This is a genomic window from Cohnella thailandensis, from assembly GCF_014212135.1.
Taxonomy (GTDB): domain Bacteria; phylum Bacillota; class Bacilli; order Paenibacillales; family Paenibacillaceae; genus Cohnella; species Cohnella thailandensis.
Window position 1 is genome coordinate 1 of record NZ_JACJVQ010000006.1, and the last position, 113,882, is coordinate 113,882.

General features: G+C 56.8%; 107 protein-coding genes, 1 tRNA gene and 1 pseudogene. 78 read left to right on the top strand and 31 right to left on the bottom strand.

The genetic code is table 11. The features are described 5' to 3' along the window. Positions 1-274: 274 nt before the first annotated feature. Both H7B67_RS07895 and gyrA read right to left on the bottom strand, forming a co-directional pair. A complete protein-coding gene (locus tag H7B67_RS07895; protein WP_185119270.1) occupies positions 275-1,345 on the bottom strand; it encodes an HD-GYP domain-containing protein in 1,071 nt (356 codons plus the stop codon). A gap of 33 nt (positions 1,346-1,378) precedes the next feature. Continuing rightward, positions 1,379-3,910 carry a DNA gyrase subunit A gene (gene gyrA / locus H7B67_RS07900; RefSeq protein ID WP_185119271.1) on the bottom strand — a complete coding sequence of 844 codons (2,532 nt, stop codon included), beginning with the start codon at positions 3,908-3,910 and terminating at the stop codon, positions 1,379-1,381. Positions 3,911-4,070: 160 nt separating this feature from the next. Between gyrA and H7B67_RS07905 the strand changes: the two genes are divergently transcribed. After that, positions 4,071-4,850 (top strand): YheC/YheD family protein, encoded by a 780-nt coding sequence (locus tag H7B67_RS07905; protein ID WP_185119272.1) that lies wholly within the window; start codon positions 4,071-4,073, stop codon positions 4,848-4,850. 146 nt (positions 4,851-4,996) lie between these two features. On the opposite strand, the gene gyrB is transcribed toward H7B67_RS07905, so the two are convergent. From gyrB to dnaA, 6 genes are all read right to left on the bottom strand, one after another. Then, positions 4,997-6,907 (bottom strand): DNA topoisomerase (ATP-hydrolyzing) subunit B, encoded by a 1,911-nt coding sequence (gene gyrB / locus H7B67_RS07910; protein WP_185119273.1) that lies wholly within the window; start codon positions 6,905-6,907, stop codon positions 4,997-4,999. A gap of 42 nt (positions 6,908-6,949) precedes the next feature. Then, positions 6,950-7,198, bottom strand: coding sequence for an extracellular matrix regulator RemB (gene remB / locus H7B67_RS07915; RefSeq protein ID WP_185119274.1), 249 nt, complete (start codon positions 7,196-7,198; stop codon positions 6,950-6,952). 25 nt (positions 7,199-7,223) lie between these two features. Further along, positions 7,224-8,342: a DNA replication/repair protein RecF gene (gene recF, locus H7B67_RS07920; RefSeq protein WP_185119275.1), complete on the bottom strand. Its 1,119-nt coding sequence runs from the start codon at positions 8,340-8,342 to the stop codon at positions 7,224-7,226. 21 nt (positions 8,343-8,363) lie between these two features. Beyond that, positions 8,364-8,579: a S4 domain-containing protein YaaA gene (gene yaaA / locus H7B67_RS07925; RefSeq protein WP_185119276.1), complete on the bottom strand. Its 216-nt coding sequence runs from the start codon at positions 8,577-8,579 to the stop codon at positions 8,364-8,366. 10 nt (positions 8,580-8,589) lie between these two features. Further along, entirely contained in the window at positions 8,590-9,729 is a 1,140-nt protein-coding gene (gene dnaN / locus H7B67_RS07930) for a DNA polymerase III subunit beta (protein WP_185119277.1), read from the bottom strand. Between the two features lie 187 nt (positions 9,730-9,916). Beyond that, positions 9,917-11,269 carry a chromosomal replication initiator protein DnaA gene (gene dnaA / locus H7B67_RS07935; RefSeq protein ID WP_185119278.1) on the bottom strand — a complete coding sequence of 451 codons (1,353 nt, stop codon included), beginning with the start codon at positions 11,267-11,269 and terminating at the stop codon, positions 9,917-9,919. A gap of 559 nt (positions 11,270-11,828) precedes the next feature. Here dnaA and rpmH point away from each other — a divergent pair. The 12 genes and pseudogenes from rpmH to H7B67_RS07995 all read left to right on the top strand — a co-directional run bounded on the left by rpmH (position 11,829) and on the right by H7B67_RS07995 (position 22,805). Beyond that, positions 11,829-11,963: a 50S ribosomal protein L34 gene (rpmH, locus tag H7B67_RS07940; RefSeq protein ID WP_126956000.1), complete on the top strand. Its 135-nt coding sequence runs from the start codon at positions 11,829-11,831 to the stop codon at positions 11,961-11,963. A 91-nt stretch (positions 11,964-12,054) separates the two neighbouring features. Next, positions 12,055-12,396, top strand: a pseudogene (gene rnpA / locus H7B67_RS07945) (ribonuclease P protein component); the annotation flags it as partial. Between the two features lie 223 nt (positions 12,397-12,619). Beyond that, positions 12,620-13,471 carry a YidC/Oxa1 family membrane protein insertase gene (locus H7B67_RS07950; protein WP_185119647.1) on the top strand — a complete coding sequence of 284 codons (852 nt, stop codon included), beginning with the start codon at positions 12,620-12,622 and terminating at the stop codon, positions 13,469-13,471. Then, on the top strand, positions 13,398-14,015 hold the full coding sequence (jag, locus tag H7B67_RS07955; protein ID WP_185119280.1) for an RNA-binding cell elongation regulator Jag/EloR: 618 nt from the start codon (positions 13,398-13,400) through the stop codon (positions 14,013-14,015). Before H7B67_RS07950 ends, jag begins: the two co-directional genes overlap by 74 nt. A gap of 136 nt (positions 14,016-14,151) precedes the next feature. Then, positions 14,152-15,528, top strand: a complete 1,377-nt coding sequence (gene mnmE / locus H7B67_RS07960; protein WP_185119281.1) for a tRNA uridine-5-carboxymethylaminomethyl(34) synthesis GTPase MnmE — start codon at positions 14,152-14,154, stop codon at positions 15,526-15,528. A gap of 29 nt (positions 15,529-15,557) precedes the next feature. Next, positions 15,558-17,456: a tRNA uridine-5-carboxymethylaminomethyl(34) synthesis enzyme MnmG gene (gene mnmG / locus H7B67_RS07965; protein ID WP_185119282.1), complete on the top strand. Its 1,899-nt coding sequence runs from the start codon at positions 15,558-15,560 to the stop codon at positions 17,454-17,456. Further along, on the top strand, positions 17,456-18,205 hold the full coding sequence (rsmG, locus tag H7B67_RS07970) for a 16S rRNA (guanine(527)-N(7))-methyltransferase RsmG (protein WP_185119283.1): 750 nt from the start codon (positions 17,456-17,458) through the stop codon (positions 18,203-18,205). Before mnmG ends, rsmG begins: the two co-directional genes overlap by 1 nt. A 300-nt stretch (positions 18,206-18,505) precedes the next feature. Then, the gene (gene noc, locus H7B67_RS07975; RefSeq protein ID WP_185119284.1) at positions 18,506-19,324 is read left to right on the top strand and encodes a nucleoid occlusion protein; all 819 of its coding nucleotides are present in this window, start codon (positions 18,506-18,508) and stop codon (positions 19,322-19,324) included. Between the two features lie 65 nt (positions 19,325-19,389). Beyond that, entirely contained in the window at positions 19,390-20,163 is a 774-nt protein-coding gene (locus H7B67_RS07980) for a ParA family protein (RefSeq protein WP_185119285.1), read from the top strand. After that, on the top strand, positions 20,144-20,992 hold the full coding sequence (locus H7B67_RS07985) for a ParB/RepB/Spo0J family partition protein (RefSeq protein WP_185119286.1): 849 nt from the start codon (positions 20,144-20,146) through the stop codon (positions 20,990-20,992). The genes H7B67_RS07980 and H7B67_RS07985 overlap by 20 nt, the downstream gene beginning before the upstream one ends. Before the next feature lie 102 nt (positions 20,993-21,094). After that, positions 21,095-22,270: an aminotransferase class V-fold PLP-dependent enzyme gene (locus H7B67_RS07990; protein WP_185119287.1), complete on the top strand. Its 1,176-nt coding sequence runs from the start codon at positions 21,095-21,097 to the stop codon at positions 22,268-22,270. A gap of 43 nt (positions 22,271-22,313) precedes the next feature. After that, positions 22,314-22,805, top strand: a complete 492-nt coding sequence (locus tag H7B67_RS07995) for a DUF4446 family protein (protein ID WP_185119288.1) — start codon at positions 22,314-22,316, stop codon at positions 22,803-22,805. On the opposite strand, the gene yyaC is transcribed toward H7B67_RS07995, so the two are convergent. Then, entirely contained in the window at positions 22,780-23,409 is a 630-nt protein-coding gene (yyaC, locus tag H7B67_RS08000; protein ID WP_185119289.1) for a spore protease YyaC, read from the bottom strand. The genes H7B67_RS07995 and yyaC overlap by 26 nt on opposite strands. Before the next feature lie 115 nt (positions 23,410-23,524). Between yyaC and H7B67_RS08005 the strand changes: the two genes are divergently transcribed. From H7B67_RS08005 to H7B67_RS08020, 4 genes are all read left to right on the top strand, one after another. Then, a complete protein-coding gene (locus tag H7B67_RS08005) occupies positions 23,525-23,764 on the top strand; it encodes a putative Se/S carrier protein (protein ID WP_185119648.1) in 240 nt (79 codons plus the stop codon). A gap of 17 nt (positions 23,765-23,781) precedes the next feature. Further along, entirely contained in the window at positions 23,782-24,714 is a 933-nt protein-coding gene (locus tag H7B67_RS08010; protein ID WP_245363202.1) for a mechanosensitive ion channel family protein, read from the top strand. A gap of 1 nt (position 24,715) precedes the next feature. Next, the gene (locus H7B67_RS08015; protein WP_185119290.1) at positions 24,716-24,946 is read left to right on the top strand and encodes a DUF951 family protein; all 231 of its coding nucleotides are present in this window, start codon (positions 24,716-24,718) and stop codon (positions 24,944-24,946) included. Between the two features lie 68 nt (positions 24,947-25,014). Then, a tRNA-Ser gene (locus H7B67_RS08020) sits at positions 25,015-25,105 on the top strand. 442 nt (positions 25,106-25,547) lie between these two features. Here the strand turns inward: H7B67_RS08020 and H7B67_RS08025 are convergent. Beyond that, entirely contained in the window at positions 25,548-25,730 is a 183-nt protein-coding gene (locus tag H7B67_RS08025) for a YjzC family protein (RefSeq protein WP_185119291.1), read from the bottom strand. Positions 25,731-26,027: 297 nt separating this feature from the next. Between H7B67_RS08025 and rpsF the strand changes: the two genes are divergently transcribed. The 3 genes from rpsF to rpsR all read left to right on the top strand — a co-directional run bounded on the left by rpsF (position 26,028) and on the right by rpsR (position 27,278). Then, complete coding sequence (gene rpsF, locus H7B67_RS08030) at positions 26,028-26,315, top strand: 30S ribosomal protein S6 (protein WP_185119292.1); 288 nt, start codon at positions 26,028-26,030, stop codon at positions 26,313-26,315. A gap of 66 nt (positions 26,316-26,381) precedes the next feature. Next, positions 26,382-26,903, top strand: a complete 522-nt coding sequence (gene ssb / locus H7B67_RS08035; protein ID WP_185119293.1) for a single-stranded DNA-binding protein — start codon at positions 26,382-26,384, stop codon at positions 26,901-26,903. A gap of 54 nt (positions 26,904-26,957) precedes the next feature. Then, positions 26,958-27,278: a 30S ribosomal protein S18 gene (gene rpsR, locus H7B67_RS08040; protein WP_185119294.1), complete on the top strand. Its 321-nt coding sequence runs from the start codon at positions 26,958-26,960 to the stop codon at positions 27,276-27,278. Positions 27,279-27,431: 153 nt separating this feature from the next. On the opposite strand, the gene H7B67_RS08045 is transcribed toward rpsR, so the two are convergent. After that, positions 27,432-28,226, bottom strand: a complete 795-nt coding sequence (locus H7B67_RS08045; RefSeq protein WP_185119295.1) for an SDR family NAD(P)-dependent oxidoreductase — start codon at positions 28,224-28,226, stop codon at positions 27,432-27,434. A gap of 148 nt (positions 28,227-28,374) precedes the next feature. On the opposite strand from H7B67_RS08045, the gene H7B67_RS08050 reads away from it, so the two are divergent. The 6 genes from H7B67_RS08050 (at position 28,375) to H7B67_RS08075 (ending at position 34,097) form a co-directional block, all read left to right on the top strand. Further along, on the top strand, positions 28,375-29,217 hold the full coding sequence (locus tag H7B67_RS08050) for a helix-turn-helix transcriptional regulator (RefSeq protein ID WP_185119296.1): 843 nt from the start codon (positions 28,375-28,377) through the stop codon (positions 29,215-29,217). Between the two features lie 333 nt (positions 29,218-29,550). Next, positions 29,551-30,225 carry a response regulator transcription factor gene (locus H7B67_RS08055; protein WP_185119297.1) on the top strand — a complete coding sequence of 225 codons (675 nt, stop codon included), beginning with the start codon at positions 29,551-29,553 and terminating at the stop codon, positions 30,223-30,225. Beyond that, complete coding sequence (locus H7B67_RS08060) at positions 30,222-31,622, top strand: sensor histidine kinase (RefSeq protein WP_342592384.1); 1,401 nt, start codon at positions 30,222-30,224, stop codon at positions 31,620-31,622. Before H7B67_RS08055 ends, H7B67_RS08060 begins: the two co-directional genes overlap by 4 nt. Positions 31,623-31,722: 100 nt before the next feature. Beyond that, positions 31,723-32,643: an ABC transporter ATP-binding protein gene (locus H7B67_RS08065; protein ID WP_185119298.1), complete on the top strand. Its 921-nt coding sequence runs from the start codon at positions 31,723-31,725 to the stop codon at positions 32,641-32,643. Then, positions 32,640-33,356, top strand: a complete 717-nt coding sequence (locus H7B67_RS08070; RefSeq protein WP_185119299.1) for an ABC transporter permease — start codon at positions 32,640-32,642, stop codon at positions 33,354-33,356. The genes H7B67_RS08065 and H7B67_RS08070 overlap by 4 nt, the downstream gene beginning before the upstream one ends. Further along, complete coding sequence (locus H7B67_RS08075) at positions 33,357-34,097, top strand: ABC transporter permease (protein ID WP_185119300.1); 741 nt, start codon at positions 33,357-33,359, stop codon at positions 34,095-34,097. It abuts the gene before it with no gap. A gap of 43 nt (positions 34,098-34,140) precedes the next feature. Here H7B67_RS08075 and pyk read toward each other — a convergent pair whose 3' ends face one another. After that, positions 34,141-35,559, bottom strand: a complete 1,419-nt coding sequence (gene pyk / locus H7B67_RS08080; protein WP_185119651.1) for a pyruvate kinase — start codon at positions 35,557-35,559, stop codon at positions 34,141-34,143. 135 nt (positions 35,560-35,694) lie between these two features. Between pyk and H7B67_RS08085 the strand changes: the two genes are divergently transcribed. The 10 genes from H7B67_RS08085 (at position 35,695) to H7B67_RS08130 (ending at position 47,162) form a co-directional block, all read left to right on the top strand. Further along, positions 35,695-36,465, top strand: coding sequence for a helix-turn-helix domain-containing protein (locus H7B67_RS08085; protein WP_185119301.1), 771 nt, complete (start codon positions 35,695-35,697; stop codon positions 36,463-36,465). 108 nt (positions 36,466-36,573) lie between these two features. Then, complete coding sequence (locus H7B67_RS08090) at positions 36,574-37,620, top strand: LCP family protein (RefSeq protein ID WP_185119302.1); 1,047 nt, start codon at positions 36,574-36,576, stop codon at positions 37,618-37,620. A gap of 124 nt (positions 37,621-37,744) precedes the next feature. After that, entirely contained in the window at positions 37,745-38,185 is a 441-nt protein-coding gene (locus H7B67_RS08095; protein WP_185119303.1) for a CBS domain-containing protein, read from the top strand. Positions 38,186-38,245: 60 nt separating this feature from the next. After that, positions 38,246-40,243: an amidohydrolase family protein gene (locus H7B67_RS08100; RefSeq protein WP_245363201.1), complete on the top strand. Its 1,998-nt coding sequence runs from the start codon at positions 38,246-38,248 to the stop codon at positions 40,241-40,243. A gap of 231 nt (positions 40,244-40,474) precedes the next feature. Next, complete coding sequence (locus H7B67_RS08105) at positions 40,475-40,777, top strand: MazG-like family protein (protein WP_185119305.1); 303 nt, start codon at positions 40,475-40,477, stop codon at positions 40,775-40,777. Between the two features lie 6 nt (positions 40,778-40,783). After that, positions 40,784-41,695, top strand: coding sequence for a DUF2232 domain-containing protein (locus H7B67_RS08110; RefSeq protein ID WP_185119306.1), 912 nt, complete (start codon positions 40,784-40,786; stop codon positions 41,693-41,695). Positions 41,696-41,843: 148 nt separating this feature from the next. Next, complete coding sequence (locus H7B67_RS08115; RefSeq protein WP_185119307.1) at positions 41,844-43,814, top strand: DHH family phosphoesterase; 1,971 nt, start codon at positions 41,844-41,846, stop codon at positions 43,812-43,814. Next, complete coding sequence (gene rplI, locus H7B67_RS08120) at positions 43,811-44,254, top strand: 50S ribosomal protein L9 (protein ID WP_185119308.1); 444 nt, start codon at positions 43,811-43,813, stop codon at positions 44,252-44,254. The genes H7B67_RS08115 and rplI overlap by 4 nt, the downstream gene beginning before the upstream one ends. A 4-nt stretch (positions 44,255-44,258) precedes the next feature. Then, entirely contained in the window at positions 44,259-45,620 is a 1,362-nt protein-coding gene (gene dnaB, locus H7B67_RS08125; protein WP_425353876.1) for a replicative DNA helicase, read from the top strand. Positions 45,621-45,878: 258 nt separating this feature from the next. Then, positions 45,879-47,162: an adenylosuccinate synthase gene (locus tag H7B67_RS08130; RefSeq protein ID WP_185119309.1), complete on the top strand. Its 1,284-nt coding sequence runs from the start codon at positions 45,879-45,881 to the stop codon at positions 47,160-47,162. Positions 47,163-47,209: 47 nt separating this feature from the next. Here H7B67_RS08130 and H7B67_RS08135 read toward each other — a convergent pair whose 3' ends face one another. Next, on the bottom strand, positions 47,210-47,560 hold the full coding sequence (locus H7B67_RS08135) for an ArsR/SmtB family transcription factor (RefSeq protein WP_185119310.1): 351 nt from the start codon (positions 47,558-47,560) through the stop codon (positions 47,210-47,212). Between the two features lie 165 nt (positions 47,561-47,725). Here H7B67_RS08135 and H7B67_RS08140 point away from each other — a divergent pair, with 165 nt between their 5' ends. The 8 genes from H7B67_RS08140 (at position 47,726) to H7B67_RS08175 (ending at position 57,410) form a co-directional block, all read left to right on the top strand. Then, positions 47,726-49,090 carry an MFS transporter gene (locus H7B67_RS08140; protein WP_185119311.1) on the top strand — a complete coding sequence of 455 codons (1,365 nt, stop codon included), beginning with the start codon at positions 47,726-47,728 and terminating at the stop codon, positions 49,088-49,090. Between the two features lie 144 nt (positions 49,091-49,234). After that, on the top strand, positions 49,235-49,996 hold the full coding sequence (locus H7B67_RS08145; RefSeq protein WP_185119312.1) for a hypothetical protein: 762 nt from the start codon (positions 49,235-49,237) through the stop codon (positions 49,994-49,996). Positions 49,997-50,185: 189 nt separating this feature from the next. After that, positions 50,186-51,727, top strand: a complete 1,542-nt coding sequence (locus H7B67_RS08150; protein ID WP_185119313.1) for a M23 family metallopeptidase — start codon at positions 50,186-50,188, stop codon at positions 51,725-51,727. A 184-nt stretch (positions 51,728-51,911) separates the two neighbouring features. Continuing rightward, on the top strand, positions 51,912-52,652 hold the full coding sequence (yycF, locus tag H7B67_RS08155) for a response regulator YycF (RefSeq protein WP_185119314.1): 741 nt from the start codon (positions 51,912-51,914) through the stop codon (positions 52,650-52,652). Further along, positions 52,649-54,484, top strand: a complete 1,836-nt coding sequence (gene walK / locus H7B67_RS08160; RefSeq protein ID WP_185119315.1) for a cell wall metabolism sensor histidine kinase WalK — start codon at positions 52,649-52,651, stop codon at positions 54,482-54,484. Before yycF ends, walK begins: the two co-directional genes overlap by 4 nt. Next, entirely contained in the window at positions 54,481-55,764 is a 1,284-nt protein-coding gene (locus H7B67_RS08165; RefSeq protein WP_185119316.1) for a YycH family regulatory protein, read from the top strand. The genes walK and H7B67_RS08165 overlap by 4 nt, the downstream gene beginning before the upstream one ends. 28 nt (positions 55,765-55,792) lie before the next feature. Continuing rightward, positions 55,793-56,557, top strand: a complete 765-nt coding sequence (gene yycI, locus H7B67_RS08170; RefSeq protein WP_185119317.1) for a two-component system regulatory protein YycI — start codon at positions 55,793-55,795, stop codon at positions 56,555-56,557. Positions 56,558-56,603: 46 nt separating this feature from the next. Further along, entirely contained in the window at positions 56,604-57,410 is an 807-nt protein-coding gene (locus H7B67_RS08175; protein ID WP_185119318.1) for an MBL fold metallo-hydrolase, read from the top strand. Here H7B67_RS08175 and H7B67_RS08180 read toward each other — a convergent pair. Continuing rightward, on the bottom strand, positions 57,400-57,621 hold the full coding sequence (locus tag H7B67_RS08180; RefSeq protein ID WP_185119319.1) for a hypothetical protein: 222 nt from the start codon (positions 57,619-57,621) through the stop codon (positions 57,400-57,402). The two genes, H7B67_RS08175 and H7B67_RS08180, sit on opposite strands and share 11 nt — an antisense overlap. Positions 57,622-57,799: 178 nt before the next feature. On the opposite strand from H7B67_RS08180, the gene H7B67_RS08185 reads away from it, so the two are divergent. From H7B67_RS08185 to H7B67_RS08205, 5 genes are all read left to right on the top strand, one after another. Then, on the top strand, positions 57,800-59,086 hold the full coding sequence (locus tag H7B67_RS08185) for a S1C family serine protease (protein ID WP_185119320.1): 1,287 nt from the start codon (positions 57,800-57,802) through the stop codon (positions 59,084-59,086). Positions 59,087-59,102: 16 nt separating this feature from the next. Further along, positions 59,103-59,270, top strand: a complete 168-nt coding sequence (locus H7B67_RS08190; protein WP_185119321.1) for a CxxH/CxxC protein — start codon at positions 59,103-59,105, stop codon at positions 59,268-59,270. A gap of 177 nt (positions 59,271-59,447) precedes the next feature. Further along, complete coding sequence (locus H7B67_RS08195; RefSeq protein ID WP_209649157.1) at positions 59,448-60,743, top strand: PQQ-dependent sugar dehydrogenase; 1,296 nt, start codon at positions 59,448-59,450, stop codon at positions 60,741-60,743. Positions 60,744-61,256: 513 nt separating this feature from the next. Beyond that, positions 61,257-63,005: an ABC transporter transmembrane domain-containing protein gene (locus H7B67_RS08200; RefSeq protein WP_185119322.1), complete on the top strand. Its 1,749-nt coding sequence runs from the start codon at positions 61,257-61,259 to the stop codon at positions 63,003-63,005. A gap of 69 nt (positions 63,006-63,074) precedes the next feature. Further along, the gene (locus H7B67_RS08205) at positions 63,075-65,102 is read left to right on the top strand and encodes an ABC transporter ATP-binding protein (protein WP_185119323.1); all 2,028 of its coding nucleotides are present in this window, start codon (positions 63,075-63,077) and stop codon (positions 65,100-65,102) included. A 40-nt stretch (positions 65,103-65,142) separates the two neighbouring features. Here H7B67_RS08205 and H7B67_RS08210 read toward each other — a convergent pair whose 3' ends face one another. Both H7B67_RS08210 and H7B67_RS08215 read right to left on the bottom strand, forming a co-directional pair. Further along, complete coding sequence (locus H7B67_RS08210) at positions 65,143-66,669, bottom strand: DHA2 family efflux MFS transporter permease subunit (protein ID WP_185119324.1); 1,527 nt, start codon at positions 66,667-66,669, stop codon at positions 65,143-65,145. A 13-nt stretch (positions 66,670-66,682) separates the two neighbouring features. Continuing rightward, positions 66,683-67,321 carry a biotin/lipoyl-containing protein gene (locus H7B67_RS08215; RefSeq protein WP_185119325.1) on the bottom strand — a complete coding sequence of 213 codons (639 nt, stop codon included), beginning with the start codon at positions 67,319-67,321 and terminating at the stop codon, positions 66,683-66,685. A gap of 158 nt (positions 67,322-67,479) precedes the next feature. Here H7B67_RS08215 and H7B67_RS08220 point away from each other — a divergent pair, with 158 nt between their 5' ends. The 6 genes from H7B67_RS08220 (at position 67,480) to H7B67_RS08245 (ending at position 72,016) form a co-directional block, all read left to right on the top strand. After that, entirely contained in the window at positions 67,480-68,031 is a 552-nt protein-coding gene (locus tag H7B67_RS08220; RefSeq protein ID WP_185119326.1) for an NAD(P)H-dependent oxidoreductase, read from the top strand. 5 nt (positions 68,032-68,036) lie between these two features. Next, positions 68,037-68,525, top strand: coding sequence for a hypothetical protein (locus H7B67_RS08225; protein WP_185119327.1), 489 nt, complete (start codon positions 68,037-68,039; stop codon positions 68,523-68,525). Between the two features lie 185 nt (positions 68,526-68,710). After that, on the top strand, positions 68,711-70,501 hold the full coding sequence (locus tag H7B67_RS08230) for a DEAD/DEAH box helicase (RefSeq protein WP_185119328.1): 1,791 nt from the start codon (positions 68,711-68,713) through the stop codon (positions 70,499-70,501). A 220-nt stretch (positions 70,502-70,721) separates the two neighbouring features. Then, positions 70,722-71,423 carry a pirin family protein gene (locus H7B67_RS08235; protein ID WP_185119329.1) on the top strand — a complete coding sequence of 234 codons (702 nt, stop codon included), beginning with the start codon at positions 70,722-70,724 and terminating at the stop codon, positions 71,421-71,423. Between the two features lie 13 nt (positions 71,424-71,436). Then, a complete protein-coding gene (locus tag H7B67_RS08240) occupies positions 71,437-71,766 on the top strand; it encodes a hypothetical protein (RefSeq protein ID WP_185119330.1) in 330 nt (109 codons plus the stop codon). A gap of 40 nt (positions 71,767-71,806) precedes the next feature. After that, complete coding sequence (locus H7B67_RS08245) at positions 71,807-72,016, top strand: YwbE family protein (RefSeq protein ID WP_185119331.1); 210 nt, start codon at positions 71,807-71,809, stop codon at positions 72,014-72,016. Between the two features lie 206 nt (positions 72,017-72,222). Here H7B67_RS08245 and H7B67_RS08250 read toward each other — a convergent pair whose 3' ends face one another. Continuing rightward, positions 72,223-74,703 carry a helix-turn-helix domain-containing protein gene (locus H7B67_RS08250; protein ID WP_185119332.1) on the bottom strand — a complete coding sequence of 827 codons (2,481 nt, stop codon included), beginning with the start codon at positions 74,701-74,703 and terminating at the stop codon, positions 72,223-72,225. 235 nt (positions 74,704-74,938) lie between these two features. Here H7B67_RS08250 and H7B67_RS08255 point away from each other — a divergent pair, with 235 nt between their 5' ends. The 4 genes from H7B67_RS08255 to H7B67_RS08270 all read left to right on the top strand — a co-directional run bounded on the left by H7B67_RS08255 (position 74,939) and on the right by H7B67_RS08270 (position 80,547). Next, entirely contained in the window at positions 74,939-76,264 is a 1,326-nt protein-coding gene (locus H7B67_RS08255) for an ABC transporter substrate-binding protein (RefSeq protein ID WP_185119333.1), read from the top strand. A gap of 52 nt (positions 76,265-76,316) precedes the next feature. Continuing rightward, entirely contained in the window at positions 76,317-77,267 is a 951-nt protein-coding gene (locus H7B67_RS08260) for a carbohydrate ABC transporter permease (RefSeq protein ID WP_185119334.1), read from the top strand. Next, entirely contained in the window at positions 77,264-78,100 is an 837-nt protein-coding gene (locus H7B67_RS08265; protein ID WP_209649156.1) for a carbohydrate ABC transporter permease, read from the top strand. Before H7B67_RS08260 ends, H7B67_RS08265 begins: the two co-directional genes overlap by 4 nt. Before the next feature lie 158 nt (positions 78,101-78,258). Further along, the gene (locus tag H7B67_RS08270) at positions 78,259-80,547 is read left to right on the top strand and encodes a DNA topoisomerase 3 (protein WP_185119335.1); all 2,289 of its coding nucleotides are present in this window, start codon (positions 78,259-78,261) and stop codon (positions 80,545-80,547) included. A gap of 366 nt (positions 80,548-80,913) precedes the next feature. Here H7B67_RS08270 and H7B67_RS08275 read toward each other — a convergent pair whose 3' ends face one another. The 3 genes from H7B67_RS08275 to H7B67_RS08285 all read right to left on the bottom strand — a co-directional run bounded on the left by H7B67_RS08275 (position 80,914) and on the right by H7B67_RS08285 (position 84,785). Further along, on the bottom strand, positions 80,914-81,618 hold the full coding sequence (locus H7B67_RS08275; protein ID WP_185119336.1) for a hypothetical protein: 705 nt from the start codon (positions 81,616-81,618) through the stop codon (positions 80,914-80,916). Further along, positions 81,615-81,926, bottom strand: a complete 312-nt coding sequence (locus H7B67_RS08280) for a hypothetical protein (RefSeq protein ID WP_185119337.1) — start codon at positions 81,924-81,926, stop codon at positions 81,615-81,617. Before H7B67_RS08280 ends, H7B67_RS08275 begins: the two co-directional genes overlap by 4 nt. 159 nt (positions 81,927-82,085) lie before the next feature. Then, positions 82,086-84,785: a winged helix-turn-helix domain-containing protein gene (locus H7B67_RS08285; protein WP_185119338.1), complete on the bottom strand. Its 2,700-nt coding sequence runs from the start codon at positions 84,783-84,785 to the stop codon at positions 82,086-82,088. A 240-nt stretch (positions 84,786-85,025) separates the two neighbouring features. Between H7B67_RS08285 and H7B67_RS08290 the strand changes: the two genes are divergently transcribed. The 4 genes from H7B67_RS08290 to H7B67_RS08305 are packed head-to-tail and all read left to right on the top strand — an operon-like array spanning position 85,026 to position 88,321. After that, entirely contained in the window at positions 85,026-86,357 is a 1,332-nt protein-coding gene (locus H7B67_RS08290) for an MFS transporter (protein ID WP_185119339.1), read from the top strand. Then, a complete protein-coding gene (locus tag H7B67_RS08295; protein ID WP_185119340.1) occupies positions 86,350-87,270 on the top strand; it encodes a polysaccharide deacetylase family protein in 921 nt (306 codons plus the stop codon). Before H7B67_RS08290 ends, H7B67_RS08295 begins: the two co-directional genes overlap by 8 nt. 59 nt (positions 87,271-87,329) lie before the next feature. Further along, entirely contained in the window at positions 87,330-87,803 is a 474-nt protein-coding gene (locus H7B67_RS08300; protein WP_185119341.1) for a CBO0543 family protein, read from the top strand. After that, entirely contained in the window at positions 87,800-88,321 is a 522-nt protein-coding gene (locus H7B67_RS08305) for a hypothetical protein (protein ID WP_185119342.1), read from the top strand. Before H7B67_RS08300 ends, H7B67_RS08305 begins: the two co-directional genes overlap by 4 nt. 23 nt (positions 88,322-88,344) lie before the next feature. Here the strand turns inward: H7B67_RS08305 and H7B67_RS31075 are convergent, their stop codons facing one another. Next, on the bottom strand, positions 88,345-88,479 hold the full coding sequence (locus tag H7B67_RS31075) for a hypothetical protein (protein WP_281067795.1): 135 nt from the start codon (positions 88,477-88,479) through the stop codon (positions 88,345-88,347). 518 nt (positions 88,480-88,997) lie between these two features. On the opposite strand from H7B67_RS31075, the gene H7B67_RS08310 reads away from it, so the two are divergent. Together H7B67_RS08310 and H7B67_RS08315 are read left to right on the top strand one after the other, a co-directional pair. Continuing rightward, a complete protein-coding gene (locus H7B67_RS08310) occupies positions 88,998-91,823 on the top strand; it encodes a bifunctional diguanylate cyclase/phosphodiesterase (protein ID WP_425353880.1) in 2,826 nt (941 codons plus the stop codon). A gap of 1 nt (position 91,824) precedes the next feature. Further along, a complete protein-coding gene (locus H7B67_RS08315) occupies positions 91,825-93,474 on the top strand; it encodes a thiamine pyrophosphate-binding protein (protein ID WP_185119344.1) in 1,650 nt (549 codons plus the stop codon). Between the two features lie 3 nt (positions 93,475-93,477). Here H7B67_RS08315 and H7B67_RS08320 read toward each other — a convergent pair whose 3' ends face one another. Next, positions 93,478-94,092, bottom strand: coding sequence for a hypothetical protein (locus tag H7B67_RS08320; RefSeq protein ID WP_185119345.1), 615 nt, complete (start codon positions 94,090-94,092; stop codon positions 93,478-93,480). Between the two features lie 146 nt (positions 94,093-94,238). Here H7B67_RS08320 and H7B67_RS08325 point away from each other — a divergent pair, with 146 nt between their 5' ends. Then, positions 94,239-94,772, top strand: coding sequence for a hypothetical protein (locus H7B67_RS08325; protein ID WP_185119346.1), 534 nt, complete (start codon positions 94,239-94,241; stop codon positions 94,770-94,772). A gap of 159 nt (positions 94,773-94,931) precedes the next feature. Here the strand turns inward: H7B67_RS08325 and thrC are convergent, their stop codons facing one another. Further along, positions 94,932-96,320: a threonine synthase gene (thrC, locus tag H7B67_RS08330; protein ID WP_185119347.1), complete on the bottom strand. Its 1,389-nt coding sequence runs from the start codon at positions 96,318-96,320 to the stop codon at positions 94,932-94,934. 148 nt (positions 96,321-96,468) lie between these two features. After that, entirely contained in the window at positions 96,469-97,326 is an 858-nt protein-coding gene (locus tag H7B67_RS08335; protein WP_185119348.1) for a class II fructose-bisphosphate aldolase, read from the bottom strand. Between the two features lie 414 nt (positions 97,327-97,740). On the opposite strand from H7B67_RS08335, the gene H7B67_RS08340 reads away from it, so the two are divergent. Then, complete coding sequence (locus H7B67_RS08340) at positions 97,741-98,685, top strand: SGNH/GDSL hydrolase family protein (RefSeq protein WP_185119349.1); 945 nt, start codon at positions 97,741-97,743, stop codon at positions 98,683-98,685. Positions 98,686-98,698: 13 nt separating this feature from the next. Then, positions 98,699-99,067, top strand: coding sequence for a DUF4180 domain-containing protein (locus H7B67_RS08345; RefSeq protein ID WP_185119350.1), 369 nt, complete (start codon positions 98,699-98,701; stop codon positions 99,065-99,067). A 189-nt stretch (positions 99,068-99,256) separates the two neighbouring features. On the opposite strand, the gene H7B67_RS08350 is transcribed toward H7B67_RS08345, so the two are convergent. From H7B67_RS08350 to H7B67_RS08360, 3 genes are all read right to left on the bottom strand, one after another. Continuing rightward, on the bottom strand, positions 99,257-99,736 hold the full coding sequence (locus tag H7B67_RS08350) for a HisS family protein (RefSeq protein ID WP_185119351.1): 480 nt from the start codon (positions 99,734-99,736) through the stop codon (positions 99,257-99,259). Between the two features lie 262 nt (positions 99,737-99,998). After that, positions 99,999-100,778 (bottom strand): sporulation protein, encoded by a 780-nt coding sequence (locus H7B67_RS08355; RefSeq protein WP_185119352.1) that lies wholly within the window; start codon positions 100,776-100,778, stop codon positions 99,999-100,001. 103 nt (positions 100,779-100,881) lie between these two features. Further along, complete coding sequence (locus tag H7B67_RS08360; protein ID WP_185119353.1) at positions 100,882-101,754, bottom strand: helix-turn-helix transcriptional regulator; 873 nt, start codon at positions 101,752-101,754, stop codon at positions 100,882-100,884. 126 nt (positions 101,755-101,880) lie between these two features. Between H7B67_RS08360 and H7B67_RS08365 the strand changes: the two genes are divergently transcribed. Then, entirely contained in the window at positions 101,881-103,212 is a 1,332-nt protein-coding gene (locus H7B67_RS08365; protein WP_185119354.1) for an alpha-L-fucosidase, read from the top strand. Positions 103,213-103,274: 62 nt separating this feature from the next. On the opposite strand, the gene H7B67_RS08370 is transcribed toward H7B67_RS08365, so the two are convergent. Beyond that, positions 103,275-103,907 (bottom strand): NAD(P)H-dependent oxidoreductase, encoded by a 633-nt coding sequence (locus H7B67_RS08370; protein ID WP_185119355.1) that lies wholly within the window; start codon positions 103,905-103,907, stop codon positions 103,275-103,277. Positions 103,908-104,039: 132 nt separating this feature from the next. Here H7B67_RS08370 and H7B67_RS08375 point away from each other — a divergent pair, with 132 nt between their 5' ends. After that, positions 104,040-104,399 (top strand): winged helix-turn-helix transcriptional regulator, encoded by a 360-nt coding sequence (locus H7B67_RS08375; RefSeq protein WP_185119356.1) that lies wholly within the window; start codon positions 104,040-104,042, stop codon positions 104,397-104,399. Between the two features lie 37 nt (positions 104,400-104,436). On the opposite strand, the gene H7B67_RS08380 is transcribed toward H7B67_RS08375, so the two are convergent. Then, positions 104,437-105,198 (bottom strand): SDR family oxidoreductase, encoded by a 762-nt coding sequence (locus H7B67_RS08380; RefSeq protein ID WP_185119357.1) that lies wholly within the window; start codon positions 105,196-105,198, stop codon positions 104,437-104,439. Continuing rightward, positions 105,195-105,578, bottom strand: a complete 384-nt coding sequence (locus H7B67_RS08385; protein WP_185119358.1) for a MerR family transcriptional regulator — start codon at positions 105,576-105,578, stop codon at positions 105,195-105,197. Before H7B67_RS08385 ends, H7B67_RS08380 begins: the two co-directional genes overlap by 4 nt. Before the next feature lie 328 nt (positions 105,579-105,906). Between H7B67_RS08385 and H7B67_RS08390 the strand changes: the two genes are divergently transcribed. The 5 genes from H7B67_RS08390 to H7B67_RS08410 all read left to right on the top strand — a co-directional run bounded on the left by H7B67_RS08390 (position 105,907) and on the right by H7B67_RS08410 (position 109,930). Further along, complete coding sequence (locus H7B67_RS08390; RefSeq protein WP_185119359.1) at positions 105,907-106,623, top strand: 3-ketoacyl-ACP reductase; 717 nt, start codon at positions 105,907-105,909, stop codon at positions 106,621-106,623. A gap of 131 nt (positions 106,624-106,754) precedes the next feature. After that, on the top strand, positions 106,755-107,234 hold the full coding sequence (gene rlmH / locus H7B67_RS08395; RefSeq protein ID WP_185119360.1) for a 23S rRNA (pseudouridine(1915)-N(3))-methyltransferase RlmH: 480 nt from the start codon (positions 106,755-106,757) through the stop codon (positions 107,232-107,234). A 61-nt stretch (positions 107,235-107,295) separates the two neighbouring features. Further along, positions 107,296-108,240 (top strand): LytTR family transcriptional regulator DNA-binding domain-containing protein, encoded by a 945-nt coding sequence (locus H7B67_RS08400; RefSeq protein ID WP_185119361.1) that lies wholly within the window; start codon positions 107,296-107,298, stop codon positions 108,238-108,240. 137 nt (positions 108,241-108,377) lie between these two features. Beyond that, the gene (locus H7B67_RS08405; RefSeq protein ID WP_185119362.1) at positions 108,378-109,223 is read left to right on the top strand and encodes an ABC transporter ATP-binding protein; all 846 of its coding nucleotides are present in this window, start codon (positions 108,378-108,380) and stop codon (positions 109,221-109,223) included. Beyond that, on the top strand, positions 109,220-109,930 hold the full coding sequence (locus tag H7B67_RS08410) for an ABC transporter permease (RefSeq protein WP_185119363.1): 711 nt from the start codon (positions 109,220-109,222) through the stop codon (positions 109,928-109,930). Before H7B67_RS08405 ends, H7B67_RS08410 begins: the two co-directional genes overlap by 4 nt. A gap of 156 nt (positions 109,931-110,086) precedes the next feature. On the opposite strand, the gene H7B67_RS08415 is transcribed toward H7B67_RS08410, so the two are convergent. Next, complete coding sequence (locus H7B67_RS08415) at positions 110,087-110,656, bottom strand: TetR/AcrR family transcriptional regulator (RefSeq protein ID WP_185119364.1); 570 nt, start codon at positions 110,654-110,656, stop codon at positions 110,087-110,089. A 163-nt stretch (positions 110,657-110,819) separates the two neighbouring features. Here H7B67_RS08415 and H7B67_RS08420 point away from each other — a divergent pair, with 163 nt between their 5' ends. The 3 genes from H7B67_RS08420 (at position 110,820) to H7B67_RS08430 (ending at position 113,880) form a co-directional block, all read left to right on the top strand. Then, positions 110,820-111,740: an alpha/beta hydrolase gene (locus H7B67_RS08420; RefSeq protein ID WP_185119365.1), complete on the top strand. Its 921-nt coding sequence runs from the start codon at positions 110,820-110,822 to the stop codon at positions 111,738-111,740. Between the two features lie 328 nt (positions 111,741-112,068). Further along, positions 112,069-113,001 carry a helix-turn-helix transcriptional regulator gene (locus H7B67_RS08425; protein ID WP_185119366.1) on the top strand — a complete coding sequence of 311 codons (933 nt, stop codon included), beginning with the start codon at positions 112,069-112,071 and terminating at the stop codon, positions 112,999-113,001. Positions 113,002-113,079: 78 nt separating this feature from the next. Next, a complete protein-coding gene (locus H7B67_RS08430) occupies positions 113,080-113,880 on the top strand; it encodes an SDR family oxidoreductase (RefSeq protein WP_185119367.1) in 801 nt (266 codons plus the stop codon). Positions 113,881-113,882: the final 2 nt, after the last annotated feature.

The following is a 113,882-nucleotide window of genomic DNA, read 5'->3' on the forward strand; positions in this document are numbered from 1 at the left end:
GTCTCGCAAGAACCGAAGCTCCTGCTCGACTTTATTTCATTACGCTCGATGTTCAGTTTTCAAGGAACAAGTTTGTTTCGTTTCTTTCTCGGCCACCGCTCAGCGGCGACTCAAATAATATATCATAGACTTATGCATAGATGCAACCCTTTTTTAAATTCTTTTTACTTTTTTTCATGAGCAATGATTATTCTCCATGCTACCCTTTCCTATATGCGACAACCGAATAAAAAAGACCGTCTCATGAAATGATTCATAAAGACGGTCGAACCTTTTACACGGAATAAATAGCGCAAATATACAGCTCTTTATTCTTCGCCAAGTTTATGATCTCGCCGTTCACCGACACCATCGGACGAGTCGGCTGGTTGCGGTCGGTGAAGACGATCTCTCCGACTTTGTTGTCGTTCAGCTGAACGAGCATTCCGTTATGGAACTGCGTCGTTCGGTCGATAAAGGTCTGGACGTAAATAGGGTCCAGCTTGCCGAAGGACTCCGACTGCAGCTGTTCGAGCACCAGGTATGGGGAATGCGCCTTGCGATAATTGCGCGCATCCGTCATCGCGTGGTACATGTCCGCTATGGCCACGATCCTGGCATAAGGATGAATCTTATCTCCGCTTACCTTAAGCGGGTAGCCGCTTCCGTCCAGTCTCTCGTGATGCTGCAAGGCCGCGAGAGCTACCCCTTTGTTCAAGGAGGGCACTCCATCGAGGAGCTTAAATCCGTAAACCGTATGCTGCCGCATTTCATTCGTCTCTTCGGCGGTTAGCTGCGACGGCTTCCGGAAGATGGCCGGGTCGACGCGGATATTGCCGATGTCATGCAGCAAGCCGGCAAGAGCAATCGGGGTCCAATCCTTGTCGGGAAGCTTATTCCACCTCGCCAACTGATACGAGGTCAGGGCCGTCAACACGCTCTTGCGGATCCATCGCTCTGTCTGGACCGTATCTGATGGAGGGTTGAACATCAGCACGTTATATTCGTTGATATTGTCCAACAGCTCTTTAAGCGCGTTGCGGATCTCCAGGATGGGCAGCTTCTGGCCGGGCCCCATCATCTTGAACGCGCGGCTCAGTTCCTTCTCCAGGAAAAGAAATTGCTGATGCAGCGGGGTAATCTTGGCTTCGGAAGCAGCCGCTTCCTCCCCCTCCGAATCCGCCGGCAGGTCGGAGAGCCCCTGCCGGCTTATATCCGCATTCGGAATTAGGAATGCCTGCATGATCTCTAAATCCCGCTGCGATAAGATTCGACCTTCATTCAACAGCAGATTGCCCATTGCCGTCTGAACATCCGCCGTCAAGCGATCGCCTGTTTGAAGCTGTGATAATGGCATTACTGGCATGTCGCTCACATCTCCCGACCGAGCTCAGAATGGTTAACTCTCGCTGTTTTCGCCGCTATCGCTGTTTGCGCTATTCTCGGTGCTTGCTCCTTCTTGGCCGCTATCTTGGCCTTCCTCGCCCGCTTCTTCTTCTTCGTCCTCGCTGCTAGGAGCTCTAGCTACCGTTGCGACGAAGTCTTCATCCTTGATGTTGATGAGCTTCACGCCCTGCGTAATCCGGCCCATCGTGTTGATGCCGGACATGCTAGTACGAATGAGCGTTCCGGAGGAAGTCATGATCATCAAGTCTTCATCGTCGCGAACGACCTTAAGGCTGACGATCGAACCATTCTTCTCCGTAACGTTAAGCGTCTTAAGCCCCTTGCCTCCGCGGGTCTGCGTCCGGTATTCGCTCTCCGGAGTCCGCTTGCCGTATCCCTTGGAAGTAACGATCAAGACGTCGCGATCGGCTTCCACGACATCCATGTCGATAACCTTGTCGTTATCGTCCAGTTGGATGCCCTTAACGCCGGTTGCGGAGCGTCCCATCGGTCTGACGTCATCCTCGGAGAAGCGGATGGACATCCCTTCGCTCGTTCCGAGAACGATGTCGCGGGTTCCGTCCGTCAGCTTGACGCCGATGAGGTCGTCATCTTCCCGGAGGGAGATCGCGATCAGGCCTACCTTGCGGATATTCGAGTAGTCGTCCAACGGCGTCTTCTTGACGATGCCGGCGCGAGTCGCGAAGAACAAGTACTGATTGGATTCTTCCATCGACTCGACGGGAATGACCGCGTTGATCGTCTCGCCTTGATCGATCTGGATCAGGTTGATGATCGGCGTTCCGCGAGCGGTGCGGCTCAGATCCGGAATCTCGTATGCCTTGAGCCGGAAAACCCGTCCCTTGTTCGTAAAGAACAAGAGGTAGTGGTGGGTGTTGGAGACGAACAGATGCTCGATGAAATCGTCGTCCTTCGTATCCATTCCTACGACGCCGCGGCCGCCGCGCTTCTGGCTGCGGTACGTCGACACCGGAAGACGCTTGACGTAACCGGTATGCGTCATCGTAATGACGACGTCGTCGCGAGGAATCAGATCCTCGTCCAGAATCTCGTTGTCGAGAGCGGTGATCTCCGTCCGGCGTTCGTCGCCGTACTTGAGCTTGATCTCGTCCAGCTCTTCGCTGATGATCTTGAGAACGAGCTGCTCGTCCGCGAGAATTGCTTTGTATTCGGCGATCTTCGCGAGCAGCTCGTTGTACTCCTGCTCGATCTTCTCGCGTTCCAATCCGGTCAACCGGCGGAGACGCATGTCGAGGATCGCTTGCGCTTGATCGAACGATAGGCCGAAGCGTTCGATCAAGCCATTGCGAGCGTCTTCGTCCGATTGGGAGCTGCGGATGAGCGCGATTACTTCATCAAGGTGATCCAGCGCGATTCGCAAGCCTTCGAGGATATGCGCCCTTGCTTCCGCTTTCTTCAAATCGTAGGCGGTTCTGCGTTGGATAACCTCGATCTGGTGAAGGAGGAAGTATTGCAGCACTTCCTTCAGGTTCAGAACCTTCGGCTCCTTGTTGACGATAGCCAGCATGTTGATCCCGAAGGTGGACTGCATCGACGTCTGCTTATACAGATTGTTCAGCACGACATTCGGATTGACGTCGCGGCGCAATTCGATGACGATGCGCATTCCGTTGCGGTCCGACTCGTCGCGAAGATCGGTAATCCCGTCGATCTTCTTCTCCCGCACGAGTTCGGCGATCTTCTCGACCAATCTTGCCTTGATGACCTGGTAAGGCAGCTCATGAACGATAATTCGAGCCTTGTTGCCGCTCTCTTCGATCTCGGCCTTGGCACGCATCGTAATCGAGCCGCGGCCCGTCATATAAGCTTGACGAATGCCTTCACGGCCAAGAATATAACCCGCCGTCGGCATATCGGGACCCTTGATGTAATCCATCAGATCGTACGGAGTCAGCTCCGGATCTTGAATAAGCGCCTGGACGCCTTCGATTACCTCGCTCAGGTTATGCGGAGGGATATTCGTCGCCATCCCTACGGCGATCCCCGTCGTTCCGTTCACGAGCAGGTTCGGGATCCGAGCCGGCAGAACCTCCGGTTCTTGCTCTTCGCCGTCATAGTTCGGAACGAGATTGACCGTCTCCTTGTTCAGATCGCGCAGCATCTCCATCGCGATCTTGGACAAACGGGCTTCCGTATAACGCATGGCCGCCGCGCCGTCGCCGTCGATCGAACCGAAGTTCCCCTGGCCTTCGACGAGCATATAGCGCATGGAGAAATCCTGAGCCATGCGCACCATCGCTTCGTAGATCGAAGAGTCGCCGTGCGGATGGTATTTACCCATGACTTCGCCGACGATTCTCGCGGACTTCTTGAACGGCTTGTCCGAATACATCCCAAGCTCAGCCATTCCGTAAAGAATGCGACGATGAACCGGCTTAAGCCCGTCTCTAACGTCGGGCAAGGCACGGCTCACGATCGTACTCATTGCATAACCCATAAACGATTCCCGCATCTCGACGCTTATTTCCCTGTCGCGAATGGGGGAGCGTTGCTCTTCCGCCATGAAGATCCTCCTTCATCGTTGCCAAGCCTATAGCCCATTATCGAGCCATTCGTTCTGTACTTTCTTGCCGGCGCACACCGCGCGGCACAACGAGTCATACTGTATGAAGATGAATAATTCCATTATAGCATAATGTTGATGGGAAAGGTGGCGAGGCTCGTTGACGATCCAACGCGTCCTCAGTAAGAAAGCGAAGACCGACGCCCTGCTTGCCGACCGCAAGCTCAAAGACCATGTGCCCCTGACCCGGACGATGGACCGAGAGACCTTGCGAGAGATGCTCCATAAGTACGGCATGATTTATGTGAAGCCCGTAGGCGGCACCTTCGGCCGAGGCGTTATTCGGGTGGAGTACTCGCCCGGCTCTCCGGATGTTTATCAATTCCAATCCGAAGAGAACAAATTCCGGTTCCACGACTTCGATTCGATGTACGATTCGCTGTTGATCGTCAAGAGAAAGACCTCTTACCTGGCCCAGCAGGGCATCGAGCTTCTCAAGTACCGGAAACGAAGGTTCGATCTTCGCGTCATGGTTCAGCGCAATCCGAAAGGGCATTGGGAGACGACCGGAATCATCGGCCGCCTTGCCCACCCCCGCAAGATCGTTACCAACTACCATAGCGGCGGGACGCCTATGGCTATCGAGATTCTGATCGCCGAGCATCTCAGAGGCCATACGACAATTAGTGCCTACCGCCAGAAGTTAGGTTCTTTAGGAGTCGAAGTCGCTCGTGCCTTGGAACGCAGATTCCCGAGAATTCAAGAGATCGGCGTCGACGTCGCCGTCGATCAGAACCTGAAGCCTTGGATTCTCGAGGTGAATACGCTGCCGGATCCGTTCATCTTCCGCAAGCTTAAGGACCGTTCGGCATTCCGCAGAATCTATCGTTACGCCGTCGCCTACGGACGATTCAGGAAGCGCTTGAGCCGGCGGAGTTAGCCAGCAACCCGCCTTCTCGATTAACAAACCACCCGCCGATCCCGCAACCCGGGTCTCCGAGGAGAGGACATCCTCTCCGATCTTCTCCCTGCTGTTGCCGCGGCGGGTGGCTTATGCAACCCTAGCAAGCCTTGGATGCTCGCCTATTAAATATCCAGATCCTTAACGAACTTCGCGTGCTGATGAATGAATTCCCGGCGAGGCTCGACGTTGTCGCCCATCAGGGTATCGAACATAAGGTCCGCCTTCATCGCGTCCTCGATCTTAACCTGCAGCATCGTGCGATTATTCGGATCCATCGTCGTCTCCCAAAGCTGGTCGGCATTCATCTCGCCCAAGCCCTTGTAACGGGCGACATTGATTTTGACCCCTTCGCCGAATTCGGCGATGATCGCGTCGCGCTCCGCTTCGTTCTGCGCATAGCGGATGACCTTGTTCCGCTCCACCTTATAGAGCGGCGGCTGCGCGATGTAGACGAATCCCGCTTCCAGAAGCTGTCTCATGTAACGATAGAAGAACGTGAGCAGCAGCGTCCGAATGTGCGCTCCGTCCACGTCGGCATCGGTCATGATGACGATCTTGTGGTAGCGAGCCTTCGTGATATCGAAGTCGTCCCCGATCCCCGTACCCACCGCCGTGATGATCGCGCGGATTTCGAGGTTGGAGAGGATGCGATCGAGCCTTGCCTTCTCGACGTTGAGGATTTTTCCGCGCAGCGGAAGAATCGCCTGGAAGTGGCGATCCCGTCCGGACTTGGCCGAACCGCCCGCGGAGTCGCCTTCGACGATGAACAGCTCGCTGATCTCCGCATCCTTGGACGAACAATCGGCCAGCTTGCCCGGCAGGGCGCTGACTTCCAGGGCGCTCTTGCGGCGGGTCAATTCGCGAGCCTTCCTTGCCGCTTCGCGAGCTCGGGAAGCTTGAAGCGACTTCTCGATCACTTTGCGGGCGACGGACGGATTCTCGTTCATGAATTCCATCAGCTTGTCGGCAAGCAGGGATTCGACGATGCCGCGAACTTCGCTGTTGCCCAGCTTCGTCTTCGTCTGCCCTTCGAACTGCGGCTCCGGAATCTTGACGGAGATGATCGCCGTCAAGCCTTCGCGGGCATCGTCGCCGGTTAGGTTCGACTCGTTCTCCTTCACGAAGCCCATTTTCCGGGCATAGTCGTTGACGATTCTCGTCAGGGCGCTCTTGAAGCCGGACTCGTGCGTTCCGCCTTCGTGAGTATTGATGTTGTTCGCGAAGGAATAAATGTTCTCCGAATAGCCTTCGTTATACTGCATGGCGATCTCTACGGAGATGTTATCCTTCATGCCTTCCACGTAGATCGGACTTTCGTGAATCGGTTCGCGGGTCTTGTTCAAGTACTGCACGAACTCGATGATGCCGCCGTCGTATTTGAAAGTATCGCTTACGCCCGTTCTCTCGTCCGTGAGCGAAATCTGAATCCCCTTGTTAAGAAAAGCAAGCTCGCGAATACGGCCTACCAGAACGTCATAGTCGTAAACGGTCGTCTCGGTGAAGATCTCCGGATCCGGCAGGAACGTCGTCTCCGTCCCCGTCTCGTCCGTATCGCCGACGATCTTAAGATCGTACTGCGGAATCCCGCGGCGATACTCTTGCTGATGGATATGACCCTCTCTCTTAACCTTGACTACGACTTTCTCCGATAGAGCATTCACGACCGAGATGCCGACGCCGTGCAGGCCGCCGGATACCTTGTAGCCTTCTCCGCCGAATTTGCCGCCGGCATGAAGAACCGTCATGACGACTTCCAAGGTCGACTTCTTCATCTTCGGATGCTCGCCGACCGGAATTCCCCGGCCATTATCGATAACGGTTATGCTATTGTCCGTATGGACGATGACTTGAATCTGGTTGCAATAGCCGGCCAGCGCTTCGTCGATGCTGTTGTCGACGACTTCCCACACGAGATGATGAAGACCCTTGCCGCTGGTCGAGCCGATGTACATCCCCGGCCGCTTGCGAACCGCTTCCAACCCTTCAAGAACCTGAATCTGACTTTCGTCGTACGTATTCTGTTGCGAATTCACGGACAAACCCTCCACCGCCTTCTTAGCGTTGACGCGTTGCGACTATAAATCGACTAGATGATGTGCCCGTTTCTTAAGCGTTGATGTGGAAATGGGCGAATAATAAACTCGTTCTTCCGTCACAACGATCGACTTCGGATCCTCTTCGCCGATGGTCTCCACGTCTCGGTTCTTGCGAGCATGAGCGACGAATTGCCGTGAGAGCTTGGAAGAACTCTCGATCGAAACATCAAAGATAGCCACGACCTGCGACGTGCGGATAATCTTCTCTCCGCCGAGATGAATATACATGCCGCGCCTCCCAAGGTTTAGACAATTAGTTCAGTACTTCTCCGTCCTTCACGTGATAGATCGCCGCATCCTTCAAGCGGCTCATGTTCACGCTCTCGATCCCCGTTGTGGTAATGAACGTCTGAACCCGGTTCTGGAACGTCTCGATCAGCTGCGTCTGACGCAATTGATCGAGCTCGGACAAGACATCGTCGAGCAATAACAACGGATACTCTCCGATCTCTTCCCGCATCAGCTCCAATTCGGCGAGTTTAAGCGACAGTGCCGCCGTCCTCTGCTGTCCTTGGGAGCCGAAAGCCTGAACGTCCTTGCCGTTGATGAAGAAGGCAAGATCGTCTCTATGCGGGCCTGCTAGGGTCGTTCCTCTGCGGAATTCCTGTTCTCTTCCTTGAGTTAACTTTAACATAAATTGTTGGAATAAAGAAGAATCATCTTGGGGAGCAGCCCCATGGTCATAGGAGACGGAGGGACGATACTCGACCGTCAGCTGTTCGCTCCCGTTCGTTATCCCTCGGTGAATCTGCTCGGCCCAAACTTGAAGCTTGCTTATGAAGTTTTTCCTTTTTTGCATCATTTTAACACCCGAGGCGACAAGCTGTTCGTTCCAGACGTCTAGCATCGGTTGAGAGGCTTTGGACAAATCCGTCGCTTTCAGGTAGTTGTTCCGTTGCTGCATGATTCGCTGATATTGTTGCGAATCGTATAAATAACCGGGGTGCACCTGACCGATCTCCATGTCCATGAATCGGCGGCGCACACCCGGGGCTCCTTTTACGATATCCAGATCTTCCGGCGCGAATAGCACCACGTTAATCGTTCCGACGAATCCGCTCAGCTTCCGCTGCTCCAGGCCGTTGACTTTCGCTCGCTTCCCTTGGGAGGTGAGCTGGAGCTCCATCGTGACCTTGCCCTGCCTTCGTTCGATCTCCGCCGAGATTCTCGCGGAGGTCTCGTTCCAGCCGATGAGCTCCTTGTCCTTGGAAGTGCGGTGCGACTTGGTAAGCGCCAGAACGTGTATGGCTTCGAGAAGATTCGTCTTCCCTTGCGCGTTAGGGCCGATCAGAATGTTGACCCCGGCGCCGGTCGCCAGCTCCAGCTGCTTATAGTTGCGGTACCCGTGAAGCTCCAAGCGATTCAATTGCATGTTCGCTTTCCTTTCCCGGACTTAGCGGGTCTTCACCACGAAGCTGCCGCAGCCCTCCACTTCGATCGTATCCCCCGGGACAAGCTTGCGCCCGCGGCGATTCTCCGCTTGTCCGTTAACGGTTACGCTCCGTTCCTGAAGAAAAATCTTTACTTCCCCTCCGGAACCGACGCAATCTCCGAGTTTCAGCACTTGTCCGAGCGTGATGTATTCCGTCGATATAGCGATTTCCTTCATCGTGTTCCCCTCAGTTCGTCGTCCGGTACGGAAGAATGAGATGCAGGCTGTTGTCATGCTCCGGCTTGAAAATAATCGGGCTCATCGGGCCGTTGAAGCCGATGAACAAATTCTCGCTGTCGACCACCTTGAGAACGTCCAGCATGTACTTGGAGTTGAACGCGATCCGAATCGGTTCTCCGTCCAATTTCTCGACGGTCAGCATCTCTTGCACTCGTCCCAGCTCCGAAGAGCTCGAGGAGATCTCGACGGAGCCGTCTTCCGTCGTCGACAGGCGAACGATGTTCGTTTTCTCTTCGCGCGACAGCAAATAAGCGCGGTCGATGGCTTCGCTGAGCGCTTTCGTATTCAGGAACAGTTCTGTCTTGAACTGATTCGGAATAATCTTGGTAGTATCCGGGAAGGTCCCGTCCAGCATTCTCGTAAAGAAGAGAACGTTGCCTACCTTGAACAGAACTTGGCTGTCCGCGACGACGATATCGACCAGAACGTTATGGTCCGGGATGATCTTGGACAACTCGTTGAGCGTTTTGCCGGAGATGACGACGTTGGAGAAGTGCAGGCCGGGATCGACGCCCGCATTCACTTTGCAAGTGGCCAGGCGATAACGGTCCGTCGCCACGAACTTCAGTACCCCTTCGGCAAGACTCCACAGAACGCCCGTCAGAATAGGGGTCGATTCGCTGGTCGTAACGGAGAAGACCGTCTGCCTGATCATCGTGCGGAGAATGTCGCCGGGGATGGAGAACACGCGTTCCTCTTCGAGGACGGGAAGCACGGGGAACTCCTCCGGATCCATTCCCATCAGCTGGATGTCGATCGCGCCCGATTGAATAAGGGTTTGGAAGCGATCGCCGACTTCGATATTCACTTCTTCATGCGGCAGCTTGCGAATGATCTCGACGAAGAACTTGGCAGGGAGAACGACGCTTCCGGCGCGATGAATGGTGGAGATCACTTTATCCGCGGTTTCAAGCGGAATGAAGCTCTGAATGGAGATGTCCGTATCGCTGGCCGTCAAGGTGATTCCTTGAGCATGGGCGTCAATCTTGATTCCGCTGAGGATAGGGATGGTCGTTCTTGCGGATACCGCCTTCGATACTTGTTGAACCGCGTCGTTCAACTCATTGCGGGATATCGTCAGTTTCACGGGCTCACCTCTTGGTTTCGACTCAATGTAGTTTTTTAAAAATAATGAAGCAGTAGCAGTAGGCGCGGTGGATATGTGGATAAGCCAGAAAAAACGCGAAAACGAAAGCCTATCCACATGTGTATTGTTTGTGTATAGGCTTTGAAGTTTTCCACGGGAAAAAGGGCTATTGGGCTATGCTGACGATTCAGGTCAAATTCTTGATCTTCTCCGTCAGGTTCTGAATGATCTTGAAGAGCTCCTGATCTACTTTCATCTGGGACGAGATCTTCTCATGCGCGTGGATGACCGTCGTATGGTCGCGTCCTCCGAAAGCGTCGCCGATCTTGGGCAGGGAGTAGTCGGTCATCTCCCGGGACAGATACATGGCGATTTGACGCGGGAAAGCGACGGCTTTCGTTCTTTTGCGGGCTTTGAAATCCTCGAGCTTGAGACCGTAGAATTCCCCGACGCGCTGCTGGATGTCCTGGATCGTGATCAGCCGGTTGCGGCCGGTCGGCAGAATATCCTTGAGCGCTTCCGCAGCGAGATGGGAGGACACATCCTGATTCGTCAGCGAAGAGTACGCGACGATCCGAATGAGCGCCCCTTCCAGCTCGCGAATGTTGGTGTCGATCATATTCGCGATGTAGACCATCGCTTCGTTGGGAATATCGAGATTCTCCGCTTTCGCCTTCTTGCGCAGAATGGCGATCCGGGTTTCGAGATCCGGCGGCTGTATATCCGTGATGAGTCCCCATTCGAAGCGCGAACGCAGCCGTTCTTCCAGGGTCGGAATCTCCTTCGGAGTCCGGTCGCTCGAGATGATGATCTGCTTGTTCTCTTCGTGCAGCGCGTTGAAGGTATGGAAGAATTCTTCTTGCGTTCCGTCTTTGCCGGCCAGGAATTGAATATCGTCGATGAGCAAGACGTCGATATTGCGGTACTTGTTCCGGAAGCTCTCCCCGCGATTGTCGCGAATGGCGTTGATAAATTCGTTGGTGAACTTCTCGGACGAGATGTAGAGCACCTTCATATTCGGGTTGTGTTCCAAAATATAATGGCCGATCGCATGCATCAGATGGGTTTTGCCCAGTCCGACGCCACCATATAGAAACAGCGGATTGTAGGCCTTGGCCGGCGCTTCGGCTACCGCCAGGGAGGCGGCATGCGCGAACCGGTTGCCTACGCCGATGACGAAAGTGTCGAACGTATATTTCGGATTCAGCAGATGGGTAACGCTTTCCTCGGCGACAACCGACTTTACGACCGGATTGACCGGAAAAGCGGCCGGAGCTTCTGCGAATCGCGCTTCTTCAATGGCGAATTTGACTTCGACCGTTCTTCCTAAATACTCGGATAGGGCAGAAGAAACCAGCTTCGTGTATCGTGTCTCCAGCCACTCTGCGGCAAACGTCGTCGGTGCGGTTACTACGACCGTATCGTCTCCGATGAAGGAAGCTTTGGTCGCTTTGAACCAGGTGTCGTAACTTGGTTTGCTTAACTTGGTTTGGATGACCGACAATACCTGCTGCCAGATCTCGTTGCTGCGGCTGTCCACATGAAGTCACTCCTTTGCCCATCAGGCGGACATGGGATTTCTACTGTCGAATGAAGACGACCCAAATAGTTATCCACATAATCAACGGAATTCTTTCTTTGGTTGTCCGCAAATTATGGATGTTGTTCACAAACTTATGCACAGGCTGTTGATAAAATCAGGCCGATTGGATGCTATCCACGAAGAAAGATAGAACTAATCATAGCAGATGAACCCGCTAAATTCAACGAAATGCGGTATGTTATCCACAAATTCAATAACTTGTGGACGAATTCTGTGCACAACACTAGATATTGTTGATACATTGTGAGATTTTTCGACAAAACCCCTTATTATCCGAAAATCCGACTAAATGTTATTCACATGTGCATAAAGACTCAGCCTGACGAAATTACTCACAAGGCGATTATTATTTGTCGTTTGTTACGTTTCGAGCTGTGTCTAATTCGTACGAGCGCATCTGGGGATATATTGGATAGTAGACGCAGCGGCTTGACTTCTGGGCGGTTGGTGTGGTTTAATTTAAGGACCTGAGTTTTTAAGTAAGGGGGTATGATCTGTGGGTCCTACATTTAAACCGAATGTAAGCAAGCGCAAGAAGGTTCATGGTTTCCGTAGCCGTATGAGCTCCAAGAACGGACGCAAGGTTCTGAAGGCTCGCCGTCAAAAAGGCCGCAAAGTGCTTTCCGCTTAAAGATAAAGAGACCACGTCAGGTGGTCTTTTTTCTTTATATTAGGTTCATAATAGAAGAAACAGGATCGAATGGGTCGAGGGACGGTGTAAAATGCAGAGGAAGCTGCGCCTTCGGAACAGAGATGACTTTAATCGGATCTATCGGCAAGGGCAATCCTTCGCCAATTCCCAATTTGTCGTCTACTGGCGGAAATGGCCGGAGACGGAGCAGTTCAGGCTTGGCATCTCGGCGAGCAGCAAGCTTGGCGGGGCGGTTGTGCGAAATCGTCTGCGAAGGATGATCAAGGAGATCGTTCGGCTGAACGCGGGCAAAATCAACAACGGATTGGATCTTATATTAATAGTAAGAAAACCTGCTCTGAATCTGTCTTACCTAGAGATGGAGAAGAGCGTTCTGCATGTTCTGCGCAAGGCGGGATTGACCAAAGGTTCGCCGCCTCCCGTCCACAAGACGTACGGCAAAAGACCGTCCGGCGGAGGCGCTCCCAAGAACTCGGGAAACCGTGGTCCTCGCGCTTTTCTTTGCCTTTAGTAGTATGGTATAGTGGATTTGTATGCAAAGACCGTGACCTATTGACCTAGCAACGTTCTTTTGGAAGCTTGTTTGCTATGTCGCTACGGGGATAGGCAAGCAGGAGAGGGGTTTATACGTGTTCTTGTTGCGAAATCGCAAATGGTGGTTTTTACTGAGTGCCCTGTCCGCACTTGTTCTGCTGTCGGGGTGTACGCCTAACACGGCGCAGAAGACGACGGAAGAGCTTCAGAATTCCAGCGGCTGGTGGGACAGCAACGTCGTTTATTGGTTCTCGCTTATGTTGGACAAGTTCGCGGAGTGGTTCGGCGGAGAATACGGATTATCGATTCTCGTACTGACCGTTATCGTCCGCACGCTTATTCTGCCGCTGAGCATTAAGCAGTTCAGGAATTCGAAGGCGATGCAGAAGCTGCAGCCCGAGATGATGAAGATTCGCGAGAAATACAAGGATAACCCACAGCAGCAGCAGCAAGAGATGATGAAGCTGTACCAAGAGCATCAAGTCAACCCTCTTGCCGGCTGTTTGCCTTTGATCGTACAGATGCCGATTTTTATCGCGCTCTACCGCGCGATTACGGTAAACGTGGAGATCAGCACTCACCAATTCTTATGGCTTGAGTTAGGCGAGAAGGATCCTTATTATATCTTGCCGATCATCGCGGCATGCACGACGTTCATTCAGTCGTACATGATGATGACGATGAATCCGCAGCAGCAGATGGGTCCGATGAAGGCTCTCATGTTCATTTTCCCGATCATGATCTTCATCATGGCGCTCTCCTTCCCGTCCGCCCTGCCGCTTTACTGGATTTACACGAATATTTACACCATCATTCAGAACTATTTCATGTATGGACGTTCGCCGAAACCGGAAGGTACAGGCAAGGAGGCCATGCCAAATGAAAAAACTGGTGGCAATCGGAAAAACAGTGGAAGCGGCGGTAAGAAGCGGTCTAAGTCAGCTCGGCGTTGAGGAGAATCGGGTTCAGGTAACCATCCTTGAGCATCCGAGCAGGGGCCTGTTCGGACTGATCGGCTCCAAGGATGCCAAGGTGGAACTGAGCGTGAAGCCGGACGGAGTCGAAGAAGCGATTCTGTTCCTCCGAGAAGTAACGGGAGCCATGGAACTTGCGGTTACGGTCGAACGCAGCGAGGAAGCGGATCATACCACGATCAACTTGGCCGGAGAAGAGCTCGGAATCCTGATCGGCCGGCGAGGCCAGACGCTGGATTCCCTTCAATACCTGACCAACATCGTGGCCAATCGGCATTCCGACAAGCATCTGCGGATCGTTCTGGACGCCGAGAATTTCCGGGAGCGCAGGAAGCAGACGCTTGAGGCGCTCTCGGAGAGGATGGCTAGCCGAGTCATTCGGTCGAAGCGGGAAGTGGTGCTGGAGCCGATGTCTTCCCAGGAACGCAAGATCATCCATTCCCGGCTTCAATCCAATCCTCACGTCAAGACGTACAGCCAAGGCGATGAACCTAACCGAAGCATCGTCATTGCTCCAAAGTAAATTGTTCGCGACTACGCAATGGCTTCCGCAGTTCAAGCGGATCATTGCGTTTTTTCGTAAATGTACCTGAATCTTGAAGCGTCTTCGATACGAAGGCGCCGATGGCGTTTATAATAGAAGCAAAAGAGGGAGACAAATGACAGAAGACACAATAGCCGCGGTGGCGACGGCGCTGGGCGAAGGGAGCATTGCCGTCGTCCGGGTGAGCGGACCGGAAGCGATCGAACGGGTGGCGCCGCTGTTCAAGTCCAGAGTCGATCTTCGCGATGCCGATACGCATACCGTAAACTATGGATGGATACGGGACCCGCGCGATGGAACGATTATCGACGAAGTTCTCGTTACCGTCATGAAGGGACCGCGGTCCTTCACGGCCGAGGATGTTGTCGAGATCAGCACGCACGGCGGGATCGTGGCGGTTCAAGCGGTTCTGGAGCTTATCTTGAGAACCGGAGTGCGAATGGCGGAACCGGGAGAGTTCACGAAGAGGGCGTTCTTGAACGGACGAATCGATCTCGCCCAGGCAGAGGCGGTTATCGATTTGATTCGATCGAAGTCGAACCGTGCCTTCCAGGTAGCCAGGAAGCAAGCGGAAGGAGCCTTGTCGAAGAAAATAGTGCCGCTGAGACAGCAGCTGATCGAGCTGCTGGCGCACGTGGAAGTCAATATCGACTATCCGGAGCACGATGTGGCGGAGATGACGAGCTCGGCCATTACGGGAACTTGCCTAGACGTGAAGTCGACCGTCGAACAGCTGCTAAAAACGGCGGCGGAAGGCAAAATATTACGAGAAGGAATCGTTACGGCTATCGTGGGACGCCCGAACGCGGGCAAGTCTTCGCTGCTGAACGCATTGGCGCAAGAAAACAAAGCGATCGTGACGGATATTCCCGGAACGACGCGGGATATTGTCGAAGAATCGGTGTCTCTGTCCGGCATTCCGCTGAGGCTGCTGGATACGGCGGGCATTCGCGAGACGAGCGACGTGGTGGAGCGAATCGGTGTCGAACGTTCCCGCGGAGCTTTGCTGGACGCGGACCTTATTCTGCTTGTGCTCAACCACCACGAGAAGCTTCATGAGGACGAACGCAAGCTGCTTGACGAACTGGTTGACCGTCCGGTTATTATTGTGGTAAACAAGATGGATTTGGAGGGTCATCTAGAGCTGGACGAGATCGAAGCGAGGTTCCGGAAGGATCGGATCGTGTCGATCTCGGCGAAGGAAGGGACGGGAATCGATCGGTTGGAGAAGGCCGTGTCCCAGCTCTTTTTCGGAGGAAGCATCGAGAGCGGCGACCTTACTTACGTAAGCAACGCCCGTCACATCGCGCTTCTTCATCAAACCATTCAAACTCTTACGGACGCGATCGAAGCGGCGAATTCCGGCATTCCGATCGATCTGATCCAGATCGATTTGGCTCGCGCGTGGGAGCTTCTCGGAGAAATCGTCGGCGATTCGGTCGGCGAGTCGCTTTTGGATCAAATTTTCTCCCAATTCTGTCTTGGCAAATAAACGGAGTTAGCGATAAGGAGGAATCAAGCATGGGATATTTGGCAGGCGAGTATGACGTTATCGTAATCGGCGCGGGCCATGCCGGCTGCGAGTCGGCTCTTGCCGCTGCGCGCATGGGCTGCGAAACGCTGCTGCTGACGATTAATTTGGATATGATCGCGTTCATGCCGTGCAACCCGTCGGTCGGCGGGCCGGCCAAAGGACACGTCGTTCGCGAGATCGATGCGCTGGGCGGAGAAATGGGCCGCAATATCGACAAGACGTTTATTCAAATGAGAATGTTGAATACGGGCAAAGGCCCGGCCGTTCATGCGCTGCGCGCCCAAGCGGACAAGTTTCTGTACCAGCACACGATGAAGGAGACCATCGAGAAGGAGAAGAAGCTCACGCTTCGTCAAGGAATGGCCGAGGATCTCATCGTGGAAGACGGAGTGTGCCGCGGGGTTATTACGAAGACGGGGGCGGAATACCGGGCGAAAACCGTCGTCCTGACGACCGGGACCTACCTTAGAGGCAAAGTGATCATGGGCGAGCTTATGTACGAGAGCGGACCGAACAACCAACAGCCTGCGGTTAAGCTGTCGGAATCTCTCCGCAAGCTTGGCATTCAGCTGGTTCGCTTCAAGACGGGGACTCCGCCTCGGGTTCACGAGGATACGATTGACTTCAGCAAGACGGAGATTCAACCGGGGGACGAGAAGCCGAAGTACTTCTCGTTCGAGACGGAATATATGGAGCATGCGAACAACCAGCTTCCTTGCTGGCTCACGTACACTTCCGAAGAGACGCATCGGATCATCAACGACAACCTGCACCGCGCGCCGATGTTCTCCGGCGCGATCGAAGGAACCGGCCCGCGCTATTGTCCGTCGATCGAGGACAAGATCGTTCGGTTCGCCGACAAGCCGAAGCATCAAATTTTCCTGGAGCCGGAAGGACGCAACACGAAGGAATATTACGTTCAAGGCTTGTCGACCAGCATGCCGGAAGACGTCCAGCTGCAAATTCTGAGATCGATTCCGGGCCTCGAGAAGGTAGAGATGATGAGAACCGGCTATGCCATCGAATACGATGCGGTCGTTCCGACCCAGCTGTGGCCTTCGCTTGAAACGAAGCTCGTTCCTAACCTGTTCACGGCAGGCCAAATCAACGGCACTTCCGGATATGAAGAAGCCGCGGGGCAAGGGATCATTGCCGGCATCAATGCCGCGCGCAAGGCGAAGGGCGAAGATCCGGTTATCATCGAACGTTCCGCCGGCTATATCGGCGTTATGATCGATGACCTGGTGACCAAGGGCACGAACGAACCTTACCGTCTTCTTACCTCGAGAGCGGAATATCGGCTGCTGCTCCGTCACGATAATGCCGATCTCCGCCTAACTCCGCTCGGCCATGAGATCGGATTGATCCCGGAAGCCCGTTACGAGAAGTTCCTGCAGAAGAAGGCTCTCGTGGAAGGGGAGATCAACCGTTTGAAGGAGACGAAGTTCCGTCCGGACGAAGCGGTTCAAGCCATGCTGGCCGGTCTCGACTCGGCTCCGATCCAGAACACGACGGACGGTCTAACCCTCCTAAGACGTCCGGAAGTTTCTTATGCCGATATCGAACGCTTGTCTCCTTCTCCTGTCGAATTGACCGATGACATGAAGGAGCAAGTCGAGATTCAAACGAAGTACACCGGTTATATCGAGAAGCAGCTGCTTCAGGTCGAACGTCTAGGCAAGATGGAGAAGAAAAAAATCCCGGACGACATCGACTACACCATCATTCATGGACTTGCAACGGAAGCGAGACAGAAGCTCGATAAAATCCGGCCTTTGTCGATTGGCCAGGCTTCCCGGATCTCCGGCGTTACGCCTGCCGACCTGTCCATCTTGCTCGTTCATCTGGAACACTATAATCGCGTGACGGCAGCGAGGGGATCTTGATGACCGATCCGCAGATGTGGCTGCAGATCCAAGCCCATGAGCTGGGGCTGGAATTGACGGACGATCAACTGGCTCAATTCGAGCGATATTACGAATTGCTCGTGGAGTGGAACGAGAAGATGAATCTGACGGGAATCACGGAACGCGCTGCCGTTTATGAGAAGCACTTCTATGATTCTCTTACCGTAGCGTCCGCTGCGGATTTAAATGACGAGGTTCTTACCCTTGCAGACATCGGATCTGGAGCCGGTTTTCCATCCATCCCGCTGAAGATAGCTTATCCGTCTCTCAAGGTCACCATTGTCGATTCGCTGGCCAAGAGAATTCGGTTCCTGGACGAAGTGGTTAGCCAACTCGGCTTGAAGGACGTTACTTGCGTCCACGGAAGGGCAGAGGACATCGCACGCTTGCCTGACCATCGCGATCAATACGACGTGGTGACCGCGAGAGCGGTCGCTCGTCTTGCGGGATTAAACGAGCTCTGCTTGCCTTTCGCGAAGCCAGGCGGCATGTTCGTCTCCATGAAGGGCTCGGACATTCAGGAGGAATTGGACGAGAGCCGGTACAGCCTCGACAAGCTTGGGGCTAAACTGATGGAAGTGAAACGTTTGGAGCTGCCCATTGAGAAATCGGAGCGTCACCTCGTTATTATTGCGAAGACTAGCGCCACGGCTAAAGCTTATCCAAGAAAAGCCGGCGTCCCGCTTAAGACACCATTGCTCGCTTCCTCAAGCGGCGTTCGAATTTAAGGGATTGCTGGCAACACGCTTTAATTGTTCCACGTGAAACATCACCTTCCAACCGAGGGAGTGTTTCACGTGGAACATTTTTTATGGGACGTAAGCCGTTTCTTGTCTTAGTTGAACCTACTAGCTTGTTATGAAAGTTTTTTCAATAGAAGGAAATGGCGATCAGGCACCGAATATATTATAATATGAAGGAACCGGTGTGCCGCACAAGCGCTCTAAGGGCGCGAATTGGCGGCGCTTTTTCGTCGCTATGCGTATAATTGCACGTTAAGATTACAAGAACGTGGTGGTCCTAATAAGATGAGAGAACCGTTGTCGCGTATTTTTGGGCTGTCGGATCGTAGCGGCCAAGAAGAAGTCAGACAAATCCCCATTGCAGACATTGTGCCGAGTCCCTACCAACCGCGATCGGTATTCGACGATGACAAGATCGATGAGCTGTGTCAAACGATCAAGACTCACGGCGTTATTCAGCCTATCGTTGTTCGGGTTCGCAACGGCAAGCACGAGATTATTGCCGGAGAGAGAAGATGGCGAGCGGTTACGAAGCTCGGTTGGGAACAGATTCCCGCCATCGTACGGGAAATCAATGATTCGCAGGCTGCTTCCGTGGCATTAATCGAGAACCTTCAGCGCGAGAACCTGACGGCGATCGAAGAAGCGGTTGCGTATCAGAAGCTGATGGAGCTGCATCAACTGACTCAGGAAAGCCTGGCACAGAGGCTTGGCAAGAGTCAATCGACGATCGCTAATAAGATTAGGCTTCTTCAGCTTGGAGATACGGTGAAGAACGCTCTTATGGAACGCAAAATAACGGAACGCCATGCCAGAGCCTTGCTGGCTTTGCCTGACGAGGAATCGCAGAATAAGATCCTTCAGGAGATTATCGAGAAGGAGCTTAACGTGAAACAAACCGAGATGCGAATCGCTTTCTTGCTGGAAGTGACGAAGAAGCCCAAGTCGCGCCGAGTCTCGTTCACGAAGGATATTCGTCTTGCGATCAATACGATTCGACAGTCCGTCGACATGGTGAACGGGTCGGGCATTCCGATCAAATCGACCGAACGGGATTGCGATGATCATATCGAAATTGTCATTCATATCCCGAAGAAGAAATAGGCTGTTTTCTTTAAGCTTTTTTGCTAGAAAGGCTTGCAAAGGCAGTAAATAATGAGGTGAATGTTTTGTCTAAGATTATTGCCGTTGCCAATCAGAAAGGCGGAGTCGGCAAGACGACTACCGCCGTTAATCTGGGAGCTTGCTTATCGACATTGGGGCGCAAGGTTCTCATTGTCGATATCGACCCGCAAGGCAACACGACTAGCGGCATAGGGGTCAGCAAAGCGGATGCGGAGTACTGCATATACGACATCTTGATCAACGACGTGCATCCGAAGCAAGCGATCGTCGACACGGGCTTGCCCAACTTGAAGATGATTCCGGCAACGATCCAGCTCGCTGGAGCGGAGATCGAGCTCGTTCCGACGATCTCGCGGGAGATCAGGCTGAAGAAGGCGCTTGGCTTGGTGCGCAATGAATTCGATTATATTCTGATCGATTGCCCGCCATCTCTCGGCATCCTGACGATTAACTCTCTGACGGCAGCGGACTCGGTCTTAATCCCGATTCAATGCGAATATTACGCTCTTGAAGGGCTGAGCCAGCTTCTGAACACGATTCGTCTCGTTCAGAAGCATTTAAACACCTCTCTTCAGATCGAAGGCGTTCTGCTTACGATGTTCGACGCCAGAACGAACCTTGGCATTCAAGTCATTGAAGAAGTGAAGAAGTACTTCCAACAGAAGGTTTATCAAACCGTTATTCCTCGGAACGTTCGCTTGAGCGAAGCGCCTTCCCACGGACAATCCATTATTACTTACGATCCCAAATCCAAAGGCGCCGAGGTTTATCTCGAGCTGGCTAAGGAAGTGATTACGTATGAGCAAGCGGCTAGGTAAAGGGCTTGATGCACTCATTACTTCACTATCCATCAAAGAAGACGACAAAATCGTAGAAATTCCATTGGCTCAATTGCGAGCGAATCCATATCAGCCGCGGAAGACGTTCGACGACGAAGCGATCAAAGAGCTAGCCGAGTCGATCCGCGAGCATGGCGTTATCCAACCGATCGTGGTTCGAACCGCGCTCAGAGGTTTCGAGATTATCGCGGGCGAGAGACGTTTCCGGGCATCGCAGCTGCTCGGCAATCCCACGATTCCGGCGGTAGTAAGAACGTATAACGATCAGCAGGTCATGGAGATTGCGCTGATCGAGAACGTTCAACGAGAAGACCTCAATGCGATTGAAGTCGCGATAGCTTACCAAGGCATCATGGACCAGTTCTCTTTGACCCAGGAGGAGCTTTCCCTGAAGGTAGGCAAGTCCCGATCCCATATCGCCAACTTCCTGCGACTTCTGTCTCTGCCGGAAGAAATCAAAGATTATGTTTCACGTGGAACATTATCCATGGGGCATGCCAGAGCGTTGGCGGGAATTAAAGACGAGCTGAAGAAACGCCAGTTGGCCAAGCTCTGCGTGGCGAACGGTTGGAGCGTTCGCGAGCTGGAGGACGCCGTCCAACAGCCGGAAGCGAAGGGGAAAGAAAAGCCTAAGGCTAAAGCGAAAAAGAGAGATCCTTATATCGAGGAGATCGAAGAATCGCTTCGGGAGAAATTCCAAACGACCGTTCGAATCAAATCGAACAAGGATAAGGGACATATCGAGCTTGCGTACTTCAGTCAAGGGGATTTAGAGAGACTGTTGGAGCTGCTCAAAGCTCTCGCATAGATCGCAAAGAGATAGCATACTCAAGTTGTATTCTTCCTAGCGAAGGATTAAACTTAGGTATGCTATCCTTGCGTCAAGAAGACGTTAGCGGAGGGCTGAGAGATGAGCGAATCAATTATCTATTTGGACAATGCGGCGACCTCTTGGCCGAAGCCTCCATCGGTACAGGAAGCGATGGAGACATGCATGAGGGAAGCGGCGGCGAACCCCGGCAGGGGAAGCCACCGGATGGCCGTGCAAGCCAGCCGGGTTTTGTTTGAAGGCCGCAAGCAATTAGCGAAGCTTTTTCGAATAGCAAACCCCAACGATATCGCGTTTACCCTAAATACGACGCATTCCTTGAATACCGCTCTGCAGGGGTGGCTTAAGCCGGGAGATCACGTGATCACGACGGCTCTGGAGCATAACTCTATTCGCAGACCGCTAGAGGCTCTTAGAAGAAAGATAGGAATACAGATCACCTACGCGGAATCCAATTCTCTCGGCGTGCTGGATGCAGGTGCCATCGAGCGAGAGATTCGCCCTAACACGACGTTGATTGCCGTTACTCATAGCTCGAATCTTCTTGGCACGATCACGCCTGTCGGCGAGATCGGGCAGATAGCCAGGAGGAGAGGCGTTAAACTGCTCGTAGACGCGGCTCAGAGCGCCGGCGTGCTCGATATCGACGTGGAGGCGATGGGCATCGATATGCTGGCTTTTCCCGGGCATAAAGGGCTGATGGGCCCGCAGGGGACAGGCGGCTTGTATCTCCACCCTGACCTCGAACTGGAGCCTCTTATGCACGGAGGAACCGGCAGCGCCTCGGAATCTCCGGAACAACCGTCGACGCGGCCGGACCGCTACGAAGCGGGAACGCCCAATACGGTCGGTATTGCCGGATTGACCGAAGGGGTCAAGTTCGTGTTGGACCAGACGCCCGCTCAGATTCATCGGAGGGAGCTGGAGCTGACCCGAAAATTGATGGAGGGGCTGAGCGAAATAAACGGAGTTACGCTGCTCGGTCCCGGAATCCATACGGAGAGGACGGCGATCGTCTCTTACCTGCTGGACAACGTGGATCCCGCGGCGGTCGCGTTCCAATTGGACAGGCAGTACGGCATCGCCGTTCGGGCCGGCTTCCACTGCACGCCGCTAGGTCACCAAACGATCGGAACAACCGATACGGGGGCCGTTCGGGCAAGCCCGGGATATTTTACAACCGAATCGGATATCGTATCTTTGATCGATGCGACGAGGGAGCTCGTCCTCGCGCACGGCAAGTCCCATAGATTATAGAAGCAGCCAGAGCAACCGAGATGGGGAACATGGGGGAGAAAGCATGAACGGTTTGGACGATAACGTATGGCTTGCCATATTGGCAGGAGAAGGTTTCTTCATCGTTGTTTTATTGGTATGGGTCATTGTTCTAAGCGGCAAGCTGAAGAAGCTTGGCAGGGCTCATCGCCGATTGGTAGGCGAGACGGGCGTGCCGGAGCTCGAAGGCGTTCTGGAACAATTGCACGGCCGGATGGGAGTTCTCGAAGGCAACCGCGGGGAGCAGAACGCGCGATTGGACGAGCACGAGAAACGCCTTTCCGCGCTCAAGGGGCGAATCGGCGTTCATCGCTTCAATGCGTTCTCGGATTCGGGCAGCGATCTTAGCTTCTCGGTGGCCATCGTGAACGACAATCAGGATGGAGTTGTCATTACGGGCATTTACGGCCGGGAACAGACGTTCCTCTACGCGAAGCCCCTCGATAAAGGACAGTCGGCTTACATGCTCTCTCCCGAGGAGAAGATCGCGATCAGTCAGGCATCGCAAAAGGAATAGGGTTGCTTCGGTTCGCGCGGCTGTTGCGGATGGCCTGGCGAATCGTCGCGGCAATGATATCCGACATCTTGATAACGAGATTAAGACGGGTATTCTGGAGGACGAAATATTCCATGAAGCCCCCGACGTTAACGATGCCGGTCAAGTGAATGTCGCCGACCGGAGGAAGATCCTTGTTGACGCCGGCGCCGGGCCGAACGGGCCCGCTGCCGATCTGGATGCACCCGACGCTGGAGACTTGTCCGAGGCAGGCATCGACGGCGATAACATAGGGCTGCGGAATGTTGCGGGCGATCTTCTCCAGGGTGTCGCTTAGGTTCATGGCATGAACGGGATCGTCCAAAGTGCCGTAAAGATCGAATAAAGAGTGGTCCTCCCGCGATAGAGAGCTTCCGACGAGGGGGCCAAGGGAGTCTCCGGTGGAGCGGTCGGTGCCGACGCAGACAACGACGATCCGCCGATCCTGAGGCAATGGCTCTAATTGACTCTCCAGTCGCTGCGTCAACCGGCTTAAAACCGCCGGTTCGTTGTAATGGATTTTCAAAGAGTGAGGGGCCGCATCGCCGACCGATGATCCGGACCTTTTCTCCCAAGCGCCGTTCATTTGTTTGCCTCGCCTCCTCCCATGGGGTGTTACTAGTATATGGACACTGAAGCGCATTTATACTTTATGGTAGTCAACGCGCTAGCCGTGTTAGAAAGAGGGACGCATGGAACCGATGCTGATCGCTTTTGACTCCACGCAGCAGGCTCTGCGGGCGGAGATGCTGCTTGAGTATGCCGATGTGGAGATCGACATTCGCCCGACTCCGAAGGAGATTACCGCGGGATGCGCCTTGTCTATCGAATTTCCGCAAGAGGAACTGGAGAGCGTCAAACATGTTCTGCTTACGGAGAAAGTAGAGATTCGCGGTCTCTTCCGGTCGGCCGGACCCGGACTGTACGAGCAAATTCTGTGAGCAAGGAGGGGAAGGTCATGAGCTTGGCAGGCGTCACGGGGTTGCCAATGACCGATGAACCGAATACGATCAACGAAGTCATCGAGGAGAAGATGAACCTGTGGGAGCAATTCCTGGATGATATCTGGAACTCTGTTAGCGACACCGACTTATGGATGACGGTCTTAAAAGTCGTTCTTCGCATCCTTATGTTCTTGATTATCAGCAGCATAGCGAAACGAATTCTCTATCGGGTCATCGAGCACCTGATGGATCCGAGATCGTCAAAGCGCTTGAAGCTTCGCGCGCGACGGGTGCAGACCGTCGGCAAGCTTCTGAAGAACACGGTCTCTTACATCGTGAACTTCATCGTGATTCTTCTCATACTTGGCGAGTTCAATATCAATCTGGCTCCGCTGCTTGCGGGAGCCGGGGTCATCGGGCTTGCGATCGGCTTCGGGGCCCAGAGCTTGGTCAAAGACGTGATCACCGGGTTCTTTATCATCCTGGAGGATCACTTCTCCGTTGGCGACGTGATCGAGACCGGCAAGTTCAAGGGCACCGTCGAGATGATCGGCCTTCGCGCGACTAGGCTTCGCAGCTGGACGGGAGAGATCTATGTCATTCCGAACGGTTCGATTACGGACGTGACGAACTATTCGGTCAACAACTCCTTGGCCGTCGTGGATATCTCCGTAGCGGCTTCCGAGCAGCTGGATCAGGCGATGGACGTCGTCAGAGGCGTTCTGAGCCGCATCGAGGACGTTAATCTGGTCGGCACGCCCGAACTGCTAGGCGTACAGGCTATCACCGCCTCAGACGTCACTCTGCGCATCACGGCCGTATGCCGGCCGAATACCCAAGCGGTCGTCTCCAGGCACTTGTACGCGGAGATCAAGAAGGCCTTCGAGTCGGCGCGCAACCCGCGTTATTATTCGATGGAATCGGCAGAACGAATAGGAGGGGCTTAGAGTGGAGAAAAAGACCTTCGAGCTTGGCGATGTCGTTCAAATGAAGAAACAGCACCCGTGCGGAGCGAACGAGATGGAGATCATCCGTATGGGGATGGACATCCGCATCAAGTGCGTGAAGTGCAAGCACAGCATTCTTCTGCCGCGCGCCAAGTTCGAGAAGAGCTTAAAGAAAGTGCTTCGCTCGGGAGCGGGAACAGAGGCGGGCGGAGAAGAATCGACGGCCGAATAATTCCATCAACAAATCGTGCGAGAAGAGTTGCAAGCTTGGGCGATATGTGATATTATTTTTCTTGCTGCGGAGAGGTACCCAAGAGGCCCAAGGGGGTTGACTCGAAATCAACTAGGCGTCGCAAGGCGTGCGTGGGTTCGAATCCCACCCTCTCCGCCATAATACGCATAATACGAATATACAACCGATTCCTGGTACGCAGGGATCGGTTTTTTGGTGTTTACGGAGAATTGGAGGTTCCTTGGTTATCGGGCCTTGGTATCTTCAACTTTGGCGAACAAATGACGAAGAGCCCCTTGCGGGGCCCTCCGGGCGACGTTGATGAGTTGAAGTCGTTATCCACTCGTTGCTTCATCGTGCGAGGTTCGCGCGAAGCATGCGGCTTCACGTTCGTCCTGCGCACCAGCGCTTCGGTCCTAGCCGATCGAATCGGCTCCATCAGTGATGTGGAAGTGTGTCTTTAGCACAACCCTCCGTCCTACTCCGTTTGGTACGTCTCTTCCTTCGGCTCTTGCCTGCATGGGTTCAATGGAACCACACCTCTCTGTCCGTCGCCGAATGTTAGAATACCCATCGATACGAGGAATATACGTCGGATTCGTTACTCGTTGAACTTTTTCCACTTCCGCCTGTGATTGGACGTCTCGGGAAACCGTTCTCCGCGAAGGAGATGGATTCTCTTCGGATTCTTGATGCCGGTATGGAAGGAAGCTTCTCCGATCTCGATGTACTCTCCGTCGTTAGGCGCCCGCTGGCCGGGCTCGAATTCCGTCTGCTCACCCATGCTGTTCACCCCCTAATCCAAGCGTACGGATAGTGTAGGGGAGAAGGGGAGGGGTTATGCATGGGAGTGAGAGTGTGCTTGAGCGGGAACAAAGAGGGAGCGGCGGAAAATGAAAACGAATGAAGGGAAATTAGTGGAGAGAAGCGATGGACATTGACCCAAGAGGGCGCTTGTGATAAAGTAGATAGGTATGCTTTTTTGAATTAGATTGCATACTCCTTGCTCCTCGGCCGAGCGCGAATCGCCGTCTCGGTATGGGAATCGGGGGGCCAAAGACCAAAAGGAGGTGAACGGAAGATGCGCAACTATGAGTTGATGTACATCATCCGTCCGGACGTGGACCAAGAAACCGTTCAAGCTGTCGTGGAGAAATTCCAAGGCATTATCGTGAACGGCGGAGAGATCGTGAAGCAAGAAGTGCTCGGCAAGAAGCGCCTTGCTTACGAAATCAACAAGCACCGCGACGGGACGTATGTGCTGGTTCAATTCACGTCGGACTCTGCTGTCGTGAACGAGCTTGAGCGCGTTCTGAAGATTACGGACGAAATCATTCGTCACATGATCGTCAGAGAAGTCGTCGCTTAAGAAGAACTGACGCTGCATCCTGGCGGGTTACCGCCGTGAGTCGTCATTGTTGGGAGGGAACCAACCATGTTGAACCGGGTTATTCTGATCGGACGCTTGACCAAGGATCCTGAGCTTCGTTACACGCCTGCCGGCGTGGCCGTCGCGCAGTTCACGTTGGCCGTAGACCGTCCCTTCTCCCGCGATTCCGGGGGAGGAGAGCGCGAACGCGAGGCGGACTTCATTCCAATCGTGACCTGGCGCCAATTGGCCGAGACTTGCGCGAATTACCTTCGTAAAGGCCGTCTGGCTGCCGTAGAGGGACGCATTCAAGTGCGCAACTACGAGAACAACGAAGGCCGCAGAGTCTATGTCACCGAAGTCATCGCCGACAACGTGCGTTTCTTGGAATCGGCCAACCGCGAAGGCGGAGGCGGACAAGGACGCGACGAATTCGGCGGAGGGAATTCCGGCGGCGGGTACGGCGGAGGCGGTTATGGCAGCGGCGGCGGAAGCCGCAGCTCCGGATCGCGCAACAGCGGAGGCATGGATCCGTTCGCGAATGACGGCAAGCCGATCGATATTTCGGACGATGATTTGCCATTCTGAGGTCTGACTTAAGTCAGGCATTGGACACACGACATTGAACAGGAGTTGAATAGAATGAGCGAACAACAACAAGCAGCTCCAGCTGCTCGCGAAGAACGCGGACCACGCGGTCCTCGCGAAGGCGGAGAAGGCGCTCGCGAACCTCGCAAGTTCCGTCGCGGACGCAACAAGCGCCGTAAGGTGTGCTATTTCACGGTCAACAAGATCACTCATGTCGATTACAAGGATCTGGACTTGCTCCGCAAGTTCATCAGCGAACGCGGCAAGATCCTGCCGCGCCGCGTAACCGGCACGAAGGCGAAGTACCAACGCATGCTGACGGTTGCCGTTAAGCGCGCTCGCCAAATGGCGCTGCTGCCTTACACGACCGAGTAACATATCCCAATGACATAGCCCTTCCACCTATGATTGTATGTAGGTTGGAAGGGCTGTTTTTATAAAACAATGAAAGCTACATTAAATTTTCATAACATACGGAAGGGGTATCCCGGGTCAATGGACCCTCTTGGATACCCCTTTTGTTCAGGATTATGCTCTTGCGCCGCCGTCCACCGGCAGAACGACGCCCGTCACGTAAGAGGCGCGATCACTCAAGAGCCAGGCTGCCGCTTGCGCGATCTCATGAGGATCGGCAGCACGTCGAAGAGGCGTCACAGAGTTGCTTTTTTCGATAATATCTGGAACTTGAGCAACTAATCCCTCGATCATCTCGGTCATGGTGGTGCCAGGTGCAATAGCGTTTACCCGGATGCCCGAAGGCCCGTATTCAATGGCAGCCGTTTCGGTAAGACTATTAACAGCCCGTTTGGCGGCTCCGTAGACGGACAACCCCGGATTACCTCTGAAGCTGCCCACGCTGCTGTTATTGACAATGGCACCGATACCTGCAGTATCGAGCATCGCTTTGATTTCCGCCTTCATTGCCACCCAGATTCCTTTGTAATTTACAGCTTGAAGAAGGTCGAAATCTTCTTCTGTGACCTCTGTTATGGGCGAAAGGGGGGCCCCGATTCCAGCATTATTGAATGCTATATCCAGGCGGCCGTGACGTTCAACGGTCGTTTGAACCGCCCGTTCGATACTGGCGGAATCGGCAAGATCGGCTACAATATAATCGGCTTTACCGCCCTTAGCGATAATTTCCTCTACTCCGGAGCGCAGAGCTGCTTCCGTTCTTGCGACGAGCGTAACCGCTGCTCCTTCTTCGGCGAAGAGTTTGGCTGCCGCTGCTCCGATGCCGCGGCTGGCCCCTGTAACCAATGCTACCTTATTGCTAAGCATTCCCTCGGAATTATTATTTTTGTGCTGAGTTGCTGTTTGCATGGTCTGTCTCCTTTAAAATCGGTAATGGTTTGAAAGGCTTCAAACTGGGTTGAAGCCATTTCTACGACTGAGTATAATTTTCTAATATACTTCTGACGAGAGGTTGCTTGATCATAGGTTTCGGAGTAATAGGCAAGGAGGGGTTGAGATGAACGATAGCGAGCGCCGTTCGGCTCTCGGTCATTTTTTGCGCCAACGGAGGTCCAGCCTTACTCCAGAGGATGTGGGATTGCCGACCGGGAAGCGCCGCCGGACAGCCGGATTGCGTCGGGAAGAGGTTGCCCAACTGACGAATATCGGCACATCCTGGTACATGTGGCTAGAGCAGGGACGCGATGTCCGTCCATCCATACAAGTGCTGGAAAGTCTAGCTGCAGCTCTCAGGCTTAATCCCAACGAACGACGCCATCTCTTTTTTCTTGCGGGAGAATCGCTTCCTCCTTACGTGTCCCCTCATGAAGAAAGTATCGGGCCAGCCTTTCAAAGGATGCTGGATGACCTTAATCCGAATCCTGCATATATTTTGGGAAGACGCTGGGATTTTGTGGCCTGGAATGATGCTGCGAATGAGGCTTTCTCTATTTCCTCAGCATCCCCGCCTCATGAATTCAATTTAATCTGGCGGTATTTCACCGACCCTGTATGGAGGGGGCGCTTCAAGGATTTCGATCAAAAGGCTGCGGGAATGGTTGCGGAATTCCACACGGCATCAGCCCGCTACGTTGAAGATTCGTCATTTGCCGGATTAATTGAAGATCTTAAACGAGTAAGTCCTGAATTTGTCCGGCTATGGCCGCAGCATGAAACCCCCCGTTCTCTTGAAGGATTCAAAGAAGTGGAGCATCCTGACATGGGGCGCCTGGAGTTTGATCATATTACCCTGCAAATCCCCAATGATCCTGATATGAGAGTGATGATCTACACGCCTCTCGCAGCAACAAGGTCAAAGCTGCAAAAGCATTTGAAAAAGAAATCACTTGCAAAAAAGTAAGGGAGAAACCCTTAATAGCCGAAGCAAGGGCATTCGATGTGTGAATTTTATAACCTTAGGATATGGTGTCTTCAAAATCCGTCTTATATTTCACTTCGTAATCAGGCTACTCTCACTCTCTCAAGCATACATAAAATTGGTTACTGAGCCGTTAAGCCCGCACGCCAAATGGCGCTGCTGCCTTACACGACCGAAAATTCAAGGCCTCGTTTCGCGAGGCTGCTATCGATGGGACGGCTTCTATCCGATGATTATCGGATCGGAAGCCGTCTTTTTATGTTACCCTATTGTTGATAGGAATAAGGAACAGATCGCTGAAGAAGGAGAAGGGCCATGGGAGCTAAACTGTTGTACATAGAAGACGATAAGGAGATCGCGGATTTTGTACGCGGGCTGCTCAAGGAGCGCGGGTACGAGGTGATATGGCTCGCGAGCGGGGAGCGAGCAGTGGAAGAGGCTTCGGGCTGCCATCTCGCCCTGCTGGACGTCATGCTGCCGGGATTGGACGGCTTTACGGTCGGACAGCGGCTCAAGAAGGCGGAGCCGGCTCTCCCGATTCTTATGATAACGGCCCGTACGTCTATAGACGACAAGCTGCAGGGGCTGCAGTTCGCCGACGACTATCTCACGAAGCCGTTCCATCCCGAGGAGCTTCTGGCGAGGATCGAGGTGCTGCTGCGGCGGTTCCGGACCTCCGGCGCGGAGCCCATGGCCGTCAAGCATCTGCTAGTCTACGAGCAGGAGAACCGGATCGTAAACGGCGATTCGGGAGAGGAGATCCTCCTGACGGGCAAGCAGTTTCATATCTTCCATTACCTTCTCCGCCATGCCGGCCAGATCAAGACGAAGGAGCAGATCTACGAAGCCGTATGGAACGAGCCGTACCTGGAAGGGGACAAAACGCTGATGGTTCATATTCGTTATCTTAGGGAAAAGCTGGAGCGGGACCCGGCCGCGCCCGAAGTGATCGAGACGGTACGGGGCATCGGCTATAGGGTGAGAGCGTGAAGGGGAACGGACCGAAGGAGACCGCGGCGAAGTTCCGCCACTCCTTGCTCTCCCGATACCTGCTTATCGTTATGAGCGCGATCCTGCTTCTGCCGATCATTATCTCGCTGTCGTCCTTGTCCTATACTTTCCTGGGCGGCTTCCTGAAGAGCGGAGAATCATCGGAGCCGAAGTACGGCAACGCATCGCAGATGGAGTCCCTATGGCACGAGGAAGCGGGACAGCTTCGCGGCGGGGAGAACGAGCGGATCGAGCGGCGCCTGCGGGAACTGAAGGAGCGCTATCCCGAAGCGTCGATGTTCTGGGTCGACGGGGCGGGAGAGACGCGCCTTGTGCTGGCATCGGGGGAAGAGGGTTATCCCGTTCCGGAACGGTGGACGGCATCGGAAGCGATCCGGTTCATGAAGGCGAGCGTGAACGGAGACCCGTTCACCGTCGTCGCCTTCCTCGGAGAGGAGCATGAAGGACCGGATTTCATGGTGCTGCAGATGCCGCGAGAGCTGTTCCTGAGCACGGAGCCGACCGGATCGGTCATCTACTACGGCCTCTTCGTGATGGCGTTGTTCTTCTTGTTCGTTATGGTATCGCTGTTATTCTTCCGGAGAATTCGCCGGCGACTGCTTCGCCTTCAATGGGCCATGACGCTGAGAGGAGACGGAGGGCTTCCGCGGCCGATCGAGCAGAGCAAGCAGGACGAGATCGGCCAGCTCGAAGGAGCCTTCAACGCGATGGCGACGCACCTCGAAGAGAGCCGGGAACGGGAGCGGGAGGAGGAGAGCCTGCGCAAGCAGCTGATCGCGAATCTGTCGCATGATCTGAGAACGCCGCTTACCGTGATGAACGGCCACCTGCATTCGCTTAAGCGGGACAATCTAAGCGCCGACGGCCAAGAGGCATTGAAGCAATTGTCCGGCAAGGTAGGGGATATGGCAAGCTTGATCGACAATCTGCTCTCCTACACGCTAATGACAAGCGGGAAGTACCCGCTCAGGCTGGAGACGACGGACGTTCTCCGGCTCGTTCGGGAATCGGCGGCGGCTTGGTATCCCCTATGGGAGAAAGAAGGGATCGAAGCGGACATCGACCTGGAGAAAACGGGCGGACCGCTGGAGTGGAGAATCGACCGGGAGGGCTTCAAGCGGGTGCTCGACAATCTGTTCCAGAACGTCGTCCGCCATGCGGCGGACGGAGGCTATCTCGGCATTACCGTCGAGGGCGAAGGGAATGGCAGGTCCATCGCGATCGCCGACCGGGGTCAAGGAGGATTGCCAAGCGGCAAGGGAGCCGGAATCGGGCTGGCCATCGTCGGTTATCTATTGAAGGAGATGGAACTGGACTATCGCATGGAACGCTCCGAGACGGGGACGACCGTACGAATCCAGCCTAGAGGCGGGTGACGGGAACGTTGCCGCCTCTTTCATTTTTAAACGGAATTTAAACAAGGCCGCTCCTTGGGTTTAACCTTCCGCCTGTATCGTTATAGGCGAGGTGATTATCATGAGCGATTGGATTATTGAAACGATAGGTCTTAGCAAGTCCTATAAGGGGCGATATGCCGTCACGGATTTAAACCTGCGCATTCGGCCAGGCGATATTTACGGATTCCTAGGCCCGAACGGAGCAGGCAAGACGACGACGATCCGGATGCTCCTCGGCCTGATCAAGCCGACCTTAGGCTCGGTGCAGCTGTTCGGCAAGCCGCTGCATAAGGCGAGACTGGAGATCCTTCGCCAGGTCGGCTCGCTTGTCGAGTATCCTTCGTATTACGGGCACTTGACCGCGACCGAGAACCTGGAGGCGATCCGGCGAATTATCGACGTTCCGAAGTCGAGGATCGGGGAGGTGCTGGAGATCGTGGGGCTTGCGAAGGAAGCGCGCCGCGCCGTCAAAGGATATTCGCTTGGCATGAAGCAGCGGCTGGGAATCGCCAGCGCCTTGCTGGGCCAGCCGAAGCTGCTCATCCTCGACGAGCCGACGAACGGGCTGGACCCCTCCGGCATCCTGGAGATCCGGGAGCTGATCAAGAGCATGCCGTCGAAGTACGGGATTACGGTGCTGATCTCCAGCCACTTGCTTAGCGAAGTGGAGCAGATGGCCGGAACGGTCGGCATCATCCGGAATGGGGCGCTGGTGTTCCAGGATTCTATGCCAAGCTTGCGGAGGCAGGCCCAAAGCTCGATCTCGCTGAGAGTTTCGGAGCCGGAGCGGGCGCTAGCGAAGCTTAAGGGCGGAGGACTGAACGCGACTCTCGCACCGGCGAGCGGCTTCATCGAGCTGGCCAGCTGCCGAGACGACGAAGTGGCGCTGATCGTGCGAGGGCTGATGGAGCGCGGTCACGATATCTATCGGGTGGAGGAGCGAAGGAAGTCGCTCGAGGATCTGTTCCTGCAGATCGTGGAAGGCGGGAAGCCGTCATGATGGGCAGAGCGTTCTCCTCCGACCTGCTGAAGATCCGCCGCAAAGGACTATGGCTGCTCGCGATCGTCGCCCCGTTGGGGCTTCTGGCGATGCAGGCGCTGAACTTCGGGCTCCGTTACGATTACTTCTTGGAGCAATACGAAGACGAGCTGTGGGAACAGCTGCTGCAATACATGACGTACTTCGTCTCGATGTCCGTCTTGCTCGGCTGCACGTTGGTCAGCTCGCTCCTTGCGAACGTCGAACACGGGACTAGCTCTTGGAAGCAGCTGCTCGCGCTGCCGATCTCGCGGAGTTCCGTATTCGCGGCCAAGTTCGCGCTAAGCGCCCTACTGATGGCCTTCTCCTGCGTGTTGCTGGCGATCGGAACGGTCGTGTTCGGCCTGTCGTTCGGGTTCCCCCTGTCGTCGATGCCCCTCTGGGATATCGTTCGGCTGTCCTTCTTCCCGTACCTGGGGGCGATGCCGTTCCTGGCCTTCCTTCTCTCGATGTGCATCATGATGCGCAACCAAGCTATGCTGATCACCATCGGCGTTACCATAACGATCGTGTCCTTGTTCTCGACCTCGGCGCCGGAATGGCTGCCGCTCAATTGGCCCTTGTTCGCTTACTTGAGCGACAAGCCTTTCTGGTTCGCCGCGGCGGGAATCGTCACCGGCGCCGCGGTCGCGCTGATGGGCATGATCCGCTTCGAACGAAAGGATGTGGCATGAATGCCCGGATTCCGCAGGCTTCTCTCTTCCGAATGGATGAAGCTATCCAAATCCCGCGTCTGGCTGCTGGTTCCGGTCAGCCCGGCGATCGCGCTGCTGATCGGCGCGTTGGTCTCGTTCGATTCCGTGTCCGGTTCGGACAGATACCCGATTCTGTTGTCGGCCATGGGCCAATTCCACGCGATGTTCTTCCTCCCGATCCTGACCGGGATTCTGGCCGCCTTCGTGTGCCGTTACGAGCACGGCAGCGGGGGTTGGAAGCAGCTGCTGTCGCTCCCGGTCTCGCGGACCGGCGTCATCGCGGCCAAGCTGCTGATCATTGCCGTCTTGCTGGCAGCCGTGCAGCTGTTGTTCGCGGCGGCCGTTTATGTCGCGTCCGTCATCCACGGCTTCGCCCCGGAGCTTCCCTGGGGCGCGCTGGCGTCCGCGGTCGCGGGGAGCTGGCTTGGCTGCTTGCCGCTGGCGGCGCTGCAATTGGGCGTCTCCACGCTCTGGAGCAGCTTCGCGGCGCCGCTGGCCGTCAACGTCATGCTGACGCTGCCGAACATGCTCGTCGCCAATTCGGAGAAGATCGCTCCGTACTACCCTTGGGCCCAGCCGGCGCTGACGATGCTGAGAGGGGATGCGCTCGACTTCGGCGCGTTCGCCCTGCCAATCGAAAGCCTGCTCATCACCGTGCTCGGCAGCTTCGTAATTTTCCTGTCCGCAAGCCTCGTCTACTTCAATCGCAAGGAAATATAAAAAAACGCCTCGGAACTGCTCGTCCCGAGGCGTTACCTATAGCTTAGATCTGTTGAATCTTGATCAGGTTCGTGACGCCGGCCACTCCGGCCGGAGTGCCTGCGGAGATGACCACGTAATCTCCCTTATGCAGCAGACCGGTGCTGCCGCCGTTGCTGAGCGCCGATTCGATCATGGCGTCCGTCGACTCGGTCGCTTCTCCCTTGACAGGGATAACGCCCCACATGAGCGCCAGACGGGCCAGAACCTTCTCGTCCGGGGTGATGGCGATGATCGGAGCCTTCGGGCGGTGCTTGGACACCATGCGAGCCGTATAGCCGCTCACCGTCGGGGTCAGAATCGCCTTGGCATCGAGCTTCATGGACGAGCTGACGACCGCCTCGCTGATGATCTCGGTCACCGTTTCGCCTTGCGCCGCCGCTTGCTTGGCTGCCGCGCTGTTGGCGTACTCGTACATCGATTCGGCGCGCAGGGCGATGGAGGCCATCGTCGCGACCGACTGAACCGGGTATTTGCCCGCGGCGGACTCGCCGGAGAGCATGATGACGTCCGAGCCTTGAAGCACGGCGTTCGCGGTGTCGCTGACTTCCGCGCGGGTAGGACGAGGGTTGTATTGCATCGAGTCGAGCATGTGGGTCGCGACGATGACCGTCTTGCCGGCCAGGTTGCACTTCTCGATCATCTCGCGCTGGATCATCGGCACTTCTTCGACCGGAATCTCGACGCCGAGGTCGCCGCGGGCTACCATGATGCCGTCCGAAGCCTCGATGATGGCATCCAGATTCGTGACGCCTTCTTCATTCTCGATCTTGGAGATGATCTGAATATGCTCGGCGCCATGGTCCTTGAGAAGCTGGCGGATCTGCAGGACGTCCTCGGCCTTGCGGACGAAGGAAGCGGCGATGATGTCGACGCCTTGCTCGACGCCGAACGCGATATGCTTGACGTCGCGCTCCGTAACGCCCGGCAGCGTCGTGCGGATGCCCGGCAGGTTAACGCCCTTGTTCGGCTTGATGACGCCGCCGCTTACGATGCGGCAGACGACCGTCGTCGCCGTCGTGGATTCGACCGTCAGCTCGATCAAACCGTCGTCGATCAGAATGGTATTGCCCGGCTTCACCACGAGCGGAAGCTCGGAGTAGTTCACGTAGATCGTCTCCGAGTCTCCTTGGATCAGCTCGGTCGTCAGCGTAAGCAGATTGCCCGCCTCCAGCAAGTAAGAAGCTTCCTTCAGCTTGCCGATCCGAACCTCCGGTCCCTTGATGTCCATCAGAATCGGAACGATAGCGCCGGTCTCCTTAGCCGCTTGGCGAACGCGGTTCATCCGATCGCTATGATCGGACAGCTCGCCGTGAGCCATATTGAGCCGAGCGCAGTTCATCCCGGCTTCGATCATTTGCTTCAGAGTGTCTACCGACTCGCAAGCCGGGCCCATCGTACAAATAATTTTGGTCTTCCTCAGAATGCTCATATTCCTAGTTCCCTCCAGCGATTAATGCCTATCGGCTATATACCTCTATTTTAGACTCTAAATTGCTGATAACCTATGAAATATAGTACAATGATTGCAATATAGTACGATTACGAGGTTATCTCTGTGTTAAAGTTGAACGAGATCAGGCAAGACCGCGCGATGGAATGGTTCGAAGAGGCGAAGGGAGATCAACCCTACTTCACGCTAGTGTTCGTTAGCTACGGCAAGTGCGTTTACTGGGTCAATCAGGCCAAAATGATCCTCGAGAAGGGAGACGGGCTGCTCATTCCGTTCGGCACCCCTTACTATGCGAAGAGCATTCCTTCCGTTTTCCACGAGAAATTCGTCTTAACGTTCTTCCCCGCGGTGGGTTCGGCAAGGCTTGAGCTTCTCGGAGAGAAAAGTCCGGTCCGGATCAAAATCGCCGCTCTCGACGGGATGATCGACCGCTTGCGGACGATCGTGGAGGAGAACGAGGACAAGACGTGGCTTGCGGAGGTTCGGGCGGAAGCGATTCTCGCGGAGATTCTCGTGCTCTGGAGCCGGGAAAGGCGGCAAGGACCGGTCAGCCCCGCCGTGGATTACAATGCGCAGAGAATGAAGGACTATATCCAAGAGTATTACCGCGAGAAAATCACCAAGGAGATTCTCGGCGCGCACATCGGCAGAAGTCCGAACTACGCGGCCTCCTTGTTCCGAAGGGCGACCGGCCAGACGATCAGCGAGTTCGTTCACGTTACGCGCATGAAGAAGGCCGTTTATCTGCTGAAGGATTCCCTGTTGACGGTCGGGGAGATCTCGGAGATGCTCGGCTATCGCGACGTGTCTTATTTCAACCGGCTTTTTAAGAAGACGACGGGCAAGAATCCCTCCGATTACATGAGAGAGAGATAGATTGGGAGAAAGAGGAGGCGGGCCGGATGCAACCGGACCCGCCTTAGAATCGTTATATTCAGGAACGATCCCCCTAGATAATCGCAGAAAGGAAAGAAAATATACATCATGAATAAACATCGCAAAAGATGGTTGATAGCAAGCTGCCTAGCCGTTGCGCTGCTCGTCGCGTCGAGCGTCGGCTACTTCAACCGGGGCGCTCTCGCGGCCTGGGGCTTCGACGCGTTCGTATCGGGCAAGCTGGAGGAGCAATTGGCGGATACCTACGAGCCTTTAGCGAATCGGACGATCGAGACGGCGGCTCCGGTCAAAGTCGCGGAAGAGCCCTTCTCCCTGCTGCTGATGGGAGTCGACGCGCGCCCGGGACAGAAGGCCGGCCGCTCGGATACGCTGATCTATACGATCGTTCGCCCGAAGGACGGCAACGCGCTCATGGTCTCGATCCCTCGCGATACGTACGCGGAGATCGTCGGGAAGGACAAACAGGATAAGATCACCCACGCTTATGCGTTCGGAGGGCCGGAGATGGCCGTTAACAGCGTGGAGAAGCTGCTCGACGCGCCTATCGACCACTATGCTTCCATCAACTTCGAAGGCTTCGTCCAGATGGTCGATACGCTTGGCGGCATCTCGCTTCCGATCGCCCAGGATATCGTCAACAAAGGCGCGGACCACGAGAAGTTCACCATCAAGGCGAACAAGGAGCTCTATTCCGGGCAAGAAGCTCTGAACTACGTCCGGTACCGCGAAGACGCGGGCGGCGACGTCTCCCGGACCGAACGAAACCGGGTCTTCCTGGAGTCTCTTATGCACAGGGCGACTTCCTTAAAGCAATGGAACGAAATCCCGCAGCTTCTGGGCATCGTCGGAGAGAACTTCCGGACCGACCTGACGCCTTCCGAGCTGACCGATCTAGCCAAGCAATTCCTGCAGACAGAGCTTCGGATCCGCAGCTATACTCTTCATGGGACCGGAGAGCGAATGGGCAAGCAGAACCTCTGGTACTTCGTGGCGGACAAGGAGGATCTGGCGGACGTTCGGGAGACGATCGCGGAATGGCGGGACCCGGCAACGCCGGCATCCGAGCTGACCGTTCCGGGCGACGCGGCGGCCGCGACTTCGCCGTCGACCGAAACGGCAGGTACAAGCGGATAAGAAAAATAAGGATCAGATAAGAAAATCTTTAGAAAATACTGGAAGGTACTCGTAGTGCCGCCCCTCGGCCACGTGGTATAATTGTTTTCGGCATAGATAGGTTCCTGACAGAGGAGAGGTAAAGATGAACATCGCTTTTTTCCTTCTGCCGAAGCAGGAGGTCGTCTGTGTGAAGGAGAACGCGACCCTCAGACAGACGTTGGAGAAAATGGAGCGTTACCGCTACACGGCCGTGCCCGTGCTTACCGCCGAAGGCAAATACGTAGGCACGGTGACGGAAGGAGATCTGCTCTGGTTCATGAAGAACCATCTGGATCTCAGCTTCGACCAGGCCCATCGGGTCCTGCTGTCCGAGGTTCCGCTGCGGCTCAACAACCGCCCCGTAAGAATCGACGCGAACATGGAGGACCTTATCTCCCTCGCGAAGACGCAGAACTTCGTTCCGGTCGTCGACGACATGAGCAGTTTTATCGGAATCGTACGAAGAAGCGACATTATCGATTATTGCGAGAGGCTTCTTATCGCTCCCGTGATGGATGAGAAGCTTCTTGGAAGGGAAGCCTAAGAGCATACTCGCTGACGATTGCATGCCATCCATTCCATAAAGCGAGATATGGAGGACCGAATGACAAAGAAGCCGAGATCCCGTACCAGGATCGGAGTCGTCTTGTTATCGGGCGCGGCAGCAGCGTTGGCGCTTGCTGGAGCTCTGCGGTTAGGCGACCCGTCGAATACGCAACCCGCCCGAGCACCCTCCGTGAGAGACACGGAGGGTGTTCTCGTACCGGACTACCCCCCAGGCCGCCCGCCTGCCAGCAAGCCCGCCGCCGCATCGCCCGAACCGATACTGGAAGCCGCAACGCCGCAAGAATTGGAGAATGTTTACGACGTCGTGATTCGCGGCGGAAGAGTCATCAACCCGGAGACCGGCCTGGACCGGACGGGATGGAATGTCGCGATTGAGGGCGGCACCGTCGCTCTGGTGACCGATCAAGAAGTGAAAGGGCGGAAGTCCATTGACGCCAGGGGCCTCGTCGTGGCGCCGGGCTTCATCGACAATTTGTCGTACGATCCCAATCCTCTCGGAGTATGGAACAAAATCGCCGACGGCGTCACGAGCAACATCGCCATGCACGGAGGCACCTCCTCTCCTGAGAAATGGTATTCGTACTACGCCCGCAACCGCACTCCCGTGCATTTCGGCGCGTCTTTCTTCTATACGCAATCTCGCAACCAATTCGCGATCAGCCGATACGATCCGGCGACTCCCGTGCAGAGCGAGCTGCTCGTCGAACAGGCGGAGAAGGCGCTTAACGAAGGGGCGCTCGGAATTTCCTTCAGCTTGGAATACGTTCCGGGAATCGGGCCGTCGGAGATTCTGCCGCTGATGAGACTGGCGCACGAGTACAACGTTCCGGTTTATTTCCACGCCCGATATTCGGACATGGAGGAGCCGGGGACGAACATCGAGGCGATTCAAGAGCTGATCGATTACGCGGAGCAGACGGGAGCGGCCGTTCACGTCGACCATATCAATAGCACGGGCGGAACCTTCTCGATGAAGCAGTCGCTCGCGATGCTGGAGGGAGCCAGGAAGAAGGGCCTCGATCTGACCGCGTGTACATACCCTTACGATTACTGGGGAACTTACCTCAACTCGGCCCGGTTCGACGAAGGCTGGCAGCAGCGGTTTCGCATCGGGTACCACGATCTTCAGATCGCGGGAACGGACGAGAGGCTGACGGAGCCCACGTTCAAGGTATACCGGAAGCAAGGAAAGCTGGCCGTCGCCTACGCCATTCCCGAGCAGGATATCGTCGATTCCCTCTCGTCCCCGTTCGTCATGATAGGCAGCGACGCGATCCTCGAGCCGGGACATAACAATCATCCGCGCGCTTCGGGCACGTTCGCCCGCACGATCGGGCTCTATTCGCGCGATCACGCCGTCATCCCGCTGATCGACGCGATCGGCAAGATGACGCTGATGCCGGCGCAGCGGCTGGAGAAGCAAGCTCCGGCGCTGAGGAGAAAGGGCAGGCTCGCAAAGGGGATGGACGCGGATATCGTTATTTTCGACTACGGGAAAATCAGCGATAGGTCCACCGTCGAGAAGCCCGACCTTCCTTCGGAGGGAATCCGCTACGTCCTTATCGGAGGCCGGATAGCTCTCGACGACAAGGGTTTGCACAAGAATGTTAGAGTCGGGCAGCCGATCCGCAGCGAATTCGTCCGGTACGGGGGAGTTAAAGGATTTCTGACGCTGCAGAGAGGGGCGGAGAGCGTCTCCGTTCCGACCGCGGACTACCGGGGGGCGGATTACGTCGACGCGGACGTCCTGAAGGCGCTGGGCCGCGCCTTGGACTGGGATTCCAAGAGCCGCGCGTTGAAGCTGGGAGCGGCGTCGGGCCGCTTCCCTGCTCTCTCGAAGCTTGCGGAGGCCGCGAAGCCGGAGAATAACGAGCTCATGCTGGAGCGGGGATACCGATTGGAGTGGGAAGCGGGGTCGGCTCCGCTGCTCTCCGTCGGAGATCGGCATTACGTGGCCGTCGAGGAGCTGAAGAAGCTCGGGGTGACCCTAGCAAGAAGCGAAGAAGGATGGACGGCGTCCGTTCCGGAACAATAGTCGATTAGCGGCAGGCGCTCGCTCTCTTGCAGGGGACGGGTTGCCTGCCGCTTGCGCGAGGAGGCCGGCGCGCCATTCCGGCGGGTACTCCGACCGGCAATCCGGCGCGGAGATGCGACGGCGGGAGCGGACGTCTCGTAGTAGATACTGAGCCATTATGTGATATAATGAAGATTGCAGCTTTCTGGGCAGACACCGCGAAGCTTAGCTTGGAGAGGATGAGTTCAAGCGATGGAACGCGAAACAGATGTCGCCACTCGGGCAAGGCTGATCGAGTGGCTGAAGACGGAAGTAGTCGATCAGGTTGCAAGATTGTTCAAGGCGATGTGGGACGGAAGCGGAGCCCGCATCACCGATAGCTTGGCAGGCTTAATCGCGTCCGGCTACATTCTGGGCAGGCGCCTCGGGATCTCCTACCGGGATCTGGATGCGGCCTTGGCGGATAAGCTGGCTAAGCTCAAGCAAGAAGGACATCAGTTGGAAGATCTCTATCGCGATCTGTCCGCATTAGAAGAACATATCCGCAAGAGGTGACTCTGTTTGAAGATTGGCTGGAAGTCCGTGGCGTGGAGCGCGGTGGCACTTCTCGTGCTGCTGAGCATCCCTACCTCTCTCATCGTGATTACGTTATTCCTGCTTATGGCGCCATTGGTTATCCTGTACACCATGCTGAAGCCGCTTTCGTTCGTTGCCCACGTCGCGTGCATCGGGATTGCCGCTTTCGCCTTGATGGGGTCGTATTCCCTTGCTTCGTTGGTGTTCGGATTGTTCTTCCTGATTCCCGCGGCGGTCATGGGCCATCTGTACAAGAGGCGAATGCCGGCGAGAACCGTCGTCACCGTCGCCATGGTCGTCCTTCTCGTGCAGCTGCTGGTCGAGCTTGCGATTTTCTCCGTGCAGTACGATCTGAATTTATCTTCGGAGCTTGCTTCGCTAATCGAAGAATCCCTGAAGCAGCTTCAGACGGATACGCTGATGCCGGCCGATTGGGCGGCGGAGACGTCCGTCACTCTCGGGGACGCCATCACGAAGATGCTGCCGGTTCTGCTGCTTCTGACTTCCTTCATGATGGCCGTCGTCACCCATGTCCTCGCTAGGCGGGGGCTTGCGCTCATGGGGATCGTGATCCCGGGAATGACCGCCATGAAGAACTGGATGCTGCCGCGCAGCTTGGTTTTCTACTACCTGATAGCTTTGGTGCTTAGTTACACGATCTCGCCGGAGAGCACGGGATTCTGGAGCACGGTGACGGCCAATGCCGTGCCGCTCCTGAAGTTCGCTTTTACGATCCAAGCGATCGCTTTCTTCTTCTTTCTGGCCGACGCGAAGAATTGGAACAAAGCCGTACCCGTCATCATCGCGATCCCGCTGCTTATCTTCCCGCCGTTCTACCTGATCGGACTCCTCGACACGGCGTTCCCTATTCGCAAGAACTTCGAAAAGAAAGGCTAGCTCCCGTCTAGCGGGCCGATGCCCGCCAGGCGGACGGCCGATCGCCGCCAGCGACAGGGTCCCGGAGGCATAAGTGCGGCATGGACATACATTGGGACCGTCCCGGGAAGGATTCGGGACGGTCCGAACAAGGGAGCGGAGCTTTATCATGCCTAAGTTTCTCGTTCAGCGTTGGCATGGCATGCATATCGTATGGGCAATGGTGCTGGTGTTGCTGCTGACCGTTGCCCTCGCTTGGTACGAATGGGTGCTGGGTCTGATCGGTCTATTGCTGGGAGGCGCCATCGGCGTCTATTCGATACTGGCCGAGCGGGCTTTCCGCAAAGACCTGAACGATTACGTACTCACTCTTTCCCATCGAATCAAAGGGGTCGCGAACGATGTCATCGGCACGCTGCCCTTCGGCATTATCGTGTACAACGAGGATAAAGAAGTTCAATGGCATAATTCCTACATCTCCGCGCTGATCGGACGCTCCACCGTTATCGGGGTTTCTCTGGCCGAGCTTTTCCCCGGCGTTACCGTTCCCGCGAAGGAGAAAGACGCGAGCAAGCTGGAGACGACGCTGAACGGAAGGATTTACGAGTTGCTCTTTCGGCAGCAAGAGCGCATGCTGTATGTAAAAGACGTCACCGAGCACTGGACTCTCGCGAAGAAGTACGAGGACGAGAAGCTGGCGCTGGGAATCGTCATGCTGGATAACCTGGAAGAAGTCGCGCAAGGGATGGATGAGCAGCAGCGCGCGATCATGCTGTCCAAGGTAGCCGGCGAAATTACGGAATGGGCCAACAAATACGGCTTGTTCCTGCGGAGATTGTCATCGGACAAGTATATGGTCGTGACGAACCAATTGGCGCTGAAGCAGCTGGAGCAATCGCGCTTCGAGCTGCTGGACGAGGTGCGGGAGCTGACGATGAACCTGAAGCTTCCGCTAACTCTCTCGATCGGCTTCGCTTCCGGCAGCGACTCCGTGGTCGAGCTTGGGCAGCTGTCCCAAGGCAGTCTCGATATCGCGCTGGGCCGCGGAGGGGATCAGGCCGTCGTGAAGTTCGGCCAGCGCCAAAGCTTCTACGGCGGCAAGAGCAACGCGGTCGAGAAGCGCACGAGAGTAAGGGCGCGGGTCATCTCCCATGCGCTGCGCGATCTAATGAAAGAGAGCGAGAACATCATCGTCATGGGGCACAAGATGCCCGACATGGACGCGATCGGCGCCGCCATCGGGGTGGTGAAGGCCGCCCAGCAGTTCGGCAAGGAAGCGTTCATCGTGCTCGAGGGAATCAATCCGGCCATTCAGAAAATGATGGATATGCTTCGCGAGGACGAGAAGCTGTACCGACGCTTCATCAGTCCGGAGCAGGCGCTGGGCATGACGAGCAAGCGGTCGCTGGCCGTCGTCGTGGATACCCACCGGGCTTCGATGGTCGCGGAGCCGAGGCTGCTGCAGCTGACGGACCGCATCGTGCTGGTCGATCACCACCGGCGGAGCGAGGAGTTCATCGACGATGCCGTGCTCGTGTATATGGAGCCGTACGCTTCGTCCACGTGCGAGCTGGTCACCGAGCTGCTGCAGTACATCCACGAACGGGTGGTGCTCGACCTGCGCGAAGCGACCGCGCTGCTCGCCGGCATCACGGTCGACACGAAGAATTTCGCGCTTCGCACGGGCTCCCGCACGTTCGAGGCCGCTTCCTTCCTCCGCCGCAACGGAGCGGATCCGATTCTCATCCAGCGAATGCTGAAGGAGGATCTGGAGGAGTACATCAAGAAGGCGGAGATTATCCAGCACGCGGAGATGTATCGCGAGCATATCGCCATCGCGGTGGCCGACACCGGCAAGCCGATTCCGCAGCTGCTCATCGCCCAGGCGGCCGACACGCTGCTGAACATGACGGGAATCAAAGCGTCCTTCGTCATCGGAATGCGTCCCGACGGGCAGGTCGGGATCAGCGCCCGCTCGCTCGGGCAGATCAACGTGCAGGTCGTCATGGAACGTCTCGGCGGAGGAGGGCATCTGTCCAACGCCGCCTGCCAGATGCAGGGCAAGACGGTTCAGGAAGTGGCGGCCACGCTCAAGCAAGTTCTTAAAGAATTCGAGGGAAAAGAGGGGATACTGGAATGAAGGTTATTTTTCTCCAGGATGTGAAGGGTCAAGGCAAGAAAGGCGAAGTGAAGGAAGTGTCCGAGGGCTACGCGCGCAACTTCCTTCTCCCGAAGGGTTACGTGCAGATCGCGACGGAAGGCGCTAAGAAGACGCTGGATCAGATCAACGCGTCGGCTCAGAAGCAGAAGGAGCGCGAGAAGGCGGAAGCGAAGGCTCTCGCCGAGAAGCTGTCCGGGATGACGGTCGTCATCAAGGCCAAAGCGGGCGAAGGCGGCCGTCTGTTCGGCGCCATTACGAGCAAGCAGATCGCGGAAGCTCTCGAGAGCCAGAAGATCGTCATCGACAAGCGGAAGATCGAGCTGAGCGATCCGATTCGCACGCTCGGCGTCACGAAGGTGCCGCTTAAATTGTATCCCGAAGTGAAGGGCACGCTAAACGTGCAAGTCGTGGAGGAGTAAGGGCATGGAAATGACTGGGGAAACGGTCCTGTTCGATAGGGTTCCGCCGCAGAATCTCGAGGCGGAGCAGGCGGTGCTGGGCGCCATCCTGCTGGAGACCGAGGCTTTGATCACGTCGATGGAGCGGCTCCGGGTCGAAGACTTCTATAGCGTCGCCCATCAGCGGATCTTCGAGGTCATGCTCGATCTGAACGACGATAACGAGCCCCTGGACTTGATCACGCTCACGGCGAAGCTGCAGGACCGCGGACAGCTGGAGGAGGTCGGCGGGGTCACGTATCTCGCCAAGCTGGCCCATGCCGTTCCGACGGCCGCGAACGTCGAATACTACGCTCAGATCGTCGAAGAGAAGTCGCTCCTGCGCCGCTTGATCCGCACCGCGACCCAGATCGTATCCAACGGATACGCGGGCGAGGACGAGATAGGCACGCTGATCAACGATGCCGAGCAGAGAATCATGGAGATCTCGAACCGCAAGTCGTCCTCGGGCTTCATCAGCATTCGCGACGTGCTCATGGAAGTGTTCGACCGGGTCGAGTTTCTCTATAACCACAAGGGCGGCACGACCGGCATTCCTTCCGGCTTCCGGGATCTGGACAAGATGACGGCCGGCTTCCAGCGAAGCGACCTCATCATCGTCGCCGCGCGTCCGTCGGTAGGGAAGACGGCGTTCGCCCTGAACATCGCGCAGAACGTGGCGGTGCGGGCGAACGAGACCGTCGCCATCTTCAGTCTCGAGATGTCCGCCGCCCAGCTGGTTCAGCGTATGGTGTGCGCCGAATCGAACGTTGACGCTGGCCGCATGCGGACGGGATATCTGGAAGGGGACGACTGGGAGAAGCTGACGATGGCCATCGGAGCTCTCTCCGAGGCTCAAGTGTTCATCGACGACACGCCCGGCATCACCGTTGCCGATATTCGCGCCAAGTGCCGCCGCCTGAAGAAGGAGAAGGGGCTCGGGATGATCCTGATCGATTACCTGCAGCTCATCCAAGGGCGCGGCAAGCCCGGCGAGAACCGGCAGCAGGAGGTCTCCGAAATCTCGCGTACGCTCAAGCAGATCGCCAGAGAGCTGGAAGTTCCGGTTATCGCGCTGTCCCAGCTGTCGCGGGGCGTCGAGCAGCGCCAGGATAAGCGGCCGATGATGTCCGACCTTCGGGAATCCGGCTCGATCGAGCAGGACGCCGATATCGTCGCCTTCTTGTATCGGGATGATTATTATAATCAAGATACGGAGAAAAAGAATATTATCGAGATCATTATCGCCAAACAACGGAACGGTCCGGTAGGCACGGTCGAGCTCGTCTTCCTCAAGAGCTTCAACAAGTTCGTCAGTCTGGACCGAACTCATGAGGAAAGCGCATAATCCCGTTTTCATTAAGGAATATTTCCGAACGATTATATAGGCCTTATTAGAATTGTTCGCCTTTAAGTTGACTTCGCTTCGGTCACTTGCTACACTAATCATGCCGCCTTGCGGCCATATGGCCGTGCATCGGAACGAGATCCTCGTTGCCGATGCGTTCGCGTGCGTTGTCTCCGGCAACAAGGATTCGGGGAGCGTCCGCTTGGGGGAGGCATCATCATGCCGGTTTGAGCGAATCAGCCGGGTGGAGGGATTGCTTTGTCTACAGTAGTTGTCGTAGGAACGCAGTGGGGAGACGAAGGCAAGGGCAAGATTACGGACTTCCTGGCGGAGAAAGCGGATGTCGTCGCTCGTTATCAAGGCGGCAACAATGCAGGTCATACGATTCTCATTCAGAACAAGAAATACAAGCTCACCATGATTCCGTCCGGTATCTTCAACGAGAACAAGGTCTGCGTCATCGGCAACGGAATGGTTATCAATCCGGGAGCCCTGGTGGAAGAAATTCAATATATTATCGATAACGGCTTCTCGGTCGACAACCTGCGAATCAGCGACCGCGCGCACGTCATCATGCCTTATCATCTCGTGCTCGACGCGCTGGAGGAAGACCGCAAAGCCGACAACAAGATCGGAACGACCCGCAAGGGCATCGGCCCTTGCTATATGGATAAAGCCGCTCGCAACGGAATTCGGATCGCCGACCTGATGGTGGCGGAAGAATTCGAAGCGAAGGCCCGCGTTCTTATCGCGGAGAAGAACAATGTCATTACGCAGATGTACGGCGGAGAGCCGCTGAACGCGGACGAGATCGTCTCCGGTTACCTGGAGCTGGCCGAGAAGCTGCGTCCTTACGTGACGGATACCTCGGTCGTGCTGAACGATGCGATCGACGAAGGCAAGAAGGTTCTGTTCGAAGGCGCCCAAGGCGTCATGCTGGATATCGACCAAGGAACGTATCCGTTCGTGACGAGCTCGAACCCGTCCGCGGGCGGCGTCTGCATCGGTTCCGGAGTCGGCCCTTCGAAGATTCGCCAAGTCATCGGCGTCGCGAAGGCGTATACGACCCGCGTCGGCGACGGTCCGTTCCCGACCGAGCTGCATGACGACCTGGGCCAATGGATCCGCGACAAGGGCCACGAATACGGCACCGTAACGGGCCGCCCTCGCCGCGTCGGCTGGTTCGACACGGTCGTCGTCCGCCATGCCCGCCGCGTCAGCGGCATCACGGGCTTGTCGCTCAACTCCCTGGACGTCCTGAGCGGTCTCGAGAAGGTGAAGATCTGCACCTCGTACCGCTACCGCGGCGAGATCATCAACCACTACCCGGCCAACCTCAAGATTCTGGCCGAATGCGAAGCGGTTTACGAAGAGCTGCCGGGCTGGAGCGAGGACATCTCGAACGCGAGAACGCTGGAAGACCTGCCGGAGAACACCCGCCGCTACGTCGAGCGCGTCTCCGAGCTGACCGGCATTCCGATCGCGATCTTCTCCGTCGGCCGCAACCGCGAGCAGACGAACCAAGTGTCCGCGATCTACTAATAAGATAATGAAGAAGGCCAGCCGTCGACCGAACGGCTGGCCTTTCGTTATTCCTCGTTTCGAGCAGCCTCCCGCAGCTTGGCGGCCTCCTCGGAAGAATCAAACGCTTCCAGTATCGAAGTCAGAAGCCCGGGGAACCTGTACTCGAGGTCGTCCCGGCGGATCGACAGGAACCGCTGGGTGCCTTGCGCGCGAGTCCGAATGATTCCGGCCTCCCGCAAAGTGCGCGTATGGTGGGTGACGGTCGACTTCACGACGGGAAGGCCGATGTCGCCGCAGGCGCTCTCGCCGATCCGGCTCAGCTCGCTGACGATCAGAAGGCGCACGGGATCGCTCAGGGCGTACAGAACCGAGCTGAGATGGATCTCCTCGCGATCCGGATGGTACAGCAGCTTCATATCGATGCATCTCCTTGTTAAATTACACGCCTTTTTGACGGTTCAAAGAATAGGTAAGGCTCTCGCGGGAGCCGTTTGCGGAATTCCTAATTGCATTTTACCACAACGGATGCTATATTTCTATTGTTCGATAGTAATCAAACTTTAGAATAAGTGGTGATCCGTATGACAACCGAAGCAAGCTCGGCAACAATAGGAAGCCTTGAAGAGACGCGGGTTCGGGAAGGTCTGCTTATCTCGTTGCTCGGCTTAGCTATGATTCTCGTCATCATGAATACGACGATGTTCAACCTGGCCCTTCCATCCGTGTCGGCGGAATACGGATTGTCGGCCTCCGCGACCTCGTGGATCGTGACCGGCTATTCGATCGTGTTCGCCATCTCCTCCATCACCTACAGCCGGCTGTCGGACTCGGTTCCGATCCGCAGGCTGCTCGTGATCGGGCTGACCTCCATCGGAGCGGCGGCCGTCGTCGGCCTGTTCAGCGGCAGCTTCATCATGCTGTTGATCGTTCGGCTCGTGCAGGCGACCGGAGCGGGAGCCGCCCCGGCCTTATCCCTCGTCTTGATCAGCCGTTACATCCCGCAGGAACGCCAAGGGAAAGCGACCGCGCTCGTCATGTCGGCGACGTCGCTGGCCCTCGGTCTCGGTCCGGTGGCGGGAGGCGCGATCGTCGAATATCTCGGATGGCATTACCTGTTCGTCGTCACGGCTATCGCGCTGCTGCTTGTTCCGCTGTTCGCGGCCGTCGTGCCGAAGGAGCGCCCGAAGCCGGCCAGCTTCGACGCGTGGGGAGCGGCGTATGTCGCCATCGGGACGACGGGCCTTCTGTTCGCGCTCACGAACCGATCCTTCCTGGCGTTGGCGTTAGGCTTGGCCGGCGTCGCCCTGTTCGCCCTCCGCATTCGGCGGGCGAAGGATCCCTTCGTTCAGCCGGCGCTGTTCCGCGACCGAAGCTATCTGATTGTCGGAGCGGTCGGCATCGGAGCCTATATTTGCAGCTTCGCCACGCTGTACCTCATGCCGCAGATGCTCTCCCATCTGTTCGGATTAAGCGCGGTTTCCGCGGGCCTCGTTATTTTCCCTGGATCGGTTCTCGCGATGATCGTCTCCCGCGTCGTCGGCCGGATCATCGACGGCAGCGGCAATCGCGGGATCATCCGGTACGTTCCTCCGGCGGTATTCGTCTCGATGATTTTATTCGCGCTGTTCTCCCACACTTCGTATGTCGCCATCATTTTTATCTATATGATTCTGAGCGTCGGCTTCACCTTCCTAACGAGCAGCATCTCGAACGAGATCTCCCGGCTCCTCCCGGCGTCCAGAATCGGCTCGGGTCTCGGACTGTTCCAACTGCTCCAGTTCATCAGCGGCGCGTTCGGCGTCGCGATGACCGCGAGCGCGCTGTCCTGGCAGAAGGGGATGGAGGAGAGCGTCGCGTACTCCAATATCTATTGGGGATTGGCCGTTATCGCATTGCTCGCGGTAGGAGGCTCCTCGCTCTACCTGAGAAAGTCCGGCCGCCGCTGATAGAAGCCGAGTTCCTATCTATCGAGACCTTCCTATTGCGTCCGGACGCCGATTCGCCTGGCCATTTTCCCCTTGGAAGAATGATAGCCGGTAGATTTGCCCATACTAAACCTATGAAATCATAGCGGCAGGAGGGCAACTCGGATGTGGAAATGGATCGGCTGGGCGGCGAAGCTCGCGGCCAGCGCTATCTTGCTCAGCTTCTTGTGCATCTGGACGACCGGTTATATCGTGAACAGTTATTTACAGACGGTGATCAAGCAGTTGGATATTCCGCTGGAGGTTCAGCCTTTCGCTTTATCGGGAATATGGGGAACGCTGTGGGGAGCGGACGATCCGCCGAAGGAAGAGGCGGCCGAGTCTCCGTCGTCGTCTCCAGCGTCGGGCTCGGTATCGGATGGCGCGGGAGGTGCGGAAGTCGAGGGAGATGCGGAAGGAGCGGGAAGCGAGGGGTCTCAGGACCCGGGGGGAGCCGAAGCGTCGACGAATTCTCCCGAGCCGGACGCCTCCGGGTCGCCGGTCGTCGATTCTCCTTTTTCTGAGCCTTCCGGCGATGCGGGAACGGGTGCGGAAACGGACGCGGGAACGGACGAAGAAACGGGCGGAGAGCTTCCGGGCGAGGAGAACGAAGGGGGCGCGGGAGAAGCGATTCCGGTGTTCGGGAACGAATCCGGAGGCAGCTTGGGATCGGCCCTGACCGCGGAGGACCGGCAGCGGCTCTACTCGATCGTCGTGACCAAGCTGAATTCCGACCAATTGCAGCAGTTGTCTTCCTATCTGGAGGGAGGAGTCGACGAGCAGGAGCAAACCAAGCTTCAGGAGCTCCTCAAAAGCTCGCTCGACGAGCGAGAATACGAGCAGATGATGGCCATTATTCAGGGAGAGCCGGCGTCCGTCGAACCCTAGCAGAATGCGCCTAATCGCAACACAATTCGACACGAAGGCCCCGGAAAACCGGGGCCTTTTGCCTATTAAATGAGATAATCTTCATAATCGATTTATTGATAGTCCCGGGAAAGTTGTGCTAAAGTTTAAAACAGGTTTACAAATAAACGGAAAAGTTTACCGTAATTTTCGTCCATAAAGGAGAAACTCATGGCCGTATTCAAGGGAACGGACCGAGTTCGCGAAGCCATGTCCGCCATGCGGCAAGGCCTGCGAAGAATCCGGTCTACAAGCGCGAACGGTACCAAGCATCTCGCTAAGAAGACGAACCCTGCAACGCAGCACTTATTCGCACACCATAAAGCGCCGCTTCTCGCGACGGGCGTCGGAATTCTCGCCATCGTGGGAGTGTTTATCGGAACGAATCATTATGTAGAAGCCAACACGAATTCCTACTATAAGGTTATGCTCAACGGACAAGTGATCGGCGAGATCAGCGATAAGGCCTTGGTCGATAACGTCATCGCCGCCAAGCAAGAGCAATTGTCCAAGGAAGCGACGGATATCCAATATGCGTTGGATGAAGACCAGGTCGCCTACGAGGATGTAAGTGCTTACAATAAACTTCCCGACGACGAGAGCACTCTGGCTGCCTTGAAGGAAGGACTAACGGCCCATCCGGTCGGCGTGAAGCTGGTCGTCGACGGCAAAGAGATCGGAACCGTGAAGAACCAGGAAGAAGCGGACGCGCTGCTTCAGCGGGTCAAAGACAAATTCATTCCGGCCGGCGCCAAGGCGGATGCCAAGAGCAAGGTGCAGGCGCTTTCCTACTCGGCAACGGCAGCTTCCTCTACCAGAGTGGTAGAATCCATCGACTTCGAAGAGGAAGTGACGACGGTTCCGGCGGAGATCGAGCTGAGCGAGCTGGACGACGTCGACGCGCTTTACAAGACGCTGACCACGGGCGATCCGGAGAAGAAGACGTACACCGTGCAGCAAGGAGACTGCCTCGGCTGCATCGCCGAGAAGACCGGCCTGACGGTCGCGTTCCTCAAAGCGAAGAATCCTTGGATCGTGAACGACCGGATCGACGTCGGGGACGTACTCGATATTACCCAGAATAATCCGGTTCTAAACGTGCAATCCGAGGAGACGGTGACGGAGATCGAAGTGATCGACCCGCCGGTGGAGATTCGCAAGAGCGACGACATCAAGATGGGCCAGCAGAAGACGCTTCAAGTGGGAGCCGAAGGCCAGCGGGAGGTCACCTACCGGTTGACCAAGCGCAACGGCGCCGCGATCGAAGAGGAGCAAGTGTCCTCCAAAGTGATTAAGGCAGCGGTATCAACCATCATTCTGAAGGGAACGAAGGTCATTCCGAGCGAAGGGACGGGTACATTCGCTTGGCCGGTAACGGGAGCCCGCATTACGAGCTACATGGGTTCGAGATGGGGCAGCCTGCACAAGGGCATCGACATGGTCGGCGGCAAGACGATCATGGCGGCCGACAACGGAACGATCGAATTCGCCGGAGAGAAGAACGGGTACGGCAATGCCATCATTATCGATCATAACAACGGCTTCAAGACGTTATACGGTCACCTGAAGAGCATCTCCGTGAAAAAGGGTCAAGTCGTCTCCAAGGGAGACAAGATCGGCATCATGGGCAACACCGGACATTCGACCGGCACTCACCTTCACTTTGAAGTTTATCTGAACGGAGACCTGAAGAACCCGACCAGCTATTTATAAGATCCTGTTCATACAGCCTTTAGAGATAACGACGAGAACCATCGGAGCCATGTCTCCGGTGGTTCTTTGCATAATGGCTCGATTACCCAGAGAAAGCGTTGCGCCCCAAACTTCGCGAGGCCTGTCTATTATGTTAGAATAGAAGGGATAGAGAATGCTTCCAAGGTACGGGAGGCTTGACGATATGCCTGGGAAAATATTAGTGGTGGACGACGAACGTCCGATCGCGGATATTCTGAAGTTTAACTTGGAGAAGGAAGGCTATGAGGTCGTCTGCGCGTTCGACGGCGAAGAGGCCGTTCGGCTCGCGTTCGAGATCGATCCCGACCTCATCCTGCTCGACCTGATGCTGCCGGTGAAGGACGGCATGGACGTCTGCCGCGAGGTGCGCGGCAAGCTGTCGACGCCGATCATCATGCTGACGGCGAAGGATACCGAGCTGGACAAGGTGCTCGGGCTGGAGCTCGGCGCGGACGATTACGTGACGAAGCCGTTCGGCACGCGGGAGCTGCTCGCGCGGGTGAAGGCGCATCTGCGCCGCCAGCGCAAGCTGGACGCCAAGAGCGAAGGGGACTCCACCGGCGAGAGCGAGCGCCAGGGGCTGAAGCTGTTTAACCTGTTCATCGACACCGACATGTATGTCGTGTACAAGAACGGGCAGCCGCTCGATCTGACGCATCGCGAGTTCGAGCTGGTGCATTACCTTGCGCGCAACAGCGGCAAGGTCATGACCCGGGAGCATCTGCTGCAAGCGGTTTGGGGCTTCGAGTATTTCGGCGACGTTCGCACGGTGGACGTGACGATTCGCCGCCTGCGCGAGAAGCTCGAGGATGACCCGAGCCGTCCGGAGATCATTCTGACGCGGCGAGGGCTAGGGTATCTGATGCGCAATCCTAAGATGGCAACGGGCGGATTCGGTGGATGAAGCTGCTCCGTCCGTTCCGCACGATTCAAGCCAAGCTCATCATCATGGTGCTTCTCCTGATCCTGATCGCTCTGCAGCTGATTGGGGTTTATTTTATCAGCACGATGAAGAACTCGCTTATCGAGTCTTTCACGAACAATTTGAACACTCAAGCCCAGATGCTTACCCTCCTGGCCGGATCGGCAATCGACAATCAGGATGAGACGGGGACGACGGAGGACGGGGGAGAGTCCGAGCTAGGCCGGCTGGTGGGCAACCTGTTCAACATAAACGGAGCGGAGGCCCAGGTTCTCGATGCGAGCGGAAGGGTGCTGGCAACCTCGCTGGCGGAGCACCAGTCCTACGTGGGCAGGAAGAACACCTCGCTTCTGGTGAGCCGCGCCCTGCAAGGAATCAATGACAATACCGAAGAGATCATCGATACGGACAACATCCGGAAGAAGATCGTCGTGAAGCCGGTCATGAACGACAAAAAGGATAAGGTCGTCGGCGCGGTCTATATCGTCGCGTCGATGAGCGAACTTTATCAGACGGTTGAGCGGGTGAATCAGATCTTCGTGACCGGGATGCTGCTGGCGCTAGGTCTGACGGCGCTGCTCGGGATTCTCATCGCCGGCACGATCACGCAGCCGATCAAGGCGTTGACCCGCCAGGCGACGGCCGTCGCGGAAGGGCGCTTCGAGGAGCGGGTGCCGGTTCTCGGGAAGGACGAGATCGGCCAGCTCAGCACCGCCTTCAACGAGATGACGGACCGGCTGAGCGAGGCGCTCTCCGTTAACGAGGAAGAGAAGGAGAAGCTGAGCTCGATTCTGTCCAACATGAGCGACGGGGTGCTGGCGACGGACGAGATCGGCCGCGTCATCGTGGCGAACCGGCGGGCCCGGACGATGCTCAGCATCGAGGACATCGAGGGCCGCACCGCTTCCGAGTGCCTCGACATCGATAAGGCTCCGATCTCCGAAGCGTTGAACGGCCGGGAAACGGCGCTGCTCATCCATCGGCAGCTTTCCGAAGACGAGGAGCACCTCGTGTTCCGGTTGACGCTAACGCCGATCAGGCGCCGGGACAAGGGAGTCGTCGGCTCCATCGCCGTGCTTCACGACGTGACCGAATCGGAGAAGCTGGAGCAGACGCGCCGCGAGTTCGTGGCGAACGTCTCGCACGAGCTGCGCACGCCGCTGACCACGATCAAGAGCTACGCCGAGGCGCTGGACGACGGCGCCATGGAGGAGCCGCCGCTCGCGGAACGGTTCGTCGGCGTCATTCGAAGCGAGACCGAGCGGATGATCCGCCTCGTGACCGATCTGCTCCATCTGTCCCGGTTCGATTCCCGCCAAGCCCAGCTTCGGCGCCAGATGACCGATCTCGCGGAGATGACGGAGGACGTCGTCGACCGCTTCTCTCTACAGCTCAGGCAGAAGGCGATCACGGTACGCGTGCAGGTGGAACCGGGTCTGCAGAAGGCATGGATCGATCGAGACGGCATCGACCAGGTGCTCGACAATCTGATGTCAAACGCCATCAAGTACACGCTCGACGGGGGATCGATTATCCTGTCTTCCCGCTTGAACGACGCCGGGCAGCTGTCGATCTCGGTGAAGGATACCGGCATCGGCATTCCGAAGAAGGATCTCGCCCATATCTTCGACCGGTTCTATCGCGTCGACAAGGCTCGTTCCCGCAGTATGGGCGGCACCGGTCTCGGCCTCTCGATTGCCCGGGAAATCGTTCGCGCCCACGGGGGATCGATCTCGATCGAATCGGAGCTGAACGTCGGCACGACGGTCACCGCAACCTTGCCGTTGACGCAGGAAGGAAGTGAGCACCCATGATCGAGAAGCTCAAGTCGGTCGTTCTGGCTTCGCTTGTCGTCATCAGCCTGGTGCAGAGCTACTTCCTGGCCTACAGCATGCCCAGCATGGAAGCGAACGTGAAGACGGAGCAAAATTACGTCAACGCCGATCCGCTCGGGGCGCAGGAGAAGGTGGAGAACCTTCTGTACCCGGAACAGCTGGTGCTGCATATGGGCAACGACAAGCACACGGTGTTCTACCCGAACGATACGTTCTACAATATGGTGCTGGATAAGCTTCAAGTACGGGAGTTCAAGGGCTTCCAGCGGGATTCGATCGACAAGATCAACTGGGAGCAGGTTCGCCAGAACGACCTCGGCATCGAGGTGCGCTTCGGAAGGGCGGTTCCGTTCGAGCTGCTGCAGCGGGTATTCAAGGTCGACGCGGATTTTCTCTTCTCCGGGGATATGGTCAACCGGATCTGGATCTTCGCCCGGCAGGATCGCGAAGAGGTCCGCACGTTCTTCTTCAGCTCGGACGGCCAGAACGTCTATGAGTCGCTTCGCGCGGATCTCACCGTGCAGGACATTCAGCAGTATACGGGCTTCGGCCAATACTGGACCCCGTTCAAATATTGGGACGGAGGGGTCTACGTGCCGGAGCAGGCCAAGAGCTTCGACATTCGAAGGGTGCCGTATACCGCCTATACGTCCGACCAGCTCCAGCGCAACCTGTTCTCCGATCCGAGCACGACCAACATAGTTCAGGATCAGCAGGACGGCACCCAGATCTATACGGACTGGAAGCGCGGACTGAAGCTGGAGACGGGAGTCGGCTGGCTCTCCTATACCGATATTGTCGCACCGACCGATATCCAGAACAGCCTGACCGACAACATCGAGTCCGCGGTATCGTTCGTCAATCTGCACGGCGGATGGGGCCAAACGCACCGCCTCGTTCGTTCCGAGGGGCCGGCGAACGACAGCGTCATCAAGTTCCAGCAATATTATGCCGGTCTGCCGATTATCTCGGGCGAGAATTTCCGGTTCGGTTATATGCAGCTTACGATTCAGCGGGGATTGGTCTCTTCATACGAGCGTTCCATGTTCGTCTTGAATAGCGGCAAAGAGGTCAAAGGAGCGATGCAGAAGCTTCCGGCGGGCAGCGACCTGCTGGCTCGGATCCGGGAGGTATCGGGAGGCGAGACCGTGGAGTCGATCTTCCCGGCCTATCGGCCCAAGCTGGAAGAGGATTCGATGCTGCTGCAGCCAGCTTGGGCGATCCGGCTCGCGAGCGGGGAAGTCCGAACGGTCGATTGATCGAACAAGCGCGAAAGGAGGGGCGAGGATGGATTGGGGTCGAGCCAAAAGCGTGCTTATTATCGCTTTTCTGCTGCTTAACATGGTTCTGGGCTATCAGCTGTGGATGGAATGGCGGGAGCGAATCGACTCGGCCGTCGATTGGACCTCGCTGCCTCCCGAGACGCAGCAGGCGATGAGCTCGAAGGGCATTCGCGTGGAAGCCGAGATTCCGACGGAGACGCCCGAGATGCTGGAGCAGCTCACCTATTCTCTCAAGGAGACGCCGACGAGCGGCACCGGAGCCCGGATCATGCTGAATCCTCAGCCCAATACGCGGGTCGTGTATTTCGACGAGGAGCTCGAGACGGCGCTCGGATCGGTCATTCCCGAGCTGAACCAATATCACTTGTACAGCTTGGGCAGCGGAGACGGCGTCTTCGTCCTCAACCGGACGTTCGACGGGTGGCCGATCTTCGATATCAATATCGAGTTCTACTATAGCGAGCAGAAAATAACGGCCTATCGCCAGGACGTGGTCGAGAGCTTGTCGCCGGAAGACTCGAAGCGGCAGAAGGTGCTTCCCGCGACGATGGCGGTGGCGAAGCTGATCGCCAGCTATCTGCCGGCGGGATCGACGATTCGCGAGATTCAGCTCGGGTACCACGGCCAGATTTTCGATTCGGAGATTCAACTCGCCGCGCCTTCCTGGAGGGTTCTGCTGGACGACGGAGAAGTATATTACGTGAACGCCATCAGCGGCGAAGTCGTGACGGATAAAGAGAAGACAGGCGGCGCCGGGCTCCCGGAATAAACCGGGAGCGGCGCAGGGGAGATAATAACAGAAAGAGGACGACAGCATGGGACTTCGATTTACGGTACTGTCCAGCGGCTCGACCGGCAACGCGACGGTCGTGTCGTCGGATGCGGCTACCGTTCTAGTAGATGTCGGTTTAAGCGCTAAGAGAATAGAAGAGTTGATGAGAGAGCGGGAGGTGTCCGGAAGCGATCTCGACGCCATCCTCGTCACCCACGAGCATTCCGATCATATCAAGGGGCTCGGGGCGTTCGCCCGCAAGTTCAAGCTGCCGATCTACGCCAACGAGAAAACTTGGGTCGCGATGCAGAAGCACGTCGGCGAAATCGAGGAGTCGCAGAGGCGCATCCTGCCGACGGACAGCGTGATGGAGCTGTTCGATCTTCGAATCGAATCGTACGGAATCTCCCACGACGCAGCGGAGCCGGTCGGCTACTGCTTCCAGTCCGGGGGACGCAAGCTCACTCTCGCCACCGATCTCGGCTATGTCAGCGATAGGGTCATGAATCAGCTGAGGAATTCGGACGTGCTCGTGCTGGAATCGAACCATGACGTGAACATGCTTCGCATGGGAAGATACCCTTGGAATATCAAACGCCGGATTCTCGGGGATAGCGGGCACCTCTCGAACGAAGCGGCGGGAGAAGCGCTCCGCGCCTTGCTGTCGGACGGAGCGACGCGCCGGGTTTACCTCGCCCACCTCAGCCAAGAGCACAACCTGATGGACCTCGCCAAGATGACCGTGACGAACGTTCTGGAGGATAGCGGCATTTTCTATCACGAGAATGAATTCTCCCTGTGCGAGACCTACTACGACAAGCCGACCCCGTGGGATCTGGTCAAGAGCTAGAAGCGGATCGGCCGGACTCGGCCTCGAGCTCCATGGCGGCTTCGCTTTCCTCGGCTTTGCGGCTTAGCTCATCGGGGGACAGGATGCCTTTCTCGACGAGCAGCTCGATCAGGGAATCGAGAACGACAAGCTGCCGATAGTGATCCTCCTTCAGCTGGGAGAGGCGGGCGGCGAGCTCCAGAATGGCGTCGGGCAGAACGGAAGGCTTCATTGGCAGGACTTCCTTTCTTTACATAAAGAATAAGTTCCCTCATTGCCTTGCTTCCTTCTAGCAATTCTATTAGTATTTTAGTCAAATCCAACAAAGATATTCCGATTGATCGAACGATATAATAGAGGACGGCAACAACTGGGGTTCAGGCTCCCTAGACGACGGGATGGTGCAGGGAATGGGCTGGTTCGACGACGATTTCTACTCGACGCGGGTGAAGCGGAAGACCCGCAGGGAGTTTCGGTTTGGAAGAAGTAAATCCTACGACTTCGGCAGGGACCGCTACGGCTCCATGTTCAAGGTGGCGCTCGTCTCCTCCTTGGCCAGCTCGCTCGTCGTCGCCATCGTGTTCACGCTGTTCCTCGACCACGGCGGCGGAGGCGGCGGAAGGGCGCAGGTCGTAAGCTCGGCTCCGATCATGGAGACGTCCGAGAGGACGATAACCGCTTCGGCGAAGATCCGCCCCGCCGTCGTCAGCATCATCAACCGGACGAAGGCAAGCGATCCGGACGAAGAGGAATCCTTGGAGAACGCGAGCCTGGGCTCCGGCGTCATCTTCGAGAAGAAGGACGGCAAGGCGCGGATCATCACGAACGCGCACGTGCTGGAGAACGCGGCGGAGGTGCAGGTCGTCCTGGTCGACGGCAAGATGCTCCCGGCGAAGATCGTCGGGAAGGACACGATAACCGACCTCGCCGTGCTGGAGACCGACGCGGCCGGCATCGACGTCGTGGCGACGATCGGGGATTCGGAGGCGCTGCGGGAAGGCGAGACGGTGATCGCGATCGGCAATCCGCTGGGCTTCGGCGATTCGCTCACCTCGGGCATCGTGTCGAATCTTCATCGGGTCATTCCGATCTCGCTGAACCAGAACGGCGTGTACGACTGGGAAGAGGAAGTCATTCAGACGGACGCGGCGATCAACGCCGGCAACAGCGGCGGGGCGCTCGTCGATCTGAACGGGAAGCTGGTCGGCATCAACAGCATGAAGGTGGCCGATATGGGAGTCGAGGGAATCGGCTTCGCCATCCCGATCAACGACGCCATGCCGGTCATCGCGGAGCTGCTCGAGAACGGCAAGGTGCTGCGCCCTTACCTGGGCATTTACTCGATGAACTTCTCTTCCTACCTCGACTCGCTCGAGGAGCAGAAGCTGATCGAGGAGGACCCGGAAGCCGAGCAGCTGCCGGAGGATCAGAAGCTGGATGAGATTCCGGTGCCGGACGGGGTCAAAAAGGGAGTTCTCGTGCTTGAGGCGGTAGGTCCGGCGAAGGAAGCGGGACTGAAGCTGAACGACTTGATCGTCAAATTCGATGGCCAAGCGATCGACGATACGATCGAAATGCGCAAGTATTTGTATAATCGGAAGAAAATCGGGGAATCGCTTACGGTATCGTATTATCGCGACGGGAAGCTTCAGGAGCTCACCGTTAAGCTGACGGAGAAGAGCGAGGACTCTGAATAGGAAGGAACTGCACTCTATGTATTGCGTGTGCAAAGAGCATGTGGAACTGGCGATCGATAAGTTCGTCGACGAATACGAGGATGCGCCCGACCTGGTCAATCTGGGCGAGACGTCCTTCAGCGCGTGGGAGAAGCCGAAGCACTGCCAGTGGTGCGACGGTCCCGCGGAGATTCTAATCGTATAGCGGTTCGCCATAGCCGAATGAGCGCAAACGCCGTTGTTCCCTTGGGAGCGACGGCGTTTGCGCGTTTGGCGTCGTCATGGCGATGTCGTCCTTAATAGGAGCAGGGTTACTGTCCTTGAGGCTCACGCCAGGTTAAACTGGAAGGGAATCACGCGAACGGAGAGGAGCCCGGATGGAATGAGAGAACGAGGGAGACAAGCTTGGCTGCTCGGGTTAATGCCCCTATTGCTGGTGTGTCTAGTCTTGCTGGCTTCCTGCGAGAATCGGAGCCGGAAGCCGCCGCCGGCTAGTTCGCCGCCGCCGATCGCGTCGGAGAACGAAACGGCGGGAGAAGCGACCGGGGAAGAGCCGGGAGAAACGCCCGCTAAAGCGTCGGGAGGAGCATCCGGAGAGAAGCCGGGGAGCGGGCTGAACGCGATTCGTCTCGAGCTTGAGCCGCTCAAGCCTAAGATGGCTTACGAGTCGCTAGCCGGCATCGAACACGCTCCCGGAGAAGAGGATTCGCTCTATGTGCTGGAGCAGGCGGGGCGCATCGTCAGGGTTCCTCTTAGCGGTTCCGAGGAGGATTCGATCTTCCTGGACGTTCGGGACCGCGTCTTCGGCGAAGGCTCCGAGCAGGGCTTGCTGGGGCTGGCGTTCGACCCGGATTACGAGACCAACGGCCTTATCTACGTCAACTATACGACGCGAACGCACACGGTGATCTCGAGGTTCCATGCCGACAAGGGCGCGGCGAATCCGGGAACGGAAGAGGTCTTGCTGACGTTCGAGCAGCCCTATCCGAACCACAACGGCGGCCAGCTGGCGTTCGGGCCGGACGGCTGCCTGTATATCGGCACGGGTGACGGCGGGGGCGCGGGCGACCCCCATGGCAACGGACAGAACAAGGATACGCTGCTGGGCAAAATCCTGCGGATCGACGTCGACCGGACGGAGGCGGGGAAGCCTTACGCGATTCCGGCGGACAACGTCTTCGCGAAGGGAGGCGGAGCTCCGGAGATCTACGCCTACGGCCTTCGCAATCCCTGGAGGTTCAGCTTCGATTCCGCGACGAGCAGGCTGTGGGCCGCCGACGTCGGGCAGAACGAGATCGAGGAGATCGACTGGATCGTAAGCGGCGGCAATTACGGATGGAACGTCAAGGAGGGGACGGCCTGCTTCGAGCCCGCGGAGGGGTGCGAGCCGGAAGGACTCGCCGAACCGGTCTGGGAGTACGGCCGCGACGAGGGACAGTCCGTTACCGGGGGCTACGTTTACCGCGGAGACGCCATCCCGGCGCTGGACGGCTGGTACGTGTACGGCGATTACGTCTCGGGCAGGATCTGGGCGCTTCGCGTTCCCGAGAGCGGCAAGCCGCAGAACGAGCTGTTGCTGGAGTCCAAGCGCAACATCACCTCCTTCGGAACGGACGGAAGCGGGGAGCTGTACCTCTGCACTCCCGACGAGATCTACCGGCTTGTCCTCGGCGAATGAGGCATTTTCCTACGATTCGGAATGTATAAGTAATCACCTATAACATTGCCTGAATCGTTAACGCAAAGCTGCTCCGGCATCTTAAGGACGCCGAAGGCGTTTTTGCTTAGTTATCCGCTGTGAATAAAGGTTCTTAAAATAAGTGTTAAATTTCTTAAAAAATGCCTTGGGGCCGATTGACAGTCCCCTCGGGTCGATGATAAAGTGTCAAATAGATTTCACAAATCGAAAGGAGGATTGCGTCCCATGCTTAACCTAATGATTGTTCCTGCGTTTCCTCATCGCAACCGCATAACTGGACGTAATCCCATTGCGCTCGACTAACTTGGTTAATTCTTCCAAGGCGCATGGTTACGTTCCCGTAATCGTGCGCCTTTCTTACGCCGCATTAAGCGAACAAACGTTCTCTTGGCGGTGCGGGGCGTATCGCTTGCGGGCGGTACGCTCTTTTTTATCGATTATGGGTTTGAGGCTTCAAGCGGATACCGATCCGCGGAAAGGTGTGACAAACGAGTGTTCACTGTTTTACGCAAGTTAGGCTGGTTTTTTAAACTCCATTGGAAAAGGTACAGCCTGGCCGTCTTCCTTCTGATCGCCGTCGGCATTCTGGAGGTTATTCCGCCGCGCCTGCTCGGGGATACGATCGACCGCATCCACGAAGGAACGCTGGGAACGCAAGGCTTCCTCGAGGTCTTGCTGATCTGGGTAGGAATCACGGTCGTGGGCTATGGCATCACTTACGTGTGGATGTACCAGCTCTTCGGGGGGGCGTTCTTGCTCGAGAGGCTGATGCGGAAGCGGCTCATGCGCCATTTCCTCAAGATGACGCCGACGTTCTACGAGCGCAACCGGACGGGCGACCTGATGGCCCGGGCCACGAACGACCTGTGGGCGATCTCGAATACGGCCGGCTTCGGCATTCTGACGCTGATCGATTCCTCCATCTTCATGCTGACGATCCTCTTCATGATGGTCGTGCTCATCAGCTGGAAGCTGACGCTGGCGGCGCTGCTGCCGCTTCCGATTCTGGCGTTGCTGATGACGGTTCTCGGGAAGAAGATCCACGACCGCTTCATGAGCGCTCAGGACGCGTTCGGCGAGCTGAACGACCAGGTTCTGGAGTCGGTATCCGGAGTTCGCGTCGTTCGCGCTTACGTGCAGGAAGAAGCGGACCGCGAGCGGTTCCATGCCAAGACGAACGACGTGCTGAACAAGAATCTGGCGGTCGCCCGGATCGATTCGCTATTCGAGCCGTCCAACAAAATTCTCGTTAACCTCAGCTACATCATCGGATTGTGCTATGGCGGTTACTTGGTGTTCAAGAGCGAAATCACGCTCGGCGAGCTCGTCTCGTTCAACGTGTTCCTCGGGATGCTCATCTGGCCGATGTTCGCCATCGGCGAGCTTATCAACATCATGCAGCGGGGCAACGCCTCCTTGGACCGCGTAACCGAGACGCTCGGCTACAAGCCGGACGTCGACGACGGCGAAGAGCTCGTTGCCGTCGGGAAGCCGGAAGGCATCGAGTTCAAGGATGTTACCTTCCGCTACCCGAGCTCCACGATCGACAACCTCGTGAACGTCAACTTCCGGCTGAAGCCGGGCCAGACGCTCGGCATCGTCGGGCGAACGGGCAGCGGCAAGACGACGCTTCTGAAGCAGCTGCTTCGCGAGTATCCTCTTGGAAGAGGGGAGATCGAGATCTCCGGGGTTCCGCTCGGGAAGCTCGAGATCGATCGCCTGCTCGGCTGGATCGGCTATGTGCCGCAGAACCCGATCCTGTTCTCGCGCACGATCCGGGAGAACATTCTGTTCGGCTCCGAGAACGCTACCGAGGAGGACATTCAGCGCGCGCTGGAGCGGGCTTCGTTCGCGAAGGACATCCGCTTCCTGCCGCAAGGGCTGGAGACGCTTGTCGGAGAGAAGGGCGTCGCGCTGTCGGGCGGCCAGAAGCAGCGGGTGAGCATCGCCCGCGCGCTCATCGCCGACCCCGAGATCCTGATGCTCGACGACGCCCTGTCGGCCGTCGACGCGAAGACCGAGGCGGAGATCATCGAAGGCATCCGCACGGAACGCGCGGGCAAGACCACGATCATCACGACGCATCGGCTGTCCGCCGTGCAGCATGCGGATTGGATTCTGGTGCTCGACGAAGGCCAAGTCGTCGAGGAAGGCACGCACGAGCAGCTTCTCGCTTGGGGCGGCTGGTACAAGGAGCAATTCGACCGCCAGCAGCTGGAAGCTCTGGTCGATGCCTCCTGACCGGAGGCTTCGGCCATCGGCAACTCGCAACGGCATGAATTCTTAACGAAGATTGAAGGTGTTCAAACCATGGGAACGACGGGCAAGAGGCTGTTCCAATATGCCATGTTCTATAAGAAATCGATCCTGCTTGCTCTAGCTTTCCTGCTGCTCGCGATCAGCGTGGAGCTGATCGGTCCGGTCATCGCCAAGAGAATGATCGACCAGAACATTCTCGGCATCGAGAAAACCTGGTACGAGGTGAGCGAGACCAGCGACAAGAGGGTCGAATATAACGGCAAGTATTACAAGCGGGAGGATCATCTCGCGGCGGACGAAGCCAAGGGCGCACCGGTTCGCGTGCTGCAGGCCGGACGCAGCTTCTATTGGTACGAAGGGGAGACGGTTGTCGACGGGAAGCGCGAGGTCGAAGGCGGCACGATGACCGTCACGCCTAAGGAAGGCGCGGCAGCGACTTACGCGGTGACGCGGCTGTCCAAGGATGAGGTATACCGCTTCTATAAGCCGGAGATTCCGGGCTTGCTGACCCTCGCGGTCTCCTACTTCGGACTGCTGGTTCTGGCGGCGGCATTCACCTACGGACAACGGATGCTGCTCCAGACGTCGGCGAACCGGATCGTCCAGAAGCTGCGGGAGGACGTGTTCGCGCACTCTCAGAGGCTGTCGGTGCAGTACTTCGACAACCTGCCGGCGGGCAAGATCGTCTCGAGGATCACGAACGACACGGAGACGATCCGCGAGCTGTACGTCGCCGTTCTGGCGAACTTCTTCTCCGGAGCCATCTACATGGCGGCGATTCTGGGCGCGCTGTTCCTGCTCAGCCCGACGCTGGCGCTGATCGCGCTGCCGATCGTTCCGATCCTGTTCGCGTGGATTTACGTCTATCGCAAGTTCGCGGAACGATACAACCGCATCATCCGGGCGAAGATCAGCGACATCAACGCGATGATCAACGAGTCGATCAACGGCATGCCGATCATCCAGGCCTTCCGCCGGCAGAAGCAGATGATGGAGGAATTCGACGGGCATAACAAAGAGTTCTACACATACCAGAAGAAGATGCTCAGCCTGAATTCCATCACTTCGCACAATCTGGTCAACGTCATTCGGAACATCATTTTCATTACCGTCATCTGGCTGTTCTGGGGCGATCATCTCGGCAGCGCCATTACGGTCGGCGTGCTATATGCCTTCGTCGATTACATGAACCGAATGTTCCAGCCGATCGTAGGGATCGTCAACCAGCTGTCGAACCTCGAGACGGCCCGCATCTCGGCGGAGCGCGTCTTCCAGCTGATGGACGAACCGGGAATCGACGTGGCGACCGGGAAGATAGACCGCTACAAGGGCGAGGTCAGCTTCAAGGACGTTACCTTCGCCTACAAGGACAACGAGTACGTGCTGAAGAACATCTCGTTCGAAGCGAAGCAAGGACAGACGGTCGCGCTTGTCGGCCACACCGGTTCGGGGAAGAGCTCGATTCTGAACCTGCTGTTCCGTTTCTATGACATCGAGAAGGGCAGCATCACGGTAGACGGCATCGACATTCGCGAGACTCCGAAGCAGCATATCCGCCAGCATATGGGAATCGTGCTGCAGGATCCGTTCCTGTTCACGGGTACGATCGCTTCGAACGTCAGCCTCGACAATCCGGCGATCAGCCGGGAGACGGTCGTGAAGGCGCTGAAGGACGTCGGAGCGTACGACATGTTCCAGAGCCTGCCCGGAGGAATCGACGAGCCGGTCATCGAGAAGGGCAGCACGCTGTCCGCCGGCCAGCGCCAGCTTATCTCCTTCGCCCGGGCGCTCGCTTACGACCCGGCCATCCTGATCCTCGACGAAGCGACGGCCAGCATCGATACCGAGACGGAAGCGATTATCCAGGCGGCGCTCGACGTTCTGAAGAAGGGACGTACGACGTTCGTTATCGCTCACCGGCTGTCGACGATCCGCCAGGCCGATCAGATTCTCGTGCTCGACCACGGCGAGATCGTCGAACGGGGCAACCACGAAGAGCTGATGGAGCAGAAGGGCAAGTATTACGGCATGTACCAGCTTCAGCTGGGCGGAGCCGCCTCTCCCGTGCTAAGCGTATAAAAGCAAGAGCCCGCGCATTCGGTTGCGCGGGCTCTTTTGCTTATTTCGCCGGACTCGGCTGTTTCTTCGGCCTGGAGAGGAAGAGCGAGAAGAAGAGGCCGAGCAGCGTCACCAGCATCGCCACCACGAAGGAGTCGTTGATGCCTTGGATCACGGAGAGCTTGGACACCATGCCGTTCAATAATGAGACGGCATAGGCGGCGCCGACCTCCGGCGACAGCCCGGTCAGCGCGGCAATGGCGTTCTCGAAGCCGACGAAGTTCTCCGCCTCGATGGAATTGTTCAAGGTCACGCTATTGACGTAGGCGGCGGTGTGCGCGTTGGTCCGCGTCGATTCCACCGTGATGAGCAGCGCCGTGCCGAGCGAGCTTGCGACTTGGCGGACGGTATTGGAGACGGCGCTCCCGTGGCTCTTCAGGGTGATCGGAAGGGCGTTCAGGCCGGAGGTCATGACCGTCATCATGATGAACGACATGCCGAAGCTGCGCAGCATGTACAGAAGCATCAGATGCGAGTAAGGCGTGCCGTCCGTCAATCGGGTGAACTCGTAGGTCGCGACGGCCGTGATCGCGAGCCCGATGACGGCGAGCGGACGAACGCCGATTCTGTCGTAGAGAGTGCCGGAGATCGGCGACATGATTCCCATCACGATCGCTCCCGGCAGCATGAGCAGCCCGGACTCGAGAGCGGTGTAGCCCCGGATGTTCTGAATGTAGATCGGCAGCAGGAGCATCGCCCCGAACATGGCTATGTTGACGGCAACGCTGACGAGCGTCGTCATCGAGAACAGATAGACGCCGAACACCCGCAGGTTCAGCAGAGGCTGCTTCGCCGTGAGCTGCCTCCAGACGAAGAAGACGAGGAACAGGATGCCCACCGCGATGGTGGAGAGCACGACCGGGCTTCCCCAGCCTTTGCTGCCCGCTTCGCTAAGCCCGTATAGAAGGGAGCCGAAGCCGATCGTGGAGAAGACCACACCCGGCCAATCGAGCTTCGGGTTCGTGAGCTTCAGCACGTTCGGAAGAAGACGGGCGGCCAGAGCGACCTCGAGCAGCCCCAGCGGAACCATCACGAAGAACAGAATGCGCCAGGAGAAGTGCTCGATAATCCATCCGGCGAAGGTAGGCCCCAGCGCGGGCGCGAACATCATCGCGACGCCCATCATGCCCATGGCTCTCCCCATTTGCTCCGGAGGGAAGATGCGGAGGAAAATGCTCGTGACGAGCGGCATCATGATGCCGGCGGCGATCGCCTGGATGATCCGGCCGAACAGGATAAGGCCGAAGCTGGAGACGATGCCGCAGACGAAGGAGCCGACCGTGAACAGGCTCATGGCCGAGACGAACAGAATTCGGGTCGGAATCGACTCCATCAGGAACGCGCTGATCGGAATCATGACGGCGTTGGCGAGCATAAACCCGGTCGACAGCCATTGGATCGTCGTCGTCGAGACGTTCAGGTCGATCATCATCTTGGGGATGGCGACATTGATCATCGTCTGGTTCAGGATGGCCACGAACATCCCGAAGATCAGAACGGCGACCGTCGTTCCTCTATTGTTGACCATGCCGCTTCTCTCCCTACTTGTGGATCTTGATTTTGACGCTCATCCCGGGAGCGAGGGCCAATCCGCGATAGCCGTCCAGCTTCACGGCGATCGGAATGACCTGGGTTACCTTCGTGTAGTTGGTGGTGGTGTTGGACGTCGGCAGCAGGGAGAACGTTCCCGCCGTCGCGAGGCCGATCTGGGACACCTTGCCCGTCAGGTCGGTTCCGGCGAACGCGTCCACGTACACGTCGACGGTCTGATCGAGCTTGACGTCGCCGATGTCCTTCTCCGAGATGTTGGCGGTTACCCATAGGTTGGTCAGATCGTAGATGCGTGCCAGAGCCGTGCCTTGTCCTACCGCGGTGTTAACGACGGCGCTCGACTGAACGATCGTTCCGGCGCCCGGGGCCCGGATCGGCTCGGTCCCCGTTTGGGTCTGCACGGCTCCTAGCTGCTGCCCGGCGGTAAAGGTGTCTCCGACATTGCCGTTCCATGACGACAGAGTGCCGGCTCCGGGGGAGGAGACGGTGACCGCTTGGCCGTCGATCTTCGCGTTGCTCGTCGTAATATAGTTGACCGATTGCAGATAGTAATAGATGGCAATGCCGCCGGCCGCAACAAGCAGCAGGATGACGATCAAATTGATCAAGACAAGCTTAGAGCTTTTCATAGGGGCAATCTCCTCTTCTCGATGTTCAGAATCTCCTCGATTGGCTGTAGCTTGCCACCGCCGCAGGGCGGATATGCCTTCCGAGCCAAAAATGGAAGAAGCATATTCGAATGCCAATGGGTCATCCTAACACAATCGTTAGAGGTGGAGGTTAGCGAATGAACATTTACGTGGTCTACGACAGCGAGGATGGACATACGGAAGCGTTGGCCCAAGCGATTGCCCAGGGTGCCCGGAGCGTCGGAGGGGCTAAGGTTCATTTTCACCATGTGGAGCGGGCGGACGTTCACGTATTGGACCGGATGGACGCGATCATCTGGGGCTGCCCCGGGCATTTCGGCACGATAAGCTCCGGCTTAAAGGCCTGGATCGACAAGCTGGGGTACCTGTGGGCGAACGGGAAGCTGGTGGACAAGATCGGAGCGGTCTTCTGCACGACGGCTACCGAGCACGGAGGCGTAGAGGCGACTCTGCTGAATTTGATCACCCCGATGCTGCACCAGGGAATGATTATCGCCGGCCTTCCGGCAACCGTTCCGGAGAATGCGCTGTACGGCTCTTATTACGGGGTCGGCATCACCTGCCCGGTCGAAGCCTCTCCGAACGATCCTCCGAATCTGCCTTCCGAGGACGAGCTTGCGTTAGGTCGGGCATTGGGACGCCGCGTGGCGATGCTGACCGCGAGGTTCACCTCCGGCCAAGGGGGATAAACGGGATGCTGATCATCGCTTATTTGGTCGTCGTCGTCATCGTCATCCTGCTGCTTGTCGTGTTCAACGTTCGCACCGCGAAGAAGCGCAAGGCTCCTCCCGCGGAGACGGCGGGTGGCGAGGATTCGATGGACGAGGCCGTTCGGGAAGGAACGGTGGGAAGGGAGGAGCCGAATCCGATCGCGGTCGCGACGCTGGAGAAGGGAGCGGCCGGGTTCGCGGATTTGAGCGCCGATGCCGGAGAGAAGCCGAGGAAGTCGGACTGGAAGCCGGGAGCGGAAGAGCGGGCCGAAGCTGGGACGGGGGCTCGGAGAAGCCCGACGGGAATGGACGTGAGCTTCCGGGGAGCGCTGAGGGACATGAGTTCCGGGGACAAACGCCGTTCGGCGGCGTTCAAGGAGGAAACGGCACGGACGGGATCCGCGACGATCAACGACAACGACTACCGGGACGCCTTGCGGAAAATGAAGCGGGAGCGCAGGGACGGGGAATAGAAGCGATGCTTATGGCCTGCGCCCGGAACGATAGGGGTGCGGGCTGTTTGCGCTGCCGGAGGGGTAGGCTAAGCTTGGCTTGACTTTTAAGCTTGGTGTCCGAACGGGCTTCGATATGGTACGATAAGGGTAATCCATGGAAACCGAAATGGGAAAAGAACGCTTAACGCGAATGAGGTGCTTCAGTGACAGGTTTTGCTCAGTTAGGAATCTCGGAAGACCGGGTTGCCCGGTTGACCGCTCAAGGAATACAGAAGCCGACTCCGGTTCAGGAGGCGGCGATTCCGCTCGTGCTTCAGGGACGGGACGTCATCGGACAGGCCCAGACGGGAACGGGAAAGACGCTGGCGTTCGTGCTGCCGATGCTGGATCGGATCAACGTGAAGTCGGATAAGCTTCAGGGGCTGATCGTGACCCCGACGCGGGAGCTGGCTCTTCAGATCACGAATGAAGTGAAGCAATTGATCGGGCCGGAGGAAGGCATCCGGGTTCTGCCGGTATATGGCGGGCAAGACGTGGAGGCTCAGCTTCTTAAGCTGAAGGGCAACATTCATCTGATTATCGCGACGCCGGGACGACTGCTCGACCACCTTCGCCGGGAGACGGTATCGCTCTTCAGCGTGCAGACGCTCGTTCTCGATGAGGCCGACCAGATGCTGCACATGGGCTTCCTTGGCGAGGTGGAGGAAATTCTGCGGCATACGTCCTCTCAGCGGCAGACGCTGCTGTTCTCGGCGACGATGCCGGGAACGATTCGCGAGCTGGCGGGACGCATCCTGCGCAAGCCGGAGGAAGTGACGGTCAAGGCGAAGCAGGTTACCGTCAAGGATATCTCGCAGCTCGTCATCGAGACGACCGATCGGGCCAAGCAAGCGGCGCTCGTGGAGACGATCAAGGATACGAGGCCTTATCTCGGCATGATTTTCTGCCGGACGAAGCGCCGGGCGAACACGCTGAACGAGGCGCTGCAGCAGATGGGCTTCGAGAGCGACGAGCTCCACGGCGATCTCTCCCAAGCGAAGAGGGAACAGGTCATGAAGAAGTTCCGCGACGCCAAGCTGCAGCTGCTGGTCGCCACGGACGTGGCGGCGCGCGGTCTGGACGTGGAAGGCGTCACCCACGTCTATAACTATGACGTTCCTCATGACGTGGAGAGCTACATTCACCGGATCGGACGGACCGGCCGCGCGGGCGGCTCGGGCGCCGCGATCACGTTCGTCGCGCCGAAGGACCGCCCGGAGCTGGCTCGAATCGAGACCGGCATAGGGATGAAAATCGAGCGCCAGTCCTATGGCTCTTACGTCCCCGACGAGGCGGATCTCGGCGAGGACGGAGGAGCCGCTCGCGGCGGGAGAACCGCGGGCGGGAGATCCGGCGGCCGCAGCGGCGGCGGCAGAACAGGCAGCGGAAGCGCCGCCAAGGGCAAAACCGAAAGCGGAAGGTTCGCCGGCAAGGGACAGGGCGGCTCGGGCCGGAGAGGAACGGGAGCGGGAGCAGGTGCAGGTGCAGGAGCCTCCTCGTTCGCTTCCCGCAGCGGCGGCTCCCTGAAGTCGGCGGCTCCCGGGGAGCGGCCGAGCATGGGGGTGCGCAAGCGCTCGGGCGGAAGCGGCGCTGTTGTGAGCGGCGAAACCGGCGGAGAAGCCTTCTCGCCTGCGAACGGCAGAGCCGGCAGCAACCGGGGCGCTGGAGGCCAGGCGAACAGCCGTTACGGCAATGACCGGGGCGCTAGAAGCTCCTCGGCGAATGACCGCGCGGGCAACGCGCGCGGTCCTAGAGGCGCGGCGAAAGACGGAGCAGCCGGCAGCGGGCGCGGAGCCAGAGGGTTCGAAGGCGGACGGGGCGGCAAAGGCGGTGGCGGCGCGCCGGGCGGCAGAGCAGGTCGCGGAGGAGCGAACGCGGGAGGCAAGGGCGGTCCGAGCGGACGGCAATCCCGCGGCAACGGAGCGGGCCGCTCTCCTCGCGGTCGTTCCCGGTAAGAGGAGCATTAGCAGAGAGGCGGTTCGGGTTTCGGCCTGAATCGCTTTTTTGCGTTTCCGGAGGAGGGACCGCTCTCCGGAAAAGCCCACCATGGGAGATCGACTCGAGCCTTAACAACAATTCGATGGTGCACTTTCGGGCATCGACAGTTGAGATTGCAGCCGAAATAGACTACAATTTGGTTAGTAGCTTTATTATATATAGGTGGAGGGATCCATTATGATAAAAGTTCACCCCGGAGAATCCCGGTTCAAGGTCGATACGGGCTGGCTGGTGAGCCGTCCGAGCTTTCAGTTCGGCGCTTATTCGGACCCGGGCAACAGCGGCTTCGGTGTTCTGCGCGTGTTCAACGACGATTTCGTCGCCCCTGGCAAAGGGTTCGGAGCGCATCCGCACAGCGATATGGAGATCGTCTCGATTATCCTGAAGGGCGAGATTCGCCACGAGGACAACCTGGGCAATATCGAGATCACGAAGGCGGGGGAGGTTCAGCGCATCAGCGCCGGCTCGGGCGTCATTCATGCGGAGTACAACCCGTCCGGCACGGAGGAATTGAACTTCCTTCAAATGTGGTTCATGCCGAGAGAGCGCGGGACTACGCCTTCGTACGAGACGAGCCGCTACGATCCGAGCAAGCTGATCAACGCGCTGCATCCGGTCGTGACGCCGACGGGAGCCGAGGACGCCGCGTCCATCCAGCAGGACATGACGATTTATCTCGGCCGGCTGGAAGCGGGACGCGAGCTGGAGTTCCGTCAGGAACCGGGTCGCCGGATCTACTTGTTCGCCATCGAAGGCGAGCTGACGGCGAACGGCGTTCGTCTCGGCGAGAGGGATTCGGCCAGGATCGCCGAGGTGTCCGAGCTGAAGCTCGCCGCGCCGGGCGGACCGGCGTTCGTTCTACTGATCGACTTGCCATAAGGAGGATGCGGGAATGAGAGAGACGTTAATCATCAAGCATGCGGTCGGAGGCAAAATTTTCGTCGACACCGCCAAGCATCCGCTGCCCTACGCGGTGGAGGAGAAAGCGGACGGAAGCTGCTGCGTTACGATACAGACGGAATGGAACGAGCTTGTCGAAGAACTGTTCGAACTCCGCCACGAGCTCAACATGTTCCTTTTCCGCGAATATAAGGATCGGCCGACGGTGAAGACATGGTTTTACGTATCCGAGGGCCCGGTGGAGTACAATAAGGAGAAGCGGGAGCTCTCCGTAACGGCGGCGTCCAAGATCGAGTACGTTCCGGACAACTACTTGAGCTGACGGCCCGCGCAAGAACGAGTAAGCGGAAGGGGAAGACGGCATGGCGGGCAATGGGCAGAACCGGGCGGACGTGAAACCGGGACTTCGGGTGGATATCGTGCTGAAGCAGGATCAACGGACCGGCAAGCGGACTCGCGGCACGGTGAAGGATCTGCTGACGAATTCGGCTTTTCACCCTCATGGCATCAAGGTTCGGCTGACGGACGGCCAGGTGGGCCGAGTTCAGGCCATTCTGCACGAAGGCGAATAAGAGGAAACCGACAGGCGGATTAACGTCCATGAGTCATGGAAGAGAGATAAAGGGAGGAAGCCCCCGGCAACGGCCGTAGGCTCCCTCCCTTTATTTGCGTCTACGGGCGGACAGAATAGCCGGAACGGTTTTTCTCTTCTTAGCTAAACGCCGAGTTCGCGGCATAGCCATCACGACCTGGGCTCCGGCCCGCGGGAAAGAGCCGGTCATCGCGAAGCTTCATTGTCGGCCGCCTGCTCCTGCAGCTTGCGGTATTCGCCCGGCGTAATGCCCTCGTGCTTGCGGAAGAACCGGATGAAGCTGTTGGCGTTGTTGTAGCCAACCTGCTGCGAGATATCCTGCATCGTCAGCGACGTCTCGCGGAGCAGCCGCTTGCTGTGGTCGATGCGAAGCCTCGTCAAGTATTCGAGCACCGTCTTGCCGGTGGCTTGCTTGAAGATCCGGCTCAAATAAGCGGGAGTCAGTTCCACGGCGTCGGCGATTCTCTCCACCGAGATGTCCTCGCGGTACCGGTCGGCGATGAAGGCGATGGCCGCGTTAACCTTGGAGGAGCCGCGAGTCTGGCCCCGTACCGTCTCGGCTACTCGCCCGGCCACGACGACGACCCATTCGTGCAGGTCGCGAACCGTCTCGTGGCGCGTCAGTTCCTGGTAGACGTTGCCCTCTCCGTAGGCGCTCTCCCAGGCAAGGCCGATATCGGTCACGACGTCGATCATGGCGTCGACGAGCCGATTGTAGATCCGGATGACGTTCTCGTAGGTCAGGCTGGGCCTGGCGAGCAGCCACTCGCGAACCTCCTTCAGCGCGCGGACGGCTTCTTCGTCGTTCCCCGCCCGCAGGTTGTTCGCCAGCGTCTTCTCCAGATGCGCGGGATAGAAGTATTCGAAGGCGGCGGGTCTCACGTTCCCTTCGGGGAACAGGATCGGCTCGCCCGGATTCCATAGCTTGTGCCGCATCGCCTCTTGAGCCTCCCGGTAGGAGACGTGCACCCGGCCTAGCGTCTCCACCCGCGTGCCGAAGCTGATCGTGACGGAGAAGGGCAAGTATCGGCGGATCGACTCGATGACCGCGCCGGCCAAGGCGCTCAGCTCGCGGGTTGGCTCGACAGCGAACCGTTCCGCGGCCGTATCGATCGGCGTCAACGCGAACGTCTCGGCCGGCATCGCCGCCAATCCCTTCGCAGGCGACTCTGTCCACGATCCCCCTGCCGGCGATTCCGCCCACGATTCCGCCGTCTCCGTGTGCGCCCCGTCAGGCGGCCATGGGTACGCGCTCGCGCCGAGGAGAACGGCGATCCGGTTGTCGCCCGTCTCGGCCGACAAGCACGGGCGGCCTTGCGAAGCCGTCTCCTGGGCGATATTCAGGACGGCGTAGCGAAGCAGGCTCAAGTCGCGGGGGCTGAAGCGCTCCTTGTACTTGGCGTAATCGTCGATCTCGATCAGCATGACGACGAAGCTTCCGGACAGGATCGGCAGCTGCAGCTCGGCGATCGCCTGCTCGATCTCCGGCGCCGACTCGTTGAATTTGTCGCTCAGCAGGTCGTTCACGAATCGGCTGACCAAGTGAGGGTGATACGCGTTGTAGGACGACTCCAGCTTGCGATGGCTGGAATAGAACTGGTCGAGAATATCGGACACGTCCTTGAGCGAGTGCTCCTTGCCCGGCGTTGCGGACAGCTCCTTATGGAAGCGCGTCGTCTTGTCGATCAGCAGCTTGATCGGGTTGTACAAGGTTCGAGACAGGAAGAACGAGATGACGACGCCGAGAGACACGAGCAGCAGCCCGATCAGCAGAATGACGTTGCGGATGTAGCTCAGCTTGTCGTCCAGGTAGCGCAGAGGCGTCACGGACACGAGGCGCCAATGGTTGAGCAGCGGATCGCCGACGGAGACGAGCGATTCCGCGCCGTCCATCTTAAGCTTCCGCTCGCCGCGTTCGCTCGCCCGGAGAACGCCGCCCATCTCGGAAGCGCTCGGGATCCGCTGCGGCTCCGCCGCCGAGAACGCCGACAGGACGGCGCCCGATTCGTCGATCAGATACGCTTGCGTATGATTGTCCGAATGCATCGCGCGCAGATAGGCATTCAGCTCGTCCTCGTTGAAGTGAATGGCGACGTAGCCGGTCGTCTCGGGGAAGGCGAACGGAAGCTTGACGACGATGGTAGCGATTTTGTAAGCGTTACCGTCTTGGTTGACGAAGGAGCGGGTCGGAAGCCAGAGCACATTGCTGCGGCCGGCCTCCGCTTGGACGACCCATTGGTCGATCGGCTGGCCCGGGGTTTTGCGGTTCGGACCGTCCGAGGACAGGATCGTCTTGGATTCGGCAAAATAAATTTGGATCGAATGAATATACCCATGCTCGGAAGCCAGGGACGAGATGCGGTCCTTGACGTCGTTGAGCAGGTAAGAACTCTCCGCGTTCTGCGAGGTGGCGTAGATGCGTCCGTCGAGGCCGAGCTGGATCGACAGCGACAGCATCTCCTCGAGCATCCGGTCCAGCGCCGCTCCGGTCTGCCCGATCGCGTTCTCGTTGCCGCTCCGGATCTCGCCGGCGATCGAGCCGTAGGCCAGCCGGTAAGACGAGACGCCCAGCAGCAGGACGGGGACGAGAATAACGATAAAGAAGGAGAGGAAATAAAATAAAAACAGCTTGTTCGGTTTGCGCGCGGCGAATCGCCTGACGTTCATCTTTATCAGCCCCCAAAGCCATTATGACATAGAGAAGTCCCGAGAGGGAGCTTCTGAGAACGCCCGGAGTGAGGAATATCACAAAGTGAATACGGAAGTCACAATTTGAATATGCCCGAATGTCGCTTTTGAGCGATCGAAGCCGCATTCGTATCGTTTACGCCGAGGGTCCTCCGCCTCTATGATGAGGGCGAAGGCGAAACGCACGAACCATAAAACGGGAGGTCAACAACAGATGAGCAAACATTGGAAAACCGGCTTGGTGACGCTGGCCGTGGCGGGCCTGCTGACGGCTTGCGGCAGCAACGGAAATAATAACGATTCATCCGCGTCCCCGGCCGCGTCGAGCGGCAGCCCGGCAGCCGACGAGCCGATCACGCTCAAGTTCGCGTCCTGGAGCATCAGCGAGGAAGCGACGAAGGGCGCTTTGGAAGAGATGGCCAATCAATTCGCCGCGCAGCATCCGAACGTGAAGATCGAATTCGTCGGCATTCCGTTCGGCGACATCAAGCAGCAGACGTTCGTCATGGCTTCATCGGGCAATGCGCCGGACATTATCCAGACGTTCACGGCATCGTTCCCGACCTATGCGGCTTCCGATATCGTGCGTCCGCTCGACGATCTGCTCGGACAGGACTACATCAACGATTTGCTTCCTTCCTACAAAGAAGACTACACGTACGACGGCAAGCTGATGGGCGTGCCGTGGGCGCCGTCTCCTTACGTTCTCTATTGGAACAAAGAATTATTTAAGAAGGCGGGCCTGCCGGACCGCGCTCCGCAGACGTACGACGAGATGCTCGAGTTCGCGGGCAAAATCTCCAAGTTGAAGACCGACAGCGGCGAGCAGGTGTACGGACTCGGGGAGGCGACCGAGAAGCTGCCGATCAACGGCATGATCGCGCTGCGCAACATCTACAGCTTTAACGGTTCGGTGTTCGACGCCGACGGCAAGGTCAATGTCAACACGCCGGAAGTCATCGCAACCCTTAAATACTATCAGGACATCGTGAAGGACGGGCTGTCCCCGCAGGGCGCGAAGCTCAAGGACCTGCGCAACCTGTTCAGCATCGGCCGACTCGGCATGTACGCCGACGGATACTACGGCCGGAAGGTGTTCCAGAACCTGAGCGGCAAGGGCGAAGCGTTCGACTCCGTCTGGGGCGTCTCGCTCATCCCGGCGAACAAGACCGGCGAGAGCGTCTCGATCGGAGAAGCCCACGGCCTCGTCATCAGCAAGGACTCCAAGCATCCGGAGATGGCCGCCGAATTCATCAAGTTCCTGACGGACCGGGACATGATCAAGCTATACCACGACAATAGCGACGTGATGAGCGCCCGTCAGTCGATCGGAGTGCTTCCGGAATTCAACGCGACGGACTTCGACAAGACGCTGAACGACCAGATGCATCACATCAAGGCGCTGCCGACGAACAACCAGGGACTCGAGCAAGCGTATCTCGAGATCGCCGAGGCGGTGCAAAAGGTAACCGTCGCGGGCGAGAGTCCGGAGAAGGCGGCCTCGGAGCTCGACGCCAAGCTGAAGCAAATCATGAAGTAAGCCCGGCCGGACCGGGACGCTCCCAATCGAATGTTCAAGGAAGTGATACAGCATGGAGAAGGCAGTCCGGCTGGATGCGTCCGGCACCGGCAGAGCAAGCCGGCTAAGCGAGAAAACGAAGGATGGGCTGTTCCTGGCGGCCATCATTAGCCCGGCGCTCTTGCTCCTCTTGTTCACGATCGGCATTCCGATCGTCAAATCGCTCTACCTGAGCTTTTACGATGTCACTCTTCTGCGCATGAAGTCGCTCTCCTGGAACGGCTTCGCCAACTACCGGAATCTGTTCGCGGACGGTGATTTCGGGCACTCGGTCGCCGTGACGTTCCGCTACGTCTTCACGATCGTCGCCCTTCAGTTCGTGCTCGGCATGGCGCTGGCGCTCATTCTGAACGGCAAAATCCCGATGCGCCGGGCGATCCGGACCGTCGTCCTCATTCCGTGGGTCATCCCCACCATCATCGGGGCGCTGCTGTGGATGTGGCTGTTCCAGCCTCAGTACGGGATCGTCAACTATGTGCTGCAATACCTGCATCTGATCGACAAGCCGCTCAATTGGCTGTCCGACATTCATCTGGCGCTGTGGGCCGTGACGGCAGCGGCGTTGTGGAAGCAGCTCCCGTTCATGGTGACCATGCTGCTGGCGGGCATGCAGGGCATTCCCGGCGACATGTACGAGGCCGCGATGATCGACGGCGCGAACAAACGACAGCAGTTCTGGTACGTCACGCTGCCGATGCTGAAGAACACGATTCAGACGGTTACGCTCATCGCATGCATCGAGAATTTCAAAATGTTCCCGTTATTCTGGATCATGACGAGCGGCGGTCCGGTCGACGCGACGACGACGCTGTCCATTCTCAGCTATAAGACCGCCTTCATCGATCTCGACCTGGGCAAGGGCGCGGCGATCGGAGCGATCTGGCTGGTCATTATGCTGCTGTTCTCATGGATCTATAACCGCCTGTTCTCGATCGGCGAAGGGAAAGGAGGCGGCGCGCATTGAACCGCAGCCGACGCATTAACGGGGTTGTCTCCGCGCTAATTCTGGCGGCATTCCTGCTCTTCCTGCTGTTCCCGTTGTACTGGATGCTGCTCACGTCATTCAAGGACAATTCCGTCCTGTTCAAGCTGCCTCCCGAGTGGTGGCCGTCGAATCCGGTCACGAGCCATTACGAGAAGCTGTTCGCGGATAAAGTCTTCCTGACTTACTACCGCAACAGCCTCCTCGTCAGCTTCTGCACGACCGCGGTCACTTTGCTCGCCTCCACGTTCGCCGGGTACGGCTTCTCGCGGTTCCAATTCCGCTTCAAGTCGCTGGCGATGATGAGCATCCTGTCGACCCAGATGCTTCCGGTCGTCTCGTTGCTCATCGCCCTGTACACGATGTACAACAACTACGGCTTGCTGAACAACCGGGGCGGACTCGTGATCGCGCTGACGACGTCCTGCCTGCCATTCTCGATCTGGATGATCAAGGTGTTCTTCGACGGCATCCCGATCGATCTGGAGGAGTCTGCGAAGATCGACGGCGCGTCGCGGTTCGGCATCTTGCTGCGCATCGTTCTTCCGCTGACGAAGCCGGGCTTGTTCTCGATCGGCATCTATTCGTTCATTTTGTCATGGGACGACTTCCTCTACTCGATCACGCTCATCAACCAGGACGCGCTGCGATCCTTGAACGCGGGGATTGCCATTCGTTACATCGGGGAGCTGTCCTACGACTGGTCGAGCATCATGACAGTGTGCGTCACCTCCATCGTTCCGATCTCCTTGTTGTTCTTATTTTTCCAGAAGTACATGGTGTCCGGCCTGACGGCCGGCGCCGTGAAGGGATGAGGGACGCGGCGCGAATGCTGCGCGCAGGGAACCTCCGGGGCCTTATCGGGCCTCGGAGGTTTCTTTACTTTGCGCGTCGGGGAAGGGCGCGATGTGATAGAATAGGGGGAGTGCTAGACGGAAGCGAAGAACGAACACCCTCGAAAGGAACGTGCCCTGTGAAAACGTTGGTGATCGCGGAGAAGCCGGACATGGGCCGCAACATCGCATCGGTTATCGAGCCGAAGGCGAAGAACATGCGGAGTTATTTGGAGGGAGAACGGTACATCATTACGTGGGCGATAGGCCATCTGATCGGGCTTGCCGAGCCGGATCGCTACGACGACAAATATAAGAAGTGGAACTTCGGCGACCTGCCGATCATTCCGGAGGAGTTCAAGCTGCTGCCGAACCCGAAGACGAAGGACCAGCTGACCGTCATCAAGGAGCTCGCGGCTAGATGCGACCGCCTGGTCAACGCTTGCGACGCCGGGCGGGAGGGGCAGCATATTTTCTCGCTTATCCGGAGGCATCTGAAGCTGCGGCAGCCGGTGAGCCGGCTGTGGATCTCCGACCTGACGGCGGAGACGATCCGGCGCGGCTTCGACGAGCTGAGGGACGACGCGGAATACGCGAACCTGACGGAGGCGGCGAGAGCGCGCAGCGAAGCGGATTGGCTGATCGGCATGAACGGGTCGCGCGCCTTCACGACGAAGCATAACGAGCTGCTCTCGGTCGGGCGCGTCCAGACGCCGGTACTGGCGCTGATTTACGATCGGCAGAAGCAGATCGAAGCGTTCGACTCCCTTAAGTATTACGAGGTTCACGGGTACTTCAAGCAAGGAGCGACGACCTACCGCGGGATGTGGCAGGGAGACCGCATCATGGACGAGGAGAAGGCGAAGAAGATCGCCGATAAGGTGCGGGGCAAGCCGGGCGCCGTCGAGAGCTACGAGGTCAAGGATACGAAGGAGTATCCGTTCAAGCTGTACGACCTGACGCTGCTTCAGCGGGAAGCGAACGGGAAGTACGGCTTCTCCGCGAAGAAGACGCTGGACGTCGCCCAGGCTCTCTACGAGAAGCATAAGGTCATCTCGTATCCGCGGACGAACTCGAACTACGTGAACGAAGAGAACATTCCCGAGATGCACCGGGTTCTGGATTCGCTTCGCGGGAACTCGGATTATACGAATCTCGTGAACGGCGGGGAGAAAAGATTCGTGCACAAGAACAACAAGGCCGTCTGCAATCCGGCCAAGGTCGAGGATCACCATGCGATCATGCCGACGCTGAAGAGAGCGGGGTCGCTCAGCCCGGACGAGAAGAAGATCTACGATCTGGTCGTCCGGCGGTTCCTCGCGCACTTCTATCCGGCGGCGGAGTACAAGGTCCACACGGTGATGACGCTGGTAGAGGAAGAGCGCTTCAAGACGACGATCAAGCAGCTGCTGTCGCTCGGCTGGAAGGTCATCTATAGCGGCGATTCGGATGGCACGGGTTCTGGGAAAAAGGGCGGGCGCAAGGCGAACGCCGACTCGCAGGAGCAGGAGGACGAGGAGGAAGAGACGGACGGCGCGTTCGAGCTGAACGCCTCGGAGCCGGTTCAATGCGAGAAGGCCGAGGTGAAGGCGAAGGAGACGCAGCCACCCAAGCCTTATACGGAAGGAACGCTGCTCAAGGCGATGGAGAGCGCGGGCAAGCAGATCGAGGACGAGGAGCTGCGCGACGCGATGAAGGACAGCGGGCTCGGCACCCCGGCGACCCGCGCGGCGACGATCGAGCGGCTCAAGAATGTCGGGTACATCGACATGCAGGGCAAGAAGATCGTCATCACGCCGAAGGGGCGGACGGCGGTCGAGCTCATCCGCGGAGCGGGCGTCGAGCTGCTCACCTCGCCCGAGATGACCGGGCGCTGGGAGCAGCGCCTGAACGAGATCGCGCGCGGTCAGGCGTCGGCCGAGCAGTTCATGAACAACGTGAAGCGGTTCACGGTGCAGATCATCGACAAGGTGCGGGTTCAGCGCCCCGCCGTCAAGGCCGCCTTCGCCCAGCCGGACAAGCCGGCCGGGGCGAAGAAAGGCGGCTCGCGCCAGGCTTCCTCCGGAAGCAAGCGCGGCGCCGCCAAGGGCGGGAGCGGGACGGCCACGGCCTCCCGCGCTCCGCAAGAGAAGACGGCCGCCGCCCCCGGGGCTCCGGCCGTCGTCGGGGCCTGTCCGCGGCCGGGCTGCGGCGGACAAATCTTCATGGGCCGCAAAGGCTACGGCTGCAGCCATTACAAGAGCGGGTGCTCCTTCGTCATCTGGAAGGAGAACCAGGGCCGCTCGCTCACCGACGCCATGGTTCGCAGCCTGATCGAGAAGGGCAAGACCGGGAAGCTCAAGTTCAAGAGCGCGTCGGGAGAGCCTTACGACGCCCGAATCGTTCTCGCGAACCCGGCGACGGGAGAGTTGGCTCTGGAGAGAGAATAAGCATGCAAGAAGCGAAGAAGCTCGTCATCGCGCCGAGCTTCAGACTGTCGAGAAAGTCATACGTCGACTTACATGCCCGTTATCGGCTAACGGACACCGGCGACTCTTAAACGTTGGTTTATCGCTCTTTGGAAATGTAACGGACTTACAGTCCTTTAGCGTTCGCAAATAGCCTTAAAAGGGCGGTTTTACTCTTCTAAGGGTTTTCTGTGTCCGTTACATTTTAATGAGGCCATTTCGACGTTTTTAACGGACCGTATGTCCGCAAGAATCGCGGTTAACCCGTTTTAAGGCGTGGTGATTCCTTTTTTTCCGGCTTCGTGCGTCCTTTAATCTGCCATCGATTCGGGTTGAAGCTCCTCCGAATTACCCGAAGTGGCGGCCGGTCGGCGCATCGTTCGCGCTCGGGGTCAACTCTCTCCGTTCGGACCAAAGCGAGAATCCGAGCCAGGCCAGCCCTAAGCCCATCGGCACGGCCGCCAGCCGTCCGAGCTCGTGCGGGAGAACCGCGGCGGCAAGGGAAGCCACGGCCCCGAAGGCCAGCAGGCCGGCCGCCCATCGCGACAGGATGCGAGTACGAAGAGCTGCGATCCCGAACAGCAGACCGCCTGCCAAATAGGCGACCGCCGACACCGGCCCCGCCGCGACGAGGGCTCCGAGGTCCATCTCGCTGCCGGCTCCGCTGGAGAGCCCCAGGAATCCCTCCACGAGCTCCGGCGCATCGGTCGTGAGAAGAGGCAGGATGAACGCTTCGATGAAGGTAAGGGCCATTAGAAGAGCGAACTCGAGGCTGAACAGGAGATAACCGGCCAATCCGAGCCACCCGGCTTTGTCCGCTTGCCTGGCATAGATCCCCGTAATGCCGATAAGGGCAAGGAGGCACATGAGGATGGTCAAGCAATGGGCAACGGCCCACGCGTCCGTACTTACGGACGCGAGTTCATCGGCAGGATGAATCATCTGGATCGCGATAAACAGGAGTCCTGCCAATATTGCGGCCACTCCCGACCAACGAATAAGACCCGATGCGGTTATCTTGTTCCTGGCTGCGGCTTTGCGATTGTCGTTCATAAACTCGTCTCCTTTTTATCGAATGTATGGTCTGTGTCGCTATTAAACTCCGCCGTATCCTGTCGTTCGGGGTTCACCCAAACGACGGAGATCAACGTCAAGCCGAGGTCGCGTATATTTCTCAGCAAACCATGCAGTGCGGCTTGATCGACCACGGGGCCGCAGAGGCGGGTCGTTCCATTGCTTTCGTAAGAGAAGATTAACCCTTCGAACCGATCGCTCCACCTGGAATCCAGATGCCCTTTGACGCGAATCTCGTACCGGCCAGGCTCCCGATCGTCGTTATCGGATTCGTGCGATCCCCTCATGCTGCGCCTCCTCCGTTGCTTGACTGCTTTCTTAATTCGAAGATACACGCTCCCGTAGGGAGCCGGCATCCCCACATGTGGTGATTTTTGCAGCGCACAAAAAAAACCCGCCGCCAGAAGCTAAACCTTCCGGCAGCGGGACTTGGGGCGTTAGACTCGCTAGAACAAGCCGAGCTCCTCGGCTCGGCGGACCGCTGCCCGACGGCTGTTCACCTCAAGCTTGCTATAGATGTTCTTGGTGTGGGATCTCAGCGTATTCAGAGACACGTGAAGCTCGCGGGCTATGTCCGGGCCGCTCAGCTCGGTTCGGAATAGACGAAGCACCTCGTTTTCCCGATCGCTCAGCGGTTCGATCAACGTCTGTTTGGAAGTCGCTCCGCTCTCGGCTTTGCCAATGGCTGACAAGAGCCGAGGCACATAACCGGGGGAGACTCCCTTTCTCCGCGCGGCTTCCAGCAGGCTGGCCATAGGCCGGCCTTCGCCCGCAAAGATGCGGAGGTAGCCTTCCGGCTCGGCGAGGCTCAAGGCGCGTTCCATAGGGTCGAGCGCCGCAGGGATATCGCCTTGCATCTGGCGGGCAAGCGCCTGCAAGATCAGGATTTCGATCGCGCTGCCCGTTCGGCCTCCTTCTTCCGCGGCATGGAGCAGTCGCTTCAGAAGGTCCATCGCCTCACGGAACAAGCGGTCCGCGCGATCGCGCTTATACTTGTCCAGCAGCACCCGTGCCAGCGTGATATGCTCGAATTCGCGGAGATAGGCAGGAGCGTCCTCGGAGGACAGCTCCCGTTCCCGCGCCCAGCCGAGGGCATCGTCCGCTTTGCCCTGCGCGACCCAAATCCGCGTCTTTAAAGCCGATACCGGACGCACGTCGGGGAAAAAGCCGCCCGCATGCAGGCGCCCCGCCTCTTGAAGATGGGATGCGGCGCCGTCCAAGTCGCCCTGCGCCTCCGATAGTCGAGCCATGGCGACGTGCCAGCGAACTCCGGTTTGCGGGCGGCCGGAGCGCTCGTATAGCTCTTTGCTCCTCAATAGGTGTTGGCTGGCGGCATGAAGATCGTTGGATTCGAGGCAGAGTTCGCTCATGGCCGCGTAGATCTCCGCCGTAACCGGCAGTCTAGGCTCGCCGTGCTCCGCGGCCAGCTGCAATCCCTGCTCATAGGTACGCATGGCTTGGCGCAAGCGGCCTTGCGCGATCCGAATATCGGCCAGGGCGATCGTGCCCCCGATGGCGTCCGAGATGTTCCCGGCAAGCCTCACTCCGGCCATGCCCTCGGAGAACATCCGGTGCGCCGTCTCGAGATCTCCGCCCGTCCATGCGGCCAGCCCCAGGAGCGCCGATGCCGCGCCGCGCCGAAGGCAGTCTCCCTCCGGCACGAGGTCAAGCACCCGCCGGGAGTAGTGGATAGCGGCCGGGATATCGCCCAGCACCTGGGCGCGCGCGGCGCGATATCCGGCGATCGTGCCCGGAAGGAGAAGCCATTCCTCATGATCGACGACGACCATCTCCGTCGTTCCCGCGCGCAGATCCTCGGGAGTCTCCAGCCACCGTTCGGCGTCTCGCAGCCGCTCCTCGACGGCCGCAAGCTCCCCGCCCGCCAATAAAGCCCAAGCATACTCGACGCTCAAGACAGGCCTGCGGCGTACCAGCTCGTCGGGCAGCGATCTCGCCCAGCCCAATACGGCGCGCCCTTGCCTATCCCTGCGCATCGCCGGCCAAGCAAGCTCGATCAAGTCCGCCGCCCGCGCGAAATCCTGGGCCGCCAAAGCGTGACGGATCGCATCGGAGACCGAGCCGTACCGCTCGTACCATAGGCTTGCGCGCCGGTGCAGCTCCGCCACCCGGTCCGGCTGATCCGCCTTCAAATGCGCGGAGAGCACCTCGGCGAAGAGGTGATGGTAGCGATACCATTGTCGCTTGTCATCCAAGGGCACGACGAAGAAGTTGCCTTTCTCCAAGTCCTCCAGCCGCACGACGCTATCTTCTTGGCCAGTGACGGCATCGCACAGAGGGCCGTACAGCCGGTCGAGGATGGAGGTTCGAAGCAGGAAGTTCCGGATAGGCTCCGGCTGACGCCGGAGCACCTCTTCGACCAGATAGTCAACGATGTACCGGTTGTCACCGGCGAAAGCGCGAACGAATGCCGGAATGTTCTCGCGCCCCTGCATCGAGAGCGCCGCCAGCTGAAGCCCGGCGATCCAGCCCTCGGTACGGCTCTCTAGCGCGGCAATGTCATCTGCGGAGAGGGACAGGCCCATCACCTGGTCGAAGTACGCGGCCGCCTGGCCGGCGGAAAAGCGCAAGTCCGCGGCACGAAGCTCGGTCAAGTGGCCTCGCGCGCGCAATCGGCCGAGCGGCAGCTGCGGATCTTCGCGGGTGGCGACGACCAGGTGCATCTGCGGCGGCAGATGCTCCAGCAGGAAGGCAAGGGCCTCATCGATTGCCTTGGAGCTAATCGCATGGTAGTCGTCGAGGACCAGAACGAATTTGTAAGGGAGGGCCGAAATATCATTAAGGAGGTTCGTTAGATTCGATTCGGTCAGCGAAGCTTGCCCGGAATCGAATCGATGAATCGCTTCTTCGAAATCCCCGGCCATCGTGTTAAGAGACGCGATTAGGTAAGCCAGGAAGCTTGCGCCATCGTTATCTCCTTCGTCCAAGGACAGCCACGCGGCAGGACGACCGCACCCGGCCGCCCATTCGCCGACCAGCGTCGTCTTGCCGAAGCCGGCGGAGGCGGAGACGAGGGTCAGCTTGCGGTCCAGACCCTCGTTCAGCCGCTCGATCAGGTGCGGGCGAGAGACGACTCGGGAACGTGGGAGGGGGATATACAGCTTCGTGGTTAAGATCGGCCTGTTCATGGATCGAATCGATTCCCCATTCTATCGCTTCATATCCAATAGAATATCTTGAAAGACCGATTTGCACCACTGCCAGATACGCGAATGAAGACGAACCCTTCGCTTTGCCAAGCGATCGACAGGAGAGTCGGCCCCGGAGAGAGAATAAAGGCATAGGACAATACGAAGGCAATAGGATTAGAGCATAGAGCACGCAATGGAATGGCCGCTTGCATTCCAAGCCGATGGGAGCCTAGATCGATGAGCAGGAAATTCCTGAATTCGCCGACCGCTTACGCTTTGGGCATGTTCGCCATGATGGTCCCCAGTCAAGCCTTCAGTTCGTTCTACAGCTATTATTACGTAGAGAAGCTCGGCCTCGGGGTCGGGCTCGCCACGCTTGCCCGCGTCGTCTACCTGATCTGGGACGCGGTCAACAACCCGATGGCCGGCTATCTGTCCGACCGGACGAACACCCGGTACGGCCGGCGCAGGCCTTGGATTTTCTTCTCCGTTCCGTTCTTCATGCTCGCATTCGTCATGGTGTTCGCCGTCCCCGAAGGCTTGGGAGATTCGGGTCTGTTCGTCTGGTTCCTGACGGCGCTCGTCCTGTTCGAGGCCGTGGCCACCTTGCTATGGGTCAACTACGGGGCGCTGTTCCCCGAGCTGTTCCGCGGAGAACGGCTGCGGGCGAAGGCGTCCGCGATCCAGCAAGGCTATCAGATTCTCGCCATCCTTATCGCGACCGCGCTGTCTCCCCTGATCTACGATTCCCTCGGCTTCGGTCCGATGGCCGTCCTGTATGCTCTCGTGTTCGGGATCTTCATGCTGTGGTTCGCCTTCTCCGTTCGGGAAGACGAGGGAGCACGCGCCGAGAAGCCTCTCCCGCTGAAGCAGGCGTTCCGCGAGACGTTGACGAACAAGCCTTTCTGGACGTTCAACATCGCGAACTCCTTCGCCCAGACCGTAAACGGCTTGCTCGGGTCGATGATTCCCTTTTACGCCAAATACGCGCTTAAGATTCCCGAGAGCCAGGTGGCCATCCTGCTCGGCTCCATCTTCGTCACGGTCATTCCGCTCGTCGCGGTATGGTACTGGGTCGTGGGCCGATTCGGCGGACTGAGGAGCTGGAGGGCGGCGCTCGTCGTTTACGGGCTCTCGGCGATTCCGCTCTGGTTCGCGCAGAGCCTCGGAGGAGGAGTCGCCGCGGGCATCGTCGTCGGCTTCGGCATGGCCGGGTTCCTCGTGACGCCGAACGTGCTGTCCGCCCGAATCGTCGACCTCGACGCGGAGCGGACCGGCCGCCGCCGCGAAGGCATCTACACCGCCGTAGGCGGCTTCATCACGCGTTCGAGCGGACTGATCTCGGCGCTGGCATTCTGGATCGTAGGGCTGCTCTACGGTTACGTGAGCGGAGACGACCCGGGGCCGCGCCCGGAGACGACGTTCCGCGTCCTCGTCAGCGTCGTGCCTCTGCTTCTGCTTGCCGTTTCTTTCGGCATCTCCATGCTCATGAAGGATATCGGGGGCGAAGATGCGCCCAAGGTTAGGAGCGACTCGGGAACAGGAACGGGAGGAAGCCTCCATGGCTAGAAAATTGATTCTGAACTGCGACGACTTCGGCCAGAGCCCTGCCGCCAACGAGGCGATCATTCATCTGCTGGAGGAACGCAAGGTATCGTCGGCGACGATCATGGCTCCGGCCCCGGGCTTCGAACAGGCGGCGGCGTGGGCTCGGCGGAAGGGAGCGGACAACGTCGGCCTGCACCTGACGTTCACGAGCGAATACGACGCGATCCGCTGGCCGAGCCTGACGGGGCATCCTTCTCTGCACGACGAGAGCGGGCATATGTACCATACCGTGGCGGAATTCGAACGGGGCGCCGATCCGAAGGCGGTCCGCCTGGAGATCGCCGCCCAATTCGAGGCCGCGCGGAAAGCGGGCTTAAGCCTGTCGCACGCCGACAACCACATGGGCAGCCTGTACGGCACGGCGACGGGGCGTACCTATCTGCCCCAGGCTTTCTGGCAGTGCTCGCGCCGAGGGCTGCCGTTTAGGATGTTCCGCCGATTCTACGAGAAGGATGCGTTCATGGCTTCGATCGACAATCGGGACACGCGAAGGGCCCTGACCCAAGTCGTCGCCCTGGCCGATACGCTCGGAGTCGGTCTGCCGGACTATCTGCTCAGCCATCCCTACCATCTCGAGGAGGGGGAGACGTACGAATCGTTCCGGGCCATGATGATCGCGAAGCTGTACGACTTGCCCGAAGGGATCAGCGAGACGTACATCCATCCGGCCGCGGAGGACGAGGAGCTGGCGAAGGCGGTTCCCTCTTGGGCCAAGCGCGTCTGGGAATACCGGCTTGCCCTCGACGACGATTTCGGCTATGCGCTGAAGGACGCGGCGGTCGAGCTGATCGATTACCGCCACGTGCAGCGGACGAGGCCGCGCTCTCGTCTGAAGGCGGCGGCCAGGCTGGCGAAGACGCTGATCAGCCCATAACTCTTGCATAATAATCCAACCCTCTGGCAACCATGGAAATACTGCCAGGGGGGACATGCATGGCTATTACGTTATTTTTGACTATTTCCATTATACTGGCGCTTTTTTTCTTCACCACGAAGCGTCGTCTGCATTTATTCGAAGGCATCGTTCTTTGGGCCTTTTTTCTGAACATCCACAACAATTTCATCGGCTTCGCCGGTGTCGATTTCCATTTAATCCGCATCTCCCAGCGTCTTCCGAACTTTATTGCTTATTGCGCCATCCGGAATGTGATCTTTCCCCTCTTTATCATATTGTTTCTGGAAGCCGTCGTTTCCTTGCGGCGGTCTTGGGCGAAACTCGCTTGTTTGGTTGTCGCTGTACACCTTCTGATGGGCATCGTCCTCTTGGCCGAGCGGCTGAACGTGCTCCAACATAGCGCAAAGTGGACGGCCGGATGGTCGTATCTCAGCTGGACGGCCGCCCTATTGCTGATGTACGGGATTCACCAATGGATTCGGAGGGTTCTCGGTAAGGATGTGATCGTTTGAACAAAATTCTCCCCCAACGATTCGACGCGAACGAATGGTTCCTGATCGTTTCTCTCCTCTGCGTGGTCGTAATCGCCTCGTTGCTGCCCCGCCGGTTTCCGGCGATCGTCACGATCGTTTTTTTGTCCCTCGGCTTCGGAATTTCCATGTGCGCCGATTTCTTTTTCGCTCCTCCGCCTAACGACTTTTACGACGTGAACGATTCCAAGTACTACGAGCTGTTCGAGATTCCGTTCTATTACTTGTACGCGCCGTTCGCGTACCTTTTCGTCTACTTCTTCGACAAATGGAAAATCCGAGGACTTCTCGTGACGCTGTACGTGCTTATCTGGTCCGCCATAGGCACCGGCTTCGAAGCGCTTGCGGTTTATTTTCACGTCTTCAGATACAAGACGTGGCGACTGGAGTACTCGTGGGTTTTCTACCTGGCCGTTCAATCCATTTATCTGCTGTTGTATCACATTATTAAAAAGCAATACAACGAAACCAAGCGCGAGGAGGGCAGGGATTGGCCTTGACCGCCAAATTGGGCCAGCCGATCCTAGTCCGCCGCTTTCGGGGAACGGATTACGTTCAAGGCTGCCCAGAACAACAGGAGAGCGATGACGGGATGAAGGGCGGATAGTCCCCCGATCCGGGAGGAGAAGATCGCCGTCAGGAAGATGCCGACGATCATTCCGAATAAGAAACGTCTTGGCAGGCTCCGCGAAGACGCGGATCCGAGAGCTGTCGCGGACTTGCTGCTCGGAAGCTGCTTTCAGCATGCGTTCCAATCGAACTTTCTGGGCAGGGTCGAGTCTCGGGAAGAACGGATCGAATTTGTCCGTCGCGTTCTGAATCCGTTATTTCCCGGCGAATAGAAACAGATAACAAGAGCGGATCCCGTCGGCTTGCAAGGCTGTCGCGACCCGCTCTTTTTTACCTGCCCCCAAAGACCTATCCGCAAGCAAAACATGTCGATTGAGGCCGCATAAATACTGGGATTCTGTCGCCTCTTGTTGGTTTCCGTCATCGGGAAAAACCGCCATAAAAATTCTGATTTGGAAAAAAGGAGATGCCCGATTTTTGTAGAATATTTGTCCATTACCTCAACCTGTGAACGATATCGGACGAATTCGAAGATCGATGCTGAACGTCAACTTGGTGGATGCTGTCGCTTGGACTACATTGACGAGAATGGGGTCGAAAGTCATGCTGAAACGAGAGCAAATGAGGTATTCCCGCCTGGCCAATCTCACCAAGCTGATCAACATGAATCTGGAGCTGCGCGAGGTGCTGGTGCACGTGACGACCGCGATCTCGGAGGAGATCGTGCAGTGCGATTCGGTCGGCATCTACCTGCCGCAGAAGGACGGGACTTTCCGGGGGTACGTGGGCAAGCCGGAGGTGCTGAACGGATGGACCTTGGACATGCACGTCATCGACACCGAATACGACCGCTTGGCCAAGGAAGTCATCGAGACGAAGAGGACGATCTACATTCCGGATACGTCGAAGGACGATAGGCCCGACCCCCGAGCCGTCGAGGGCTTCAAGATCAAGTCGCTGCTGGCTCTCCCGATCTCCTACGAGCAAGAGCTGTACGGGCTTGTTTTCCTCTTCGACTACGGCACCCCGATGAACCTGACGGAATTCGAGATCCAGACGGTAGAAGCTTACTTGAACATGGCCGCCGTCGCCATTCAGAATGCTAAGCATCTGGCGTACAAGGAGAGCCTTATCGCCGAGAAGCAGCTGCTGCTCGACGTGACGAGCGACCTGGCGATGTGCTCCACCATGCAGGAGAGCCTGGACACTTGCTTCTTCTACTTGGGGAAGGTGCTGGACAACTCCAATATCGGAGTCCATCTGCTCGACCCGATTACCGAGACGAAGATCAAGCCGATGCGGCTGAGCCGGGACAGCGACTGGACGGAAGAAGCCTGGATGCGGGAGCACAGCAAGTTTACGATTGACGAGAGCAACGACGCCGTGTTCCAGGAAGTGATTCGCACGAAGAAGGCGGTTCTCATCCCCGACGTGTATAAGGATGAGCGTCCCAACCACGAGCTGTGCCGTCGATTCGGAATGAAAGGGCTGTTCATGCTGCCGATGGTGTCCAGGGGAGAAGTGCTCGGAGTCATTCCCGTCGTCAGCCTGGAGGGAGAGCAGCTCGGCTATTCGAAGTCGACGATCGAGCTGGCTCAATCTATCGTGGACGCGACCGCTTCGACGATCTCCAACGTTCTGTTTCTGGAGAAGCAGGAGAGCATTATCCGGGAGAGAACGTCGGAGATTACGGAGAAGAACCGGGAGCTGGAGACGGTCGTCGCGGAGTTGCGGCAGCTCAGCAGGGAGCGGGAGCTGATTCTCAATTCGGCCGGCGAAGGGATCTTCGGACTCGACCTCGACCGCCGCATTACCTTCTGCAACCCCTCCGGCGCCTCCATTCTCGGCTACGATTCCCGCAAGGAATTGATCGGGCGGAATGCCAGCCTTATTTTCAACGGGACTGCGGAGTTAATGCCGGGGACTTCCCCCGCCGGGGGCAAAGGGCATTGGGACACGTTCTCCGAGGTGGAGAAGTTCTATCGCCGGGACGGAACGAGCTTCCCGGTCGAATTCGTTATTTCTTCGATCCGCGAGAAGGGCGAGATCGTCGGCGAGGTCGTCACCTTCAAGGATATTACCCAACGGAGGCAGATGGAGGAGAAGGTCCGCTACCACGCGTATTTCGATAGCCTGACCGATCTGCCCAATCGGGTTTATCTGAAGGATCGGCTGCATGAGAGCATCGCCGCGGCGGTTCGGGAGGACAAGAAGCTGGCGCTGCTCTACCTGGATCTGGACCGCTTCAAGCTGGTCAACGACTCGCTCGGCCATAGCTATGGCGACATCCTGCTCCGCGAGGTGGCGAGGCGGCTGATGGGCTGCGTTCCCCAGGGGGCCACGGTCTCCCGCGAAGGCGGCGACGAATTCATGATTCTGCTTCCCGGCATCGCCGGCGAGGACGAGGTGCTGAGCGTCGTGCAGGCCGTCAAGGATTCCTTCCAGAAGCCGTTCCAGCTTCTCGAGCACGAGATTTACATGAAGACGAGCATCGGGATCAGCGTGTTCCCCGATAACGGAAGCTCGGTGGACGCCTTGATCAAGAACGCCGATACGGCGATGTACAAGTCCAAGGAAGTGGCCGGGAACACCCATCATTTCTTCCGGGAAGGGATGGACACCCGGACGTTCGAGAGCGTCAAGCTGGAGAACGACCTGTACAAGGCGCTCGAGCGCCAAGAGCTTCAGCTCTATTACCAGCCCCAGGTCGACTATGCGACGAACCGGCTGGTGGGCGTGGAGGCGCTGCTGAGGTGGATGCATCCGGAACGGGGGATGATCCCGCCCGACCGGTTTATTCCGATCGCGGAGGAGACGGCGCTTATCGTGCCGATCGGCGAATGGGTGCTTCGGACCGCCTGCCGGCAGCTGAAGGAATGGCACCGGATGGGTTACCCGCGTATCAGCATGTCGGTGAATCTGTCGGCCCGCCAGTTCGAGCAGAACAATCTATTCCCGCTCGTGAAGTCCATTCTGGAGGAGATCGACCTGCCGCCGGAATATCTTCAGCTGGAGCTGACGGAGAACCTGATCATCAAGAACACCGAGGTCACGCTGCGGACGATGAAGCAGCTGAAGGGGCTCGGAATCAACATCGCGGTCGACGACTTCGGAACCGGCTACTCCTCGCTGGGCTATCTGAAGAATCTGCCGATCGATATCCTGAAGATCGACAAAACCTTCCTTCAAGACATCGCGAAGGACGGGGACAACGCCACCATTACCCATGCGATTATCGCGCTGGCCCAGAATCTGAAGCTCAGCGTGATCGCCGAAGGGGTCGAGACGGAGCAGCACGTCGAATTCTTATCCGCCCGCAATTGCTACCTGATGCAAGGTTATTACTTCAGCCGCCCGATGAGGGCGCATGACATAGCCGATCAGTATTTCCATTCGGACAGACGCTTGGAAAAAAGAGCAGGGGGTTTATAAGATGAAGGCAGCGAGAATGGTGTTGGATTATCTGCAAAGAGGAGACGTCAAGTATTTATTCGGCATTCCGGCGGGCTCGGTGAACGCCTTTTTCGACGCGCTTAACGACATGCCGCAGCTCGTTCCGGTCGTCGCCAAGCATGAAGGAGCCGCTTCCTATATGGCTGCCGCGTATGCCAAATATTCCGGCGGGCTAAGCGTGGCGATCGGCTGCAGCGGGCCGGGGGGAACGAATCTCGTTACCGGGGCCGCCAACGCGATGCGCGAGCATCTGCCGGTTCTTTTTATTACCGGTGCCGTGCCCGTCGGCACGATGGGCCTCAACGCTTCCCAAGAGCTCGATGCGGCACCCGTGTTCCGCCCGGTCACCAAGTACAGCGCGCTCGTGAAGGACGCCAAGGAGCTGCTGCCCGAGCTGGCCAAGGCTTGCCAGATCGCGGTCTCGGACGTTCCCGGCCCGGTGCATATCGCGATCCCGATCGACGTGCAGCATGCCGAGGTCGGCCAGCCCGAGCTTCCTCCGTTCCCGACGCGCAAGCCGATCATTCCCGACCTGGAGACGATCCGGCAAGCCGCCAAGGAGCTGTGGAAGCGCAAGGACGGCGTCATTCTGGCGGGCCAAGGGATCCGCGGCTCGGTGGACGTGCTGCTGGAGCTGGCCGAGCTGCTTCATTGGCCGATCGTCGCCACCCCTCAAGCGAAAGGATATATTCCGGAGGATCATCCGCTGCTCGTCGGCGTGTTCGGCTTCGCGGGCCATGAAGCGGCCGCGGGATTGATCGCGGACGGAGGGGGACAGGCCCTTCTGATCGCGGGCTCCAGCCTGGGCGAGACGGCGACGAACAATTACAACGCCAGCCTCGCGAAGGGGCGGTACACGGTTCAGATGGACTTCGATTCCACGGTGTTCGGCCGCAAGTATCCGGTCGATCTTCCGGTTCTCGGCGATATCAACCTGAGCCTCCTGCTTCTGTTGGAAGAGCTGCGGGCGCTAGGGGCGAAGACGGAACGGCCGGAGGCGCCGCCTCATCCGGCGAAGAAGCCCAAGCAGGAGGCGCTCCGATTGGAATACAACACGCAGAACGCGCTTCTCGCTCTGCAGGAGAAGCTTCCGGCCAATACGAGGTACGCAATCGATATCGGGGAATTCATGTCCTACGCGATCCATCACATGAAGGTGCTCGAGCCGGACTCCTACAGCATCAACGTCCACTTCGGCGCGATGGGAAGCGGAATCGGCTCGGCGATCGGCTCGTGCCTGGCGGAGCCGGAGCGACCGGTCGTCTGCCTTACGGGCGACGGCTGCTTCTTCATGCACGGAATGGAGATTCTGACGGCCAAGGAATACGGGCTGCCGATCCTGTTCGTCGTCGTCAACAACGCCCGCCTGGGCATGGTGTATCACGGGCATTCGCTGCAGTTCAAGCGCACGCACCCTTCCTTCGAGCAAGAGGAGATCGATATCTCCGCGATGGCCGCGGCCATGGGGATTCCGAGCTACCGGGCGTCGGAGCTGGGGGATCTGGATTCGCCTGCGATCGACCGCTTGCTCGGCACGAAGGGACCGGCACTGCTCGAGATCGCCCTTAAGGACAACAACACGCCTCCGATGGGAGACCGGGTGAAGTTCTTGTCTTCCTTCGGCAAATAGAAGCTAACGAATAGAGAAGGAGCGCGAGATCATCTGCCGGAGAGTCTGGATGGTCCGGCCTTTGAACGAGTCGGGGACCGCCTCGCCGGACGGGCTGCAGTAGGAATGGCTGCTGGAGTTCTCGTCGTAGTCGTACCCAAGCAGGAGCATGGCATGCATGTAATCTTCGGGGAGCGCGTCGGACGGGTAGCTCATCCAGAAGTAGGACGTCGGATAAATTCGAACGTCGATGTCGCCGGCTCCCGTATGAACGATGAAGAGATCGGTCTCCTGCCGGAGCATCCACTGGTTCTTGGAGAAAAGCGAAATTCGCGATCCTTCCAGGGCGGACAGCGCGTCCAGGTTGACGCCGAAGGTCTCGTTCAGCGTCCGGCGCAGCCGCGGTCCGGATATCGGGGAGCCGGCGAGGCCGCATTCGCATTCCGCCAAATACCGCTCAATGACCTCCCGGGCCGTTCCCTGCCCGGGGCAAGGCGGGAGAGAGTCGATGTCGAAGCTATAAATCAGCTCGATGAGCAGGGCGATGTCGGAAGCGTTCAGCTTCCTTCTGGCGTTTACCAGCCAGCGGTCCATTCTCTCAACCTTGCTTCCTAGCGTTTGGTCCAACTCCATCGGCATTTTCCAACCCTCTCCCAATGGTTATAAATCCTAAAATTAACTAATATTATAATCGATTAAGAGAGAATAGACGATAGAGGCTAAGCAACCTTCATGCCCGAGTATCCGTCTAATTGGAAAATAGAGGGGCGGCGGGGGGCGTGAAGATGGATCGGAACGGGCGGAGCATGGAAACGGACCGGAGCGGGCGGAATCCGCGGCACCGGCCGTACGGGCAATCCTCATTCGCTAGGACGGCCGGTTACGTCTGCTTGGGGCTTGCGGTTCTGACGGCGATGGGGATGGTTTTCTTCTTCCTGATGGTTAGGGAACATGAAGAGGATCGCGAACGGGAAAGGCTGTTCCCTTGGCCGGAGCGGGTCGCTTCCGTCCGCGTGCTGAATTCGGACGGCACGGAGAGGCTTCGCGAGTTTCGCGATGCCGGGCAATTGGAGGAAGTGAAGAAGAGGCTGGGCATCATCCCCCGAACCTACTTCGAGGAACCGGAGCCGAGCGGCACGCTTTATCGGATAGAGCTGCTTGGGGATGACGAACGGGAAGCGGTCGTTTTTCTGTTAAGCGATCTTAGAGAGAGCGGCGGAGGAGGGAAGATTTACCCGCCTAACCCGGAGAAAAACGAAGTGTGGAAGCTGTCTCCGGACACGGTCGGGTATTTGGTGGACGCGGCGGAGCCGGCATGAGAGACGCTTAGAAGCGAAAAAGAGGGAAAATCGAAAGTTCGAGCTGCCGATCGTCCTGTCGAGGATGAGGACTTGGCTGGAGACCGGAGAGGTTATGGGGAGCAATTGATAAAAAAGGCTGCCGGCACCCTGCGATGCCGACAGCCTTTCTTCGTTCGATTAGAAGAACTTCAAGACTTCCGCTTTCACTTCTTCGTTCGAGCCGCCGACCAGCTTCTGGTGCTGCGGCTTGTCGAACAGCGCTTCGATCTGCGGCGGGAACGTCTGCTCGATGCCGATCAGCTCGATCGCTTCGTTGAACTTCGCCGGGTGGGCGGTCGACAGCGCGACCGTCACTTCGTCCTCCGCCGTGAATTTCTCGGCGGCCGCGACGCCGCAAGCGGTGTGCGGATCGAGCAGGTAGCTGTACTCGTCGTGGTAATTGCCGATCGTGGCGAGGCACTCGTCGTTCTGAACGCCGTAAGCGGCGAAGTCCTGCTGCACTTGCGCGAGCTTCTCCGCCGGAATGGCGATCTTGCCTTCCTTCTTGTACGAGTCCATCATCGAGGAGATCGTCGCCGAGTCTTCCCCGTACAGATAGTACAGGTAGCGCTCGAAGTTGCTGGCCACTTGAATGTCCATCGACGGGCTGTACGTCATGTGGAACTCGCCAGGCTGGTAGACGCCTTCGGTCACGAAGCGCTCCAGGATGTTGTTCTCGTTCGTCGCCAGGATGAGCTTGCCGACCGGCAATCCCATGCGCTTGGCCAGGTAACCGGCGAAGATGTCGCCGAAGTTGCCCGTCGGAACGCTGAAGTTCACGCGGCCGGTGTGGCCCTGCTTCGCCAGTTGGAAGTAAGCGTAGAAGTAATACACCGTCTGCGCCAGAATTCGGGCGATATTGATCGAGTTGATCGCGCGCAGGTGATATTCCTGCTTGAACTTCACGTCGGCGAACAGCTCCTTGATAATGCGCTGGCAATCGTCGAAGTTGCCGTCGACCGACAGGTTGAGCACGTTGGCGTCGTCCACCGTCGTCATCTGCAGCTCCTGCACCTTGCTCACCTTGCCGTGCGGATGAAGGATGCAGATCCGGATGCCTTCCTTGCCGCGCACTCCCTCGATCGCCGAAGCTCCCGTATCCCCCGACGTTGCCCCGAGAATATGGATGATCGAATTCGTTTTCCGCGAGATGTAGGAGTACAGGTTGCCCAAGAATTGAAGAGCGACGTCCTTGAAGGCGAAGGTCGGCCCATGGAACAGCTCCAGAATGTGCAGGTTGTTGTTCACGCGGCGAACCGGCGTCACTTCCTCGTGGCGGAACGTGCCGTAGCTGTCGTCGATGAGCTTCTTCAGGTCTTCGCGCGGGATCTCCCCGCCGGTGTATAGAGAGAACACTTCGAGCGCAAGCTCCGGATAAGAAAGCTTCTGCCACTGCGCGAGAGTATCGGCCGTTAGCTGCGGGATATGCTTCGGAACGAGCAAGCCGCCGTCATCGGCCAGTCCCATCAGGACGGCGTCGACGAAGCCGATCGCGCCTACTTGACCTCTAGTGCTGATGTAGTCCATAACGATCCCCTTGTGCGAGCGATTTTCACTCATTGTAACAAATAATGCAGGGGTTTCCCAACCCTCTTTTGGCGTGTTCTGCGAAAAAAACCGCCCGAAATCCCCAAAGAGGATCTCGAGCGGTCGTATCAGGCGTCAGCCTGCTAAATTATGCCTTGCCGTTGGAGCCGAACTCGCGAATCTTGCCGATAACCGTTTGCTTGATCGCTTCGCGGCCTGGGCCGATGAACTTGCGCGGATCGTAAACGGTGGCGTTGCCTGCAAGGACTTCGCGAACAGCCTTGGTGAATTCGATTTGGTTCTCGGTGTTCACGTTGATCTTGGCCGTTCCGAGCGAAACGGACTTCTTGATTTGCTCGGTCGGGATGCCGGTGCCGCCGTGCAGAACGAGCGGAAGGTTGATCGTCTTGCAGATCTCTTCCATCTCCTTGAAGCCCAGCTTCGGTTCGCCCTTGTAAGGACCGTGAACGGAGCCCAGAGCAGGAGCGAGGCAATCGATGCCCGTGCGCTCAACGAGTTCGAGGCATTCCTTCGGATCCGCGTAGATGACGCCGTCCGCAATAACGTCGTCTTCTTGGCCGCCGACCGTGCCCAGCTCGGCTTCGACGGATACGCCGCGAGCATGCGCATACTCAACGACTTGCTTCGTCGTAGCGACGTTTTCTTCGAACGGATGGTGGGAAGCGTCGATCATGACGGAAGTGAAGCCTGCGTCGATAGCGGCCTTACACTTGTCGAAGCTGGAACCATGGTCGAGGTGGATCGCAACCGGAACGGTGATCTTGGACTCTTCGATCAGAGCCTTGACGATTGCCGTTACAACCTTGAAGCCGCCCATGTACTTAGCCGCGCCTTCGGATACGCCGAGGATAACCGGGGACTGCTCGGATTGAGCGGCGTCCAGGATCGCTTGCGTCCATTCCAGGTTGTTGATGTTGAACTGACCTACCGCATAACCTTCTTTGAGTGCTTTGTTAAGCATGTCTTTCATGGATTCCAATGCCATTGTTGTTGCCTCCTACACTGTTTTAGAATCGATGCTTCTATGGTCTTGCCGCAACTCCCGATCGGGACACGGTCTGCGGGATCCTTCTTAGCCTAGTCTCTCCTGATTGGCTTTCTTGCACACCAGCGGCCGTAACGAACCAGGCAGCTCCCAGCAGGCTCGTCCTCCAATCTCCTGTCTCTGCAATTCAATTCCCTATTATACATCATCTCTTCGATTTTAGCCGTGTTTCAAGCCAAAAAACGCACCTTTTCGTCGCGATTTTATTCCATTTCGGTGTGTAAGCGCTGCCTATTGGCAAGGGAAGGGATAAATTCTGGCAGGCAATCCCACCTTATCGATCCGGAATATGGTGCGGAAGGGACGGCGGTGCTAGAATAGACGAAGCGAGATTTGACAGGGAGGGTCTGCAGGATGCCGATGTTCGGGGAAAAGGCAACGATTCCCGCTAAGAAGAGAATCGTTTTTCTAGGCGATAGCATTACGGACGACGGAACCTATATCAGCTATCTGGACGCGTACTTTCGCCTTCGGAAGCCGGAGGTTGAACTGGAGCTCATTAACCTCGGCGTCAGCAGCGAGACGGCGTCGGGCCTTAGCGAGCCCGCGCATCCGTTCCCGCGCCCGTGCGTGTTCGATCGCCTGAACCGGGCGTTGGCGGAGACCGAGCCGGAGTGGGTCGTCGTCTGTTACGGGATGAACGACGGAATCTATTATCCGCTCTCCGAGGAGCGGTTCGAGGCTTATAAGGCGGGAATGCGCCGATTGCTCCGCACGATCCGGGCCGCGGGCGCGAAGGCGATCGCGGTGACGCCTCCTCCGTTCGATCCGGGGGCGCTGGATCGGGCGGCTGAGCGCCTGCGGCCTGCGAACGCGGCGGAGTTCAGCTACGATACGCCGTACGAGGACTATGAGGCGGTGCTCAAGACGTATGCGGATTGGGTGCTGGAGCTGGACGAGAGCCGGGCGGACGGCGTCGCGAGCATTCACGAGCCCATGCTGGCGTGGATCCGGGAAGCTCGCGAGAAGGATCCCGAATACCGGACGGGAGACGGGATTCATCCGAACCGGCAAGGGCATTGGGTGATCGCGAAGTCGCTGCTGGCGGAGCTGTTCGGCGTGAAGCCGGAGAGCGAGCCGGGCTATGTGGACGATCCGGAAGGAGCGTCGGCGGCATACCCGCTCGTATGGGAGCGTCACCGCCTGCTTAGCGCGGCGTGGAAGGAGCATGTTGGGCATACGAACATATGGAAGGCGGAAGGAGCGCTGCCTCTAGCGGAAGCGAAGGCGCAAGCGGCGGAGCTGGAAGCCAGGATCCGGGCGGCGGCGGAGAGCCGTCCGGAGGAGAGATTCGTTTAGGAGGGTGATACGGGTGAAGGTTCGGGTAGATTGGCGAGGAAGCTCCGGCGTGGCGATCATCGACAGCGACGAAGTGCTGATCGAGGACGTTCAGGGAGCGCTCGACCTGTTGGCGACAGTGCAGTATAACGAAGGCGTAAACAAGCTGCTTCTTCGGAAGGAGAACGTCTCGGAGGCGTTCTTCGACCTCAGCACGCGGTTGGCGGGAGAGGTCCTGCAGAAGTACGTGAACTACCAGGTGAAGCTCGCGATCGTCGGCAATTACGACGGATATTCGAGCAAGAGCTTGAAGGATTTTATTTATGAGAGCAATAAGGGGAGCCAGGTGTTTTTCCTTCCTAGCGAGGAAGCGGCTCTTGAGGCTCTTCATACGGCTGGTTAGATAAAGGGTAAGGAAGCTCTTCCCGAAGGGGGGGAGCTTCTTTGCGTCGATATCGACGAACTCGGCGACAGGATGTTATTGCGCCGAGTCTTTCTGCGGCGGCAGCGCGATAGTCTCGTCTGAGATCATCTCGCGCTCTAACCTCGCCTAAAACCTGAAGCTCTTCAGTCGGGAATAGGTTTCTTCACTTCAGGAATACTTCTCAAGGATGTAAATCGCCTCTTCGATATCCACCACGCGTTCGCTACGATCGGCCATATCCTTAAGGCGAACCTGGCCGAGGCGGCGCTCCGTCTCGCCGATCAAGACGGCGAACCGGACGTCGGCATCGCCTGGTCCGAGGCGAACCGGAATGCCTTCCGCTCGCAAGAGAGCCGCCGTGCGAAGCGCATCGGCGCCGTCCCCGTCGCCGACGGCGATGACGGCCGCAAGAACGGGGGGCCGCCCCGCGGGCTCCCGTCCCCGGTCCCGAAGCAGCGCGGCCAGAAGCAGAAGCTCGGCCGCCGAACCTTCGCCGCCGATTCCCGCCGCGTCCGTCCTGTGTTGGACGGCAGAATCATTGCCGCGGTAACCGTACCGCTCGAACGCCTCTCTCGCTACCGACTGAATGCTGCTCCTCAGCGCTTGATCCGGGCCGAAGGAATCGTACGTACCTTTGACATTTCGCATGTTCTCCATTCCTTTCCGATTGAAAATAAAAAACGCGCAGGACCTCTTGGTCCTGCGCGTTCTATGCCGCAGGGAGGCCAACGCGAGATGCGTTAGCCCTCCCTGATCCAATCAGGAAGTGCTAACGCTTAAGGAAGTAATAATGAAGTTGTTCGAGTACGATCGGGTTCATGGAACCGATCCCCTTCCATTCATCATTGGAGTCATTATAGCGAATGGAGCTCGAACTGACAATAGCGAATCGGGTGCGTCACGGGTTCGTTTAAAGGTGCCTGAGAATGGTTTCGGTCAATCGACCGGCGATCGCTCGAGCTCCGGAAGCAAGCTGGTGACGATCGAAGCGCAGCATGACGAATCGCTCGTCGGCGTCGGTCGCCTCCGCTAACCAGCCGGCCAAGCCCCGCGCCTTGCGGTCGATTTGCAGCAGCAGGCTGACGCCTTCATCGTCCGGATAGAAGATGATCTCCAACTCGTCCAACTGGCCGCGGAATTGCGAGGTCGGGACGAATTCGAACTCTTGAACGAACGGCTGCCCGTTGGTCTTGCCGTAGTACGGAGAGTACTCGTTGGACACGTCGCGAAGCAGGAAGCCCAGCTCGCTGACCGCTTCCAGCACGGCTGCGCAATGCGGATGCGGCTGGACGACCAAATAATCCTGATCCTTCGGATCGATCGCTTCTTTGATTTCAAGGCCGGTTTGGATCCAGACGGGAGTCCTGCCCAAGGTAACCGGAGTATGCAGCGGAAGCTGGAACGAGACGGGGAATTCATACGTTTGCTCCGCCTGCACCGTAAATCCTCCCGCCAATAAGACCCTGGAGATAGCCGCGTCCGATTCGATCTTCGAGTCGTTCTGTTCCTTCAAATAACGCGTCATCACGTAGGCGTAGACGTCGTCGACCTGCTGATCCACGCGACCGCCTTCGATGCGGACGATTCCGCTGAGCGTATCTCCCGCCGTCACCGCTTCTTGATGGAGCATGAGATCGACCTTGGCCGCGCCGATCCCTACGCTGGCGAGCATTCTTTTGAACATGGACATTCTCGCTTCTCTCCTTCTAATGCTTATTACTTCTACTACGATAAGTGCGCTAAAGCGGTTTCATGAATGAAACCGCAAAAAGATTTAACGGGGGCGTCGTTCGTCAGTGCGGCGCGCGGCCGTTCCCGGCGACCGCCCGGAGTCGGAATACCGTCGGGGAGCAGCTCGTTTCCTTGCGAAACGCCTTCGCGAAGTGGTTCGTGTCGGGGTAGCCGACGAGCTCGCCGATCTCCTTCACGCTTAGATCGGTCGCGAGGAGCAGCGATTTGGCTTTCTGCATCCGCTTGCGGTTCAGGTACTTGAGCGGCGGGACCGCAAAATGCTTATTGAAGTAACGAACGAGATAGTTCGGGTGAAGGTGGACGTGCTTGGCCAGCTGCTCCAGCGTAATCGTCTCGTGCATGCGGGCGTCGATATACGCTTCGATCCGCTTCATTCGCTCGAGCTCGCCGCTCCTGCCCGGAACGATCCGCGGCTGCGGGCTCGCTTCCGACAGGAAGCCGGCGACTATCTCGAGCAGTACCGCCTTCTCGCGGATGCGCGCGAGATAGCCTCGGTCTTGATACAGCTCGGTCAGCTCCCGGAACAGCGCGACGAGCTTGACCATGAGAGAAGGCGAAACGTTGATTACATGCGGTAGATCGAGCCATTGGAAAAGGTCCGTTCCTCCCATCGTCGCCGTGAAGTGGCACCAATATTTGGCGTAGGGAGGCCGGCCTTCCAGGGCGGAGTACGACTGCAGGACATGAGCGGGCATGTGAACGAGCTGTCCCGCAACGGGCCGATATTCTTCTCCGTCGATTCGCAGCCAGCCTTCTCCCTCGGCGATCAGATAAAGCTTGTTGTAAGAAGGGACGTAATCGATCTCGCGCCACATCGGCGTGCACTCGGTATAGTAGGTCTCCACCAGTTGAACCTGCAACTGCTCGAGCATATCGCCGAGGAAGGCGGGGTTCGGATTCGGGGTTATCGGCATGCCGGCTTCACCTCGCCTTGTCGTTTGGTTAATCTGATCCCCATAAAGGCTAATTTCTTGCCTATAGAGTAACACAATTCGTTGCTAGACTAAGGGTAAAATGATTCATATGGAGGCGCTTGCGCAATGAGTATTTCGGCCGATTCATCTTACCTCGAGCAACGAACCGAACGGACGAAGTGGTTCCTTCGGGATCGCTTCGGAATGTTCATCCATTGGGGGCTGTACGCGATTCCCGCTCGCGGCGAGTGGGTACGAAGCTTCGAACGGCTGTCCGTCGAGGATTACCAGGCTTATTACGAGGAGTTCAATCCGGAGAGATACGATCCTAAGGAGTGGGCGAAGGCGGCCAAGGCGGCGGGCATGAAGTACGCGGTGCTGACGGCCAAGCACCATGACGGCTTCTGCTTGTTCGACACCAAGCTTACGGATTACAAATCCACGAACACGAAGAGCGGGCGAGATCTGGTTCGCGAGTTCCTGGATGCGTTCCGCGCGGAAGGGCTGAAGGTCGGCCTCTATTATTCGCTGCTCGACTGGCATCATCCGGATTATCCCGCGTACGGAGATTCCATTCATCCGATGCGCGACAGCGAGGCGTACAAGCGAGATCCGGCCCGGTTCACGAATTACCTCGACTACATGCACGGCCAGGTGCGCGAGCTTCTGACCGATTACGGCAAGCTGGACATCATGTGGTTCGATTTCTCTTACGGAGAGGTGAAGGGAGAGGCGTGGCGGGCGACCGAGCTGATGGAGATGCTCCGATCCCTCCAACCGGATATTATCGTGGACAATCGGCTGGAGGCAAGCGGAGAGGAAGGGGGCTCCATCTATACGAGGAATCCCAGCCTGTACTCGGGCGACTTCGCCTCTCCGGAGCAGATCATTCCGCCGAGCGGCGTCACGGACGAAGAGGGGAACCCGATCCCTTGGGAAGCTTGCATTACGCTGAACAACAACTGGGGCTACTGCGCGTCCGACCGTGCGTACAAGACGGCCAAGACGGTTATCCGCAAGCTGGTCGAGTGCGTAAGCAAGAACGGCAACCTGCTCCTCAACGTCGGCCCCGACGCAAGAGGCGAAATTCCGCGCGAATCCTTGAACGTGCTGGAGGAGGTCGGGGAGTGGATGCGCCGCAACGGAGACAGCATTTACGGCTGCGGGGCGGCCGATCTGCCGAAGCCGGAGTGGGGGCGTTACACGCGCAAGGGCGACAAGCTCTACGCGCACGTGCTGGAGGAGAGCGTCGGCCCGATCAACCTGGCGGGCTTGGCGGGGCGAATCGGTCAAGCCAGGCTGCTGGCCGACGGCAGCGAGGCTTACGTGTCGCGTCCCTGGAACGCGACGCTGTATCCGGACGACGCGTTCTTCAACTTCGCGCGGCCGGAGCATTACACGTACCCGCTGCCGGATGAGCGGGATACGGTGGTCGAGTTTACGCTGATCGAGGAGTAAATCATCCGATAAAGCCGAACCGAAGCGGGGCACCTTCCTAAGAAGGTGCCCTCAGCCTGTTATTAGAAACGCTTCGCAACCTCCCTAGCCTGTGCGATTGCTTTTTCTTTAATAGCCGGAGCTTGCTCTGACGATGCCGTTCCTTCGACCCAAATGGCTTCGACCGATTGAATCCCATAGAACTGCAGAACCTTATTCAGATAGCTGTATCCCATCTCGATCGGAGCGAGAGGACCTTCCGAATAAACGGAACCGCTGGCTTGAATGTGCAGGGCTTTCTTGCCGGATAACAGGCCTACAGGACCGTTCTTGGTATATCTGAAAGTTTTGCCCGGGATGGAGGTCGCATCCGTGTAGGCTTTCATAACCGGCGGGATCGAGAAATTCCACATGGGGGACACATACACGTACTTATCGGCGGCCACGTATTGATCCACAATCTCCTCAAGACGAGCTACTTTGGACTTCTCGGCATCGGACAGCTGATCGTAAGACGAACCCGACCGAAGCTTGCCCCAACCGCGCAAAACATCGGCATCGAATGGCGGAATATTCTCCTTGTACATATCCAAATGAACGACTTCATCCGCTGGATTTGCTTCCCGGTACGCTTCAATAAATTCTTCGCCTACCGCGAGGCTATAAGATTCCTTGGGATCAAGGGGATGTGCGGTGATGTACAAAACAGTTGCCATGAAATAAACTTCCTTTCTGTAATTAATTTAATTACACTTTCTACATTGATCATATAATATATAATTTATTTGTGAAGTACGCTCTTTAATGTGGTATAGTATGAAAAAAGGTACTGTAACGGAGGCCAACGCATGCAAAAGAACCCGGTCCAATGTCAATTCGTTGCGGCGCTGGATTCGATCGTCGGCAAATGGAAGCCGATCATCCTGTATCATTTGCTTCAAGGCAAACCTTTGCGGTTCAATGAGCTCAGAAGATTGCTGCCCGATATCACTCAAAGGATGCTTACGCTCCATCTGCGCGAATTGGAGGAGGATGAGATCGTTAAACGAGTCATTTATCCGCAAATCCCGCCGAAGGTGGAATACTCCATCACGGAATACGGGAGGACACTAGCTCCGATTTTGGAAAGCTTACACCAATGGGGAAAGGCCCATGTCGAGCGAAAGCAGCTCAAGAAGGCAGAAAATGAACAAAACGAAACGGACTAGCGTAGGGAATTACGCTAGTCCGTTTCGTTCGACCCTTTTACTCGATCATGTTTTTCGTCGTTTCATACATGCGGGCCGTGTATTCGTCGATCTCATCCCGCGACATGCGCAGGCGAGCCTCGGAGGTGCCATAACCGATCTCCGACTTGCCCTCTTCCAAGCCCTTGAAGATTCCGTCCGCGAAGGCATCCAGCGGCTCTCCGTGCACATGCAGACTTTGTCCGCCGAGATCCGTATTCACCGCCGGAGGAGCAATCTCGATGACCTCCACGGAGGTATCGGACAGCTGAAGCCTAAGGCTCATGGTGAAGGAATGAAGGGCCGCTTTGGTCGCCGAATAAGTCGGGGCCACCGCGAATGGCGTAAAGGCTAATCCCGAAGTGACGTTAAGGATAGCCGCCGAGCTCTTGGCCGCAAAATAAGGGGCGAACAGCATCGAGAGATGGATCGGCGCTTCGACGTTCGTTTGGATTTCTTGGTTGAGGGAGCCCCAGTCGTTCCTCGCATCCGCTTTTAACACGTTGAACCGCAGTTGAATCCCCGCGTTATTGACCAACGCGTTCACGTCGGGATAATTCGCCGTCACCCAATCGAATAAGGCCGTGCGCTCGGATTCGATCGTCAGATCGCTTGTCCGGACAATAAGGCCCGGCAGCTTCTCCTTGGCATTCTCCAGAACGTCCGCCCGGCGTCCCGTCACGATGACGGTATTCCCGGCTTTGATAAAGCGTTCGGCGAAAGCGAGTCCGATTCCCGAACCGCCGCCCGTGATCAAGATCGTATTACCGGATAACTTCATTTCCGTTCCTCTTCTCTTTGGTTGATTTGATTCGTGTAACGGTCGATCTTAACGTCGATTCCCGCGAGGGACTCCGTCATCGAATCGATATGGGCCTGTACGGCTTGCTTGTGTTTCTTCATCATCTCGAGCCGGAGATCGACGGTGTCGTCTCCTTGCGCCACCCAATCCATATATTGCTTGATGTCGCCTATCGGCATTTGCGTGTTTTTTAAACAAAGAATGATTTCGAAGAGAGCCATCTGACGTTCCGAGAAGAGCCGTCTGCCGGCTTCGTCGCGTTCGATAAAGGGCAATAAGCCTTTCTTCTCGTAGTAGCGAATCGTTGACTCCGGTATGTTCCATCTGGCTGCCGCTTCGCCTATCGTTACATATTTCATGTGGAGGCCTCCCCATTCGGCTTTCCTGTCGACAGGATTAGGATACGACTTAAACCATGGTTTAAGTCAACAGTAATTAATAAAAAAAGGCCCCGAACGAGTCATCGTCCGAGGCTGCCAACACGGCAACGATGATAACCAGCAGCAGATAGAGGCGGTTATGGCCCGCGGCCGATAGCACGCATAGATCATTTTCCGACGCGGGTTATTTAAAGAATTCATTCAGATAGGATAGAATGAAGGTATTCGGAATTCCAGGCCTTATGAAGAGTTCCGTCCGGAATAGGGAATCCAATTCGGCTTACGGTAAGCTAAAGGAGCGGTAAAGATGCAAAACATTGCGGGCAAAGTAGCGCTAATCACGGGAGCGGGACGCGGGATCGGCCGGGCGACGGCCATCGCGTTCGCGCAGGAAGGCATTCATGTCGGGCTTGTGGGACGCACATTGGAAAATCTGCAAAAGGTAGCGGACGAGCTGAAGGCGTACGACGTGAAAGTGGCCATTGCGGCGGGCGACGTGGCGAACCTGGAGTCGATCACCGCGGCGGTCGAATCCATTCGCGGCGAGCTGGGCGCCATCGACATTCTGGTCAACAATGCCGGCATCGGCAAGTTCGGCGGCTTCATGGAGCTGACGCCCGAGGAATGGACGAACGTCATCGACGTCAACGTCAAGGGCGTGTACTACACGACTCGCGCGGTTTTGCCGGAGATGATGGAGCGGAACGCGGGCGACATTATTAATATCGCTTCTACGGCAGGCCAGAGAGGGGCGCCGCTCACGAGCGCGTATACCGCATCCAAGGCGGCCGTGATCGGTCTCAGCGAGTCCTTGATGCTCGAGGTCCGCAAGAAAAACATTCGCGTAGCCACCCTAACGCCGAGCACGATCGCGACGGACATGGCCATCGAGCTGAAGCTGACGGACGGCAATCCGGACAAGGTGATGCAGCCGGAGGATCTGGCGGAGTTCATCGTCGCGCAGCTGAAGCTTCACCCTCGCGTCGTCCTGAAGCATGCGGGGCTCTGGTCGACGAATCCATAAGAATCGTTTGGGGAGTAAGATCGTTTAGCGCTTCTTTTTGGGGCGTTAGGCGGTCTTTTCTTTTGCGTCTGCTGCCGGGAATAGGATAAGCTGAAGAGTAGCAGATATTCGTACGGAGGGAATTCGGTAAAATGCAAATTCAGATCGTGTGCGTTGGGAAGCTGAAGGAGAAATATTGGATGGACGGAGTGGCGGAATATGCGAAAAGGCTGGGCGCCTACGCCAAGCTCGACATCCGCGAGCTTCCGGACGAGAAGACGCCGGACTCGATGAGCCCGGCGGAAGAGGAGCAGGTGCGCATCCGCGAGGGCGAGCGCATCCTGGCCGCGCTGCGGGACGGCGCTCACGTCGTCGCGCTCGCCATCGACGGCGAGACCTGGTCGAGCGAGCAGCTCGCCGCCCACCTGGATAAGCAGGCCGTCTACGGCGGCGGCTCCGTCAGCTTCGTCATCGGCGGCTCGCTCGGTCTCTCGCCTGCCGTGCTCAAACGCGCCGACAAGAAGCTGTCGTTCGGAAGGATGACCTATCCTCATCAGATGATGCGGGTGCTGCTTCTGGAGCAGGTTTATCGGGCTTTTAAGATTAATCGGGGGGAGCCGTACCATAAGTGACGGCGAAATTTTACAATGACCAATGTTGGGCGTGAATTTGTTGCAATTGTAGGAGGACATAATGAAATTTCAACCGGTCTATCAGAATGGCCACTTACTGCTCCCGCCGATTGAATTTGAATTGACGGTGAGTCAATCGGTTGGGATTATAACCGATGTGCAGCGCAAGCAGCTGCTGCTCAATGAATTCAAGGACCACTCACAGTTCTACGTATTCCGTGCGCAGCAAGGTGAATATATGCGGTTGACCATAGAAGAGTTGGTCACTTTTTTAGTGCGAGTATCGGGCAGATCAGAGCCAGTCGCTGCATTGCTGGATTACTTTTCCTTAAAAGATGAAAGAAAGACCAAGGTTAGGGATCTGCCTTCTTCTCGAAAAATGTATATGACACTGTTGCGCGTTTATTTTGCTCATCAACCTACGCTCGTACTGGAGGAGCCATATTTCTACTTGGAGGAGCAGGAGCGGCGACAGTTCAAGCGTGTGCTGGATGATCTCTCCAGAAATAAGAATGTGCTCATCATCACGTCTAACCTGGAGGATGCGATCATCTCCTGTGATACGATTTACCGCTTGGACGGGACTGGTTTTCGTCAATTGGATATACAGGACTCCGAGGAGGATCAACCGGGTGCTCAGGAGAAAGAGGAGCAAGATCAAGTCAATATTGCCATACAGAAAATATTAACGAAAAGAAACGATAAGGTCATTTTATTCGATCCGCCTGAAATTGATTTTATCGAGAGCTTGGAGGGCTCAATCATTGTTCATGTTGGTGGTGAACTTTATGAATGCGCGATGACCCTAACAGAGCTTGAACATCGGCTATTGAACTTCGGATTTTTCAGATGTCATCGATCGTATATTGTGAATTTGCAAAAAGTACGGGAGATTATTACATGGACCAAGAATAGCTATAGTTTACGATTAATTACAGGTAAAGATGCGGTCGTGCCCTTGTCCCGTTCAAAATTACAGGAATTAAAGTCGTTGCTGAACATTTAATTTCCGGGAAATGTAGCTCCAGTTATGCATAAATAGGTACCATTCAGGTGAAAATCGCTACATTTCGGCGTAATTTGGTCGCTTCAGGCAAGAAATCCTTATATGCTTGAGGCATCAACTCAAAGGAAGTGGCGAAGATGGACGTTATCAAAGTAACACATGTCCAAAAGCGATTTGGAAGCAAGGATGCGCTGGCAGATGTGTCGTTCTCCATCCCTAAAGGAGAAATTTTCGGATTCCTCGGACCGAGCGGTTCAGGAAAGACAACACTAATTAAAATTTTAACTGCACAGTTAAATACCACGAATGGACAGGCAACGGTACTCAATCAGCCAGCAGGAATGATGCATCATTCTGCGCAGAAGATGCGCTTTGGCATACTTACAGATAATAGCGGGTTATATGAAAGGCTAACAATTGAAGAAAATTTAGAGCTGTATCGTCAATTATATGATCTTCCCAAGGCTTCGATTGATCGGGTGCTGCAATTTGTGAATTTAAGCGGTGAGCGCAAGAAGAGGTTCAGTGTGTTATCGAAAGGAATGCGGCAGCGTGCCATACTGGCATGCGCGATTATTCATGAGCCGGAATTGTTGTTTCTGGATGAACCGACCTCTGCACTGGATCCGGTGAACGCAGCGCATATCTACAAAGGACTGCGCTACCTGAATGAGAAAGGAACGACGATATTTCTAACGACACACAACATGGCTGAAGCTGAACTGCTATGTCATCGTGTAGCGATCCTCTATCAAGGGAGTATAAAAGCGATCGGTTCACCCAAGGAACTGAAAAGGCAATATCGGGACAATCAGGTGCGGATTGAACTCACTAATGGTGAGATTCACGAGCTGCCGCAAGGCGAAGAAACTGCCGATCGTATTGCCGATTGGATGAAACGGGGCTTCATCGATCGTATAGAGACGAAGGAACCAAGTCTCGGCGATATCTTCATTAAGATGACAGGGAGTGAGCTACTATGAGCATCTCATTGAAACGAATTCAAGCGATATTCATCAAAGATTACAAAGAGTTTACGCGTAATTATGCGATTTCGATTATGGTGCTTTTCCCGATTGTGTTCGCCCTGCTCTATCGCGGGAATGAGTCCGCTGAGATGGGGACTTACGGTTTTCTCTATAACTTTACTTTCGCGATGTTAACGAGCTTTATCCAGGCTTGCTTAATTGCGGAAGAGAAGGAACGGAATACACTGCGTTCCATGATGATGACACCTGCTTCGACATGGGATGTGCTGATCGGCAAAAGCGCCCTTGTATTTGTAATTTCCTCTGCTGTCCTGGCTGTCGTGACGTATCTATTAGGCTCAGAGCCAGCGAATATCGGAGCTTTCTTGATTGCCAACATTCTATCCATTATTCTCTACTCGGCATTGGGTACGATCTGTGGTCTGTTCTCTAAGACGCTGCTTGAAGCGTCCCTGTCGGTCTTCCCTGTGTTGATCTTATTTACTGGAGCGCCATTCGGACTGTTGTTGGTGGATGATGTACCCCTGTTGAAGGTGCTTGATTATATGCCAAGCAGTCAATTCATCGAGTTGCTGGATGTGATGCAAACCACTTCAGCGATCGGAGAGGTTGCCAAGCCGCTTCTGATTATGCTTGCATGGACGATCGTCTTGACAGTTGTGTCGGTAGTGATGTATCAGAAGCGATTGAAGGATGAATAGTGTCTAGTCCAGCGTTCATGGAATTTAAGCACAAAGGGCATCTAATTGGATGCCCTTTAAATTTCGCTTTTGCGATGGTACGTAGAACCGTATCATAAGTGACGCAAATTTTTAACGGTAACGTTATATGAAATCCTTGAAGATAAAACTAACGTTTTAAGCGTATCCGATATTAGGAAAAGTCATTTGGATGTTCAGTTTATATAGCTCCGCAACTTGCGTGGCTACAGTTTCAATATCACTATCTACTTCATCTAGTACATAAGATTCCAATACTCCCATTGTTGCCGTTCCTAGAAACTTCAAAAAAATAGGTTTATCGATAATTGGTTGTGAATCCACATTCAACTTTTTATTTAACTCTCCTATAGTAAAAGACAATAGCTTATTGCGAAATGAGGAAGCATCTCTACTTTTAAACAATGCGGCAAAAAACGATTTATGCTGCTCGAAATAATAAAACCATAATATTGACCCTTGCATAAGCCCTATGTCTTTTTTTTGATCACATATTTCTTGCAATTGTGTTATATGCTCATCCACTATTTTATCTAGCAGATCATACTTGTCCATAAAATGCAGATAGAATGTTTTTCGACCAATGTTGGCTTTCTCCGAAATATTCCTAACCGTAATCTCGTCAAACCCTTCCTTATCCAACATATCCAAAAAAGTCGATTGAATAGCCTGTCGAGACTTTAAAATTCTTCGATCTATTTTATCCATCAGAAGTCCTCCTTTACTTTGTACACAAAGAAAACAACCTGTGTATTAACACGCATATTGCGAAATGTGGTCATTGAATCAGCCGCACCTTTATTTTAGCCTAAATATACACAAGGCGATTAATACGCACAAGTGTACTTTAATCTAAAAGGTGGTTTAAACTTTGAAAGTGACTAAGAAAAATGTAAATTTTCGTTCACACGGGCTGCAAGTGGCAGCAATTCTAAATGTACCTGAACATGCTGAAGAAAAGAAACAGAATCCAGCTATTGTCTGCGTTCATCCGGGCAGCAGTTGTAAAGATCAGACGGCGGGCATTTATGCGGTTAAACTTGCTGAGTTAGGGTTTGTAACGATTGTATTCGATGCATCCTATCAAGGAGAAAGTGAAGGTGAGCCTCGTTATGCCGAATACCCGGCTGCGCGTGTTGAGGATATTCGTAGTGCGGTTGATTATTTAACTACACTAGATTTTGTCGACGAAAATCGTATTGGTGCGTTAGGCGTTTGTGCAGGAGGCGGATATGCTGTAAATGCTTCAATGACAGAGCGACGCATCAAAGCAATTGGTACAGTTGTCGGTATTAATATTGGTCGTGGATATCGTGGTGAAGGCGATCCGATTAAAATTTTAGAGTCAGTTGCTCAACAACGCACTGCTGAAGCGCGCGGAGCTGAGCCTTTGGTTACACAATGGATTCCTAATAGTCATGCCGAAAGAGAAGAGGCCGGTATGACGGATATCGATCTTGTAGGAGCGGTTGATTACTACAGAACACCAAGAGGTCAGAGTCCTAACTCTCCAAACAAATTGAAATTCACCAGCGTGGACTCGGTAATCGGCTTTGATGCTTTCCATTTAGCAGAAAGTCTGCTGACTCAACCTTTGCAAGTCATTGTCGGCGACGTTCAAGGAGCGTATGGTTCATACAAGGATGGCCATGAGCTTTATAACCGAGCAGCTTCTAAGAGGAAAGATTTGTTCGTTATAGAAGGGGCAAGCCACTATGACCTGTACGACAGGCCCGAGCCAGTGAGCAAAGCCGTTGAAAAATTAGGTGCTTTCTATCAAGAAAATCTATAATTAACCTCTATTAGAAGCGTTGCTCGCGCCACAGATCAGGGATTTCTGTACCGATTTACCGTGCCGCGCGAATTGGAGGTGCCGGACAATTTTACGGATATAGTGGATCGTGTGGAGAAGGCGCCCATCAGGGTGCCTTTCGCTTTCTAGATGATATCGTGAACCTTACCATAAGTGACAGCGAAAAATTCATCGTGTAGACCAGACTCAAATCCGACTTGGCAAATTGGTTCAGCGACTTTACATCTTCCGCGCATGTTCTCAAAACCCTAACCTGACATCTTATTGTCCAGTTTTAACGGATATACTGAAAACTAGAGGTGAGCGGATGCAAATCAGCAGATTATTCCAAGTGATTTATATTTTATTGGAAAAGGGAACCGTTACGGCCCCAGAGTTGGCTGAGCGGTTCGAAGTGTCTGTCAGAACGATTTATAGAGACGTTGAGGTTTTAAGCCAGGCCGGAGTTCCGATCTATACCAGCCAAGGAAAAGGAGGCGGCATTTCTCTTTCCGACAGGTTTGTCCTGAACAAATCTTTGCTTTCGGACAAGGAGCAGGATGAGATACTCTTTGCCTTACAAAGTTTGTCCGTGGCTCAATTTCCCGATTCCGACGAGGTTCTCTCGAAGCTGAGCAGCTTGTTCAGGAAGAACAGCACCAACTGGATTGAGGTGGATTTCTCCTCTTGGGGAAGCGGGCAAAAACAAAAAGAGCTATATGTCCTGCTGAAACAGGCCATTCTGGAGCATAAAGTGATTTCGTTTACCTACTTGAGCGCGGACGGAGAACAAAAAAGCCGGAGAGCTGCTCCGGTGAAACTGCTTTTTAAGGATAGAGCCTGGTACGTTGAGGCCTATAGTTTCGAAAAAAATGCTCTAAGAACCTTTAAGATTACCAGGATGTCGAATGTACAGCTTTTAGACGAAGACGAGAGTAAGCTCTTAGAGATTCAGCAGGTGTGGATGGAAGCTACCTGGACTTCTCGTGAAGAAGTTAGGGTTAACGAAACGCCTAGAATCCCTCTGGTATTAAAAATAGAACCGGCGGGAGCCTATCGCATCGTGGATGAGTTTAAGGAAGAGGACATTTCGAAACAGGAAGACGGGTCTTTCCGAGTCACATCAGATATGCCTTCCGGAGAATGGCTTTATCAGTATCTTCTTTCATATGGAGATCTACTGGAGGTTATTGAGCCGGTGTCTGTCAGGCTGGAGATGAAAAATCGCACGAGTAAAATGGCCGAAAAATATTTTAGATAACTGGACACTCTGCTGTCAGGTTCTGTTGATTAAACTAGCCTTGTATTCCAAACATACTAAGGAGGATTCAGCAGAACGATGGAAAACAGCCCGTACTTATTGGATATGAGCAAAGAATTTGCAGGTAAACGAGCCCTGGTGACCGGCGGAACCCGAGGAATCGGTAAGGCGATCGTCCAACGTCTGCACGCAGGAGGAGCTGAAGTGATAGCTGCGGCAAGATCGCTGCCCGAAGCATTACCGGAGGGAGTAGGGTTCATTCAAGCGGATGTCAGTCTCCCAGAAGGTGTGGATCACATGATTCAGGAAACGATTCGAATGTTCGGCGGTCTGGATATTTTGATTAACAATGCGGGAGGTTCCTCAACGAGCACGGCAGGGGCTTTAGCTATAACAGATGAGGATTGGCAGACGACGTTTAACGCCAACCTGTTCTCATCCGTCCGTCTCGACCGCGGATTTCTTCCTTATATGGTTGAACAGCAAAGCGGAGTGATTGTCCATATATCCTCTATTCAGCGTAAATTGCCAGGCAACATGACCGTGCCTTATTCGGCAGCCAAAGCTGCGCTCGTTAACTACAGCAAGAACATCGCGACTCAATTCGGCCCTATGGGGATAAGAATCAACGCATTGGCGCCGGGATTTACCGAAACGGAATCGGCGGAACGGTTAATCGAGAGAATGGCTGAACAGGCAGGAACGGACTATCTGGCTGCCCGCCAGCAGTTAATGGACGAGCTTGGCGGTATTCCTCTCGGCCGACCGGCCAAACCTGAGGAGGTTGCCGAGCTTGCCGCCTTCCTTGCTTCAAGCAGAGCCTCTTCTATTACGGGCTGTGAGTATGTCATTGACGGCGGAACCATCCGCACCGTTTAACG

What these genes read in the sequence shown, in the direction of transcription:
- rlmH (WP_185119360.1), top strand. Translation starts at nt 106,755, where the DNA reads ATGCAAATTCAGATCGTGTGCGTTGGGAAGCTGAAGGAGAAATATTGG.
- H7B67_RS08210 (WP_185119324.1), bottom strand. Translation starts at nt 66,669, where the DNA reads ATGGTCAACAATAGAGGAACGACGGTCGCCGTTCTGATCTTCGGGATG.
- H7B67_RS08185 (WP_185119320.1), top strand. Translation starts at nt 57,800, where the DNA reads ATGGGCTGGTTCGACGACGATTTCTACTCGACGCGGGTGAAGCGGAAG.
- H7B67_RS08145 (WP_185119312.1), top strand. Translation starts at nt 49,235, where the DNA reads ATGTGGAAATGGATCGGCTGGGCGGCGAAGCTCGCGGCCAGCGCTATC.
- H7B67_RS08380 (WP_185119357.1), bottom strand. Translation starts at nt 105,198, where the DNA reads ATGAAGTTATCCGGTAATACGATCTTGATCACGGGCGGCGGTTCGGGA.
- H7B67_RS08055 (WP_185119297.1), top strand. Translation starts at nt 29,551, where the DNA reads ATGGGAGCTAAACTGTTGTACATAGAAGACGATAAGGAGATCGCGGAT.
- H7B67_RS08340 (WP_185119349.1), top strand. Translation starts at nt 97,741, where the DNA reads ATGCCGATGTTCGGGGAAAAGGCAACGATTCCCGCTAAGAAGAGAATC.
- H7B67_RS08105 (WP_185119305.1), top strand. Translation starts at nt 40,475, where the DNA reads ATGGAACGCGAAACAGATGTCGCCACTCGGGCAAGGCTGATCGAGTGG.
- H7B67_RS08335 (WP_185119348.1), bottom strand. Translation starts at nt 97,326, where the DNA reads ATGGCATTGGAATCCATGAAAGACATGCTTAACAAAGCACTCAAAGAA.
- H7B67_RS08175 (WP_185119318.1), top strand. Translation starts at nt 56,604, where the DNA reads ATGGGACTTCGATTTACGGTACTGTCCAGCGGCTCGACCGGCAACGCG.
- H7B67_RS08095 (WP_185119303.1), top strand. Translation starts at nt 37,745, where the DNA reads ATGAACATCGCTTTTTTCCTTCTGCCGAAGCAGGAGGTCGTCTGTGTG.
- H7B67_RS08220 (WP_185119326.1), top strand. Translation starts at nt 67,480, where the DNA reads ATGAACATTTACGTGGTCTACGACAGCGAGGATGGACATACGGAAGCG.
- H7B67_RS08320 (WP_185119345.1), bottom strand. Translation starts at nt 94,092, where the DNA reads ATGCCGATGGAGTTGGACCAAACGCTAGGAAGCAAGGTTGAGAGAATG.
- H7B67_RS08075 (WP_185119300.1), top strand. Translation starts at nt 33,357, where the DNA reads ATGCCCGGATTCCGCAGGCTTCTCTCTTCCGAATGGATGAAGCTATCC.
- gyrA (WP_185119271.1), bottom strand. Translation starts at nt 3,910, where the DNA reads ATGGCGGAAGAGCAACGCTCCCCCATTCGCGACAGGGAAATAAGCGTC.
- H7B67_RS08410 (WP_185119363.1), top strand. Translation starts at nt 109,220, where the DNA reads ATGAGCATCTCATTGAAACGAATTCAAGCGATATTCATCAAAGATTAC.
- H7B67_RS08235 (WP_185119329.1), top strand. Translation starts at nt 70,722, where the DNA reads ATGATAAAAGTTCACCCCGGAGAATCCCGGTTCAAGGTCGATACGGGC.
- H7B67_RS08225 (WP_185119327.1), top strand. Translation starts at nt 68,037, where the DNA reads ATGCTGATCATCGCTTATTTGGTCGTCGTCGTCATCGTCATCCTGCTG.
- H7B67_RS08280 (WP_185119337.1), bottom strand. Translation starts at nt 81,926, where the DNA reads ATGAGGGGATCGCACGAATCCGATAACGACGATCGGGAGCCTGGCCGG.
- H7B67_RS08135 (WP_185119310.1), bottom strand. Translation starts at nt 47,560, where the DNA reads ATGAAGCTGCTGTACCATCCGGATCGCGAGGAGATCCATCTCAGCTCG.
- H7B67_RS08050 (WP_185119296.1), top strand. Translation starts at nt 28,375, where the DNA reads ATGAACGATAGCGAGCGCCGTTCGGCTCTCGGTCATTTTTTGCGCCAA.
- H7B67_RS08005 (WP_185119648.1), top strand. Translation starts at nt 23,525, where the DNA reads ATGCTGATCGCTTTTGACTCCACGCAGCAGGCTCTGCGGGCGGAGATG.
- H7B67_RS08415 (WP_185119364.1), bottom strand. Translation starts at nt 110,656, where the DNA reads ATGGATAAAATAGATCGAAGAATTTTAAAGTCTCGACAGGCTATTCAA.
- H7B67_RS08275 (WP_185119336.1), bottom strand. Translation starts at nt 81,618, where the DNA reads ATGAACGACAATCGCAAAGCCGCAGCCAGGAACAAGATAACCGCATCG.
- H7B67_RS08325 (WP_185119346.1), top strand. Translation starts at nt 94,239, where the DNA reads ATGGATCGGAACGGGCGGAGCATGGAAACGGACCGGAGCGGGCGGAAT.
- H7B67_RS08350 (WP_185119351.1), bottom strand. Translation starts at nt 99,736, where the DNA reads ATGCGAAATGTCAAAGGTACGTACGATTCCTTCGGCCCGGATCAAGCG.
- dnaB (WP_425353876.1), top strand. Translation starts at nt 44,259, where the DNA reads ATGGAAATGACTGGGGAAACGGTCCTGTTCGATAGGGTTCCGCCGCAG.
- H7B67_RS08290 (WP_185119339.1), top strand. Translation starts at nt 85,026, where the DNA reads ATGAGCAGGAAATTCCTGAATTCGCCGACCGCTTACGCTTTGGGCATG.
- rpsF (WP_185119292.1), top strand. Translation starts at nt 26,028, where the DNA reads ATGCGCAACTATGAGTTGATGTACATCATCCGTCCGGACGTGGACCAA.
- noc (WP_185119284.1), top strand. Translation starts at nt 18,506, where the DNA reads ATGAGAGAACCGTTGTCGCGTATTTTTGGGCTGTCGGATCGTAGCGGC.
- H7B67_RS08190 (WP_185119321.1), top strand. Translation starts at nt 59,103, where the DNA reads ATGTATTGCGTGTGCAAAGAGCATGTGGAACTGGCGATCGATAAGTTC.
- H7B67_RS08405 (WP_185119362.1), top strand. Translation starts at nt 108,378, where the DNA reads ATGGACGTTATCAAAGTAACACATGTCCAAAAGCGATTTGGAAGCAAG.
- H7B67_RS08045 (WP_185119295.1), bottom strand. Translation starts at nt 28,226, where the DNA reads ATGCAAACAGCAACTCAGCACAAAAATAATAATTCCGAGGGAATGCTT.
- H7B67_RS08115 (WP_185119307.1), top strand. Translation starts at nt 41,844, where the DNA reads ATGCCTAAGTTTCTCGTTCAGCGTTGGCATGGCATGCATATCGTATGG.
- yyaC (WP_185119289.1), bottom strand. Translation starts at nt 23,409, where the DNA reads ATGAACGGCGCTTGGGAGAAAAGGTCCGGATCATCGGTCGGCGATGCG.
- rsmG (WP_185119283.1), top strand. Translation starts at nt 17,456, where the DNA reads ATGACCGATCCGCAGATGTGGCTGCAGATCCAAGCCCATGAGCTGGGG.
- H7B67_RS08205 (WP_185119323.1), top strand. Translation starts at nt 63,075, where the DNA reads ATGGGAACGACGGGCAAGAGGCTGTTCCAATATGCCATGTTCTATAAG.
- H7B67_RS08365 (WP_185119354.1), top strand. Translation starts at nt 101,881, where the DNA reads ATGAGTATTTCGGCCGATTCATCTTACCTCGAGCAACGAACCGAACGG.
- H7B67_RS07990 (WP_185119287.1), top strand. Translation starts at nt 21,095, where the DNA reads ATGAGCGAATCAATTATCTATTTGGACAATGCGGCGACCTCTTGGCCG.
- yycF (WP_185119314.1), top strand. Translation starts at nt 51,912, where the DNA reads ATGCCTGGGAAAATATTAGTGGTGGACGACGAACGTCCGATCGCGGAT.
- H7B67_RS08400 (WP_185119361.1), top strand. Translation starts at nt 107,296, where the DNA reads ATGAAATTTCAACCGGTCTATCAGAATGGCCACTTACTGCTCCCGCCG.
- H7B67_RS08355 (WP_185119352.1), bottom strand. Translation starts at nt 100,778, where the DNA reads ATGTCCATGTTCAAAAGAATGCTCGCCAGCGTAGGGATCGGCGCGGCC.
- H7B67_RS07995 (WP_185119288.1), top strand. Translation starts at nt 22,314, where the DNA reads ATGAACGGTTTGGACGATAACGTATGGCTTGCCATATTGGCAGGAGAA.
- H7B67_RS08010 (WP_245363202.1), top strand. Translation starts at nt 23,782, where the DNA reads ATGAGCTTGGCAGGCGTCACGGGGTTGCCAATGACCGATGAACCGAAT.
- ssb (WP_185119293.1), top strand. Translation starts at nt 26,382, where the DNA reads ATGTTGAACCGGGTTATTCTGATCGGACGCTTGACCAAGGATCCTGAG.
- H7B67_RS08390 (WP_185119359.1), top strand. Translation starts at nt 105,907, where the DNA reads ATGCAAAACATTGCGGGCAAAGTAGCGCTAATCACGGGAGCGGGACGC.
- H7B67_RS08370 (WP_185119355.1), bottom strand. Translation starts at nt 103,907, where the DNA reads ATGGCAACTGTTTTGTACATCACCGCACATCCCCTTGATCCCAAGGAA.
- H7B67_RS08195 (WP_209649157.1), top strand. Translation starts at nt 59,448, where the DNA reads ATGAGAGAACGAGGGAGACAAGCTTGGCTGCTCGGGTTAATGCCCCTA.
- rplI (WP_185119308.1), top strand. Translation starts at nt 43,811, where the DNA reads ATGAAGGTTATTTTTCTCCAGGATGTGAAGGGTCAAGGCAAGAAAGGC.
- H7B67_RS08385 (WP_185119358.1), bottom strand. Translation starts at nt 105,578, where the DNA reads ATGAAATATGTAACGATAGGCGAAGCGGCAGCCAGATGGAACATACCG.
- recF (WP_185119275.1), bottom strand. Translation starts at nt 8,342, where the DNA reads ATGCAATTGAATCGCTTGGAGCTTCACGGGTACCGCAACTATAAGCAG.
- H7B67_RS08360 (WP_185119353.1), bottom strand. Translation starts at nt 101,754, where the DNA reads ATGCCGATAACCCCGAATCCGAACCCCGCCTTCCTCGGCGATATGCTC.
- H7B67_RS08260 (WP_185119334.1), top strand. Translation starts at nt 76,317, where the DNA reads ATGGAGAAGGCAGTCCGGCTGGATGCGTCCGGCACCGGCAGAGCAAGC.
- rpsR (WP_185119294.1), top strand. Translation starts at nt 26,958, where the DNA reads ATGAGCGAACAACAACAAGCAGCTCCAGCTGCTCGCGAAGAACGCGGA.
- mnmE (WP_185119281.1), top strand. Translation starts at nt 14,152, where the DNA reads ATGACAGAAGACACAATAGCCGCGGTGGCGACGGCGCTGGGCGAAGGG.
- H7B67_RS08245 (WP_185119331.1), top strand. Translation starts at nt 71,807, where the DNA reads ATGGCGGGCAATGGGCAGAACCGGGCGGACGTGAAACCGGGACTTCGG.
- H7B67_RS08070 (WP_185119299.1), top strand. Translation starts at nt 32,640, where the DNA reads ATGATGGGCAGAGCGTTCTCCTCCGACCTGCTGAAGATCCGCCGCAAA.
- H7B67_RS07895 (WP_185119270.1), bottom strand. Translation starts at nt 1,345, where the DNA reads ATGCCAGTAATGCCATTATCACAGCTTCAAACAGGCGATCGCTTGACG.
- H7B67_RS08215 (WP_185119325.1), bottom strand. Translation starts at nt 67,321, where the DNA reads ATGAAAAGCTCTAAGCTTGTCTTGATCAATTTGATCGTCATCCTGCTG.
- H7B67_RS08295 (WP_185119340.1), top strand. Translation starts at nt 86,350, where the DNA reads ATGGCTAGAAAATTGATTCTGAACTGCGACGACTTCGGCCAGAGCCCT.
- H7B67_RS08300 (WP_185119341.1), top strand. Translation starts at nt 87,330, where the DNA reads ATGGCTATTACGTTATTTTTGACTATTTCCATTATACTGGCGCTTTTT.
- H7B67_RS08240 (WP_185119330.1), top strand. Translation starts at nt 71,437, where the DNA reads ATGAGAGAGACGTTAATCATCAAGCATGCGGTCGGAGGCAAAATTTTC.
- yycI (WP_185119317.1), top strand. Translation starts at nt 55,793, where the DNA reads ATGGATTGGGGTCGAGCCAAAAGCGTGCTTATTATCGCTTTTCTGCTG.
- remB (WP_185119274.1), bottom strand. Translation starts at nt 7,198, where the DNA reads ATGTATATTCATCTCGGCGGAGAGAAGATTATCCGCACGTCGCAGGTC.
- H7B67_RS07985 (WP_185119286.1), top strand. Translation starts at nt 20,144, where the DNA reads ATGAGCAAGCGGCTAGGTAAAGGGCTTGATGCACTCATTACTTCACTA.
- H7B67_RS08180 (WP_185119319.1), bottom strand. Translation starts at nt 57,621, where the DNA reads ATGAAGCCTTCCGTTCTGCCCGACGCCATTCTGGAGCTCGCCGCCCGC.
- H7B67_RS08425 (WP_185119366.1), top strand. Translation starts at nt 112,069, where the DNA reads ATGCAAATCAGCAGATTATTCCAAGTGATTTATATTTTATTGGAAAAG.
- thrC (WP_185119347.1), bottom strand. Translation starts at nt 96,320, where the DNA reads ATGGACTACATCAGCACTAGAGGTCAAGTAGGCGCGATCGGCTTCGTC.
- H7B67_RS08285 (WP_185119338.1), bottom strand. Translation starts at nt 84,785, where the DNA reads ATGAACAGGCCGATCTTAACCACGAAGCTGTATATCCCCCTCCCACGT.
- H7B67_RS08250 (WP_185119332.1), bottom strand. Translation starts at nt 74,703, where the DNA reads ATGAACGTCAGGCGATTCGCCGCGCGCAAACCGAACAAGCTGTTTTTA.
- H7B67_RS08430 (WP_185119367.1), top strand. Translation starts at nt 113,080, where the DNA reads ATGGAAAACAGCCCGTACTTATTGGATATGAGCAAAGAATTTGCAGGT.
- H7B67_RS08165 (WP_185119316.1), top strand. Translation starts at nt 54,481, where the DNA reads ATGATCGAGAAGCTCAAGTCGGTCGTTCTGGCTTCGCTTGTCGTCATC.
- H7B67_RS08140 (WP_185119311.1), top strand. Translation starts at nt 47,726, where the DNA reads ATGACAACCGAAGCAAGCTCGGCAACAATAGGAAGCCTTGAAGAGACG.
- H7B67_RS31075 (WP_281067795.1), bottom strand. Translation starts at nt 88,479, where the DNA reads ATGATCGTCGGCATCTTCCTGACGGCGATCTTCTCCTCCCGGATCGGG.
- H7B67_RS08065 (WP_185119298.1), top strand. Translation starts at nt 31,723, where the DNA reads ATGAGCGATTGGATTATTGAAACGATAGGTCTTAGCAAGTCCTATAAG.
- jag (WP_185119280.1), top strand. Translation starts at nt 13,398, where the DNA reads ATGAAAAAACTGGTGGCAATCGGAAAAACAGTGGAAGCGGCGGTAAGA.
- H7B67_RS08090 (WP_185119302.1), top strand. Translation starts at nt 36,574, where the DNA reads ATGAATAAACATCGCAAAAGATGGTTGATAGCAAGCTGCCTAGCCGTT.
- yaaA (WP_185119276.1), bottom strand. Translation starts at nt 8,579, where the DNA reads ATGAAGGAAATCGCTATATCGACGGAATACATCACGCTCGGACAAGTG.
- H7B67_RS08150 (WP_185119313.1), top strand. Translation starts at nt 50,186, where the DNA reads ATGGCCGTATTCAAGGGAACGGACCGAGTTCGCGAAGCCATGTCCGCC.
- H7B67_RS08100 (WP_245363201.1), top strand. Translation starts at nt 38,246, where the DNA reads ATGACAAAGAAGCCGAGATCCCGTACCAGGATCGGAGTCGTCTTGTTA.
- H7B67_RS08315 (WP_185119344.1), top strand. Translation starts at nt 91,825, where the DNA reads ATGAAGGCAGCGAGAATGGTGTTGGATTATCTGCAAAGAGGAGACGTC.
- walK (WP_185119315.1), top strand. Translation starts at nt 52,649, where the DNA reads ATGAAGCTGCTCCGTCCGTTCCGCACGATTCAAGCCAAGCTCATCATC.
- H7B67_RS08025 (WP_185119291.1), bottom strand. Translation starts at nt 25,730, where the DNA reads ATGGGTGAGCAGACGGAATTCGAGCCCGGCCAGCGGGCGCCTAACGAC.
- H7B67_RS08375 (WP_185119356.1), top strand. Translation starts at nt 104,040, where the DNA reads ATGCAAAAGAACCCGGTCCAATGTCAATTCGTTGCGGCGCTGGATTCG.
- mnmG (WP_185119282.1), top strand. Translation starts at nt 15,558, where the DNA reads ATGGGATATTTGGCAGGCGAGTATGACGTTATCGTAATCGGCGCGGGC.
- H7B67_RS08255 (WP_185119333.1), top strand. Translation starts at nt 74,939, where the DNA reads ATGAGCAAACATTGGAAAACCGGCTTGGTGACGCTGGCCGTGGCGGGC.